Consider the following 114,160-nt stretch of genomic DNA (forward strand, 5'->3'; position numbering starts at 1 on the left):
CGGTTCAAGCAGGTCAATGATACGATGGGGCATCCTGCCGGAGATGAGCTGCTGCAACAAGTGGCCATCCGGATGCGTAAAATTATCGGTGATCGCGGCGAAATCGGACGACTTGGCGGTGATGAATTTCAGGTGATTTTACCCGATCTCGACGATCGCGGAAAACTAGGCGAAATAGCCGAAAAAATTGTCAAAATTGTATCGCAGCCTTATCCCATTGATGACAAAAGTGCGGTCATCGGCACGTCTATCGGCATAGCCGTTGCGCCTTATGACGGCGTCGACAAAGAAGAATTGGTCCGCAGTTCGGACCTTGCGCTATATGCCGCGAAAAATTCGGGGCGCGGTCAATATCGATTCTATTCTGCGGATTTGAAGGACGAAGAAGAAGAGCGCCGCCTGCTGGTCGAAGATCTGCGGGTCGCTTTGGATAATGATGAGCTCGAGCTCCATTACCAACCGGTTGTGCGCACTGACGATCATATGGTTGTCGGCTTTGAAGGGCTTATGCGCTGGGTGCACCCGGAACGCGGCGCGGTCAGCCCCGGGGTTTTCATTCCGATTGCCGAAGAGCTGAACCTGATCAATCAACTGGGCGAATGGGCGCTGCGCAAAGCGTGTCATGACGCGTTGCAATGGCCAAAATCTGTCAGAATAGCCGTCAATGTTTCCGCCGTTCAATTTGCCAATAGCGGTTTCCCCGAAATTGTGATGAATGCGCTTGCCGCCAGCGGGCTCGATCCCGAGCGCCTGGAATTGGAACTCACCGAAAGTGTTTTCATGGGCGACAGCGAAACCATCGACAACACGTTCAAAATCTTGAAGGAATTGGGCGTTCGCTTGGCTCTAGATGATTTCGGCACCGGCTATTCTTCGCTCAGCTATCTGCGGTCAGCGCCCTTTGACAAGATTAAGGTCGATAAAAGCTTCGTTGATTCCTGTACCCAGAAAGACAAGAATAGCGCCAAGATTATCGCTGCTATTGTCAGCCTGTCCGAAGCCTTGGGTATGGAAACAACCGTTGAAGGAGTGGAGGCTTTTGATCAATTCGATCTGGTTTGCTCAAAAGGCGCGCGCTATATTCAAGGATGGATCTATTCCAAAGCGTTGCGGCTGGAAGAAATTGACGAGAAACTTGGCAGTGGTGCATTTAAAATCGAACCCGATGGTCCCGATCTTTATCGTCAGGACCGACGCACTGTCTTCCGCCGTATTGGCGCGATTCATGAAGATCATCGCTATGAAGTGGTGATGCGTGACCTGTCCAAAACAGGAGCCCGGTTTGAAGGAATGTTAGGTGTTCCCATTGACACGAAATTGGTCCTGGACCTGGGCGGCGGACAATTGGTGATCTGCAAGGTTTTGCGCGCCAAGGAAGCCACTGTGGCCACAGAATTTGAAACACCGCTGATCAGCGATGGGGCTGGCGGTTTGTGTACACGCCACCGGGTATCCCCTTATGATCTTGCTGCAGCGGGCATGCCGCTAGCCGCCTTGCCACCGGGTAATTATCCTTTGGCACAAAATGCCTCCGAACCATCCAGCAAACCGAAATTTATGCAGGTTGTGGTCTGATAATCATCGGCCGACTAGCGCCCGATTAATGCGCTTGCAATATTGTCAGCCACTTCCGCAGAAGGCAGTTTTCTCGCCGCGCTCTGTTCCCAGATATCGGTCAATCGGGCCGGTATTTTTTCAATCCGTCGCTTGACCTCATCGACATCGCTGTCACCCAGATATTCCAAACCGACGCTGATGATACCGCCGGAATTGATGACATAATCGGGCGCGAAAAGAATATCGCGATCAAAAATGCGCTGCCCGTCTTCCGGTGTTGCCAGTTGATTATTGGCCCCGCCAGCGACGATTGGAACATTAAGATGAGCGATAGAAACTTTATCCAATATAGCGCCTAAAGCATTGGGACTAAACACATCTGCTTCCAAACGCATCACTTCATCCAGGCCGACAATTTCGGCCCCAATTTCAGCCGCCAAAGCCGCGGCATGGTCCTTGTTAATATCGGCAATACTTAACTTCGCGCCCTCTTTGGCAAGCAATCGCGCTAAGCCGCCGCCGACACTGCCGACGCCTTGAATAGCAACATGGACATCTTCCATTGAGTCTCGGCCAAGCTTGTGCTTCACCGCCGCTTTTACGCCGAGATAGACGCCCATAGCAGTAAATGGTCCGGGATCGCCTCCCGCTTCACTTTGATCGCTAACTGGCAAACCAGATACATAAGGCGTATGTTTCGAGACTGCGACCATATCTGCGGTGCTGATGCCGACATCTTCTGCTGTCACATACCGACCACCCAAAGAATCAATCATCCGGCCAAAAGCTGCCATCATATCACTGGATTTCGAGCGGTTACGGTCTGCCAAAATAACAGCTTTCCCGCCCCCTAGCGGCAAGTCAGCCATGGCATTTTTAAAGCTCATCCCGCGCGAAAGGCGCAAGGCATCGGTCACAGCGGTTTCCCGATTCTCATAATGCCAGAAACGTGTGCCGCCAGCGCCCGGCCCCAGATGCGTGGAATGCAGGGCAATAATCGCGCTGAGACCGGTTTCCACATCATGAAAAAAATGGACAGCTTCATGGCCGTCAAAATCTGGCAGGTCCCACATTACTGACATTTGGAAGAGCTCCTCACTCGATAAGTAATATTATTTGGCAATAGCGTAATAATATTACAAACTACATTTGTCACTCCAATTCGTGCCAGGAACCGCTAACCATTTGAATAGACTGACAATGTGATTTTAAATGGGGCGACCGAGGGGTCTCGAACCCCCGACCTCCGGTACCACAAACCGGCGCTCTAACCAACTGAGCTACGATCGCCACAATCACAAGGCCAATAAACCGGCCTGCTGCGCCGCGCTGCATAGGGATGCATGGGGGTTGCCGTCAAGTATTTAGCGCAGTCAATTCCAATGAATCGATATTCGCCTTCACAATGCATCTCCGCGCTGACGATGGACCAACCGCGCTGGGCGCCGAGCGGCATCGATCAAGGCCCGTTCTTCAACCAAGGCGCTTTGCATTTCCACCGCTACATCAAGCCGGAACCAGCGGGTTTTCAGTTTGACCTGTCCTTGAACCTCCGACGGCGCAAGAAAACCAGCCGGAATGGGTTCTGCCCAGAAATCATTGAGGCTGCCATAACCGCTATCATTGCGGCGGCCCAAAAACTGGCGAGATTGCAAGAGATCAGGACGGTTCGAAAGCATGGCCAGCAAAACGGCTTGTTCGGGTCGTAATGTGTTTATATTAATCGGTGACAAGTCGGTGGTCGGCAAAGCACAGAGCCAAGGCGCCAAACGCGCATATATATCGCTGGTCACGCCCTTAATAGGTCGCAATTCGCTAATATCAATCAGCACTGCATTGGCGGTACGATAGGGTTTTTCCAACTGGGCATAATGCTGATCCTCGGCTCCGCGCGGCGAGGCAATGTTATCGCTATCGATCCAATCGGTCACCGATTCTGCAATTTCAATGGCTGCTCCGGATGGTATTTCAAGCAATGCCATCAAGCGCATAAACTGGGCTTGCCCTTCCGGTCGAGCAGTGAGCTGCGCATCATTTTGGCTCACCAGACTATTGATATTAAAACAATTGCCGCCGTCGGTTAGGGCCGCGCTAATCACCCCTCCGGGAACCGGAAAACGCTGTTCTTGTCCGTTCCATCCCCCCAAATTGGTTGTGCGCCCGGGCGATTGGCTGACAATTTGTTCGGCCGATTGCATGCCGAGAGATTCCGCAGCAACAAGATAGGCCTTGGCTTGGCTCAATTCGCGCGTATTGGATGCCAATTTGGTGGCCCCGGCCAATCGGTCAATCCCATGGGCCGCGAGCACTGCAATCACCGCCACTAGCAATAATACCGTTAAGAGGGCCGCGCCGCGCTCATGCGTATCAAACGGGAAAGACGGTTTCATAAATATCCCGTCCCAACCAAAAAGACGTGCCGATAGCTACGACCGGCCAAGGCAAAGCGCAATTCGACGGCGCGAGGCAAGTCATTTAGGCGTTCTGTCTGCCAGCGATTGACCCATTGACCGCGCTTGGTACGAAATCGCAGTTCCAGCGCGCTAATGCCTTCGAGCAATATTGCCGGCTCACTTTGCGCGCCACCATCGGTTGATTCATGTTGTGAACGCTCCAGACGGCCATTGTTTAATCGATAGGAGACGCGCTGCATATTGGATCGAGGGGCGTTGTTAATATTGCTTTGTCCGCCCCGCGTGAAAGACAAAAAGCCGCGCCCACCTGTTTCGCGCTGGCTGATAAAAGCGGCTACACGGTCGCCATCTTCATCACGATAGGGCCGTTGCAGGGCCTGGCTCAAATCCGCTTCCATAAGCGAAATAAGGCGCTGCATTTGCGCCATTTCACCGAGTCTGGCATCGGTAGCTTCATTGCTATCGACCGCGCTGCGTAGCAAAACAACGCCTGCCACCGACAATAAAGAAAACAGAAACAAGGCGACCATCATCTCCACGAGGGTGAAGCCGGATTGCGTCTGGAACCTGTCCAGTTGAGGATCGCTTGGATTTGCCATTTCGCTTTTGCCTATATCCGCATTCAAGGCGGCCGCAAAGAGCTGTTGCGACCTGTCGATTTTCAACTAGTCTAGCGGACAAGGTTTATGAGCAATTTCGGACCGTTTGATGACACAGAATAATAATATGACCTCGGCTGACTATCTCGTCGCATTGGGCCAAGTGCAGCGCTTTCCCAGTAGAAAGATAGAATTGTGCCAGTTGAAAAATTTTCTCACTGCCGATCAATGCGTGCAATTGATCGAGCGGATTGATGAAAAACGGCGGCCATCAACCATCGCCGATGCCAATGGCGATGACTATTTCCGAACAAGCGAAACCTGCGATTTGGATCATGGAGATCCTTTCGTCACCGAGATTGACAATCAAATTTGTGACTTTGCCAATCTTCATCCCCGCTATGGTGAGCCGCTGCAGGGACAGCGCTATGGTGAAGGGCAGGAATTTAAAGCGCACACGGATTTTTTTGACCCCAAAGGCACCGATTTTGAAAAATTTTGCACCATTTCCGGCCAACGCACCTGGACGTTCATGATCTACCTCAACGAACCCATTGCAGGTGGAGCCACCCGCTTTGTGCGGCTCAACAAGAAATTCACTCCGGCTACCGGAAATCTTTTATGCTGGAATAATCTGACCGCGGATGGCAGCGTCAATAGCGAGACCATGCATCACGGGATGAAGGTTCGCCGCGGAACCAAATATGTTCTCACCAAATGGTTCCGTGAAAAAGCTTGGAGTTGGTCTTGATTCAGCCGCGATATATAGGGACATCCAGTTTGCGATCTATTTTATGAAAATCGGTAGTTATCGACCAGGGCCCGGGATGATGGTCTCTGCGGCCTTTATTGGTCCCGGTACGGTCACGGCTTGTACATTGGCGGGTGTCAATTTTGGCTTTGCGCTCATCTGGGCATTGGCTTTCGCGACCATTACCACAATGATCTTACAAGCCATTGCCGTGCGGGTTGCTCTGGTTGCGAATATGGGATTGGCCGAAGCCATGATGCAAACAATGGCTTCACCCCTTCTGCGTTGGCTGTCCGCCTTGCTCTTGATGACCGCCTTGGCGCTCGGCAATGCCGCGTATGAAGCCGGTAATATCTCCGGCGCGCTGCTCGGGCTGGAAGCGTTGCATAGCAATGTATCTGATTATCGCGCGCTGGTGACTATCGGTATTGCTTTGGTAGCCGCGAGCTTGATTATCCTATCCAAACCCCGCTGGGTTGAACGAATTTTGATCGCGATGGTTCTGGTCATGTGCGCCGCCTTTTTGCTTACCTTTCTAATCACACGGCCGGATATCAGCGCCATTTTGAACGGTTTTATTCCATCCCTTCCGCAAGGCGGCTTGCTCACCGCCATTGCGTTGATCGGAACAACGATAGTGCCCTATAATCTCTTTCTGCACGCTGCGAGCGTCAAACAGCGCTGGTCTGAACCGTCTGATCTGGCAGAAGCCCAAACCGACAGCGCCTTTTCCATCGGATTGGGCGGGCTGGTTTCCATCGCGATTTTGGCAACCGCTGCCGCTAGTCTTTTTGGCACTGGCAAAGAAATTTCCAATGCAGTGGATATGGCCGAGCAACTTAACCCCCTATTTGGCCGTTTTGCGAGCGCCACTTTGGGAGCTGGATTATTCGCGGCCGGGCTTACTTCGGCTATTACGGCGCCGCTCGCGACGGGCTATATCGTTCAAGAAATTTTTGCCAAACCGGACAGAAACCCCACTAAAATGCCATTTCGCATTGGCGCCTTGCTGGTCATATTGTCCGGCACGATTGGCGCGTTGCTCAACTATAAACCGGTTGAAATTATCTTCGTTGCTCAAATCGCCAATGGGCTCCTGCTTCCGATCATCGCCATTTTTCTCCTCAAGCTTGCCAATGATAGCAAATTGCTGGGCGCGCATGTCAATGGATGGAAAGCCAATCTGGCCGGGACTGTGATATTGGCGATCACCCTTTTATTGGGCATTCGTCTGATCTCCCGGGCTATGGGATGGTGGCCATGAATGAGACGATTGATCTCAATGCCGATCTTGGGGAAGATGAAAGCCCCGCAGCCATCGAACGCGACATTGCCATGATGGACATCATCTCAAGCTGCAATATTGCCTGCGGTGGCCATGCCGGTTCTCCTGTTACCATGCGCGCGATGCTGAAAGCCGCAAAAGACAAAACGGTATCTGCTGGTGCCCATCCTTCTTATCCGGATCGCGAGAATTTTGGTCGAACGCGCATCGTCATCGAACCAAGCGATCTTGCAATCAGCCTGCATGAACAGCTTCAAGATTTGGCGAATCTGGCGGCCGAAATCGGCACCAAAATTGTCCATCTCAAACCCCATGGTGCTTTGTATAATGATGCGCAGGACGATGAGACGTTGGCGGCAATATTGGTCGATATTGCTGCGACCGAGAATCTGACGCTGGTGAGCATGGCTCAGTCCACCGTTCATCATCTGGCGCTTGAACGAAATGTGCAGTTCATCGCTGAAGCTTTTATTGATCGGCTCTATACACCGGCCGGCCGGCTCACACCGCGAACCCAAGACGGCGCGGTCATCTCGGCACAAGATCAGCGTGTGGCGCAAGGACTGGCGCTGGCGCAAGGCTTACCAATCCGCACATCCGGGAACGGTTTAAAACTCATTCAGACTGATACATTATGCCTCCATTCCGATAGCGCCGGTGCTTTGACCACCGCTCAGATCATGCGTAACGCTTTGGAAGAACAAGATATTATCATTTCCGCACCCAGTCCATGAAACGCTCGGATATTTACATAAGCGATGACTGGTTGACCTGCCCGCTATCGTCCATCGCCCAGGTCCAAGCCGCCATAGAAGCAACCGACAAGCAGCCGATCTGGCAGGAAGTGGTTGGCGGCATCGATACGATAGCCGTGCAATTTAACTCAGCGCAAATAGATCCGAGCGATGCAGCTGATATATTTTGGCAAGATCTGCAGAATATCGGAGAAACCGCAGTGCGCGCCTCCACCGTCTTGTCCATTCCAATCTGCTATGACGTTCGCTTTGCGCCCGACATTAATGGGGTTGCAGACAGGCTCGGGCTATCCATTACAGATTTCCCTGCATGGCACAGCCAATTGGTGTTTACCGTTTCGATGCTGGGCTTCCTGCCCGGCTTTGCCTATCTCCAATGCGATACGGATATTGTTGATATTGGCCGCTTGCCTCAGCCTCGACAGCATGTTGCCGCCGGCTCTCTTGGTTTGATCGGTCAACAAAACTGCCTGTATTCCTTCGCTAGCCCGGGAGGTTGGCCCATTATTGGCCGCACCCCACGACGATTATTCCACCCGGCAAAAAATCCGCCCACATTGCTAAAGGCCCACCAGCGCGTTCGCTTTGACCCCGTCAGCATGTTAGAATTTGAAGCCATTCTCGAGGATCAAAGGGAATGACATTATCTGTCATCAAAGCGGGACTGCAGACCAGCTTGCAAGGCGCGCCTTATAAAGGCCATCGCCATCTTGGCATGCCCGCGGCGGGCGCTGCAGATTGCTTATCCTTGGCGCTTGCCAATAAATTGGTGGGCAAGTCTAATGATGCTCTGGCTCTGGAGATGACATTGGATGATGCGAAATTCCGGGCGGAACAGCCAATGGCAATTGCGCTCACCGGTGCCGCTGACTATTTTCATATCAATGGTCAAACGCAGCCATTGCATCAACGGATTTTGGTCGAACCTGATGATGAAATTCACATCGGCCCTGCCCGGCACGGTTGCCGGTCCTATTTGGCGCTCGGCGGCGCCATTGCTGCGGACACGCTGTTAGGCGGCCAATCCACCATCATGAGCGTTGGTCTCGGCGGATTTGAGGGTCGTGCCTTGCAAATGGGTGATCATGTTCAGGCTGATTTGCTGCCCGACGCGTTACCAAAAGACCAACAGACTCCGGCTGCAATGCAGCCGGTTATTTCCGACAAGTTTATCATCCGCCTCACGACCGGACCGGAATTTCATCGGCTCAGCAACGCCTCGCAAAACCGATTATTTGATCAGATCGCCACGGTTGGAGCCCGCGCCAATCGCATGGGTCTAAATTTGCAAGGCCTTGATCTCGATCCACAAAATGCAGCGGATATCAAAAGCGCAGCGGTTTTTCCCGGGACCATACAATGCCCGCCGGATGGCCAAGCCTATTTATTGGGTTCCGACGCTCAGACAACCGGGGGTTACGCCAGAATTGCACAAGTCATTCGGGCCGATCGTCACATGATCGGGCAGATGCGGAGCGGTGCAAACATTCAATTTGTCCACATAACCACCGAACAGGCAGCCGCTATCTATCGCCAGAAATTGGCGTTAGTGGAACCGTGGCTGGGCACGATGAATTTTTGGTGAGCAGAGGCTATTCGCCGCTGCCGCCACCAATTAATTTTTCTTGAGAGACAAACCGCCAAAACGTTTGTTAAAGCGCGCAACCTGTCCGCCGGAATCGAGAAGACGTTGGTTGCCGCCCGTCCATGCTGGGTGCGAAGTGGGATCGATATCCAATTGCAATGTGTCACCCTCTTTGCCCCATGTAGAGCGGGTTTCGAACACAGTACCGTCGGTCATCTGAACCTTGATCATGTGATAATCGGGATGCGTATCTTTTTTCATTTCATGCTCCAAAACGGGCTGGTTTCCGACCAGATCCCTAAGCGATTCATTGTCTGCGAAGCGGCGCATTAGCCGCCGTTGCCAAAAAGTGCAAGGTTCTTTTGCGGTTGTCTGAACCGATTAGGCGCTTGGTGGATCGGCAATCATGGCAGTAAAACTGGCCTCAGCAGCCAATTTGTCACCGATCATGGCTTTGCCATAGAATTTGCACACGCGCGGCCGTTTTTGAACAAATTCGACGTTAAGCGACAAGAGGCAACCCGGTTCCACAGGATTGCGGAATTTCGCGCCATCAATCGCCATGAAATACACCAATTTTCCGGATCCAACGAGACCAAAGCTTTCCATGGCCAAAACACCAGCGGCTTGCGCCAACGCTTCAACAATCATGACACCAGGCATAATCGGTCGGCCGGGAAAATGGCCTTGGAAAAACCCTTCGTTCATTGAAACAGCTTTGACTGCCCGAATGGATTCGTCCTTGACCAATTCCTCAACGCGATCAACCAGCAACATCGGATAGCGATGCGGAAGCACCGCCATCACTTTGGTGACGTCATAGTCCAGCGATTCAGACATCAGTTCTTACCGGCCAGATGGCTGGGCTGCGGCAGGCTGTTGCGCTTGTTGCTGCGCTTGGCCTGGTTTCCAACCGGCTGGCGGCGTAATCGAAGCAGAAGGCACTAGTTTATTCAGTTCCGCTACAATGGCTTCGGTAATATCGACATAAGGCTCCCGCGCTACAACAGCTTGAGGTTGAAGGACCAAATCAACATTTTTCGCTTTCATGGTCGCTTTAATGGCATCGTTCAGTTTCATACCCACTTGCTCTTCAACATAAGCGGTGGCGAGCGTGACGCGCTGTTGCAAACGAGCCAATTCTTGCTGACCAGATTGACGCTTGGCCTGCAAAGCTTGGGCTTGCGGTTGCACAGTGGTCTGCGTAGCGCCGGGCTGTTGAACGGCGGCATTATAGGCGTCAACCAAAGGCTTGATTTCCGTTTGCAGTGATGTGGCCCGAGCATTGGTCGCATCAATATCCGCCTTATAGGTGGTTTTCATCTGCTCCACAGCCGTCCGATAGGCTTGCGAACGGACAACTGCGGCCTCATAATTCGCAACAGCAATGCTAGTGCGCGACTGGGCTGCTGCTGGCGCGGACATCATGGCCGGAACCGACAGGGTTGCGAGAGCCAAAGCGGCCGATTTCAAAATCGTCTTAGTGGTAAAAGTCATTAGAATTGTGTTCCTACATTGAAAGTGAATAGCTTGGTGTCATCACCAGGCTCTTTGAGAAGAGCGCGCGCTACATCGATCCTGAACGGACCGAATGGAGAGTTCCAGTTGACACCAAAGCCAACGGAAAGTCGTGGACTGGCACTATCGCCAAAAAATGTTTCGGTAAAGGTCGTCGCAATCGGGAATGGATTGCCCGCAGCATCGGTGGCTTGCGGCGTTTGCACAACTTCTCCGGCGGAATTGGTCCGCAAAAAGGCTGGTGCAATAATAGTTACTGGAATTTGGTTGCCATTGGCATCGGTGGTGAACGTTGGGTCACCATTGGCATCCCGAACATTCAGCTGACCTACAAATTGTGGATTTTGCAAAATGGGTCGAGTCACATTGAACACCGCGCCGACATCAACAAATATTGATGGTCTCAGGCCCAATTCCCGCGCACCGGAACCCAATGGAATTTCCAGTTCAGCCCGTGCCAAATAATAAGCCCGGCCACCAATGGCATCGTCCGTCCGTTGACCATTTTCGTTGATAACAATTTGGTTGAACGGCACGCCATTATCATCAAGCGCCGGTGTGGTGAAGTTACGAACAACGCGCGGTCCGACGCCGCGAATATCAAAGCCGCGAATTTGCGGTTCACCGAGGAAGAAACGGTCGGTCAGACGGACATCATCAATGCCATCCGCTGCGCTGCCGCGATCTTCGAGCGGGTGAATATAACCAGCTTCACCGCTCAGCGAGAAAATAAACTGACCAAATGGACGCCAGTATTTCGCACCATTGATACGGCCTTTGAGAAATTTGACGCTCCCGCCAAGACCCGCAAAGTCCAAACTGCCGACTATGGTTTGACCGCGAGTTGGACGAACGCGGTTATCACGATCATCATAGATCAGCGAGGCGCCGATAGAGGATGTGGTGCGTTTGCCAATGGCGTCACATAAGAAACGACCAGCCACCAACGGATCACAAATATCTTCCGCGCTATTCCCGCGAATATTATCCGCATTAAAGTCGGTGAAGAACAGGTTCGGATCCAGGGTCACGTCGTCAAAGCTCAAGCCATAACGCAGGGATGCAGAAAAATATTCGGTGATCGGAACACCCGCCCGCACCTGGAACCCGGTGGTGAGCTGTTCAAATGTCGTCTCACGGTCACTGCCGACAAAGTTAAAGCTGTTCAAATCGCGGCGGAACAGATCAACGCCAACGGCAATGTTACGATCGAACAAATAGGGCTCGGTAAAGCCCAATTCTATCGATTGCGAGAAGCTGGAATAGCTCACGCTGGCGCGCAATTCCTGACCTTTACCGCGGAAGTTGCGTTGCCGCACCGAGGCTTGCAAAATGAAATTTTCGACGCTGGAGAAACCGGCTGAGAGCTGTAATTCGCCGGTTGCCCGTTCTTCGACATTGGCTTCCAAAACAATCCGGTCCGGAGCGCTGCCTGGCTTTTGTTCAATTTCCAATTCGTCCTGGAAAAAGCCTAGCGACTTAATGCGGTTGGCAGAGCGTTTGACCTGGAAACTGTTAAAGGCGTCGCCTTCGTTCAAGCGGAATTCACGGCGCACCACTTTATCGACGGTCAATGTATTGCCGTTAATATCAATGCGCTCGACATAGACGCGGTCACTTTCCGCAACCTTGAAGTTAATCCCCATGGTGAGGGTTTCTTTGTCGCGGTTAAATTGTGGCCGCACATCGGCAAAGGCATAACCAAAAAGACCGGCAGTTTCAGACAGGCGTTCCACCGTATCTTCCACTTGCTTGGCGTTATAAAAATCGCCTTCTTCCATCGGCAATAAAGGCGTTAAAGTGTCGGCTGTGAAATCGCGAATATCGCTTTCAACGGTGACGTCTCCGAATTTATACCGCTCACCCTCTTCCACCACATAGGTGATGATAAAGTCTTTCTTGTCAGGTGTGAGTTCTGCCACGGCCGAAATCACCCGAAAATCAGCATAGCCTTCGGTTAGATAAAATTGCCGCAGCTTTTGTTGGTCAAAGGCCAAACGGTCAGGATCATAGGTATCGCTGGAGCTGAAGAACCGATAGAAACGCGCTTGTTTCGTGGCCATTTCACCGCGCAGCTTCCCGTCAGAAAACACTTCGTTGCCGATGATGTTAATCTGCTGCACTTTTGATTTCGGGCCTTCATTGACTTCGAAAACAATATCCACCCGATTCTGTTCGAGCTGCACCATTTTGGGTTCAACGCTAGCAGCAAAGCGACCTTTGCGCTTATAGAGCTCAACAATCCGGGCGACATCGGCGCGCACTTTTGATCGCGTGAAAATCTGACGCGGCGCCAAACGGATTTCGGGACGAATCTTATCTTCCTTGATCCGCTTATTGCCTTCCAGCAAAATCCGGTTGATCACCGGGTTTTCTACCACGTCAATAACGACCGCACCGGCATTGTTACGGATGCTGACATCCTTAAACAATTCGGTCTCAAACAAATCTTTCAGCGCCTGGTCAGCCGCTTCCTGGGTGTAAGTCTGTCCCACACGCAATTTCATGTAAGAAAGCACGGTTCCCGATTCCAATCGCTGGGATCCGTTTACAACAATCGACCGGATCGTATTATCCACCGGCAATAAAGGCTCAGCAGCAGGGGCTTCCTGCGCATGACCAGGCACAGCAATGCCCGCCAAAATAGTACCACTCAACAACATGGGTAGCAGCCGTTTTTTATGCTTCACAGACAAACTCGCTTTCACGCCTTAAACTCTAAATTACCAACCAGTGCAAAGTTGCACTATGTTTTGCGAACCCCCTGCCCCAACCGGACCAATCAATCAACGGGCAATTAACCAGACAGCCCTTTGAACAATCCAAATGAAGCCAGATCATTGAACGTTACCATCAGCATGAACATCACAACCAACGCGAAGCCGGATCGAAACGCCCATTCCTGAACCATAGGATTGGCTGGCTTTCGCCGCACCGCTTCTATGGCATAGAACATCAAATGCCCACCATCGAGCATGGGGATTGGCAGGAGGTTGATGAACCCTAAGTTAATTGAGATTAACGCTACAAAGAATATGAATTGGCTAAGCCCCGCAACAAATTGTTCACCCGAAACTTGCGCGATTTTCAGCGGGCCGCCCAATTCTTTCACGGAACGCCGGCCGCTGATCACCTGACCCAAAGTGGTCACGATTAAGTCGACAATTTCGCCGGTTTGTCGCGTAGCCACGACGGGCGCTTCCCAAAGCGGCACATCTCGCCGTTCCACTCGTCCCGGCGATATACCCAGCAAGCCAATGCGATATTCATTGCCAAAGCGATCGCGTTCCAAACGCACGCCAATAGTAGCGTCTTTGGTGATGGTCTCTCCATCCCGTTCAAAGACGATAGTGACTTTCTCATCCGGTATGATTGAAATTTCCCGCGATAAATCGGTAAAGCGGGCAATAGAATCATTGCCAATCGAGATAATTTTATCACCCGACTGCAAGCCAATTTCTTCCGCTGTCGATTTTTCCGCAACCGTCCCGACTACCGGCGGCGTTACACTTTCACCAAAGGTCAAGGCAAAACCCGCTAATATCAGGATCGCAAAGAGAAAATTAATCGCCGGTCCAGCAAAAACAATCGCCGCCCGTTTCCAAAGGGATTTGGATTGAAAGGTCTGATTGCGCTCTTCTGCCGGCAGTTCCAGCCAATCTTCACTGGGCGTGCTTGCCGGATCCATATCGCCTGCAAATTGGACATAACCACCAAGTGGCAAAGCGCAGATTTTCCAACGAGTTCCGCGCTTATCATTCCAGCCCACCAATTCTTTGCCAAAACCAATAGCAAAAGTATCAGCTTTTACGCCGCACCAACGGCCGACGAGATAGTGGCCCATTTCATGGATGAAAACGAGCACACCAATTGTCAGCAGAAATGCAAATAATGTCAGCAATATACCTGGATTTTCAGTCAAACTTTAACATCCTCAATCATCGCTTTTGTTCGCGCTCGCGCTTCCCGGTCAATCTCAAATATATCGGACAGATCGGTTGGCTCAGCTGGGCTATAGCTGTCAATAATGCGCGATACAATCTCGGTGATTTCCAGAAACTGAACATCGCCTGTTAAAAATGCGGCAACCGCGATCTCATTGGCGGCATTTAGAATAGCAGGAACACCGCCACCCTCTTGAATAGCATTGCGCGCAAGGGCGATGGCTGGGAAGCGCTCTTCATCCGGAGCCTCAAATTCCAATTGCCCAATTTTTGCCAAATCCAGTGGCATACAGTCGGTTTTCATGCGTTCCGGCCATGCCAAAGCGCTCGCAATAGGAATGCGCATATCCGGGGAACCCAACTGCGCGAGCGTCGAACGGTCCGTATATTCTACCATCGAATGGATCACCGATTGCGGGTGCACCAAAATTTCAATATTTTCCAAGCCTATGGGAAAAAGATGATGGGCTTCGATCAGTTCCAAGCCCTTATTCATCATCGTCGCGCTGTCGACAGAAATTTTTGCCCCCATATCCCAATTGGGATGCGCCACCGCTTGTTCGGGCGTTACAGTAGCCATTTTTTCTTTCGACCAGGTGCGAAACGGCCCACCGCTCGCAGTAAGCGTGATTTTGCGCACTTGACCGATATGCCCACCCTGCAAGCTTTGGAATATCGCATTATGCTCAGAATCGACGGGCAGGAGAGTCGCACCAGCTTTTTGAGCCTGTGTCATCATCAGTGCACCGGCGGAGACCAAGGCTTCCTTGTTGGCCAAAGCCACTGTTTTTCCGCTCCGCAAAGCCGCCAAAGTGGGGAGCAAGCCAGCACAGCCGACAATCGCGGCCATGGTCCAATCAGCGGCGAGCAGCGCCGCATCGACGAGCGCCTCTGGTCCTGCAGCCGCTGAAATCTTTGTATCCGCCAGGAGCGCTTTCAACCGATCATATTGGGAATTATCTGCAATTACAGCTACTTGTGCATCAAATTCAATCGCCAACTGCGCCAGAGCATCGGCGTTGCTATGAGCCGTTAATGCGAGAATTTCATAATGATCCGGATTCAATCGGATTAAATCAAGTGTCGAACTGCCTACAGAACCGGTGGCTCCAAAAATCGAGACAGAACGGCGCTCGGAACCGTTCATGAGTAACCAAAGAGCATGATGATTGCGACGACCGGAGCGACGGGGATTAGTCCATCCAATCGGTCCATCACCCCGCCATGACCGGGAAAGATTGTCCCGCTATCCTTCGCCCCAGCCCGGCGTTTCATTTGACTTTCAAACAGGTCGCCCAATTGCGCCAATATCGCTAGCGGAATGCTCAATAATACGAGATGAAAGGGCAGTTGAAAATATATATGCAAGACGTAACTGAACAGCGCGGTCACGATGACACCGCCAATTAACCCTGCCCAGGTTTTGTTAGGACTATAACGCGGCGCCAATTTGGGTCCGCCAATTGCTCGGCCGGAAAAATAAGCCCCGATATCGGTCGCCCACACCAAGGCCAAAGTCCAGAATACAATCAACAGTCCATTGTCAATTCCCCTGAGGAACAGAATAGAAAGCGCTGGTAATCCAGCATAAATTATACCCAAGGACAATTGAATGGAGCGATCAAAAACTGCGATGAACATCGCCGCACCCAATATCAGACCCAGAGCAAGAAAAGACGGGCCCGCCGCCAAATAAGACATGATCGCGAGTGGAACCGACAAGGCATAGAGCGCTAATCGCTTATTTTCCCGACGGCCTGTTAACTCAGCCCATTCTGATAATATTCCCAGCGCCATCAAGATGACCAGCAACCAAAGCGCGTGTCGGCCGATTTCATGGTTTCCGAGGATCAAGGTTGTTACGGTAACAGCCACAAGTGCCACGCCGACAATGATCCGGGTCAAAAGCTCATTGGGCGGCTTTTCGGTTGGACGGATAGGATCGCTCATTGTTTAGCGACCACCAAAACGGCGGTCCCGATCTCCAAATGATTGCAAAGCGCGCTGCAATTCCCGTTTATCAAAATCCGGCCACAGCGTATCGGTGAAATAAAGTTCAGAATAAGCCGCTTGCCACAGTAGGAAATTGGACAAACGCAGTTCGCCCGATGTCCGGATCAACAGGTCCAGTGGCGGCAATTCCGCGGTATCCAAGGCATCGGACAAGTGATCGGCGGTAATATTGTCTGGGTCTACGGCGCCCTGTTTCACTTTCCCGGCAATAGCCTGAACCGCCCGCAGCATTTCATCACGCGCGCCATAATTAAGTGCGATGGCCAAAGTCATACGATCATTTTTTGCGGTTCGATCCAAGGCATTGTCGATCAACGCGACAATATCCTTGTCCAGCGCGTGATAATTTCCGATCACTTTCAATCGAATGCCATTATCATCAAACTCGTCAATATCCGCCTGAATATATTGGCGCAGCAACCCCATCAGGTCACTAACCTCATCCGCTGGTCGATTCCAATTTTCGGAAGAAAAAGCGTAAAGCGTCAAGACTTCAAGGCCTATTTCGCCTGCCGAGCGAACGATGTTGCGGACGGCCTCAACACCCTTTTTGTGGCCCAATGCCCGCGGGAGATGCTTTTTCTGTGCCCAACGGCCATTGCCGTCCATAATGATCGCAACATGGCGCGCACCATGCGTGAGATCCGCGGCTTGCGCGGCCTCGTCATCGGGATCCGCCGACCCTTTTTTGAAGGGCGCCAGCTTCACTGTGTCAAAATTTCCTGCTCTTTGGCAGCAGAAAGCTTGTCCGCTTCATCGATCATTTCGTCGGTCAGTTTTTGCACTTCGGTTTCGAGACGCTTTTTATCGTCTTCGCCAATTTCCTTCTTATTTTCATCGGCTTTAATGTCATCCATTCCGTCGCGCCGCACATTACGGATGGCGATACGCGCCTTTTCTGCAAATTGGCCTGTCAACTTAGCCAATTCCTTACGGCGCTCCTCCGTCAAATCCGGAATTGGCAAACGAATATTGGGCCCATCAATCATTGGATTAAGCCCTAATCCAGCCGATCGGACGGCTTTTTCCACCGGCTGAATATTGCCCTTGTCCCAGACCTGAATCGACAACATGCGCGGTTCGGGTACGGAAACGGTTGCGACCTGATTTAAAGGCATTTTCGAGCCATAAACTTCAACCGTGATACTATCGAGCAAAGCGGTGTTGGCGCGCCCTGTCCGCAAACCGCTCAGGTCATGCTTCAGGGCTTCCAGCGAGGCCTTCATGCGTTTTTCAAGTTCGCTTCTGTCATATTTTGCCATGGCTATACTCTCCTAGATTCTATTCTGATGCGCCGACAATGGTCGCAGTCCCGGCGCCACCCAATACGGTAGCCAAATTGCCTTGTTCCCGAATAGTGAACACAACGATGGGAATATTATTTTCACGGCACAAGGCAACAGCGCTGGCATCCATGACTTTCAAATTATCTGTAAGCACCTGATCGAAACTCAACGCCTCATACCGCACCGCATCGGGATTGGTTTTGGGATCCGCATCATAGACGCCATCAACGCTGGTACCTTTAAACAAGGCTTCGCAACCCATTTCCGCGGCGCGCAAAGCAGCGGCCGTATCGGTTGTGAAATAAGGATTACCAGTGCCCGCTGCAAAAATTACGATCCGCCCTTTTTCCAGGTGGCGCACGGCTTTGCGGCGAATATAGGGTTCGCATACGCTCGCCATGGGAATGGCGGATAAAACCCGTGTATCACAGCCCATTTGCTCGAGTGCATTTTGTACAGCCAAGGCGTTCATCACCGTTGCCAACATGCCCATATAGTCCGCGCTGGTGCGATCAAACCCTTTGGCCGCCGCTGCCAGGCCGCGAAAAATATTTCCGCCGCCGACAACCAAACAGAGTTCAAAGCCGGCCTCTTTCGCTGCCTTTACTTCCGCAGCAATCCGATTCACGGTTTCTGGATCGATTCCAAATTCCCCTGAACCCATTAAAGCTTCACCCGAGAGCTTTAATAAAATGCGCTTAAACGCTGGTCTTTTCATGCAAATCCCATCCCAGTTACTGTCCCGCGTGGACGCAATTGCAGCGCCACATATAACAATGGCGCAGACCATAGATAGTCCGCGCCATTGCGCCAAGTGTTAATGCGTCAAACTGAGATTTGACTAAAATTTGCTGGCTTAGTTTCCGAGAGTTGCAGCCACTTCAGCAGCAAAGTCTTCTTCTTTTTTCTCGATGCCTTCGCCCAATTGGAAGCGGACATATTCGGTCAGCTTGATTTCCGCGCCGGCCTCTTTACCCGCTTGCTCGACAACCTGAGCAATCGGCGTTTTATTGTCCATTACGAAAATCTGGCTGAGCAAAGCGTTTTCCTTGGCAAATTTTGCCATCGCACCGTCGACCATTTTCTCGACAATATTATCAGGTTTCCCGGACTCAGCCGCTTTTTCAGCGGCAATAGCGCGTTCACGCTCCATCGTATCCTTGTCCAAGCCATCAGCATTTAGAGCCAATGGAAAAGCAGCCGCAATATGCATTGCAATCTGTTTACCCAATGGTTCGAGCACATCGGTACCAGCCGTACTCTCAAGCGCGACCAGCACACCGATTTTGCCCATTGTTGCGGTCACGGCATTGTGAATATACGGCACGACAACGCCGCTGCTCACCGCCACGGTCTTCATCCGGCGGATGGCCTGATTTTCTCCGATGGTCGCAATATTGTTGGTCAGTGCCTCTTGAACCGACCCACCAGTGGGATAATCCGCACTCGCAAGCGCTTCGATATCATCGCTATCAAGTCCCAAAGCCACTTCGGTGGTATTGGTGACAAAGGCCTGAAACTGTTCGTTTTTCGCGACAAAGTCGGTTTCGCTATTCACTTCAACAGCGACGCCTTTGGTGCCGGAAACAGCAACGCCAACCAGGCCTTCTGCTGCGGTTCGACTAGATTTTTTCTGTGCCGCGGCGAGCCCTTTGGTGCGCAGCAAATCTACTGCCGCTTCCACGTCGCCATTGGTTTCATTCAATGCTTTTTTGCAATCCATCATGCCAGCGCCGGTGCGCTCGCGCAGTTCTTTTACTGCTGCTGCGGTAATAGCCATTTTCATATTCCTCAATTTTCATCTGCAAGAATGTCGTGATTGTAATAAAATGAAGGGGCAGCACCGATGCCGCCCCGCCATTTTGCTATGCGGTCAATATATGACCGAATGAAGACGCTTCAAGCTTAGGCTTTTTCGTCAGCCTTCTTGTCGTCAGCCTTCTTGTCGTCGGCTTTCTTGTCATCATTCTTTTTGGCAGCAGCTTTTTTGGCTGGCGCTTTTTTCGCGGCGGCTTTTTTAGCCGGTGCTTTTTTAGCGGCAGCTTTTTTGGCCGGTGCTTTTTTCTCTTCCGCCTTTTCTTCGGCCGGCGCTTCTTCTACAGCTGGTGCTTCCTCTGCAACGGGCTCTTCAACCGGTGCGGCTTCCGCAATATCCGCTACAGCAGCGGCTTCTCCGGCTGCCATTGCACTGGCATTGGCTTCGCTGGATACAATCGCTTCCACTGGGGGAGCCACTTCCGCGCCGAGATCTTTACCCGAAGCTACTGCTGCCTCTTGACCGCCTTTGGTCGCTGCCGCGGCAACTGATTCACAATAAAGACGAATAGCGCGCGCAGCATCATCATTGCCGGGAACCGGGAAAGCGATATTGCTGGGATCAACGTTGGAATCGAGGATCGCAACCACGGGAATGCCCAAAACATTGGCTTCCTTAATTGCGAGTTCTTCCTTGTTGGCATCGATTACGAACATTACGTCCGGAATGCCGCCCATGTCGCGAATTCCGCCCAACGACAATTCCAGCTTGTCCCGCTCGCGGGTCATCTGCAAGGCTTCTTTCTTGGTGAAACCAGCCATGTCACCGGACAATTGCTCTTCGAGCGTTTTCATCCGACGGATAGAATTGGAAATTGTTTTCCAGTTGGTCAACATACCGCCAAGCCAGCGATGGTTGACAAAATGTTGTCCGCTCATCCGCGCCGCTTCTGCGATTGGCTCTTGGGCTTGACGCTTGGTACCAACGAACAGGACCTTGCCGCCAGATGATACCGCATTGGCGATAAAATCAAGCGCGCGTGCAAATAATGGGACGCTCTGTGACAGATCCAGAATGTGGACGCCATTGCGTGCACCGAAGATGTATGGTTTCATCTTCGGGTTCCAACGGTGGGTTTGGTGGCCGAAATGCGCTCCGGCTTCAATCAATTGCTGTAGGGTGACGACAGGGGCCGCCATAATATTTCTCCTTATCCGGTTATGCCTCTGGAAAGCTGAGAACCTCTACGCGACCTAAAAGGCCGGTTTTGGCACCGGTATGAGTGCTTTCCATGTGGAATGGAGGGTCCGTTAAAGCCGTGCGCGCCGAAATGCAAGCGCAAAATACAGCTTGCTGATAGATAGTGCTCCATCTGCAGACCATTGCCGCCCGCTGACCAGCGTCCAGCCATTTTTTGCTCCGCTGGTCTTGTTCATTTCATCGCGACCTGAATCGCGCTATAAACCCGCAATGCGAAACAAAACCCTGCTCTGGACAATCGCCGTCTTCTTTGGCCTGCCAATTTTATGCGTCCTCATATTTGCCGGTAGCTTATTGATCGGCGACCATATTGCCAGCCGCCCGATCTCCGTTATTCATGCGCAGATAAAGCCCGGCATGACTCGCGACATGGTTATAGGCATCATGAAACAAGATCCGGAAATCGTCGATCTGGGCGGCGAAACGATCATGCAGCTGACCCATTATAGCGAAAATTTCACTTCACCCCTAGTGGGTTCCTGGTCGTGTATGGCAAAAATCCACTTCACCGAAAATCGCGTTCGGAAAGTCGGCGAAATATTCTGCGTCGATTGAACCTTCCCTTGGGCGCGGACGGTTTCGATCGCCAAAACCGGTCAATAAATCTCCCCCATTTATCTTTCTCGCCGATACGAATATAAATGACAAATGTCCGAACCGAACACACAGATTTTAGCCTATCACCCCGATCATCTGGACGAGATTCGGGCCCTCACCTTACGCGCCTGGGACCCGGTATTTCCAAAGATGGAAAAGGAGATGCCGGCCTATATTTACAATCTATTCTATCCCGATGGTTGGCAAAATCGGCAAATACATGATGTCGAAGCGGTATGCCGCGAAAACGATACTGAAATCTGGATCGCGCAAACGCGCGGCGTGCTTTCCGGCTATATTGGCCTGCGCTCCCATATTGAGGATTCCATGGGTGAAATTTATATCATCGCCGTCGACCCCGAATATCAGCAGCAAGGCGTGGGCTCTGCGCTCATGGCATTCGCCTTTCACTGGATGCAAGAAAAAGGTCTGGCAATGGCCATGGTCGAAACCGGCGGCGACCAAGGCCATGCCCCCTCCCGCGCGGCCTACGAAAAAGCCGGCTTCGAACGCTATCCCGTCGCCCGGTATTTCAAGAAACTATAACGCGGGCAGCCCTATCACTCATGTCCGCCATGGGTACGAAAGCGGAAGTTAGAAATAGCGGATTTACTCGCCGTCACACCATTTCTGGCAACCACATACCTAACGTCGCCATAGCTACGCCAAGCGCTGTTGCCAGCCCAGCAATTGCCAAACATCCCGCCAGTATCAACTGACCGCTTTCGCCAAGTTTGCGGTTTGGCTGTTCAGTTGTCCGGAAATAGAGTTCCAGTAGCAATAGAGGTAGATATTGTCCGAATGACATCATATCAAGAAACCAACCTTTTCCGGTCTCAAAGTCTAACCCCACGCCGCCGGTTAACGCCACCCAGATCATCATAAGAATACGAAAATACCAAACCGCGCTAGCCACCATGAACAGACGTAGAGCCCAGCGACGATGGTCCACAAAACGGCGCGCTCGGGCGCGACGATAGGCCTGTACTGCAAACCACAGAATCAAAACGCCTTGCAAAATGAAACCAAGCTTCATTGGCAATCCGCCCACATCTCGATTGGCCAAAAGATATAGCCCAGCGACGGCGGTTACCACCAGTGCCACCAAATAACTTCTCCCTAACCAGCGATGAAAAGTAGGATAGCGAGAACGAATTTGCGGTATTAATTGAAGCGGACCACCGCCCAGAATAACGACAGCAAGCGCCATATGTGCGATTGCTGAGATGTTGTTGAGCCAATTTCCCGGAATAAAGGCACTCGAAAAATGATCGTTCCATGCCGGTAAGTTGTTAGCAAGAAGCGGGCCACCGTAGACCGCCAGCACATAGGCAAGGAAGATCCATTGACCGAGCGCCGTGACAGCGAACCAAAATATGGTCGCACATTTTAAAGCCTTTACGCCCCTACCGGCGTCTACTTTCTCAACATCTGCGATTGTCGCCATATATATTCTACACTGGTTATCTGAGATAAGCTTAGTGTATTGCCGTATTATATCACTATGTCAACTCGGTGTGATCCATGTTATCGAGGTCATGTCCGCTTTGGGCGCAAAAGCGGACACTAGGGAATCAGCACTTTTTAGTTTACTAGAGATGAGCGACTGAATTGCTGTGGGTGAGACTAAGAGTGAGAAGTTAGTTGAGATATTGGATACCTTTTAGTTTTTTAGTGCTGGGCGCTTGCTCGGCGAACGGAGAAGCGGTCAAGGAAGTAACGCCAGAAGTTTATCTCAGTGACATCAATGGATGCTGGTCAGATCAATCCGGGCAAATTGCGAGTTTTCTTGTAATCGCTGATTCCGAGAACGGAGGTATTCCGTATCCTATTTCATCAAAATGTGACGTCCAAACTGACATTTACCCGCCTGGAAAAGGCTTCCTCAACTACCTCAACGCTCTTTATGTGTTGGGCGACAATGGCTTACTTGAAAGCAAAAGTTTGTACCCCAAAAAACTTGTTTCAAATGCAATAACCCATAGTCCTTTGCCGGATACTGGCGACAGAATTTATTACTTTGAAGGTAAATTTACGACAACGCAAAAGAACCAGCAAACGTTTCACACCATAAGCACGGTTTCATCATTTATTGATACTGGCCTGACTTTCGGTGAGTTTGTTGAAATTGAGCCTGCCGAAAGAAGTAACATCGCCAAACAATATTCAACTTCATTGGTTCCTCGGAAGCAGAATTGAAAACGTCCGCTTTCGGGATGTTACGGTCATTTGGAACGCCAAACATCTGCAGATTAGCTGAGGTTAGATTCAGATATTGTGTAAAGAGAAGCTAGAGGCAAACTTGTCGCGCGAAGTGGCAACGCCTATCAAGATACTATCTGGTGAGAGGAGTTTTGCATGAAACAGTTGATACCTTCATTCGTTGTAGCAATTTCACTAATATCTTCAGTGCCTGCATCGGCAGAACCGGCAAACAAAAAAGCTCCGGAAATCACAGAGTTGGAAATCGCCGGTTCGAATAACCAGACGATTTTGCAAAATGTAGCCGTAATTTCGTCACCGGTTGCCGATGTTTGGGCCGCATTCGCTACTGAAGACGGGTATAAATCATGGGCTGTTCCCGTTGCATTTGTCGATTTTCGCGTGGGCGGAGTTTTTGAAACAAGTTATAATCCTGAAGCAAAAAAGGGTGATCCAGCCAATATCAAAAATGAAATTCTTGCGTATATTCCTGAACAACTATTGGTGCTTAAAAACATCCAAGCACCGCCAGGATTTGCTTCGCGCGAAATCTTGGATCGATTGGTGTCAGTGTTTCAGTTTGAAGCTTTAGAAAATGGGCAAACCAAAATCACCATTTCAGGCATTGGCTACGGACCTGATGAAGAATCTCAGCGTTTAGTTAAATTTTTCAAAGCCGGTAACAGCTGGTCGCTTGGTGAGCTTACCAAAATGTTAGCCAAAAAGCGCAACGCTCAATCGGGCAAATAAGCGACGCTGCTACACTCTGGCTGTTCACCTGCAATTTACGGTTCGAAACGTCCGCATTCAGAATATAACCCCCCTTTACCCTCGGTTCACTTTGCCCTTCTTTCCTACAATGTACCAAATAGGTTATATCGATGTGTTTCTCTGATTGAAAGGACCATCGCTATGACCGAACTTCCTTCTCATAATAGCTTTACCGATATTCCGGAATCTGATGCGCTAGCCCAGCCCAAACACCGCCATGATGGATGGTCTCCAGACCGGCAGGTGGTGTTTTTGGAAGCCTTGGCACGAACCGGCAATGTGCGGGCTGCGGCGCGCTATGCGGGATTGTCACGAGAGAGTGCCTATAAACTGCGCAGGCGTGCCGATGCGCGGGCCTTTGCCCGGGCCTGGGATGCGGCGATCCTTCATGCGCGGGAAATTTTTCAGGACGAATTAATGGACCGGGGGTTGAACGGTTGGAACGAAGCTGTCTGGCATCAAGGCGAGCAAGTGGGCACGAGAGAACGCTGGAGCGCGCCATTGTTTCTTGCAGCGCTGGGCCGGCTCGACAAGATGGCGGACGGAATCGATCTGGCAGGCAAGCCAGCGCGGGTGGCCGCCGAGAGATTTGATGATCTGCTGGACGGAATCGGCGCAGGCGAAGATTGTGCCGCGCTGGTCGATGAGATTGATGAGGCTGGTGAGGTGGGCCATGCCGGCAGCGCCGCCCTACCCCACGCGCAGATTATGAACGCATTGCAATTGTCAGTCGGACGCGAGAGAATAGAAACCATGGCGACGGAGGCCATGAACATGCCAGATCTGGATATGGAATATTGCGACCAGCGGGATGGTCTCAACCAAGAGCAGCAGGAGAGCGAAGCGGCAGACATAGAAGGCGCGTCAGATGTGAGAATTGTGTGAACTTTGGATGGGAGTTTTTTATAAACTCAGGCGCCGGGCGGGGAGAGTTTTTTTAAAACCTCAGGCGCCGGGCGGGCACATCCGTGCCCTTGGCTATCCTCGCATAAGCTCGGGCGCGCTGTCGCGCTTGCCTCCGCTTCGCGTCGGTTCAGTGCGGCTTATCATGCGTATCCTCAAGAGCATCGTCCGAGCGCAGCGAGGCAAGGCCGACCGGCCGCCGCGCCTTATTGGCGCGTAGCCAAGGGCACGGATGTGCCCGCCCGGCGCTTGAGGAAGAATAAAAATGTAACCTTTTGCGGCCTTGGCCCGTATTTTTAAACATGTTCCAATTAGTGATTGACATGAGAACATATTTAGAACATTAATGGTTCATAGAAAGAACATACAGGATTATTGCCATGCTGACCATCGCCGCCGCGACATTTTTTGCTCTCGCCTTTGCTGGCGCGCTTTTGACAATTGGAATGATGTTCCATGCCTATCAAGGCAAGATTAAGGCTGTGATTCTGGCGGAGCTGGGCAGCGACCCTGTTCAAAATCCGAAAACGGCTCCGCGCTATCGTAGCCAAACGATCAAAGCGTATCGTCCTGCTATGCGTCGCCACTCTGTTGCGTCGGTGCCGCTGCGCGCTGCCGCTTGACCTTGGCATAAGCGCGAATGCTGAACGGGATTAGAATGATATAAGCGATGCTGATCGCGCTCAGCGTGAACCATGGATTGTTGATCAGCATGACTCCCAACAATGCAAAGCCGGCCAAGGCTTCCAGTCGAATATTTTTACGCAGACGTAAAGATGACCAGCTATAGGTCGCGGTGTTTGAAATCATCAAAAAGGCAATCAGCACAATCCAAGGGCCCACTACCGTATAATGTCGGAACATGTCCTGTTCGGTAATAACCCAAAGATAAAGGGGCAGCATCACCAAGCCCGCCGCAACCGGCGCGGGAATACCAGTGAGAAAACCCGCCGATTTATGCGGCTGTTCCTCATCATCAATTTGGGCGTTAAACCGCGCCAAGCGCAAGGCGCAGCCCACCGCCATGGTCAAAGACAAGACCCACCCAAATTGCGGCATATGTTGCAACGACCAGAAAAACATCACCAAAGCCGGTGTCACCCCAAAGGCAATCACATCAGACAGGGAATCGAGCTCTGCACCAAAGCGGCTTTGCGCGTTAAGCAACCGCGCTATGCGTCCATCCAGTCCATCCAATATGCCTGCCAACACCACCGCGCCTGCGGCCAGCACCCAATTTTCCATAAACGCAAAACGCACGCCGCTCAGGCCCACACAAAGCGCCAGCGCCGTGACCGCATTGGGCGTGAAGGCCCGTAAGGATATACCGCGTTCCGGTCGCTCGATAGGCTTTTTGTCAGCCATTAGGCGCGGTCAGCCCGGATCATTGGCCGATACCCTCAATTTCGTTCATCTGGCCGATTTCCGCAATTATTGTTTCGCCGGCGATCGTGCGTTGTCCCAAGACCACATTCGGGGTGGTGCCCTTGGGCAGATACACATCGACGCGGCTGCCAAAGCGGATCAGGCCAATACGTTGACCCACAGCGACGAAATCACCTTCCTTGACAAAGGACATGATACGGCGGGCGACGAGTCCGGCAATCTGGGTAAAGCCGACTTTGAGACCATCATTGCGTTCAACCATGAAATGCTGACGCTCATTTTCATCGCTCGCCTTATCCAGATCAGCATTTAAAAACTTGCCGGAAATATAGGCCTGCCGCTTTACCGTGCCTTCAATAGGTGTGCGATTAATATGAACGTCAAAAACACTCATAAAAATCGATACACGGATCAACTCTTCATCGCCAAGGCCGCCCTCGCCTTGCAATTCAACAGGCGGTACCACCGGCATAATCAAATTGATCAACCCATCGGCGGGCGCGACAATATATTTGTCATCGAGCGGTGTTACTCGCTTGGGGTCGCGGAAGAAGGTCAGCACCCAAATGGTAACACCCGCCATCGGCCAAGCCAAGGTCTCCCAAGCGAAAAACGCGAATATTGCTGTTATTGCCGCTGATATGATCGCAAATTTACGACCTTCAGGGTGAACCGGGGGAAAGGACCACTTGGCTTCGCCAAGGCCTTTGTTTGAATATTTTTCTATCGCCATGGTTGTTCCTTACGACCAGTGTCCTGCTCTGACAATACTCCTACTGCAGTTTTGCCGCATTGGGCATAAGAGTTTGGAACTAGTTGGAACAGATGGTTGAACATATTGCGATCTTTGCTAAGAGATGGCCATCTTAGATTCCTCCCACTGAGTGCATCGATCCATATTGCTTCCAGGAAAGAACAATTTCTATGTCTAAAATTAAGGTCAAAAACCCGGTTGTCGAACTAGATGGCGACGAAATGACGCGGATCATTTGGCAGTGGATTCGGGAAAAGTTGATTGAACCTTATCTCGATATTGATCTGCATTATTATGATCTGGCGATTCAAGTGCGTGATGATACTAATGACAAAATCACGGTTGATGCGGCCAATGCGATCAACAAACATGGCGTCGGCGTCAAATGTGCGACAATCACTCCGGATGAAGCCCGGGTGGAAGAATTTGACCTGAAACGGATGTGGAAATCGCCTAATGGAACGATCCGCAATATTTTGGGCGGGGTCGTCTTTCGTGAGCCGATTGTGATTGATAATGTCCCTCGTCTGGTCCCGGGCTGGACGGATCCGATTGTGGTTGGCCGCCATGCGTTTGGTGACCAATATCGTGCGACGGATTTCAAAGTTCCTGGTCCTGGCAAACTGCGCCTGGTATTTGATGGCGATGATGGCACCAAAATTGACGAAGAAGTCTTTCAATTCCCATCCCCCGGCGTGGCCATGGCGATGTACAATCTCGATGATTCAATCCGCGATTTTGCGCGGGCCTCGATGAACTATGGCCTCAACCGCAATTGGCCTGTTTATCTATCGACCAAAAACACCATTATGAAAGCCTATGATGGGCGTTTCAAAGATCTTTTCGAAGAAGTATTTGAAGCCGAGTTCAAAGAGAAATTTGAAAAAGCAGATATTACGTACGAACATCGCTTGATTGATGACATGGTCGCTGCCGCCATGAAATGGAGCGGAAAATTCGTTTGGGCTTGTAAAAATTATGATGGCGATGTGCAATCCGATACCGTCGCTCAAGGCTTTGGCTCGCTCGGATTGATGACTTCAGTATTGATGACGCCAACCGGCAACACCGTGGAGGCAGAAGCCGCTCACGGCACCGTGACTCGCCACTATCGCCAGCATCAGCAGGGTAAAGCGACCTCGACCAATCCAATTGCTTCTATCTTTGCCTGGACGCGCGGCCTGATTTATCGCGGTAAATTTGATGAAACGCCGGAAGTAACCCAGTTCGCAGAAACGCTGGAAAAAGTCTGTATCCAAACGGTGGAAAATGGCGACATGACCAAGGATCTCGCGATCTTGATCGGTCCGGATCAAAGCTGGATGACCACGGAACAATTTTTTGAAGCCGTTCGTTCCAATCTCGAAACCGAGATGGAGAACTGGAAATAATCACCAGTCTATTTGACTGGCTGACAACTGGGATGTTCGCGTATAGATGTAATCTATGAACACACCGCTCGACAATCCCGCGTTTATTGACGCCATAGTTATATTGGGCGCGGCCGGAATTGTTATTCCCGCCTTTGCACGGTTTCGGATCACGCCGATTATCGGCTTTATCATGGTCGGTGTTCTGCTCGGCCCAGCGGGCTTGGGTTCCCTTTCCGGTCAATATGATTGGCTGCGATATGTCACGATAAATGATCGCGAAGCTATCGAACCGTTTGCCGAATTTGGCATAATATTACTGCTATTCTCCATTGGTTTGGAACTCTCGTTCAAGCGGCTTTGGTCGATGCGGCAATTGGTTTTTGGAGTGGGTGCCGCCGAACTTCTTATCTCTGGCGCATTGATCGGCGGCGCACTTTTCCTTTACGGTTTTCCGCAGCAAAGCTGGGAAGGTGCGGTGGGACTAGGTCTCGCCCTGGCGCTTTCATCAACCGCTTTAGTCTTACCTATGTCCGGAACAAAAAGTCCCGTAGGCCGCGCCTCCTTGGCCATGCTTTTGTTCCAAGATGTCGCCATTGTTCCGATTATTTTTCTGCTCGGAGCGATCTCTCCGGCGATGAACAGCGATGCCAGCTGGGATGCTTTGGCGCAAATATTGTTGATGGGTATATTGGTCATCGGCGGCATGTTGGTCTTGGGCCGCTTGTTACTGCCGCGCATATTCGCGCAGGCCGCCCGCACCAAAAGCCCCGAGCTTTTTCTGTCAGTCAGTCTGCTGGTGATCATTTTGGCAAGCCTTGCCACCGCCGCTACTGGGCTCTCCCCCATTGTCGGGGCATTGCTCGCCGGTTTGCTGATCGCTGAGACCGAGTATCACGGGGAAGTTGAAGTCATCACCCAGCCTTTTAAAGGCTTGGCCCTAGGTGTTTTCCTCATCACTGTAGGCATGCAAATTGATATTCGCGTCATATTGGACAACTGGGCCAGTCTTATCACCGCAGTTGTGGGCGTTGTTTTGGTCAAAGCTGTTGTGATCGGTGGATTGCTTCGCTTTGCTGGTGCCAGACCTGGCACAGCAACCGAAGCCGGCGTGCTGATGTCGAGTCCTTCTGAAACAACGCTGATCGTCTTAGCCGCCGCGGCTCAAGCGCAACTCATTCAACCGCAGACAGCAGCCTTTTGGCAAATTGTTACCGCCATTGGCCTCACTATTACGCCTCTATTGGCGCGGTTCGGACATGACATGGCCCGCCGTGTTGAATTGCGCGGTGAGAATATCGAAGCAACCGATGATCAGGTGATTGATGCAGAAAAAACCATCATTATTGGTTTCGGCAGAGTCGGTAGGCTGGTCGCAGATATGCTAGAAACTCACAATCAAAATTATCTTGCAATCGAATCGAATATTGACGTTGTTGCGAGCGCCAAACGCGATGGCTATCCGATAATTTTCGGCAATGTCGCGCGCAATGAAATGCTCGATCGATTGCGCCTGGGCCATGCCAAAGCCCTAATTCTGACAATGGACGAACCGGTCCTTTCAGTGCAAATTGTCAAACGCGTTCGCGCCTGGGTTCCAGATCTGCCAATCATTGTCCGAGCCCGTGATATTGACCATGCCGCAGAGCTTTACCAAGCTGGCGCCACCAATGCCGTGCCGGAAGCACTTGAAGGGTCTTTGCAATTGTCCGAAGCGATATTGGTTGAAAATGGTGTTGCGATGGGTCCCGTCATCGCTTCAATACATGAAAAGCGCGACACGCTCCGCCAACAAATTCAAAAAGATGGCAATCTCGAAGTGGAACCAAAGCTTAAACTATCTGGCCTGGACAATCATTCCGCGGACTCAGATAAGCTTAGCCCTCAAGAATAGTTTTAATCGCCATGATGGCTTCTTCTGCTTGACCGCCATCAGGACCACCACCCTGCGCCATATCGGGTCGTCCGCCGCCGCCTTTACCACCGACTGCGGCAACTGCAATTTGCACCAATTCTACGGCATTAAAGCGGTGCGTCAAATCGTCCGTGACTCCAACAGCAACCGTTGCGCGGCCATCATTCACCGCAATCAAAGCACTGATACCGCTGGTCAATTTCTTTTTGGCTTCATCAATCAGTCCGCGCAGTTCTTTGGGATTGAGGCCTTGAATAACCTGGCCTTGAAAGGCTGTGCCGGCAATATTTTCAATTTCGTTCGCAGCCTCGCCGCCGCCATCGCCAGCCAACGCCAGTGCTTTTTTAGCTTCAGTCAGTTCCCGATCGAGTTTTTTCCGTTCTTCCACCAATGCCAAGACCCGTTCGGCGGCTTCATCAGGCGAGGCCTTGAGAGCCGCGGCAATGGATTTTAATTTACCGTCCCGTTCGCCAAGCCAAAGTCGAGCGGCTTCTCCGGTCAATGCTTCAATACGCCGAACTCCACTGGAAACGGCGGATTCGGAAATCATCACCATCAAGCCTATATCACCCAATGCATGGACATGAGTCCCACCGCATAGCTCGACGGAGTAATCGACATTATCTTCGAGGCCCATAGACAATACCCGGACCTCATCTCCATATTTTTCGCCAAAGAGTGCCAATGCACCGGCAGCAACCGCATCATCCGGGCTCATCAATCGCGTAGTGACGGCGCTATTGCCACGGATCTGCGCATTCACATCCGCTTCAATCGCCTTCACTTCCCCTTCATTCAAAGCGGCAGGATGTGAAAAATCAAAACGCAAGCGGTCGGGAGCCACAAGGCTGCCTTTTTGCGTAACATGGTCTCCGAGATGATCGCGCAACGCTTTGTGGAGCAAATGAGTGGCGCTATGATTGGCCCGCAGCTGTGTCCGCCGCGCGGCATTAACCACCAAATGCACCGTGTCTCCCACATTGATTTCACCCTTGGAAATCGACATGGCATGGGCGTGAAGACGGCCCAATGGTTTGCTGGTATCGGCAATTTCAGCCGCAAATTCATCTGCTCGGGCTACCGAGCCACTATCGCCCATCTGCCCGCCGCTTTCGCCATAGAAAGGGGTTTGATTGGTCAGTAAAATGACATCATCACCGGCTGCAGCCGATGTGACTTCTTGTCCATCCTTCACTAAAGCGACCACCATGCCATCGCCTGATTCTGCAGTATAGCCGGTAAATTCAGTGCTGCCTTCGCGCTCCGCAATGTCAAACCAAATAGCTTCAGAAGCTTGATCACCAGAGCCTTTCCAGGCGGCGCGAGCCGCGGCTTTCTGCTCCGCCATCGCCGCATCAAATCCAGAACGATCAACACCCAATGATTTTGCTCTGAGTGCATCTTCCGTCAGATCATAGGGAAAGCCATATGTATCATAAAGTTTGAAGGCCGTGGCACCTGCTAAAACATCCCCCTCTTTCATATCGGAAATTTCTGCATCCAGCAGCTTCAAACCTTTATCCAAAGTCCGTCGGAAATTCGTTTCTTCACGCAACAAGGTTTCTTCAATCAACGGCTTCGCGCGGATCAGTTCAGGAAAGGCATTGCCCATTTCACCGGTCAATGCGCCCACCATTTGATGCATTAAGGGGTCCTTGGCGCCTAACAAATGCGCATGGCGCATCGCCCGCCGCATGATACGGCGCAGCACATAACCTCGCCCTTCATTTGCTGGCAACACCCCGTCAGCAACCAGAAAAGACGATGCTCGAAGATGGTCGGCAATAACACGATGACTGGCTTGATTGTCGCCCGTGGTCGCCGTACCGGTCAATGATCCGGATTGCGCGATCAAGGCTTTGAACAGATCGATTTCATAATTGTCATGGGTACCTTGCATTACCGCTGCAACCCGCTCTAACCCCATGCCGGTGTCAATTGATGGTTTGGGAAGGTCAACCCGTTGGCCACCACCATGCTGCTCATATTGCATGAAGACCAAATTCCAAATTTCTACATAGCGGTCACCATCTTCATCGGGACTGCCCGGCGGTCCACCGAAAATATGATCACCATGATCATAGAATATCTCGCTACATGGTCCGCACGGACCTGTATCGCCCATTGACCAGAAATTATCATTGGTAGCGATCCGAATGATGCGCTCTTCCGGTAATCCGGATATCTTCCGCCATAAATTAAAGGCTTCGTCATCGGTATGATAGACCGTCACGGTCAACCGGTCAGCCGCTATCCCCCAGACATTGGTGATCAGGTCCCAAGCATTGTGAATGGCTTGTTCTTTGAAATAGTCGCCAAAAGAAAAATTACCCAGCATTTCAAAAAAAGTATGATGCCGCGCCGTATAGCCGACATTGTCGAGATCATTATGCTTCCCACCGGCACGCACACATTTTTGACTGGATGTCGCTGTCGGCGAAGGGCTCTTCTCAGCTCCCGTAAAAATATTCTTGAAGGGAACCATACCGGCATTGATAAACATCAAAGTCGGGTCATTATGAGGAATGAGCGGCGAGGAAGGGACAATAGCATGTCCCTTGTCACCAAAATAATCCAAAAAAGAGCGTCTAATATCGTTCGTTGTCTGCATGGATTCGACTTAGGCGAGGCCCGTCCGGTTTACAATCCCGTCAATGGCTTGATTTTCGAAAAGCGAATGGCGTTTAAGCATATGCATACGGGCCGCCTTTCTGCAATGCAGTCTGATATTGTGGTCGATTATGGATCAACTGGAGCCACTTTTGCAGGTTTGGAAAACGGTCATCGAGGCCCGCACGCGCCTGACTGGCTTCCAAGGGAAAGCTCATCATCACATCGGCAGCGGTTAACTCGTCACCGGCAAAATAAGGCCGAGATGACAGTTCGCTCTCCAACCAGACCAAAAGTTCTTCAACCATTCCCATGACCGGTTTTTTGGCTGGCCATCCCAGAAAACCCAGACGATTGACCAACAAAGTGCCGAATAGCGGCGGCATCATCGAACCTTCTGCAAAATGAAGATATTGGGTGTAAAGTCGCGCACTAGCTTTATCTTTAGGCGCGCCCAATTTTCCGCCGGCTTTGTCGACAAGATATTCGACAATGGCGGCGGTTTCGATAATCACTTGCCCAGCATCTTCAATCATTGGGGATTTGCCTAGCGGGTGCACCGCTTTCAAGCTTTCCGGTGCGCGCTGTGTTTTGGGATGCCGTTCATAGCGGACAATCTCATAATCCAAGGACAGTTCTTCCAACAACCAGATAACGCGCTGGGATCGACTATTTTCCAGATGATGTACTGTGATCGTCATATTATCCCCCTAAAATGTTTGCGCTTGAAGTTTTAGTTTCATTTCCAGCAATTTGCCCGCAATTGCGAAAGGCCATAGTCTGAGCTGCTCTTGTTGCTCACGGCCCGTGAACTTTTGCCACGATATGACTGGATAGCAAATAAAAAGGGGCCGTCCTGACTATCGGGGGACAGAAGGACGGCCCGGATGCCACGTCTCGCCTCGGGGAAGACGAGCAGGCAAATTCTACAATTTTCAAATTAAAAGCAGGTTGGAGGCGCTATTTATCATCCTCGATATCTGTATCACCATCTGCGCCGACCGGTCCCGTCATCATTTCCTCAGCAATTTCTTCTTCATTGCCACGAATTTGATTTTCCAATTTTGCCATCATCTCGGGATTTTCCAATAGGAAACGCTTCGAATTTTCGCGCCCCTGCCCAATGCGGACCGAATCATAGGAGAACCAAGCGCCAGATTTTTCAACGACCCCGGCTTTCACGCCCAGATCAATTATTTCTCCGACCTTGGATATGCCTTGGCCATACATAATATCAAACTCAACCTGCTTGAACGGCGGCGCCACCTTATTCTTGACCACTTTTACGCGGGTCGAGTTTCCGACAATATCATCCCGCTCTTTAATCTGACCGGTTCGACGGATATCCAAGCGAACTGAAGCATAGAATTTCAATGCATTGCCGCCTGATGTTGTTTCAGGATTACCATACATAACCCCGATTTTCATCCGCACTTGGTTGATGAAGATCACCATACATTTAGATCGGCTGATAGAGCCCGTCAGTTTTCGCAACGCCTGACTCATCAAACGGGCTTGCAAGCCAACATGAGTGTCACCCATTTCCCCTTCAATCTCAGCCCGGGGCACCAATGCTGCAACCGAATCCACGACCAGCACATCAATCGCATTTGAACGCACCAATGTGTCGGTAATTTCGAGCGCTTGTTCCCCCGTGTCCGGTTGGGAAATAATCAGTTCATCAATATCGACGCCCAAGGCATTGGCGTAAACCGGATCAAGCGCATGTTCCGCGTCGACAAATGCAGCCGTACCGCCCGCTTTTTGTGCCTCAGCAATAACATGCAGAGCCAATGTGGTTTTACCAGAGCTTTCTGGACCATAAATTTCGATCACACGCCCTTTTGGCAATCCCCCGATACCAAGCGCAATATCCAATCCCAATGATCCAGTCGAAACTGATTCTACTTCCATCGCCTTGCGCGACCCCAGTTTCATCGCCGAGCCTTTACCAAAGGCACGATCAATCTGTGCTAATGCGGCGTCCAGCGCCTTTTGTCTGTCTGATGAGTTCAATTGATTATCCGATTCTACGACTTTTAAATTACCGGCCATTTGCCTGTCCCCTTCGCTAAATGCTTGTACCATATCAATCAATGATGGATATTATGTACCGCATTTGTTCTACTAGAACAAGAGAGGAACAAAATTATTTTTAATTTCCGGTATAACACATAAAAACAAGCGCTTATAAGAATTATGTGTGGCTATTTTGCATGTTCGGTCAAAATTTCTCCAACCGCTTCGGCTATTTGCGCCACAGAAAATGGCTTGGGAAGAAAAGCGACATTGTCGAGATCGATCGATTTGCGCAATTGTTCCTCCGCATAGCCGGACATGAACAATATCGGCATATCTGGATATTGCTCGCGCACCTGCTTCGCCATGGCCGGACCATCCATATTGGGCATAACAACATCGGATAATATCATGTCGAATATATCCTCGCCTTCTTCCAGCGCTTCAATCTGCTGCAAGCCTTCTTCGCCATCGCTCGCAGTGACGACAGTATAGCCTTGGCGCGTTAGAGCCCGTTCGGCCACCGCTCGGACCATATCTTCATCTTCCACGAGCAAGATATGTCCACTGCCCCATAGTTCCTTTTTGGCAATGGCTCTAAGCGGTTCGGATATCTGAGCAGCTTCTTGTTGTGACATGGTGTGAACAGGGAAGTAGATCGAAAAAGTTGCGCCTTCTCCCGGTTTCGAATCGGCAAAAATATAGCCGCCAGATTGTTTGACGATTCCGTAGACGGTCGAAAGCCCCAGCCCAGTTCCTTTTCCAACTTCTTTGGTTGTAAAAAACGGTTCAAATATTTTACCAATCAGTTCAGGCGGGATCCCTTTGCCGGTATCTGTGACAAACAAGGCGGTATAGTCACCAACGGGCAATATATCGCTTTTCAAAGCCCGCACATCGGAGGCTGCGACCATCTGTGTCGTGATTGATATCTTGCCGCTATTCGCGCCGCTCGAGTTTATCGCATCGCGCGCATTTACGCCGAGATTGATGATCACCTGCTCAAGCTGTCCCGGATCCGCGCGCACCAGCCCAAGATTGCGACCGTGTTTCACGTCCAGCTCGATCCGATCATCTAGAAGCCGCTTGAGCAAATTGGACACATCAGCAACCACGTCAGGCAATTGCAATATTTGCGGGCGCAAGGTTTGTTGCCGCGAAAAGGCCAGCAATTGCCGTGTGAGCCCCGCAGCCCGATTGCTGTTATTCTTAATCTGCTGAATATCATCATAATCACTGTCTCCCGGTGCGTGCCGCAAGAGCATAAGATCACAGTGACCGATAATAGCGGTTAGAATATTGTTGAAATCATGAGCAACACCACCAGCTAGTTGCCCCACGGCTTGCATCTTGGTCGCTTGGGCAACCTGGCTCTTCAACTTGGTCTCTTCACTATTATCTTTAATCGATAGCAGGACTGCAGCATCCCCCAATCCGCGGATACCGGCAATGCCCAATGCCACAGGATCATCTCCACCCGACCGCAATCGCACAGCCAGATCGCCGGACATCGGCGGACCACTGGCGTAACGCCGAACCGCATCAGCCACGGCGGATTTGTCATCGCGGATCATCAAGTCACCGGGATAAAGCGGCTTCTCTCCTTCTTGCACTCCGGCAACTTTGCCAAATGCGTTGTTGAAGAAAAGAAAACGTCCATCGCGATCGGTTAGGGCCAGACCCAAGGGAAGCAGAGATAACATGGATTCCACTTGCTCCAGCGCCTTGCCGCGTTCGACCATCCCGCCATCATCATCAATCAATAAGATTAACGCCGGGCCTTTTTCCTGTGTCCGGTCCAAAGGAACATGAAAAAGCCGAACCGGTGTCCCATGCCGACCATCACGTTCGAAAAAAATTGTCCCTTTATCATCCGAACGCAGAAAATTTATAAAATTGCGTCCCGAAATATTCGATTCTTCACGACCGGTGGCGCGCAAAGCAAATCCCTGGTTGGAAGCCCGAATTCGTCCTTCGCCGCCGATAACCGTAGCCAACACGCCGGCTTCGGATAGCGCGCGACCAGTTGCGCCGCCAACCATCCGGATCGTATCATCCAGTACATCATTGCGCCGCTGGGGTTTGAACTGCCAGAGCAAATATTCATCGCCTTGGCCGGCACGGATCACTTTGGCGTTATATTCAGCGACACCGCGCTTCAAGCCCTCGGCATAACCGCGGCCGTCCCGCCATGCATTGCGGCCAGCCGTCGACAGCAGTTCATTGCCGCCATCTTGCAACGGCAATTGCGGCGGAATGGCCGGGCCATTAAACCATTTTGTGAACAATTCATTGGCGCATACCAGCCGCCCTGCTCGATCGGTAATAGCTAAACCGACGTCCGATTGATCCGCGACCAGTCGGGTAACGGCCCAATCCGCAAAAGACGCTGTCTCGTCATCGGATCCCGATCGTTGTGGACGCAGGAAATAGACAATCGCGCCGGTTGTGGCGGTCAACGCCAGAAAGGCCAGCAACAAAGCTGTATTTTGCACTTGCCAATATAACAGGCCCAGGGAAATGGCGACTGCGAGGACCAAAAGGAACGCCCGCAAGCGCGCGTCATTCGCGGTTTTCCGAGTACTCGGGCTTAGCAACCCGGTTGAATCTTTTGCTTCACTCGCCATCTTGACCGCCGTCTATGCCCAATTTTTTGATCCGGCGCTGCCATTTTCTTGCGGTCCACCAGCGCCATCCAAATGCGCTGACGACATAACCGATGGCGCCGAAAATAACACCGAGCAACACAAAGCCGAAAAAGGTCACGCCGACTTCCCGGACGATCCAGGCAACCCATTCTCCGAGCCCGTTCAGTTGATCATTGCCCGCTGAACCGTTGGCAATCCCGTCCATCCGCAAAACAAAGCGGCCCAACTGGTTCGCGATCGCCAACCAAAACGGATAAGTAAAGGGATTGGTGATAAATGTTGTCACCGCTGCAATTGGAACATTGGCGCGAATAGGCAAGGCCAGAAATAATGCCACAAAGGTTTGCCCGCCCAATGGCACCACAAAACCAGTAAGTAGCCCCAATGCCACGCCGCGGGGAACCGAGCGGCGGGTAAAACGCCACAAATCGGATCGCAAAAAACGGTGGGCAATGGGTTTGAGATAACGGTTATTGGCCATTCCAGCGCGGGTTGGCATTTTTTCCTGAAACCAGCGATAGAATTTGGTGATGGTGCGCGCACCCCAATCTTTGCCTGGTCCGCTATCCGGGATATTTGGGTCAGCCATGGTCACGCATCAAACGTCCTTGCTGACGTTTCCAATCTCGTTCTTTCTCCGTCGCACGTTTGTCCGGAGCTTTTTTGCCTTTGGCCAAAGCCAGTTCGATTTTTGCGCGGCCCTTGCTGTTAAAATAGACCGAGAGCGGGACAATCGTCATGCCTTTGCGCATAACCGCACCATAGAATTTGTTAATTTGCCGCCGGTTAAGCAGAAGCTTGCGCGGTCTTTTGGGTTCATGATTATGCCGGTTGCCGTGACTCCACTCGGGTATGTTTGCGTTGATCAACCAAACCTCATTATCTTTCACTTCGGCATAGCTTTCAGCAATAGCGCCCGATCCAAAGCGCAATGATTTCACTTCGGTACCCGCCAGCATGATCCCGGCTTCAAATTTTTCATCGAGATGATAATCATAGCGCGCGCGCCGATTTTCGGCGACGATTTTCTGTTTATCAAATTCCTGGGGACGGGGCTTCGCCATCAGATTAAACCGGCTCCTTCAAGCGCAGCATCAACCGCTTTGCGAGCGGCGTCAGAAGGCGGTGTCATCGGCAAACGCAATTCGACGGGAAAACCATCGACCACGCGCGACAGGGCATATTTCACCGGTCCAGGAGACGCATCGGAAAACATGGCTTTGTGCAATGGGTATAGCATGTCATTTAACTGACGGGCTTTTTCATAATCTCCGGCCGCACATGCAGCTTGAAAATCAGAACATAATTTTGGGGCAACATTTGCGGTTACGGAAATGCATCCGGCACCACCCGATGCGTTAAAGGCGAGAGACAATTCATCCACGCCGGACAACAGACAGAATTCATCCTCGCAAGCAAGACGGTGATCGGTGACCCGGTCAATTTCGCCGCTGGCATCCTTGATCGCAATCACGCTTGGCAGTTTCGACAAGGCGGCTACGGTTTCTGGCAGAATATCGGTGACCGTACGCGCAGGAACATTGTACAAAACCAGCGGCAGATCATTTTCTTTCGTCAATGTCTCGAAATGCGCGCAAATGCCTTGTTGATTGGGACGATTATAATAAGGCGCGACCACCAAACCAGCAGTTGCCCCGCATTTCTTTGAAAAATTCAAATGAAGCAAGGCGTTGGTTGTGTCATTCGAACCGCAACCCGCAATGATCGGAACCCGTCCCGCTGCTTGTTCAATACAAACTTCGATCACGCGATGATGTTCCGCATTGGATAATGTCGAAGATTCGCCGGTTGTACCGCAGGGAACCAGTCCACTGCTGCCTTGTTCGATTTGCCAGTCTACCAAGGCCCGAAATTCCGCTTCCGCAAACGATCCGTCGCGAAAGGGAGTCACCAGAGCCGGAATTGAGCCGGAAAACATGCAAATACTCCTTTAAATTTAGCTTAGAAATTGCCAAGGCTTGTCCAAGCTTAACAATCATATAGTTCTTCGTTCAGCGCCTGATAAGGAGCCTAACCCCAAAATGTCCAGTATGGTATCAAGAATAATTCTCGCAAGCCTGCTTTTAACGCCGGTAACATGCATCGCAGCCGAACAATCCGGCAGCGCCACTCTCTCTGATCCGACGCGCGGCAACGCGGTATTGGGTCTGCAACGCTGGCGTGTTTTGACCCAATCGGACAATTATTCTTTCGATGATTATGCCGGGTTCCTGGTCACCTACCCGGGCTGGCCTGATGACACCCGCATGCGTCGTAACGCCGAGCAGGCCGTTAATATCAATAGCTTTTCGGTAAACCGGGTAATGGCCTATTTTGATCGCTTCCCGCCGCTGACCAATGCGGGAGCGGCAAAATATGCCGTTGCTTTACAAGCCAAAGGACAAAGCTTGAAAGCCAACGCGATGGCGCAACAAGCATGGCGTGGCGGCACCTTGACGACCGAAGATGAAACCGCCTTACTCAATAAGTTTAGCAGCGCCCTCTCGGTCGACGATCACGACGCCCGAATGGATGCTTTGCTTTGGGCGCGTGCCACGAGAGCAGCAGCACGGCAAATTGGCTTTGCTTCGGCGCAGCGGCGAGCAGTTTTTGAAGCCCGTCTGGCACAGTTGACCGAATCACCAAATGCCAATGCCAAAGCCAGCGCGGTAAACAGCCTTGGACAATATGATGCAGGCTATATTGCCGATCGCGCCCGTTATTTGCGAGGCAAGGGACAAAGTTTCAACGCGCGGCGGCTGATGGCCAATCGTCCGACATTGCGCAATCGTCCGACCAGTCCCTCCCAAATTGCAACCTGGTACGAAGCCAATTTGATCAACGCCAAAGCCGCCGCCAATGATCGGCAATGGTCGCTCGCTTATGACATCGCCTCCAAAGTCGACGATGCTTATGCCGAACCCACCAATATTGCGGAAGAAAGCAGCCGGATACGCGACAAATATTCAGACCTTACCTGGCTAGCCGGCAATGCCGCTTTGTGGGGACAGCGCAATCCTGCCAAAGCGGTGCCGATGTTTGACCGCTATGCACGGTCTTACAACAGTCCCAATATCCGCTCTAAAGGTTATTATTGGGCGGGACGCGCTGCGGCAGATGCTGGACAAACGGCGGAAGCCACTGCCTATTTCGAAAAAGCGGCAGCTTTTCCTGACCATTTCTACGGACAATTGTCGCTCGAACGTTTGGGGCGCCCACTGCCCAACTTTGACCGCAAACCGGCCGTCGCCATCAGCCAAGAGGATCGCCGCGCTTTTGATCAGGAACCGTTGGTTATCGCAACCAAAGCATCGACACGGACGGGACCTTGGAAGGAACAGATCCGCTTTCACCGCGCCTTGGCCTATAATGCCAACAGCGAAAAAGATTATATGTTGCTCAGCGATCTTTCAACGCGGATCGGCGCGCGTGATTTGGGCGTAATCAAAGGCATTAGTGCGCTGGGCGCAGGCGTAGGTCCGATTGACCCTACCTCCTTCCCAACTATGCCGGTTCCGGCCGAGCGTCAGAAGGATTGGACCATTATCCATGCCATCACTCGGCAGGAAAGCCAATTTGCCCAAGCCGCGGTCAGCCACGCTGGCGCCCGGGGCTTGATGCAACTCATGCCGGGGACAGCACGCGAACAATCTGGCAAAATCGGTCTATCCTATAATTTTTCCGCTCTTACCCGCGATCCGCAATATAATATCCGGCTGGGAAGCGGTTATATCGAGCGGATGCTACGCTATTATGGCGGTAGCTATCCTCTGGCGGCAGCGGCCTATAATGCGGGACCGGGCAATGTGAACAAATGGCTTCGCCGTAATGGCGATCCGCGCATGGGCGGCATTGACTGGATTAAATGGATAGAAGAAATTCCGATTTCGGAAACCCGTAATTATGTCAAACGCGTCCTCGAAAATGCCGTGGTTTATGACACGAAAAACCCGCGTGGACCGACGATAAGAAGCGACACGCCACTGACGCGCTATATCGGCAAAAATTATAAGGGCTGAAAAGATGGCAAGACTGGGCGGGAGCATTGAAACGACCGTTATCGCTCCCTAGGCTAATTGGTTTATCGTCAATTCTCATACCCTAATGTCCGAAGAGCGACCAATTGCAACTCCTGCTACAGGATTGTGAGCTCCTCTTTTAAGGGTGAGCCATGACGGTATCCACCAAACAAGTCATCATCAGCGGCGGAGGGCCGAGCGGTCTCGCTGCCGCCCTTCTTTTTGCCGAGCAAGGCTGGCAAGAAATTCTGGTCATAGAACGCCGCGCTTCTCCTACCGATTTTGAAAAAAGCAAAGCGTTTAATTATCAAATAGATCCTCGCGGTCAAAAATTGCTGAAGCGGCTCGGTATTGCAGAGATGCTGGAAGATTTTGGGGTTGCCAATCGCGGATTCACCCTGACAACCATCAAGCCGGATGGCTCAGTGAACGAGGCTAGCCCACCGATAATCGATCCGGATCGACAAACTTCTTATTGGACCACAAGGCGCAATTTGCTGACGATGCTTCATCAGGTCATTCAAACCCGCAAAGATAGCCGCATCAAGCTGCTATATGGCCATGATTTCCAATCCATCACCTCAGACGCAGATGGAAATCCTAAAATCACTATCCTTGATAGCAACACTGAAAAGACGCTTACTTTTCAACCGGAATTGCTACTCGCTTGTGATGGCCTCTCCTCCCAAGTTCGCAAGAGCTTAGACAATTGGCCAGACCTGGCGAAGGATCAGTTTGAAATGATCCGTTATCCTTCCGCCAGCACTGGGTTGACTTACAAAGTGCTTAATCTGCCTGCTTGTTTCCCGATTGCTGGCTCGGACGCGGCTGTTGATAATCATCGCATGACCTATTCCATCCCATCGCAATTTAAAGACCGGCGAGATGCGATGGCGATGTTTGCTTTTCCCGTTACCGATCCCAATCACCCACGTAGCGTCAACATCATCCGTGAAGCCGACCATAATTTATGGACGATTGAAAGTGCCGATAATCTCATCAGCTATTTGCAAGAGGGATTTCCGCAACTGGACATTGCATCGATTATCTCACGCGAAGAAGCCGAGGATTTTGCATCACTTACGGCCGGACAATTTCCCGCACCGCAATATGCGAAATCAATCCATGCAACATTAGGAGAAGGGAAACACGCGATCAATTGTCTGCTTATCGGCGATGCAGCGCATGCTTTTCCTCCTGACCTGGGTCTCGGAGTTAACTCAGCCTTGGAAGACCTGTTTGTTCTCGATGGCATTATGTCTGAAGATAAGAGCAATCTTTCAGAAGCATGTGTTAAATTTCAAAAGGTTAGACTTCCCGCCAATGCCTCTCTCGCACGCCTCGTTCAAACTGTGGCGCCTTATCAATATAACCATAAGCCATGGCATTTCCGAAAATGGATTTTGACCTTCGTGATTCAAAATGGTCTTCATAAGACAATGCCCTGGCTCATCGACAAACCGACTTTTATTTTGACTCAGAATCCCGATTTGGATTTTGTTGAAATTGAACGCCGCCAAAAACAGTCAAAAACCATATTGAACATGCTCGGCTGTATCGTTCTTGGGGCAATAGCAGCTGCCATTTTAATGCTCTGGCTTTAAAGGTCCTAGAAAAGCGCAATCATGAGGCATCTATTATTTCCATCTGCAGCCCCTCAGACCAATTAGCGACGCGCTTCGTGCGCGAGTTTCGCGAACTCATGATCCGCGATGACGGGCAAAGAAAATTGCCGCGTGATGAGCTGAGCCAAGGCGGCATCAAGCAATGTTTCATCGACTGTACCGGATTGATGACTCCGGCCCGCTGACGGCCGCTGGCTGTCAATTCTAGCCAATTTCTTCTATTCTGCTTTATATCCAAACGCATCTTCTGCCATTTTAATCAGTTCAGGATCAGCCTCTGGCAACTCATTGGGGAGCACGTTCTCGAGCGTTTCCGCCACATAAGTCAAAGCCGCAATGCGAGCAGCCTTTTTATTGTTTCCATCAATGACCTTCCAAGGTGCCCAGCGTGTGTCCGTATGTTTGAACATGTCCTTCATCGCGTCGAGATAATCCCCCCGTTTGGCGCGATTACGAAAATCGTCATCCGTAATTTTCCAGCGCTTTTCGGGTGTGTTCAAGCGGTCAGCAAACCGGCGATCTTGTTCTTCTTGTGTAGTGTGGAAAAAGATTTTGATGACATTGGTCCCACCATCAATTTGTTGGGCTTCAAATTCATTAATTTCATCATAGCCGCGTTTCCACTCGGCTTTGCTGCAGAAACCTTCCACCCTTTCCACTAACACACGGCCATACCAACTGCGGTCAAATATCGCGATCTCGCGGCTGCCAGGTAACCGTTTCCAGAAACGCCACAGAAAATGGCGATCCAATTCTTCTTTGGTAGGCGCGCCAATGGGATGAACCTCAAAATAGCGCGGATCCCATTCCGCCGTCAGACGCCGGATCGAACCGCCTTTGCCGGCCGCATCCCAACCTTCGAAAACCAATATAGTCCGATTGCCGTGGATAATGTGCTTGAAATGCACATGGGCGAGACGTTCTTGTACCGCCTTAAGCGCATCAGAATAATCACCATCAAATTTCTTTCCGTCTTCATAGTCGGATAATTGGATGTTTTTGCCCATGGTCTGCCCCTATAGTCTGCTCGTGCGATCAAAAGCCCATCCTGGCTTAGCCACGCTATCTAACAATAGTCTATGCCCGCAAAAAGGACCAATAGGTTAACCCTGTTCTTAAGGATTGGAATTTTCAGCCACTATCGTTTCTTCGCCCGCGCCAGCGCTGGCATAACGAATTTCCAAATCTTCCAAGGCCCGTTGGCGTCCTTCCACTCGGCGAATAGCTTGACCAATTTCTGCCTTACTGCCCGCCAATTGCTGCGCCTCAGAATAGTGATCCAAAGCCTTTACAAGCGCGCCTTCTTGTTCAGCACATAGACCGCGATTAAAGGCGATTGAAACATGCGGTGCGCCGTTGGCGGCCACTTGGCCCCACATTCGGCAAGCTTCCTGTTCATCTTTTTTGGTCATTTTGACCGCAGCTTTGAAAAATTTGGATGTTGCCTTTTCCATGCCTTTACGGCTTTCCAACACGCGAATATTCTCTCTGCGTTCAATTGGCGCCAAGTCCCGCCTTACTGAATAGGCCGCCTTGTTGATCATCGCTCGAACCGCATCCTCGCTATTCGAAAGGCTCTCATTTCGGCCGCAATCCGTCTCCTCTTTGCTATCGGTCTTACGTTCCGCATAGACGGTCTGACCATCGCTGAACCGCGAAAGCCGAATTTGCGCTTCAAAATCAATGACCCTTTTCCAGCAATTGACCTTGATGCTTTTGCGGGTTTCGCATTTGCCATTCTCATCCCGTTCCACGCAACGTTGACGATATTCACGCGTTTCATATTCTTCGATATTGGTGCGAGCGGTTCCGGTCATGGTCGCTTCCGGCTCTACCGCGGACCGGCCTGCAATGACCTGAAAATAGGCAGCATTGTCTATTTCAACGCCGCTTAGCTGGTCCTCGATAGCAAAAGCCAATGCCGTACCATCGCTGCCGCCAAAACGGTCGATGGCGATCGATTGAATATCAGCAATCCCCGAAGAGCGAGCCGGATACAGCCCTTCAACTTGCAAGGTTTCAGCATGCGCATGGGCGGTCAGACAAAGAGTAAAAACCCCTGTATTTAGCGCCTTAGCAATAACTATTTTTCGAAGCATAAATCCCCCTAAATCACTGATGCCAATCACTAAATGAACCGGTCTGAACAGATAATTACACGCTTGTTCATCTATCGCAATCGTCAATCAAATGGTTGCGCGATATAGGCAGCAATGCGCTTGGGGTCTTGCATCGGCATAAAGTGCGATAATTCCGGAATATGAACTTCACGCGCATTGGAACAGATATTCACAAGCCCCGGCCATGTGGGACTATTCGCAAAATCGCGCGCGGCGGTGACGTCATCCTTCGAACTTTGTGCACGCAGGATCAAGACCGGCAAAGTCAGGCGCTCCACCAGTGGAAATGGGTTGACCGAACGAAAGCCTTCATAAACCGAAGCCTCGAGAAATGGCGGACAAGCCAGCACAAAGCCTTCGCCATGATCGTCCGGCAACAAACCATGATGACAATAATCGGCCAGTACATTGGGTTGCCAAAGACTAAAAGGATGGCGATCCTGAAAGGCCGCAAACATGGCTTCAGGCGATACCCAATTGTTCCGCCGCCGCGAAACCGGGTTTTGATTCGGATCAATATCTTCCAAATCTGGCGGATTATTATATGCCTCCGGCGCCGTGATCGTTGGATCAACCAAAACCAGACGATCAAAAACATGCGCCATGACATCTGCCATCTGCACCAGCACATGCGCGCCCATACTATGACCTACGCCAATCATATTTTCGAGGCCAAGTCCCGAAACCAGCGCCCCCACATCTTTGGCCATCAGGCTCCAGTCCGCCAGAGTGTTCGGTTTTGCGCTACGTCCATGGCCCCGTTGATCCACCGCAATGACATGAAAATTTTCGGGCAAAGCAGCAATGGTCTTGTCCCAACAACGCGCATGAAAGCCCGTCGCGTGGATCATTAAGATGGTTTGATGCTGCGGATCACCCCATTCAAAATAGCAAAGATCAACGCCCTCAGCCGCAAACCGCTTTTCTTTTGGATCACCCATTCTCCGCCTCGCTCTGCAATGTCTAACCCCTATTGCCGGCAACAAGCGATAAATCTGTCTTTATCCGCGCGCCACTAGCGCAATTGGGGTCATCCTTCTTTGGGCGGTTCGACCACTCTTATATGGAGTTCGCGCAATTGTTTCGGCGATACACCACTGGGCGCGCTCATCATCAAATCTTCCGCCTTTTGATTCATCGGGAAGAGGACCACTTCGCGAATATTGGGTTCATCGGCCAACAACATCACAATCCGGTCGACGCCAGGTGCGGAGCCACCATGCGGAGGAGCGCCATATTTCAACGCGTTGATCATGCCAGAAAATTCGGTATCAACGGCTGCCTTGTCATATCCAGCAATTTCAAAAGCCTTGTACATGATATCGGGACGGTGGTTCCGAATAGCGCCCGAAGACAATTCAATACCATTGCAAACAATATCATATTGCCACGCGAGAATATCCAGAGGATCTTTGTTTTCGAGCGCTTCCATCTCCCCTTGTGGCATGGAAAATGGGTTGTGAGAAAAGTCGAGCTTTTTCAATTCCTCGTCATATTCATACATGGGATAGTCCACCACCCAGCAGAATTTAAACTCGTCATCGCTGATCAGATCCAGTTTTTCTGCTGCCCGTGTCCGAGCCACACCGGCCAGCTTTGCCGCTTCGGCTTCTTTACCAGCGGCAAAGAATACACCATCATCCGGACCACAACCCAGATCAGCGAGCAATTTGGCGGTTCCCTCTTCTCCATGATTTTTGGCAATTGGTCCGCCCGCAACCCCTTCTTTCATATTTATATAGCCGAGCCCAGCAAAGCCTTCGCCTCGTGCCCAATTGTTCATATCATCAAAAAATTTGCGGCTGTTCTTGCCGGCACCGGGCGCAACAAATGCGCGCACCGTCCCGCCGGATGCGGTGATTTTATCAAACAGTCCAAAGCCAGAGCCTTTAAAATGTTCCGACACATCTTGAATGATGATGGGATTGCGCAAATCAGGCTTGTCAGAGCCATATTTGAGCATCGATTCTTTATAAGGAATGCGTGGGAATTCCCCGGCTGGCGTCACTTTTTTGCCATTGGCGAATTCTTCAAATAGTCCGGCCAGAACGGGTTCAAGCGCTTGGAACACATCTTCTTGGGTGACGAAGCTCATTTCCAAATCGAGTTGGTAAAACTCACCGGGAGACCTGTCTGCTCGCGCATCTTCATCACGGAAACAGGGTGCGATTTGAAAATAGCGATCAAAACCAGCAACCATGAGCATCTGTTTGAACATCTGCGGCGCTTGCGGCAAAGCGTAAAATTTGCCCGGATGGACACGGCTAGGCACGAGATAGTCGCGCGCGCCTTCCGGAGAAGAAGCCGTCAGGATCGGTGTTTGAAACTCCGTAAAACCTTGCTCGACCATGCGATTGCGAATGCTCGCTATCACTTTGGCCCGCAGCATCATATTGGCGTGCACTTTTTCACGGCGCAGATCGAGAAACCGGTACCGCAAGCGAATATCTTCGGGATATTCTTGTTCTCCAAATACCGGCATTGGCAACTCATCTGCCGGCCCTTGCATCTCGACGGTTTCAGCAACCAATTCCACTTCGCCCGTGGGTAGATTGGGATTGATCGTGTCCGATGAACGCGCAGCCACTTTACCGGTGACAGTAATCACGGATTCTTTTCGCGCGCTGTCGAGCAATTGGAAGGCGGGACTGCCTTCTTCGCTGACAATTTGGGTTAGACCAAAATGGTCACGCAAATCGACAAACATGAGATTACCATGATCCCGCACATTGTGAATCCAACCCGATAGACGGACTTCCTCACCCACGTCGGTGGTGCGGAGTTGCGAACAATTGTGAGTACGATATGCGTGCATGATGAACCTTTAATCAGTGAAATGTTTCGGATCAGGAAACTTATGACGGCGTAACACAGCCCACAGCCACTTTTGTCAAGGAAGAAGGTGCAGCGGTTACTCTTATTTCGGCCTTAGCAAAAGACAATCCTGTGTCATTGATAATAGACAAACTCTATCGGAAATGTTTGCGACACTCGTCTCAGCTTGTATAGAAGAGCGATGAAAATTCATCCTTTACTGACTGATAGTCAGGAAATTGCCGATATATGCGAACGTTTCTCGACCGCTGAATTCGTCGCTGTTGATACCGAGTTCATGCGCGAGAACACTTATTGGCCGGTGCTTTGTCTCATTCAGATTTCCGATGGTAAGGAAGCAGCCGCAATTGACCCGCTTGCCAAAGACATTGATTTGCAGCCTCTGCTGGACCTGCTCGTTGAAAATGAAAATGTGCTGAAAGTTTTTCATGCGGGCGGGCAAGATGTCGAAATCATCCACAATATGACTGGCAAAACACCGCATCCCATTTTTGATACCCAAGTGGCCGCCATGGCTTTGGGTCCTAGCGAACAAATTGGATATGCCAATCTCGTTGACAGCTGGTTGGGCGTGACACTCGACAAAGGTGCACGCTTTACAGATTGGTCACGGCGCCCTCTTAATGATCGCCAGATCGAATATGCGATTGGCGACGTCACGCATCTCTCGACAATTTTTCCCCTCATGCTGGAAAAATTGATCAAAACTGGACGCGGGATTTGGATTAATGCCGAAATGGAGAAATTGGCTGATCCAAATAATTATGTGAATGACCCCGAAAATTCGTGGCGACGTGTCAAATTTCAAGGACGCAATCTCGAAGCATTGGGTCGATTAAAAGCACTGGCAGCTTGGCGGGAAAAAGAAGCACAATCCAAAGATATGCCGCGCGGACGGATCATGCGAGATGAGACATTAGCAGACATCGCCGCCCATCCACCAAAAGATCAAACCAAATTGTCTCAAGTTCGCGGCTTGTCATCGGGATGGAAAAATAACGACATTGGCGAACGCTTGATGGACGCCCTCGCGGACGCTGCACCATTGACCAAGGCCGAATTGCCAGACCGCAGCGGTCGCCGACCCAAATTCAGCAAAGAAAACGCGCTCGTCGCGGACTTGCTGAAACTGCTCTTGAAAATCCGATCCTCCGAGATGAATGTCGCATCCAAATTGCTTGCAAGAGCGGATGATCTCGAGCGCATAGTGGGCGGAGAGCGAGACGGCGTCGCTTTGCTGCAAGGTTGGCGTTATGAGGAATTTGGCCGGGATGCGATTGATCTCATCGAAGGACGGATGAGTTTCACCGTGAAAGACGGCAAGCTCAAAATGACTCATCAGCCTGAAAATGAATCGGCGGGCATCGAATGAAATTTCAAATTTTATCCACGGCATCAGCAAGCGCGTTTTTGCTTGCATGCACAACCGCTGCTTCAGAACCAAATATTCCCGAGCGCGGCGTCACCGATGGCTATCTGTGCAACAGCGACGGCCTGAAAATTATGGTCGGGCAAGAAGCTGATGACCGCCTCGGCGAAAAGGCGCTGCGACAATCGGGCGCCAAACGCCTGCGATGGATCCCGCCGAACACGATGGTTACCCAAGACTTTCGCCAGGATCGTTTGAACATTGCCTATGATGACAAAATGATAGTCACCCGGATTAACTGCGGATAAATCGCGCCTATTGCATGACCAATAAGGGCTCCAGATCTAACATGGCCGCCAATTGAATATGCCGTTTAGAAACCGCATCGCCATATAAGTCCCGCAAATCCGCTGCCATGACAATTTCCAAGCGACCGTCAATTTTTCGCAATTGCGTCTGTTCCAAAGGATTACGTGTGCCGCCACTCAGCCGCTGGCCAAGACGCATCGCGAGCCCCCAGCAAATCGCGCGTTGAGTGGCTTTGTCGCTCGCCAATTTCCCGCCGCCGGGAAAGATATTATTGCCACCGCCGAAACTGGTGAACAAAGCTTGTCCCAATAGCTCCCGTTCCGCTCCATTGATCCCGATCCAATTGCCATGCAGGCCCATAACCAAGCCCCGTTCAGCCCGGAAATTAGGATTGGCCCGCCATGCAACATCACCAAGATTGCAGGCGGCTTGCCGGATCCGTTGCCATTCGGCCGGGTCTTCGGCAAATATCGGCGCAATCCATTTGCCCAGCAATTTGCTGTTGGCCGGAAAGCGCGCTTGAGCGGCGCCGGATTCTTCCGTAGCCAGCAATAGCGGATCGCGCTTACTTTCCGATTTGCTGACATTTTGGAACAACAAACCTTCGCGCACACCATAAGCGGACACAATCATCGTGCTGCTGCCGAGATAGCGAACAACGAACGATAGCAGCCAAGCGGCATCATCAAGCGTTGGAATTCGTGAAGTGGACAAACCCGGTACCGCTTTGAGCTTGGCTTTGTTCATGCTTGCCAATTGCCTGACCAATCGGCGGGCGCGCTGAGGCTGCATTTCATAATGATGAATCACGGGCAGCGGATAACCGCTATCAAACATGTCGAGCCGCGCCAGAGATCGCCACGAACCACCCACCAAGTAAAATGGCAAATCTTGCGCCTTTTGATCCCAACCGGTTTTTTTGAGCATTTTGCGAACCTGGCGTTTCAACTTATCCTTGCCCTTGGTGCGCAGATCCGCAACCCGCAAAACGCCTAGCGGGAAACTATGTCTTTCCGAAACTCTGCCATTGCCAACCAGAGCCAGTTCGAGGCTCCCCCCGCCCAGATCACCGACAATTCCATTGGCTTGCGGGATCGCGGAGAGAACACCCAGTCCAGCGAGCTCCGCCTCTTCCTCGCCATTGAGAACTTTGGTTTCAAAACCAATTTTGCCCGCCAATTCCAGCAACTCCGCTCCATTGCTAGCATCGCGCACCGCCGAAGTGGCAAAACATTCAATCGAGTCCACCTCCATTTGACTGCACAGGCGATAAAAACGTTGCAGCGCCATTTCTGCCATCGCCATGGAATCTTCGGCAATAGCACCAGTAGCGGCAAGTTCTTTGCCCAATCCTGCCATGACTTTTTCGTTGAACAATATCGCGGGAACACGAGCGGCGCCCTGATAAACCACGAGGCGAATGGAGTTGGAACCAATATCGATAATTGCAGTCCTGCTATTGGTCCGCAATGCCTTTCGCTTTCTGGTTATCTCTATCCCCCCTACTTGCATCAAGTAACCACGATCAGGCTTTTTTCTTGCGCCGACGCAAAGATAAGCGCGGGACGGCGTTGCTTTTATCCAATGCTTTGCCGCGGCCCGACAAGGATGGATTGGTCATAAAATAGCGATGCAAGTTGAATGATTTTTCCGAAGGTTCAATTCGGCTATAGCTGCCATCGCTGTTCAATTTCCAACTTTGCTCATTGTCGATCAGATTGGCTACCATCACTTGATCGAGAATCTGATCATGCACTGTTTCATTGGTTATCGGCATCATATATTCGACGCGCCGGTCCAAATTACGCGGCATCCAGTCTGCGGAACTAATGTAGAGATGTGCCTGATCATTGGGCAATTCTGCGCCATTTCCAAAGGCCCATATCCGGCTATGTTCAAGGAAACGACCAACAACCGATTTGACTCGAATATGATCAGACATACCGGCAACACCGGGACGCAAACAGCAAATGCCGCGGATGACGAGATCAATTTCGACACCGGCATTGCTCGCCGCATATAATTTCTCAATCAGCGCCGGATCGACGAGAGAATTCATTTTTGCCCAAACCACGCCCGGCTTGCCAGCCCGCACGTTGGCGATTTCATGTTCGATCAGACCCATGATATCCCGCCGCATCCACCGCGGTGACATGGATATCATTTCCAATTTTTCGGGTTCGACATATCCCGTAATATAGTTGAACAGTTGAGCAGCATCTCGCGCTGCCTTGGGATCAGCGGTAAAGAAGCTGAGATCGGTATATATTTTTGCCGTCACCGGATGATAATTACCGGTGCCAAAGTGACAATAGGTCCGATAGCCTTCCTGCTCTTTTCGGATCACCATGGAAATTTTGGCATGGGTTTTCCACTCAATAAAACCGTATACCACTTGGACGCCTGCCCGTTCCAGAGCACTCGCCCAAAGAAGATTCTGCTCCTCATCAAACCGAGCTTTCAACTCAACAATCGCGGTCACCGATTTACCTGCCTCTGCGGCATCGATCAACGCGCGAATAACCGCCGATTGTTTGCCAGCCCGGTATAGCGTTTGCTTGATCGCAACGACGTCAGGATCGGCGGCCGCTTGCCGCAAAAACTCGATCACAACTTCAAAGGATTCATAGGGGTGATGGACCAGAATATCCTTGTCCCGGATTGCCGCAAAGCAATCACCACCATGTTCTCGAATGCGCTCGGGAAAACGAGGACTATATGGTGTAAATTTCAAATCAGGCCGGTCCTCGTCGACCATCAGATCGAGATCTCCAATTCCGACCAGCCCATCCATCCGATATTCCGTCGCCCCTTCGGTCAACAGATTTTCACGCAACATCGCAACAACCGTGTCGGACAAACCGGGACCCATTTCTAAACGAATAACATCCCCGCGCCGCCGCCGTTTTATGGCACTGCGGAAATAGCGCACAAGATCCTCTGCTTCTTCTTCCACTTCGATATCGCTGTCGCGAATAATCCGGAACAGGCCGCTACTCACGACATTATAACCCGGGAAGATTTGATCAGAAAAATATTGAATGACGGATTCGACCGAAACATAGGTTGCAGCTTCGCTGGGCATACGAATGAAGCGCGGGAGACCGGAAGGGATCATCACCAGTTCGCGTATTCGCTGATGGTCAGAATTTCGAACCAAATCAAAAACGAGGCTTAGCCCCTTGTTTGGAATAAACGGAAAGGGATGGGCCGGATCCAGCGCCTGAGGCGTCAGAACCGGAAAGATCTGATCCAGAAAATGCTGTTCCAGCCATTTTTGGCCTGCCGAATCCAATTGCTCCGCATTCAGGACATAAATATCTTCCTTCGCCAATTTGGTCGACAGTTGATCCCATACAATCTGCTGATTGGACATCAGCTTGTCACTATGGGCGGCAATGGCTTGCAATTGCTGTTTTGCCGTCAAGCCATCGGCTGAACGCTCTTCGATATTCTGTCGATATTGGCCCACTAGCCCGGCAAAACGCACCATGAAAAATTCGTCGAGATTATTGCCCGAAATCGATAAAAATCGCAGACGCTCCAACAAGGGGTGAGAGTTGTTCTGGGCTTCTTCAATCACGCGGTCATTGAAGCCCAACCAACTAATTTCACGATTAAAATAGCGCTCTGATCCGGAGTCATCAACCGGAACGGGAGCGTCATCATCAGGGGAATCTGCGGTTTGGGGGACAAGGCTGTCCATTTATTTTTCCTCACCATTGGGGGTGGCGTTTGGGGCTAGAACATCAGAGCTTGTATCACTCTGGTGCTGGGCTAATATTTCCATAGCTATGGCGCGTGTAACCGGCTTTTTTTTCTCTATAGCAAGAATATTCATTTTTTGCGCCAAAAGCTGAACATTTTGATAACTGCGTTCGATACGCTTGCTAAGATAGGTCAGCGCATCTTCCGAGATAGAAATACCGCGCAGCGCAAAATATTTTTGGAACAGCCCAGCGATCATGGCTTCATCCGGTTCACCAATTTCAATCAACAAAGACGCCGCAACACGCGATTTCAGGTCAGGCAAGCTTATGTCCCAATCGGAAACGTTCCGAGAGGATAGAAACAACAAGGGAAAGGCCTCTGCTTGTGCTTGATTCCAAAGGTGGAAAAGTTCGTCTGCAGGAACATTGTCAGCATTGCGCACAAATTGCCCACCGCTGTGTTTTGCGAAGGCCTCAGCCATGGTGTGTTTGCCCGAGCCTGCACCGCCAATTAAAATCGCGCTGTGATTAGGCCAATGGCGCCAATCTTCCAATTTCGCATGGACCTCGGCATTGCACGCTGTCACCAGATATCCGCCAGCTTGGGCTGTTGACTCTATATCCAAAGGCAGAGCAAATTGGCTCACTGGCTTTGCTCTTCACTCCCGCCGTCATCTGCGGGTGGTGGAGCCGCCGCGGCACCGCCACGCGTGATACGCAGCGCGCCTGCGCCTTGTTGCACCTGCCAACCTTTGGCGCGCAATGCAGCAGCCAAGTTTGACAATTCGCCAGCATAAGAGACGCGCATGACGGATATGCCGCCCAACGCAAGGCTGGATGTCGCCGCGGAAGAAACACCCGGAACCGACCGAACCGAGGCTTCACCGCTGCTTACCGCCGCCACATCAGGCGTGTTAAATTGGACCATCACGGTTGCCACGGCGGCGCTTACCGCGGCTGTGTTCGTTTCCGCGCCAACGGATTCTGAGCGCTCGGAATTGGTGGATTCGCTGCCGCTTCCATTGCCCTCAGCGGCGAGTTCGGCTTCAATTTCTTTTTCCAATGCTTCCAGATCAAACGCATCTTCAATGATCAGCGATTTATCGGTTTTCAAAAGTCCTCGCGACAAGGCGCTGGTGTAAATCGTATCCATCCGCTTAATCGCTTGATCCATCATCGCGGGTATACCGCTTGTCGATTTGGTCTTCAGAGAAAATCGGTCAATAAACTTGCTATCTGGGCCATAGCGCGCGGTAAAATGCGCCGTTACTGGACCACCGGGGAATTCCCGTTCCATGCGCACGATGGGAATGATCACGTCCGCGGCGCTGAACTGATCCAAAATTGTTCGCCACCACCGTCTATCGCGGCGATCAGCCTGCCCAGCGGTCAAAACCAATGATTCACTGTCAGATCCATAAGGCCGGACATAATCAATTGCGCTGTCGCCCGACCTGAATCGGGCCCAAGCCTTTTGCCATTCGGTTCTATTTTCAAAAACTTGAGGCGATCCACCGCTCCACATGATTGGCAGAACCAACAAGGGCGGAGAGCGCAATCGGCGCCCGCTAACACCCAATATTTGCCCTGCCCGAGCGCGATCAAACATCACGCCGAGTGTCGCAATATAGCGTTTCGGGCCAACCTGCTCTTCTTCGACGATAATAGCCGAAACAATATTGTTCAGCGCGCCATCGGATAATCCGGTTGTTTTTCCACCCTGCGTCCTGGCGTAGAGCGTTTTCCATGCTTTGCGTTGGGCTTCTTCCCAGCCTTTTTTCCGGGCTTCAAAGGCATTGTCACCTTTGGTGTCGACCTCTACACCCAGAACTTCAAAATCTCCGGTGCTCGCAAGCGGCGCCACACCCCGGTCGCTGCCTTCCAGCTGTGCATAAACCACGCCAGCAACGGCCAAACCGATCACTAGAAAAATCGCAACTATCGACGTTTTAAAACTGGTCAAAAATTTCATTTCCGCTCTTTTGACGATTATGACGTAGAAATCCACCCGCGACTTGTCTAATCGCCTATTTTATGAGTGATAAACAAAATGACATGCGAAATGAACCAGAATCATACACCTATGCGAAAGCTGGTGTATCGATTGCGGCAGGCAACGCTCTGGTTAAGGCCATTGCCCCTTTAGCCAAAGCAACGGCGCGGCCGGGAGCCAACGCAGATTTAGGCGGTTTTGGTGGCTTTTTTGACCTCAAAGCAGCCGGCTATGAGGATCCACTTCTCGTTGCTGCCAATGATGGCGTAGGTACAAAACTAAAATTGGCAATCGACTATGACCGCCACGATAGTGTCGGAATTGACTTGGTCGCGATGTGCGTCAACGATCTTATCGTTCAAGGTGCAGAGCCTTTGTTTTTCTTGGATTATTTTGCCACCGGCCAACTCGAAAACGGTGTCGCCGAACGAGTCGTTGCTGGTATTGCCGAGGGATGCAAAATTTCGGGCTGTGCCCTGATCGGCGGTGAAACGGCCGAAATGCCCGGCATGTATGCCGATGGCGACTATGATCTTGCGGGCTTTTGCGTCGGCGCCGTGGAACGGGAACAAGCCTTGGTCGGTGCGACATTGGCTGAAGGCGACATATTGTTGGGCTTGGCATCCTCCGGCGTTCATTCCAATGGCTATTCGCTAGTTCGGCGCCTGGCTGACGACAAAGGCTGGAAACTCGATCGCCCTGCCCTTTTTGATCCCGAAATATTGCTGATCGAAGCCTTAATCGCGCCCACCAAAATTTACGTAAAATCGTTGCTTCCGTTGATGCGATCCGGCCAGATCAAAGCGCTGGCACATATTACCGGGGGTGGATTGCTGGAAAATATCCCGCGGGTTCTGCCAGATAATCTTCACGCCGATGTCGATGCCCGGAGCTGGGAACAGCCACGATTAATGGCCTTTCTGCAGGCCCAAGGCAATATTGAGCCTGAAGAAATGGCACGCACCTTCAATTGCGGTATCGGCATGATATTGGCGGTTGCGCCTGATAATGTTGCCGACGTCAAACGCGATCTCGAAGCGGCAGGTGAAACGGTTTACCAGGTTGGGCAATTGCGCAATGGCTCTAAAGGATGCACTATTTCGGGCGATGCAAAGACATGGTCTGCGCTCAACAATTGGTCGGCAACCCATAATGGCTAATCGCAAATGACCAATCGCGTGAAAATCGCTATATTAATCTCTGGTCGCGGTTCCAACATGGCCGCACTCTTATATGCCGCCAAGGCTGAAACCTGTCCTTTTGAAATTGCGCTCGTCGCGTCAAATAATCCGCAAGCGCCCGGACTGGAATTGGCTGCAGCCGAGGGCATTGCGACCTATGCTCATTCACACAAGCAGCTTAGCCGCGAAGATCATGATCAGATCATGCAAGGTGCCATCGTGGCGGCTGAAGCCGACTATGTCGTCCTTGCTGGCTATATGCGGATATTGAGCGATGATTTTGTCCGACGCTGGAACGATCGCATGCTCAATATTCATCCGAGTTTATTACCTAAGTACAAAGGTTTAGGTACATATCAGCGCGCACTGGATGCTGGCGATAGCCATGCCGGATGCAGTGTTCATTTGGTCACTCCAGAATTGGATGACGGCCCGGTCCTAGCGCAAACCAAAGTCGCGATTATGCCCGGTGACACCGCGGAAACTTTAGCCGACCGTGTGTTAATTGCAGAGCATCAGCTCTACCCGGATGCATTGGCCCAATATGTCACCCGACAATCCGATCCTGATTGGATTTTGGAACAAGTCAGAAACCGGGCACTGATGCTGGAAGAAACTTATGAAAGACCCAGTTTCGGGACACCGGGATGGCGGGTTGGCACCGAGAAGACTGGCAAATATTTTGCCTATTTTTCCCGGCGTCATTTTGGTGAAACTGGTACTTCGGTCTTTGTCAAAACTAGCGGTCTTGATGAACAAAATGCGCTCTTAGAAGCGGAGCCAGACTTATATTTTTCACCCAAATTTTATGGCAAATCCGGATGGATTGCGATCCGCCTCGATACCGGAGAAACGGATTGGGATCATGTCGAAAGCTGGTTGCGCAAAAGCTGGTCGATGGTCGCGCCAAAACGCTTGACCAAACTCATGGATATCGCTGCAGAATTTTAGAAATTTCGCATCGCGGGTTGGAATAAACTCAAGCAGCAAGGAGGAGGGAGGATTTGCTGCTAAAGAATTCGATCTGGGATGACTATTCCATCCGCGATGCTTGCACAAGGTTTAGGCCTATTGGTATGAAATTCAGATACGGCCATTGGACCGTAGTCAAAATGACTTACATGCCCGCCTCAACCGCCAGCCGAACCATATCCGCCGCGCTCGGCGCTTCCAATCGCTTCATCAAGATGGCTCGATGCATTTTAATAGTGCGTTCACTGAGATTGAGCTCATGAGCAATCTGCTTATTTAACAATCCCTTGGCGATATATCTTAAGACTTCTCTCTGTCTTTTCGATAGTTCTTTGACAATTTCGGTGGCGCGAATACGGCGCGCTTTTGCGAGGCTCGGGCCATCGCTGTCAATTTCCACTTGCGACCCTAGAAAAAATTCCAGCGTGCCCTCATCGTCAAATAGCGGTGCGACCAAAACTGCATTTTGAAACGGCGTTCCATCTTTTTTATAGTTTAATATTTCCACCAGCACCGGCTTGCGTTCCCGGACACCGCGGCGAATTTCTTCAGTCAGCCAAGGCTCGGTCGCTGGTCCGGAAAGGAAGCGGCAATTGCGGCCAATGATAAAACCCGGATCATAGCCGGTGAGCGCAGAAAAAGCCTTATTGGTTGCGACAATAGGATTGTCGGGCAATCTGGGATTGCTGATCACCGACGCGATTGGACTGTGTTTTATGAGCGCTTCCACAGAAGCTTTGGGCAAATCCACCTTGGGAATGGATTGCTGTGCCGCTGTGTTATTCTCTTCAGAAGTCATAAGATAATCGTAGTCCATCCCGATCTAGTAAGGCAAGCACTATGCCATGCGGTTTCACGTAAGATCATGTCTCCCTCAGCAGATTAAAATTGCGAGCGGCCGCGCAGTATCGTTCTAATCCGCGGTTCCAAAATCGAAACGGCTTGCCCCGAAAGTAACGCTATGACGACATGATCGCGCTGCTGAATTCGATGAATCTATTGAAAAGATCAGGGAACCACACCCTCCACTACCGATTTTGCGTTATCCACTCGTATCGCCGCGCCATTGATAAATTTGGATTCATCGGAAGCAAGAAACAAGACGGTATTGGCAATATCATCCGGTTCTCCCAATGCACTTGCGGCTGGTCCTTCACTGGCGGGCCGCAAATCATCTCGACCCATCATTTTCGGTCCAATTTCTTCAACCATCGGCGTCAATATGCCAGCGGGGTGAACGCTGTTGCAGCGAATATTATAGCCATTATTTGCACAATGCACCGCGATACTTCTTGTCAGGCTTTCCACGGCTCCCTTGGCGGCTGCATAGGCGGCGACCACGGGTTCTCCCTGAACAGAAGCAATTGAAGCCATATTGATTATAGATCCCCCACCAGCCGCCTTCATCGCCGGCACGGCATATTTGCAGCCGAAAAACGTCCCGTCTGCGCTCACGGCCATGACAAAACGCCATTCTTCAGCTGTTTGTGTTTCAATCGTTCCCGGTTCAACAACGCCGGCATTATTCACTAATATGTCCAGTTTCCCGTGACGCGACACGACATCGGCGATCAGATCTTCCCAACCCGACTCATCGCGGACATCCTGGAGATGAAATTCGGCGCTGTCGCCAATTTCAGCCGCTACGCGCGCGCCATTGTCGGCATCCATATCCGTCAAAACTACAGTGGCACCTTCTTTGGCAAACATGCGTGCATCGGCCTCGCCTAAGCCTTTTGCCGCGCCAGTGATAATTGCCACTTTGCCATCAAGTCTGCCCATTTTTGTCCCTCTCTCTTTTGCCAACTATCTATAGGTTAGCAGCGCATGCTATCGACTGACCCTAACAATATGAGGGAGAGGAAGATGGACAAGATCGATCAGCTTTTGGCACGCGAAGAAATGCGCGATATATTGCACCGTTATTGCAAGGGAATAGATCGCCGGGATTGGCCGCTCGTGCGCTCATGTTTTGCCGATGACCATATCCATAAGCATGCTGAATATTCAGGTCCGCCGGATGAATTTATCGGCTTTGCCAGCGAAATTCTGGAAAAGGTTCCCCATACCCATCATTCGATCTCCAACGTCCATTTCATTTTTGCTGACGATGGCAATAGCGCGACAACCGAAGCCAATTTTGTGGCTTTTCACTATATTCAAGAAGGAACGCCGGAATTTGGACCAGTGCCAACCAACGGCAAGGCTACCGATTGGGTTGTGGCGGGCCGTTACTGTGATCGATTTGAGAAACGTGACGGCGCTTGGATCATCGTTAGGCGCGAAGCCTTTCATGACTGGGAACGCTATGACGAAGCCAATCCCAAAGCCTAACCTGCCAAAGGCTTTGCCCTCTGATCAAAGAGCAGCAGATACGCCTTTTTTAAAATGCGGTAAAAGCCTTTAATTGCAGGCTTTCACCGCATATTTTATCCTACAATTTCATCTTCATTGAAGAAATAAGCAATCTCAATAGCAGCATTTTCATCGCTATCCGATCCGTGAACCGTATTGGCTTCAATGCTTTCGGCCAGCTCTTTGCGGATTGTGCCCGGCGCTGCCTCTGCAGGATTGGTCGCTCCCATAATGTCCCGATTGCGCTGCATGGCATTTTCACCTTCAAGCACTTGAACCACCACAGGGCCGCTGATCATGAAGTCCACCAATTCGCCGAAAAATGGGCGCTCTTTATGAACCGCGTAAAAGCCCTCTGCCTGCGCCCGAGTCATTTGAATGCGCTTCGAAGCGACGACGCGCAAGCCCGCTTCTTCAAGCATTTTAACAACCGCACCGGTCAAATTCCGTTTGGTTGCATCAGGTTTAATAATTGAAAATGTCCGTGTGCCGGCCATGATTTTGCTCCGTATATATGTCGTAAAAAGAGGGTTTGAATAAAAGTTGCGCCGCCCTTAGCCGCTGCACTGCAACATGGCAAGTATAGAGACGATCCTAAGGCCCTTCGACCCAGCGCCCCGCGTCCTGTTTCCAATAGCGCGGAACGACATCTTCCTTGCTAGACAAACTTCGCCAAGCAGCTCTCGCACCGTCTATCTGATCGGTGGTGAACAAATAAAAGACCCGGTCGAAATGCAAGGCTTCCTCTCGCCATTCCCCATCGGTCAAAGCAACAAATCGCGCAGCATTGTTGGGTTCACACTGACCGGAAATCAAAATAGGTTGTAGATCATCCTGGCTGCTTCCAGCCAAATCATGGGCCAGAAAACTGGTAGGACCGGCCTTCCACAGCGCATTGCTTAATTTTTCAAGCTGCCCGACGAAACTCGAAACCAATAATAATTTCTCGCCCGTATCCAGCGTCTTTTGTGCCAAAATCGGCACGAGTTTTTCCGCTGGATCGCGGGTCAAATGATAAAAGTCGACCTGCACCGGTCACACCATCCTGTGAGCCGTTCTATTGTTCAAAATTATCGGCTACAAACTGGTCGAGCAGGCGCACACCAAAACCGGTTGCACCTTTATCCCAAACAGGTCCAGGTTTGTCAGCCCACACCATGCCGGCAATATCCAAATGCGCCCATTTCACACCGTCTTGAATGAAACGTTGTAGAAATTGCGCCGCCGTTATCGAACCGGCACCCTTGCCACCAACATTTTTCATATCCGCAATAGGTGAGTTAATTTGCTTGTCATAAGCCGCGGTAAGCGGGAAGCGCCAGAGGGGATCCCCTGATGTTGTACCAGCTGCAAGGAGGGTGTCGGACAAGCCATCATCATTGCAAAAGCAGCCAGCATGTTCATTGCCGAGCGAGACAATAATTGCACCGGTTAAAGTGGCTAGATTAACCACCATTTCGGGTTCAAATGTTTCTTGCGTCCAATGCAAGGCATCGCAAAGTACCAGACGCCCTTCCGCGTCGGTGTTGATAACTTCAATCGTTTGACCACTCATGCTGGTCACGACATCTCCGGGACGCTGTGCATTACCATCAGGCATATTTTCAACCAGGCCGCACACGCCGACAACATGGGCATTGGCCTTGCGTCCAGCCAAGGCCTTCATCGTTCCAGCAACAGCTCCGGCGCCGCCCATATCCCATTTCATATCTTCCATGCCACCAGGCGGTTTTAAGGAAATCCCGCCTGTATCAAATGTTACACCCTTGCCGACCAAAGCCAGCGGCTTTTTTTGCGCGCCATTTGTCCCATCCCAGCGCATCGCTAACATCCGCGGAGGTCGAACCGAACCCTGAGAAACGCCCAACAGCGCTCCCATTCCCAGTTGTTCCATTTCTTCTTGACCCAATATGGTGATTTCGACACCCATGGACTGCAATTCTTGGCAACGCTCGACGAAGCTCTCAGGATAGATTATATTTGCGGGTTCGGAGACCAACTCGCGCGTTAGCGCGACGCCATCTGCAACAGCCGACAAATCCTGCCAGATTTTGGCGGATTCCATATCGGTATCAAGCACGGTGATTTCGGTCAGCGTTTGCTTCGCATTTTCCGGCATGGTTGTGCGATATTTATCGATTCTCCAGCTCCGCAATTTTGCGCCAAAAAGGAGTCGCGCTAATCGTTCCTGATCCAGTCCGCTTGGATGAATAGCCAAATGTTTGACGCCAGATGCAATAAGCTTCGCGACAACGGCGCCGCCTGCGGCTTCATTGTCTTTGCGATTGCCCTTCCCGGTGCCGGTTAAAATAACCTGGACCACAGCGTCGCCTTCGGTGATAAATGTCTGGAAAGTCTGACCCGTTTTGCCTTCGAACCGAGCCGCTTTCGCGGCCTTGCGAACAAGCCCTTCTTGTTCAAGCCCCAAGGCACTATTCTCTAATCCATCTTTAGGGATCGCAAAGGCAATGGCATCAGGCGTGGAAGCGGGGCTGGCAGCAAATGTGAATTTCATCGGTAAAACGTCCTTATCAATCGATCATCAGCGTCTTTATGCGCGACTTTATGATCTTCTGTTCAGCATCAATCAATGAAAGATTGGCTCTTGCATTGCAATGATCATTTCGCACTCAGTTCAAACCAAATTGGGGTAGATTAAAAATTCTGCCATAGAAAATTTGCAGCGAACGCAATCTGGTGCAATAGGGCGGTGGCGGCGTGATGGTAAAAGTCAATATGCCGATAATTTTTGGGGCCAAAGGTAGGTTAATTTCGTCAATGAAATCTTCCATCGCATTGATTGCATTGGCGCTTCCCCTTGCGCATCCTGAGGCTGCTATTGCCCAAACTGAGCCAGAAGCGGCTGCACCTGCCGCTGCGGATAAAGCCGAAGAAATTGAGTTTAGCGCGGATACGATCGACTATGATTTTGAAAATGATGTCGTTACCGCAAAGGGCAATGTCGAGTTAAACCGGGATGGTTACCGGCTGCGGTCCGATCGCGTGATCTGGAATCGGAAAACCGGAATCGTCCGGGCCGAAGGTGATATTCGCTCCATCAGCCCAGATGGCGATGTGGCTTATGGCGACGCTATCGTTCTGACCGACAGTTTACGCGATGGTATTGTCGATAATTTGCTTTTGGTTTTGGATGACGGCAGTCGTCTCGCCGCGAGCAAGGGGGAGCGTTTTTCCGATGGCTCTCTCGCTCTGGACAACGCAGCCTACACGGCCTGTGCGGTAACCACCGAAAATGATTGTCCCAAAAACCCCAGCTGGCAAATCAAGGCCGTCAAAGTGCGCTACGACCCCATAAAGAAGCGTGTGAGCTACGACGGAGCCCGAATCGAGATATTTGGCCTGCCCGTCATTCCATTGCCCGGCTTATCGCACCCGGTGAGCAATGAGAATCGTAGCGGTATATTGGTACCCAATCTGCGGTTTGATTCCACCAATGGGGTGTCGGTTTCCCTGCCCTATTACTTCAATTTGGCGCCCAATGAAGATGCCACCATCACCACCCAGGTCTTTACCGAAGTCGCACCATTGGTGAGCGGTACATATCGCAATCTCAGCGAAAAAGGGGCGTTCCAGCTCACTGGATATGCAACATACGGGTCGCGCATTCCCACTGGTGCAACTGGTCCTCTGCCAGACGCGCAAAAGGATTTTCGCGGATATTTTGCTACAAGCGGTCGGTTCATACTCGATGAAAACTGGACAATCTCGCAATCGGCGCGACTGGTATCTGACCGCACGTTTTTGCGGCGCTATGACATTAGTGACGATGACAGCTTACGATCGACCATCAACGTCGAACGCATAGATGACAGCAGTTATTTCTCTCTTGCGGGATGGGCTTTTCAAACCTTGCGCGCCGGCGATCCCCAAAATCGGGTCCCCATTGCCTTACCGGTCATTGACTATCGCAAACGGATTGCTGATCCGATCTTGGGCGGACAGACACAATTGCAGTTTAACAGTCTCGCTATTGGCCGCACTGAAGGACAGGATACCCAAAGAGCATTCGCTTCCGCGCGATGGGACTTGCGCAAATTAACGACTTTAGGTCAGGAAATCACTCTGACTGGCTTTGCCCGCGGCGATGTTTATCACAGTCAAGATAATGCGCTCAACGAAACCTTGATTTATCGGGGTCAAACAGGTTGGCAGGCCCGCGGTATCGCTACCGCTGCTATTGATGTAAAATGGCCCTTTATCGGCCAAGCCTTTGGCGGCACGCAAACGGTTACGCCGCGTTTTCAGGTGGTGGCGACACCGGCTATCTCCAATTTGTCGGTACCGAATGAAGATTCGCGATCGGTGGATCTAGAAGATACGAATCTTTTTGCACTAAACCGCTTCCCCGGATTTGATCGCTACGAAGATAATCTGCGCGCCACCTACGGGCTAGAATGGAATCTCAACCGACCTAATTTGCGCATCGATGCCATTGTCGGCCAAAGTTACCGGTTGGCCAATAAAAGCAATATAGTTCCGGAAGGCACGGGTCTTTCTGAACGCTTTTCGGATATTGTTGGCCGCACAGAAGTGCGATTCAAGGATATTGTGAAATTTACCCACCGTTATCGGCTGGACAAAGATAATCTTGCTGTTCGCCGAAACGAAATAGATGCAACTGTGGGCACGCGCGATACCTATGCGCAAATTGGATATTTACGGCTAAACCGCGATATTGGCGCCGGTATTGAAGATTTAAGCGATCGCGAGGAAGTGCGCATTGGTGGTCGCTACCAGATTGACAAATATTGGTCCGTCTTTGGATCAGCGATTATCGACCTCACCGATGCCCGCGAAGATCCGCTTTCGTCCGCCGATGGGTTTGAACCTGTGCGCCACCGCATTGGGGTCGCTTATGATGACGGTTGCTTGTCGCTTGGTGTGACTTGGCGTTATGACTATGAAGATACCGGTGATGATCAGCGGGGCAGCACTTTTCTGTTCCGGCTGGCCTTACGCAATTTGGGTGTGTAAGGCGACTGGTAGGGATGATGGATTGCTCATATTAGGTTCAGCCGAAATCTGATATAAAGCGCGTTCAACTTGATGTTAGAGTTTGAAAAGAAACGAAAAATGAATTTTATGCGTACAAAAATTATTAGCAAACAAACAAAATTTGCGATTGCTGCCAGCGCTGCATTATTTGCCGGGGTACAGTCGCCCGCGCAAACCGTAGCGGACAATAGCGTACCGCAAGCCGGGCTCAATATTCCCGAGCAGTTGACGATTTTTGGCAAAAATGATCCCAATGTCCGCCGGGCCACAGCTTTGGTTAATGGCGATATCATCACCGGCACCGATGTAGGGCATCGCTTAGCGTTAATTGTCGCGGCCAATGGCGGTAACGTTTCAGATGAAGAGCGCGATCGTTTGCGCCTGCAGGTATTGCGCAATCTGATCGACGAAACGCTGCAAATCCAAGAAGCGGAAGCGAATGAAATCACAATTTCACCCAGTGAAATTGACCAAACATTCAATCAAGTCGCGCAACAGAATTTCAAACAGGATATTAACGCCTTTGACCAATATCTGCGGTCACGGGGATCCTCAACCGATACGCTGAAACAACAAATTAAAGGCGAGCTGGCCTGGAGCCGACTGCTTCGCCGGAATATCCAACCCTTTATCAATGTCGGCGATGAAGAGGTGAATGCGATCATCGAACGCCTCAATGCATCCAAAGGCACAACAGAATATCGCATTGGCGAGATTTACATGTCTGCTGCACCCGAAGCAGCTGAGCAGGTCGCCGCCAATATGGCCCAAATTCTCGACCAGATTCGCAAAGGCGGCTCCTTTGTCGCCTATGCCCGTCAATTTTCCGAAGCGTCTACTGCGGTAACCGGCGGTGATTTGGGTTGGGTTCGGCCTGGCCAATTGCCGCAAAGCCTGGCTGAGACCGCAGCGCAAATGCAAATCGGCCAAGTGGTCGGCCCCGTGCAAGTTCCCGGCGGCTTTTCAATCCTTTACCTGATCGATCAGCGCCAAATTCTAACCGCAGATCCGCGTAATGCGATCCTCAGTCTCAAGCAATTGTCGATTAGTTTCCCAGCCGGAACAACGGAAGCACAAGCCACGTCGCGCGCGGCTGAATTTGCGTCTGCCACCCAATCAATCAAGGGCTGTGGAGCCGCAAATGAAGTCGCTTCAAATATTGGCGCATCTATTGTCGACAATGACCGCGTTCGCTTGAAAGACTTGCCGGGTCCATTGCAAAATACCATCGCCAACCTGAATATCGGCCAAGCCAGTCAGCCCTTTGGCTCGGTGGTCGATGGTGTGCGTGTGCTCATCCTCTGTGGCCGCGACGATCCGCAAACAGCCGCTGCGCCATCCTTCGACCAGATAATGTCGCAATTGGAAAATGAGCGCGTCAATAAGCGTGCTCAAATCTACCTTCGTGACCTGCGCCGCGATGCTATCATCGAATATAACTGATCGGTATTGGGGTGACAAAACCCTTTGCCATTTCGTGCGGAGACCCGGCAGGGATCGGCCCTGAAATCATCTGCAAAAGCTGGTACGAGAGGATAAACTCGGGTCTTGATTGCTTTTTCGTTGTTGGAAATTTTGAAGATTTCAAAGGCGCCGATGGCCAAGGTCTAGGCGGCATCCCCATTGCCAAAATTTCCGAACCGGCAGAAGCCAAATCGAAATTTGCAAATGCACTTCCAATTCTTGATATCCACCATGGCGAACCGACCATTGCTGGCGAGCCCACGCTAGATGGTGCGCAATGCGCATTGCACGCGCTCGAAATAGCCTGTGGTTTGGCGCGTTCCGGTGATGCCGGAGCGGTTATCACCGCGCCGGTTTCCAAGTCGCAACTGTACAAAGTCGGCTTTCGCTATCCTGGCCAAACTGAATTTGTTTCAGAACGATGCGGCATCGCCCGCGAAAATGCCGTGATGATGCTCGCTGGCCCGTCGCTGAGGGTCATTCCTATGACGATACACATTCCTTTAAAAGACGTTCCGGAACAACTCACTGAACCTTTGATAATCGCTCGGGCCCAAGCCGCCCATAAAGCAATGATCCGGAATTTCGGTGTAGAGAATCCGCGGATTGCGATTGCCGGCCTTAATCCCCATGCGGGAGAAAACGGAGCCCTGGGCGAAGAAGAAAATCTGGTTATGCGCCCCGCTATTGAAAGCCTGGTTGGTGAAGGTCTGAATGTTTCCGGCCCCTTGCCAGCCGATACCATGTTTCATGAAGAGGCGCGGTCTCGATATGATGTCGCCCTATGTCCTTATCATGATCAAGCCTTGGTTCCTCTCAAAACACTGCATTTTTTCGATGGGGTCAATCTGACGCTCGGGCTCCCCATCGTGCGCACTTCTCCCGACCATGGCACAGCATTTGAAATTGCCGGCAAAGGTGTCGCCGATCCCCGATCGATGATCGCCGCCATTCAGATGGCGTCGACTGCTGTATCAAATCGCGAAAAATACGACCTTTGAGCCGTTCGTCATCCGCCCAACCGTCTCTCCCTCCGCTAAGAGAGGTCATCAAGAAGCACGGGCTGTCCGCAAATAAGGCATTGGGTCAGAATTTCCTGCTCGATACGCAGCTTTTAAATCGCATAGCCGCGGTGCCGGGCGATTTACGGGAAAGCCATGTGTTCGAAGTCGGGCCGGGACCAGGCGGATTAACCCAAGCGTTGCTGTTGGCCGGAGCGAAAGTGACTGTTGTGGAGCGCGATGATCGCTGCCTGCCAGCGCTCCATGAGCTCTCAGACCATTTTCCTGATCAACTCAGGGTGATAAGCGATGATGCCTTGAAAGTAGATCCCTCAAGCCTGTTCGATCAACCCTTTCATATCCTTTCTAACCTGCCTTATAATATCGGTTCTGCCCTTCTCATCAAATGGCTATCGAGCGAAACATGGCCGCCGGAATGGCAATCGCTAACGCTCATGTTTCAGCGCGAAGTTGCCGATCGCATTGTCGCCAAAGAAGGCGACAGCGCTTATGGACGCCTGTCGATATTGGCTCAGTGGCGATGTGAGGCCAAATTGGCCATGACCGTCCATCGTTCAGCTTTTACACCGCCCCCAAAAGTCATGTCGGCAATCATTCATCTCACACCAAAATCCCAGCCTGACAATGTTCAGCCGGCGCAATTGGCCAAACTGACCCAAACCGCCTTTAGCCAGCGGCGCAAAATGTTGCGGCAAAGCTTGAAGGCGCTTCCCGGAGGACTGGCGGCGTTAGCCGAAGTTGGCATTGACGGCACGCGCCGGCCAGAAACCGTCAGTGTTGACGAATTCATCGCCATGGCCCGGTGTCTATCCCGATAAGCGGACTGTTGGCTTAACCAGCCGCCTTTAACTTCAACCGATAGGCATGAAGCAAAGGTTCGGTATAACCGCTAGGTTGTTCGACACCTTTGAACACCAGATCCCGTGCAGCTTGAAAAGCCAGGCTCGCTTTGGGATCACTCGCCATCGGACGATAAAGAGGATCACCGGCATTTTGGGCATCCACTTTGGCCGCCATCCGCAAAAGCGCGGCATCCACTTGTTCGGCGGTGCACACGTCATGCAGCATCCAATTGGCCATATGCTGGGAAGAGATCCGCAAAGTTGCACGATCTTCCATCAAACCCACATCATGGATATCCGGTACTTTCGAGCAACCAATTCCCTGATCGATCCAGCGCACTACATAGCCCAATATACCTTGTGCATTATTGTCCAATTCGCGCTCAATTTCTTCTCCTGACCAATTATGGCCATCGGCCAATGGCACAGTCAGCAGTTTATCGAGCGAGGGAATATCTTGGTCCGCAACTTGTTTCTGGCGGTCAAAAACATCGAGACGATGATAATGAATAGCATGCAAAGTTGCTGCCGTCGGACTGGGCACCCAAGCGGTATTGGCACCGGTTTTGGGATGACCGATTTTTTGCTCCATCATATCAGCCATCATATCAGGCGCGGCCCACATTCCTTTGCCGATCTGCGCTTTTCCAGACATGCCGCAAGCCAAGCCAATAGCGACATTTCGGGCTTCATAAGACTGGATCCAGTCACTGGCCTTCATATCCGCTTTGGCAACCATCGCCCCGCCTTGCATGCTGGTATGAATCTCATCTCCAGTGCGGTCCAGAAAACCGGTATTGATAAAGACAATCCGGTATTTCACTGCGTGAATGCAAGCCGCCAAATTGGCCGACGTGCGGCGTTCTTCATCCATCACTCCAACTTTGATGGTATTGCGAGCAAGGCCCAGCAGATCTTCAACCGCATCAAATAAATCATTAGTGAATGTACATTCCTCCGGACCATGCATTTTGGGTTTGACGATATAAATTGACCCGGCATTGCTGTTGCTCAGATCGCCCAATTTCTTCAAATCATGTATCGCGATAAGGCTTGTAAACACGCCATCGAGCAAGCCTTCGGGTGCTTCGGAGCCATCGGCCAGTAATACTGCCGGATTAGTCATTAAATGGCCCACATTACGGACAAACATCAAGCTCCGCCCGGGAAGCGAAAATGAACCACCGTCCAGATCCTGATATTCCCGATCAGGATTGGCTCTGCGTTCCGATTCCTTTCCAGATTTCATGAATTTTGCGGCAAGATCTCCCCGCATTAGGCCTAGCCAATTGGTATAGGCCAACAGCTTGTCTTCCGCATCAACCGCTGCGACAGAATCTTCCATATCGATGATTGTGGTCAGCGCGGCTTCCATCAACAGATCAGCGATATGTCCAGGATCATCTTTGCCGATGGGATGATCGGCATTAATGACCACTTCCACATGCAATCCGTTATGTTTCAGCAGCAACGAGTCACCATTGCGACCAATCAATTGATCCGCGTCCACCAGGTTGGGAAGCCCCCCACAAAAATTGGTCCAGCTGCTGTCCCTTAAAGGAAATGTTTCATCCAAAAACGCTTTGGCTGCAGCGATAACCGCTTGCCCCCGAACCGGATCATATCCGCCCGGAATGGCCGGCGGCGCGTCGAGCGCATCAGTGCCATAAAATGCATCATATAGGCTTCCCCAACGGGCGTTTGCGGCATTAAGAACAAAGCGATCATTCAATGATGGGACCACCAATTGCGGTCCGGCCATTTTGGCAATCTCCGGATCAACATTTTCTGTGCTGATCGAAAAAGGCGCCGGCTCTGGAACCAAATATCCGATATCTTTCAAAAATGCCTGATATTCTTCCTGCACAATTGCTTTGCCTTGATGGGCTGCATGCCATTCATCAATTTGCGATTGCAATTTTTCTCTTTTCGTTAACAGGTCTGCATTGAGAGGCGCAAACTTCGCTAGCAAATCTGCGAAACCCGACCAGAAATTTTCTGGATCGACACCGGTCCCCGGTAATGCGCGATCATTGATAAAATCAAAAAGCAATGCCGAAATCTGGACATTATTTTTCAGGACATATTCGGACATGATAGTTCCTCTGATATACAAAAACAAAGCATAGCCCCGACAGCATTGCCTGAGCGTGCAGTGGTAATCTTCCGGGGAGGAATCGGTTGCACGCTATGACTGTTGAAGCCGTTTTTGTAAATGCCGGAAATCATTTCCTTGCCGAACATCAGGCGATCCTCCAGAAACGAATGCAGATGGATCTGAACAGAAAATTGAAATTGCTAGAAACCAGCCTTGAGCGTGCAGCGGGCCGTTTGGGTGACATCACCATTCCGGTTATGGAACGCTATTATGCCGAACACCCCGGGGCGAAAAAATCCTTTCAAGACCATGGCTTAGGCAACAGGTTTAAACTGGAAGCAGAAATGGTTGAAAGCACCGTTTATTGCCTGATGACTTGGTTAGAGCGCCCGGAGGAAATCCGGATCATGTTTGGCAGTACTGTTCCGCATCATGAAGAGACGTTAAAGGTTGAAAGCCATTGGTTTAACGGACTTGTCGACGCGGCCATCTATGTAATCCTGGCTACTATTCCTGAGGACAAGCCGGCTGAACGCGCCCTCTGGCAGGAAATTCAACAGGAATTAAATACTCTAATCGCTGATGCTCGATTGCACTAGTGGTCCTATTTCCGTGTCTGTCGGAAAAAGGTGACAGCAATTGATTACAAATGCTATCAGTTTGGAATGACCGTCCAAACATTGCAAGAAGCACCCATTCTCGAGAAAGCCCACGATATTCCGCTGCTCAAGCGCACGGAACAGTGGTCAGAAGTAAACAGCGGCAGCACCAATTTACAGGGTTTAAAAACCGTTGCGGATTATCTGGCCGACGCTTTTTCTGTACTTCCCGGCGAAGTGAGTTTGATCCAGCCTGAACCTGTAGAAGCAGTGCGGACAGATGGATCGATTGACAAAATTTTTCGCGGCCAACATTTGCTAACGGCAGTGCGGCCCAATGCTCCGATACGCTTATTGCTGACCGGTCATATGGACACTGTGTTTCCCGCAGATCACAGCTTTCAAAATCTGGAATGGATCGAAGACGGTGTGCTTAATGGCCCAGGCGTTGCGGATATGAAAGGAGGCATTTCGGTCATGCTTGGCGCTTTACAATTGCTCGAACAGAGCGACTGGGCCAGCTTTATCGGCTATGATGTCATGATCAATAGCGATGAAGAAGTTGGTTCGGCCTCTTCTGCGGCACTGATTGAACGAACAGCACAAAATAAGGTGGCCGCCCTGACCTATGAGCCTGCTTTACCCGATGGCACATTGGCCGGAGAACGCGGCGGTAGTGGAAATTTTTCGATCATCTTTACCGGGAAAAGCGCTCATGCTGGCCGCAACCCCGACGAAGGCCGCAATGCGCTGGTCGCTGCCGCTGATATGGCCTTGAAGCTAAAGGCAACCCATCGTGAGGGCTTGAGTGTCAATCCCGCAAAAATAGAAGGCGGCGGGCCGAATAATGCCGTGCCTGATCATGCCATATTGCGGGTGAATTTTCGGCCGAAAACTTTAACCGATCAAGAAGATGCACAAAATATTTTGGATCAACTGGTCGACAAAGTCGCTGCGGATCATGATCTCACCGTGGTTTGCCATGGCGGCTTTGGTCGACCACCCAAACCGATTGATCCGCAAGCGAAAAAGCTGTTCCATTTGGTAAAAAATTGTGGTGCGGACTTGGGCCTGGATATAAATTGGCGCGGAACTGGCGGTGTTTGCGATGGCAATAATATTGCCGCCTGCGGCGTGCCGGTTGTCGATACGATGGGCGTTCGAGGCGGCGCCATTCATAGCGCGGATGAATTTTTGATCGCAGAAAGTTTGGTCGAGCGCACACAATTGTCCGCGCTGACCATAATGCGCATCGCGGCAAAAGGGGGATTATGACAAATTTCAGGATAAGAGCTGCTCGGATTGAAGATCTGCAGCATCTTTATGAAATGGCAAAACTGACAGGCGGCGGATTTACCAATTTGCCCGCCGACAAAGACAGTCTGACTGCCAAACTCGAGCGGTCCGCACGGGCTTTTGATCGCAGTTCAGAAGACCATGGCAACGACCTATTCGTGATGGTCTTGGAAAATGTAGACACTGGCGTTGTAAGGGGCACATCACAGCTGTTCACCATGGTCGGACAAAGTTGGCCTTTTTATTCCTACCGGCTAAGCACCTTGTCGCAGACCAGCAAGGAATTAGACCGCACCTTTCGAGCAGAAATGCTTACGCTGGTCACCGATCTGGAAGGCGCCAGCGAAGTCGGCGGCTTGTTTTTGCACCCAGGCGAACGGGCGGGTGGACTGGGAATGCTGCTAGCAAGGAGCCGCTATCTTTTCATCAAAGAGCATCGCTCGCGTTTTGGTGATCGCTTATTTGCCGAGTTGCGGGGTGTGATCGATGAAGCTGGCGGCTCGCCATTTTGGGATGGTTTGGCCGGCCGTTTTTTCGGAATGGGGTTTCAGGAAGCCGATTATTTTAACGCCATTCATGGCAATCAATTTATCGCTGACCTAATGCCGAAACATCCGATTTATACGGCAATGTTAAGCGAAACCGCGCGATCTGCCATTGGCATACCCCATCCCAATGGCCGGGCGGCGATGCGGATGCTTGAAAATGAGAATTTTTCCTATGATGGCTATGTCGACATATTTGATGGTGGCCCAACCATGATCGCCAAGACCGATAGCGTTACCAGCGTGGCCAATAGCAATGCCGGAGTTATCTCAGATATTTCGAAGGATGAGAAAGGATCCAAATCGATTATTTCCTGTGGCCGATTGCATGAATTCCAAGCCACTTACGCCTTTATCAGCGACACCGAAAACGGCCTTATTATCGATCAAAATGCTGCCTCCAATCTCGGCCTGAAGGTCGGCGACAGCATTTGGCATATACCAAGATAGAAAGACACCATGTTGCAGGAAATCAACTTTGATGGGATTATTGGTCCCAGTCATAATTATGCGGGCTTGAGCCACGGGAATATCGCTTCTTCAGCCCATGCCGGTGATGCATCCTATCCCAGAGAAGCCGCGCTTCAAGGGCTGGAAAAAATGCGTCACAATTTGGCATTGGGTCTGGCGCAAGGCTTTTTCATGCCATTGGGTCGCCCTAATATCCCGTGGCTTTCCTCCCTAGGGACAAACTTGGATCAGGCACCCAGCCATATCCGCAGCGCCGCCTATTCTGCATCATCCATGTGGTCAGCCAATGCCGCGACCATTTCGCCCGCGCCCGATTGCGATGATGGAAAATGCCACATGACTGTGGCCAATCTGCAGACTATGCCGCACCGCAGCCATGAATGGCCGGGGACTCTTTTGCAGCTGCGCACCGCCTTTGCCAATCGCGATCATTTTACCGTGCACACACCCATACCCTCTCCATTTGGTGATGAAGGTGCAGCCAATCATATGCGGCTTTGCGCTTCCCATGACACGGCTGGCCTTGAAATTTTTGTCTATGGCAAAAGTGGCGGCCGATTTCCGGCTCGTCAACATATCGAAGCCAGTCAGGCTGTGGCACGCAAACATGGTCTTGGAGACAGTCAGGTCATATTTGCGCAGCAATCGGAAAAAGCGATAGCCGCTGGTGCTTTCCACAATGATGTGGTGGCCGTTGCTAATGAACATACTCTGTTCACTCACGAAGATGCTTTTGAACATCGCGAACAATTTTATAACGAAATATTGGACAAATTTCCTCAGGCCAACATCATCACTGTGCCTGCGAACAAGGTCAGTTTGGAAGATGCGATTCAATCCTACCTGTTTAATGCTCAACTGGTGTCCCTGCCAGAAGGCGCTGGCATGGCATTAATTTTACCCACCGAGGCAAAGGAAAACAAGGCGGTGTGGTCTTATCTAGAAGAATTGCTCGCAGGCAACGGAGCGATCCGCAAATTATGCCCAGTTGATGTTCGGCAATCCATGGCCAATGGCGGCGGGCCAGCCTGCTTACGTCTGCGCGTTGTCGCCGATAGCCGATGGGTGGATCAGCGGTTTATCGCCACAACAGAAAAATTGGATCTTATGGCAGATATTATCGCTCAACATTGGCCTGAAACTATCCGACCAGAGCAATTGAAAGATCCACATTTACGCGAAACCATCGCAGACGCGCGGATGGCACTTTTAAAATGCTGTTCGCTGACAGAACTCAACGTTTAACAGCGCCGCAACTGTCGAATTAACTTACAGTTAACTATAATTGCTTTTGCCAATCTCCCATATTTCTGGGCTTGGCACAGCCCTTGCTACTCTATTTTACATGTGGAAAAAATTTAAACGCCTATTCATAATCAAGACCAAATTTGAAGCTTATCTGATCACTTATGCGCTTGCCACAGGCGCCATCGCTCGTGGTCAGGATTATCTGATACAATATCCAGGATATGGCGGAATTTTACTCTTCTTGGCTTGCACGGGATCCGTGTTCATGGCGGGCGCGAAAATGATCGAAGCCATTGATTATCACAAAACCTACGGACAGGATTACTGAACCATAAGCGGCAGAGAAGTCGAGCGTTGAGTGAAGGTGGGGGTTTCTGTTGCTCGGCACCCCCAGGCCGCCGGAATCCCTTCTGTTGCCCGGTGGGTCCAACCGCGCTTTAACTTCTTAAGTTACAACCGTGAGGTCGTTGGCTTAAGCCGCTACTGCGAGTGCTTCGTTATCGTTTGCACTTATAGTTTAGAGCAATCACGGCATACTCAGGCCGGGTAAAAACAATGCTTTTCAACACACGTCGATCCTAGTTCGGCCCCTTCAGCACAGATATTTCGGAATATCTGAAGTGGTGGAGCCGCCGGGTACCGCCCCCGGGTCCGTTGTGCCTATTGCACATCGCAATTTATCACCATAGTCCGCCGAAGCCGACAGGCTCTATATAGAGGCTTAATTCTGAATGAAAAGACAATGACCAAAAAATAGGGGCGCAGACTGGATAGTCCACACCCCTGATTTCAAGTCAAATCTTTTTGAAACGAGATTATTTTTTCAAATTGTCCCGAATTTCGGTCAAAAGATCAATTTCGCTTGGACCGGATTCTTCTTCTTCGGCCTTTTTGACAACTTTATTAGCATAACGAACAATCATGAAAATGATGAATGCCAAGATGACAAAGTTAATGATAACCGTCAGAAATTGTCCCCAACCCAGCATCGGCACGCCCGCTTCTTTCAGCGCAGCATAGTCAGTTGAACCGGCCAGTTCTGCAGGCGGTGTACCCAATAATATAAACATAGTTGAAAAGTCAGGCGTGCCGAAAATGGCGCTGACAATTGGCATAATCACATCTTCCGTCAATGATGTGGTGATGGTGGCAAATGCTGCCCCAATAATGACCGCAACAGCCAAATCGAGCACATTGCCTTTTAGGATAAAGTCTTTAAATTCTGCGAACATATAGGATACTCCTCTTCCCCGTAAGAATGGGAGTAAATGCCCGATTAACTTCGATTTGTCGAGAGAAGTCATTGCAATCGGCGGCTTTCGTACCTATTTTTACATTTGATGAGGCGTTCAATCTGAATGTGGGAGAAATTTAATATGCGTGGCACAATAACCAAATTTTTGATCGTACCGATATTGGCCCTGGCGCTCAGCGCTTGCGGTATCAACAGTGTGCCAACGGCCGAGGAAAACGTTAAAGCGAAATGGGGAGATGTTGAAAGAACCTATCAACGCCGCGCTGATTTAATCCCCAATCTTGTCGAAACGGTCAAAGGATTTGCCGCGCAAGAGCAAGATACGTTGACCGCTGTGGTCGAAGCGCGTGCAAAGGCAACATCCATTCAAGTCAGTGCCAATGACTTGGGCGATGCATCAAAAATTCAGGAATTTGCCGCAGCTCATGGAGCTTTGTCGCAGGGTATAGGTCGCTTGCTCGCTTCAGTCGAAGCTTATCCCGATCTGAAATCCAATCAGAATTTCCTTGCTCTGCAAAGCCAACTCGAGAGCACTGAAAACCGCATCAGTGTAGCGCGCCGCGACTATAATGAAGCGGTTCGGCAATATAATACGACGATCCGTACCTTCCCGGATATTATCGGCGCCAAAATCATCCATGGCGCAGAACCTATGGAACCGTTTTCTGCGACCACTGAAGGGGCTGATGAAGCACCAGATGTTTCCTTTTAACCGGTGAATGCGCATCGCATTATAATGGGTTTGACGATCCTTTGGATCAGCACGATTAGCGGCGCCAGTAGTCCAGATTTATTGATCAACGCGGAATGCGCTGGGGTATCGCATAGGACAGCGGATTGGCGCTTTAGCAGCCAAGCTGCAAATCCAAAACAATGGTCCAATCGCAACAATGGTCACCCAACTGATCTGCAGGAGAGAATTACAACATGAAACTGATCCGTTCTTTGCTCCTCTTGATTTTATGCGCTGCTACCACGCCTGCAATCGCCCAGAATTTTCCGGAACTAACCGGCCGCGTCGTCGATCAGGCTGATTTATTGAGCCCGGCTCAAGAAGCCGCAATAACGTCCAAGCTTGAAGGGTTGGAAAACACAACGACCAGGCAGTTTGTCGTAGCCACCATCAACGACCTCGAAGGCTATGATATTGCCGACTATGGCTACCAGCTCGGTCGAGCTTGGGGTATCGGCCAGGATGGCGACGGTGAAACCGAAAAAGACAATGGCATTATTTTGCTGGTTGCTCCTAATGAGCGTAAAGTCCGCATAGAAGTGGCTTACGGACTGGAAGGCATTATGACTGATGCGCTATCAAGCATCATCATACAAAACAGCATTTTGCCGCGTTTTCGCGAAGGCAATATGGCAGCCGGCATCGAAGCGGGCGTCGATCAGGTCTTGCTCCAGCTTGTCCTACCGGAAGAAGAAGCCCGCGCAAATGCGGCACAAGCGGCAACCCTGCAGCGCGAACGATCCAATAGCGGCGAGTCTGGTTTGGCCATATTTTGGATTATCGTGATAATCGTCATCATTTTTATATCCATATCGAACTCAAGGGGTGGCCGACGCTATCGCGGTGGTTCCGGACCAGTGGTAATCTGGGGCGGTGGCGGTTCCAGTGGATGGGGCGGATCTGGTGGAGGATTTGGCGGCGGCGGTTTCGGCGGTGGCGGCTTTAGCGGCGGCGGCGGCAGCTTTGGCGGTGGCGGTGCCTCAGGAGGATGGTAATGAAAAAGGTCAATCAACTGTCCGAAGCGGATCACAAGCTTGTCACATCAGCGGTGAGCGAAGCGGAAAAATCCACAGATGGCGAGATTGTCACCATCGTTACGGATTTGTCGGACAAATATCATGATGCTGGCTTGCAGTGGGCGATCGGGCTGACTTTCCTATTCTTGTCATCACTTGCTGTCTTTCCCGCCTTTTATCAGTCTATGGTCAATAATCTATTGGGCGGATGGGAGCAGGATGTCACCACCGCAGGCGAGCAAATGGCGATTATGTTCATCGCTGCTGTCGCCCTATTCTTGGCCATGCGTTATCTCTTTGCCTGGATGCCACTTCGTCTTTTTGTCACACCCAAAAGTACAAAACAACGCCGGGTGCGCAAACGAGCAATCGACTTTTTCAAAGTGGGCGCTGAACGCCGAACAATGGGTCTGACTGGCATATTAATTTATGTTTCCTTGAAAGAGCATCGGGCAGAAATTGTTGCTGATGCCGCTATAGCCGAGAAAGTATCTCCAGAAGTCTGGGGGGAGGCCATGGTTGCCTTGATTGATGAAATCCGAGCAGGACGGCCGGGTGAAGGCATGGCTGCGGCTGTCCGACATGTCGGCGTGGTTCTGCAAGAACATTTCCCCAAGACGGATATGAACCCGAATGAGCTCCCAGATCGGCTGATCGAAATTTGAGCATCATCGATTCCGATGCGCCGGTGGAAACTATGTGGGAAGGTCGTTTCATAACCGCGAAACGCCAAGGAAGATGGGAATATGTTTCGCGCAGCCGCGGGATACGCGCTGCGGTTATCTTGGCAATTGATGAGGGTCATGTTTTGTTGGTGGAACAATATCGAGTTCCGCTTGGCAAAAATTGTGTCGAACTGCCCGCAGGATTAGTCGGCGATCAGGATGACAATAGCGATGAAGACGCATCTGTTGCGGCCATTCGGGAATTGGAAGAAGAAACCGGTTATCGTGCTGCTGAGATGGAAAATTGTGGTGAGTTTTATTCTTCACCAGGGATGGTATCCGAAAGCTTCTCGCTGTTTAAAGCCCATCAGCTCACTAAGGTAGGAGACGGAGGCGGTGTTGCCGGCGAGAACATCACCGTGCACCGCATTCCCTTACAAAAGCTCGACAAATTTATCGCCGATAAGCGTGCAGAGGGCGTCGCCATTGATGTGAAATTGCTATTGTTTTTACAGTTCAGCGGATCGTCGGACTAACGAAAATTATCCGCATAAGCTTGAATTTTTAGCGTTTTCTGCGGTGTAGGAACAACAGAATAGGCAATGCCATATTTGTCAGCATAAGCCTTGGCTGCATCGGCGTCAGGAAATTTCATTTGCACTTGCCGCTGCGTGTCACCGGAACCAGACCAGCCAGTTAAGGCATCTGCTTTTCGCGCTTCAGATGGTTCAAATTCCAACACCCATTTGTCGGTCAGTGCCCTGCCAGACTGCATTGCATTCATTGGTATCTGATAAATCCGCGCGGCCATTATCTGTTCCTTTGCTCGGCGCTTCAATAAGCCCGTGAGATGGCAAATTCAACCGCTTCGGTCATTGCTGCCTTTGCTTTTCCAGAAGGAAAGGCACCCAGCGCATCTATTGCCCGTTGACCATAATGACGCGCTCGCGAAATCGTGTCGTCAATCGCTCCGGTAGAATGGAGCAATTGCGTGGCAAAGGCCAGATCATCATCGGAGCATTTGTGGCCGATTATAGCTTCTTTCCAAAATTTGCGATCATCCTCATTGCCTCGTGCATAAGCCAATATGACCGGCAAGGTGACTTTCCCTTCCCGGAAATCATCGCCGACATCCTTGCCCATGGTTTCGCTATCCGAAGAATAGTCGATCGCATCGTCAACCAATTGAAAGGCAATGCCCAAATTCCGGCCATAGGAATCCAGCGCCATTTCTGCTTCTTCTCCGCGCTCCGCGACAACGCCTGATATACGGCTAGCAGCAGCAAAAAGCGCGGCGGTCTTGGACCCGATAATATCCAGATACCGATCTTCGCTTGTATCTATTTTACGCTGTGCGGTTAGCTGATTCACTTCGCCTTCGGCGATGATTGCTGAGGCGCTGGACAAGATTTTCAACACTTTCAGCGAACCATCTTCAACCATCAATTCAAACGAGCGGCTAAACAGAAAATCGCCAACAAGTACGGTTGCGGGATTGCCAAAGACCAAATTTGCTGTTGTTTTTCCGCGGCGCAAATCAGAACCATCAACAACATCATCGTGAAGCAAGGTGGCGGTATGGATAAACTCAACCGCTGCGGCCAATTTGAAGTGACGATCCCCTTCATAGCCAATTAATTTTGCGGCGGCCAAGGTCAGCATAGGACGCATCCGCTTACCGCCACCGGCAATTAAATGTCCCGCCAGTTCTGGTATCAAAGGGATTTCAGACTGCATGCGATCTAGGATCACACTATTCACTTGATTCATGTCACTGGCGACAAGAGCCATAAGCGGCTCCAACGAAGGGGTCGATTCACGCCCCAGATGATGGACTGTTGCAGACATAATCCATGCGATGTGGCAAGGGATTGATGATAAGGCAAGTGAAATCAAAGCATCTACAGGTGAAGTTTGCAAAACTTGCGAGCAAGTCTATCAAGCAAGAAATCAAAGCAGAAAATCAGGTGGCTATCTATGGACGACACGCTCAAGCAATATCGCGAAAGCATCAACAATATCGACGCCGCATTGGTATTCATGCTGGCCGAACGCTTCAAAGTCACGCAAGCCGTGGGTGAATATAAAGCGGCAAATAAGCTGCCACCAGCCGATCCGTCCCGCGAGCAAGAGCAAATTTCCCGTTTGCGCCAATTGGCCAATGACGCCAATCTTGATCCGGAATTTTCAGAAAAGTTTCTGCGCTTCATCATAGATGAGGTTATCCGCCATCATGAACAGATTCGGGAAGAATCCGCCTGAACCTTTTACATTGGAAATTTAAGGCCCAAAACACCTGAGACCGTATGGGTGATAAAATTGCGCACCCCAGGCCAGCGCGCAAAATTGTCAATCACAAAGTCCCGCGCCCAAGGCAATGTTTTGCTATTGGATTGGTAAAGCGGAGTGAATATGATGCTGAGCGCTTGATAAAGTTGAATGTGAAAAACGCGAGATTGATGATATTTTTTTGATAAATCGTCCAAATTGTTGGCGCCTTGTATTGCCTGGGCTAGCGCACCAGCATCGATCAGGGCCATATTGGCGCCCTGCCCCAATTGCGGGCTGGTACAATGCCAACTGTCTCCCACATGGTATAATCTTTTGGATGTTCGCGCTGAGCCAGTGCGATGGCCATAAATGGCCATAGTTAGCGCATCCATCGATTGAATCTGCTGCACAAATGGTTCGGCCTCTGGCCACAAATTACAAAATTCCGATCGAAAACGCCCAATACCTGCTGCGATCACCTGATCTACATTATCAGGCTGCTCCGACCAGAAAATGGCCGCCCCCTGGTTACCGGTTTCCGGATTGATGCCCACGGGCATTATCCCCGCCATTTTCTCAGCATGCCAATAGCGCTGATCCAGCGCATGGGACAATATCGCGTGAGAATGCGGCATATCCACAGTGGCCCAAAATGCGCCATAGCTCAGTTTTCTCAAGTTACCGGTTGCCAGCGGGCTGCGTGCACCGCTGGCGTCAATCATCAGGTCAAATTTTTCGGTCGCTGAACCATCTGCAAATATCGGCTGTATCGCGGATGGATTCTCTTCATAATGGACCAGCTTTTTGTCCACTTTTATCGCAATGCCTTCCTTTTGCACAGCGTCCATCAACACTTGGAACAAGCTGGCGCGGTGAACGCCCAGTGCAGATATCGGATTGCGGGCATGCTGATAGTGCATATCCAGCGCGCGACGCCCGTTCGCAACCGAAATGCCATGCAACTGATGCACAGGGCTGGCGCGCTGTTCTATGGCGTCTAATAATCCCAAAGCGCTGAGAATATGTTGACCCGATGGCTGAATGAGCAGACCTGATCCCAAAGGCTTCGGCTGAGAAAACCGCTCAAACAAGGAGACGGCATGGCCCTTTTGGTGGAGAAACAAAGCACAAGCCAATCCGCCTGGCCCACATCCTATTATCGCTATTTTTTGAGGGTCCATAGGCAAGTTATATGACCTGATTAGGGATGACCTGCGGCCAAAATCAACTCGCTGCTACTGATTTGGGTAAGCAAAGCCTGACCATCAACCCGCCCAAATCTTCGCTTTCTTCCAGCGAAACCATACCTTGATAAATTTCCGCAACGTCGCGGACAATCGCTAGTCCCAATCCCGTTCCCGGCTTTCCGGTATCCAAGCGGACACCGCGATCAAATATGCGTTGCCGCTCCTCCGCTGGAATGCCCATTCCATCATCTTCAATCAACAATTCAACAAATTCATCGCCGGTCTCGACCGTGACAAATACACTACCGCCGCCATATTTGGCCGCATTCTCAACTAGATTTCCGATCATTTCATCCAGATCCTGGCGCTCCACCGAAACCACCGCATCCTGATCCCCATCAATATCGATACGAACATGTTTATAAAGTCGACCCACAGCGCGCTCTACAGCTTGTAGACTAGGCCAAACGCGCGCGCGGCTATGCGCATGACCCCGGCGACCCACAGCTCGTGCACGCGCCAGATGATGATCGACTTGCCGGCGCATAACCCCGGACTCACGGATCACTGTATCGGCGAGATCACTGGCTTTGGCTGTCGCGCTATTCATAATGACCGTCAGCGGGGTTTTTAGAGCATGCGCAAGATTTCCGGCATGGCGCCGGGCTTCCTCAGCTTGTTTTTCATTATGGTCGAGCAGCTCGTTCAATTCGTCAACCATTGGCGTGACTTCATTGGGCATGGGCTCGCTCACACGCTTTTGCTGACCATTGCGCATTTCACCAATCGCTTTACGAATTTTCCGCAACGGCCACAGGCCATAAAGTGTTTGCAAAGCCGCCATTCCGATGAGGCCCAGCGCCAGCAACAAAAAGCTGTTGACCAAAATCGACCGGATCTCATTGACTTGCGCGTTCAAACCTTCTCGGCTTTGGGCAACTTGAAAGGCCCATTTTACCTCGGAATCCGGAAGGATCACACTCCGCTCTACCATGCGCAGTGGCTCTTCTGGAAACTGATCGCTGTCGTAAAGATGCGTTTCGAGATCATCATGCGGCACTTCTTGGTCGAGTGTGCGATCCCATAAAGACCGGGAAGTGAAATCCTCATGGCCTTCACCGCTAATCTGCCAATATAAGCCGCTATTAGGCTCGAGAAACCGCTGATCCCCAAGCGGTCGATTGAAAAACACTTCGCCGGTCGGATCAATTTCCGCCGATGCAATCATCGCGGTGAGTGTATATTCCAATTGATTATCGAAGTTGCGAGTCACGGCATTGACCAAAACCCGGTCCAGCGCAACGCCGCCGCCGAGCAATAATATGATGATCCAGGCCGCCGCGATGCCAATCATTCGACGGCTCAATGACCCGGTGGTCTGTGTGCCGATCCGGGCTCTTGGCTGGCTTATTGCTTCGTCTGTTGGAAGGTCTATTTTGCTTGTTTCATTCAGCTGTCCGGATCCTCTAGACTATAGCCCAGCCCCCTGATTGTCGAAATTACATCCGCCCCTAATTTCTTACGGATGCGCGTAACAAACACTTCGATCGTATTGGAATCCCGATCAAAATCCTGATCATAAATATGTTCGATCAATTCCGTGCGCGACACGACCTTGCCCTTATGATGCATTAAATAGGAAAGCAGCTTATATTCTTGTGCGGTGAGTTTTACCGGGCTGCCATCGAGCGTAACCTTCCCGGATCGCGTATCCAACCGCACGTCTCCAGCAGTTAATTCCGATGATGCATTGCCTGAAGCGCGGCGAATAAGCGCGCGCAATCTGGCGATTAATTCTTCTGTCTGAAAGGGTTTTGCAAGATAGTCATCGGCACCAGCATCCAACCCAGCCACCTTGTCAGACCAGCTATCGCGGGCAGTCAAAACCAGAACGGGAAAATTGCGCTCTTCTTTGCGCCAGCGATCGAGCACGGTGAGTCCATCTATTTCCGGCAATCCCAAATCCAGAATGACCGCGTCATATTCTTCGGTGGACCCCATGAAATGGCCATCTTCACCATCTGTGGACAAATCAATTGCATAGCCATTGCTTTCCAACGTCGCTTTTAACTGTTCCCCCAATGTGGGTTCATCTTCGACAATTAGCACGCGCATATGTTCACTCCAGAATACCGAATTTTATGATGATGTAGCTATATCACCATCAATAAATGTCACAATGATAAAGAGAAGATAGCTTAACGGCGCTCGCGCAAAATTGCACCCGTTCGTCCGTCAACGTCGACAAAGATAACGCGGCCTTGCTGAATGAACTTCAATCGATAGACTTGTGCAGCGGGGTCATATTCCGGACCCAAATATTGGCTGCCAGCCATGCGAGGCAAAACTTTATTTTCAATTGCTCGCAAGGATTTTCCTTTGCCTGCGATCATTTGCGCGCGGGCGGCTTTTTGTTCATTGTCTCGTTGAACCGCTTGTACAGGCACTGCCATACATGCCAACGCCGTCGACACAAAGAGTCCAGATAAGATCGATTTTTTCAACATAGGAATGTCATAGCCTTTTCGCTTTTAACACTATGTGAACAACAGGTTCAGTTTCAAACCGTTTATTGTGACAGGGGACTTGAGCCCAACGGCACGACACCCTAACGCACTTAATATGTCTCAACCACCCATTTTTGCTTATGAAGATCTATCCCTCCACCAAGGCGAGGGCTGGTTGTTCAAAAATCTCGATCTTCATGTCGGTCCGCGCGATCGATTGGCCTTAATCGGTCGCAATGGTGCAGGCAAAACAACATTGTTGCGTCTCATTGCAGATCAGATTGAAGCCGATAAAGGCAAAAGGATGATCCAGCCTGGCACTAATATTGTGATGCTGGAACAAGAGCCTGATTTCACGCCCTTTGAAACTTTATTGGATTTTGCCGTTTCGGGCAGCGCGGGACCAGCGGACCATGAAGTGCAAGCCATTGCTGATCAATTGTCGACCAATCTTGCCATTCGCGCCGACAAAGCAAGCGGCGGCGAAAAACGCCGTGCGGCGATCTGCCGGGCGCTCGCTTTGGAACCGGATTTGTTATTATTGGATGAACCAACCAACCATCTTGATCTTGGCGCAATTGATTGGCTGGAAGATTGGCTCGCGCGCTATAAAGGTGCGTTTATCACTATCTCGCACGACCGAACCTTTCTCACCCGCCTGACCAAGCAGACAATCTGGCTGGATCGGGGTGCGCTCCGCCGGCAAGAAGTGGGGTTCGGAGGCTATGATGCGTGGATGGAAAAAGTGCATGCAGACGACGCGCAGGCCGCACAAAAAATTGATGCTAAACTAAAACTGGAAGCCCGCTGGCTGGAACGCGGTGTCACTGCGCGCCGCAAACGCAATCAAGGCAGATTGGAAAAATTATATCAAATGCGGGCCCAACGGGCTGCGATGATCGGACCGGCGGGAACCGCGCAGTTAAAAGCACAAAGTGATGATGTCCGAACAAAGTCAGTCATTACCGCGGAACATATTTCCAAAAGCTTTGGCGAGAATGATGAGAAGCGAGTCATTATCCGAGACTTTTCACTGCGCATACAACGCGGTGACAGAATTGGCATCGTCGGAGCCAATGGTGCGGGCAAAACGACATTATTGAAAATGCTCACCGGTGAACTGGCTCCCGATACCGGTTCGGTTGTACTTGCCAAAACACTCAACGGCGTATTCATAGATCAGCAACGAAGCCTTTTGGAATCCGACAAATCGATCCGTGATGTGCTCGCAGATGGTAGCGACTGGATCGATGTTCGCGGCAATAAGAAACATGTGCAAGGCTATCTTAAGGACTTTCTATTCTCTCCCGGTTTAATCGATGCCAAAGTTGGGACCTTGTCTGGTGGTGAACAATCCCGATTGCTGCTCGCCCGGGAATTTGCGCACATGTCCAATTTATTGGTGCTGGACGAGCCCACTAATGATCTGGATCTGGAAACACTGGATTTGTTGCAGGAAGTTATAGCGGACTATGACGGAACTGTTTTGCTGGTCAGCCATGACCGGGATTTCCTCGATCGCACCGTCACAGTAACCTTGGGCCTCGATGGAAGCGGAAAAGTCGATATAATCGCAGGCGGCTATGCGGAATGGGAAGCCAAACGCAAAGCGGATAAAGATCAGGAAAAACCAAAGAACAGCGACAAACCAAAACCCACAAAAAATGCCGATAGATCAACTAGCCCCATCAAGAAGCTCAGTTATAAAGATCAACGAGACTATGATCTATTGCCCGCACGCCTTGAATCCATCGATCAGCGCATGATTGAGATTGAGGCCGCGCTTTCTGATGCGGATTTATACACAAAAGATTTTGCTCAATTTGAAGATCTCAGCCAAGAAAATGCGGCGCTTATCGATGAGAAAGAAGCGGCGGAGATGCGCTGGCTGGAACTGGCAGAAATGGTTGAAAACTTCCAAAGCGAACGAAATTCAAACAATCCATAGCCGCAAGATATAAGCGACTACCGCCAATATTGAGATACTCATGGCCCAAATGCCGGCCATCCAGGCCAGCTTTTTCCACAATGGGCTATCTTCAACCGATATCTCTTGCTTTTCGATCATTAGTGATAGCCCTCGGTGCCGACCTTCCCGCGAAAGACCCAATAAGCCCAACCGGTGTACACCAGGATCAGAGGGACAGTGATCGCCACCCCAAACAGCATGAAAAGTTGGCTACTTTCTGGCACTGCGGCGTCCCAAATCGTAATCTGATTTGGCACAATATAAGGGAACATGGATATTCCAAGTCCGGCCATGCCGAGCAGGAACAAGACGAGTGACAGGAGAAAAGGCGACGCTTCCCTCTTTTTAATCAGCCCGCGAAACAAGAAATAGCTCAATATGAGAACCATGAGGGGCACTTGTGCTGCAAATAAAATATTGGGCATCTCGAACCAGCGGGTCCAATATTGTCCATCAAGAAAGGGTGTATAAAGGCTGACCGCTGCCATTAGTCCTAACGTCGCCAGCGCAGCTGGTTTTGCCAACCGATAGGCCATGGTTTGGGCGCTATTTTCCGTTTTCCAAATCAACCAGGTTGCCCCCAATAGCGCATAGCCAGCAACCGTACCGAGGCCAGTCAACACCGTGTAGGGCGTGAACCAATCAAACCAACTTCCGGCATAAGCACGATCGACCACCTCTACCCCTTGCAGTAATGCGCCCAAGATCATGCCTTGTGAGAAAGCAGCGGCGAAAGAGCCGCCGGTAAAGGCCAAATCCCAAAAGGCCCGGTGATCTGGATCCCGCCACCGAAATTCAAAAGCCACCCCGCGAAATACCAAGCCGAGCAACATGATTATGATCAGCGGATAAGTCGCTGGTAAAATAATCGCATATGCCAACGGAAACGCTGCGAGCAATCCGCCGCCACCCAGTACCAGCCAGGTTTCATTGCCATCCCAAACGGGCGCAATACTGTTCATCGCCTGATCCCGCGCCTCACCCACAGCAAAGGCGGGAAACAAAATACCTATGCCCAAATCAAATCCATCCATGACAACATAGGCAAAGACGGCAAAAGCAATGATGAAGGCCCATATGATGGTTAGATCCATTACATTTACTCCGCCGGTTTCGGTTTAAAAGTCACGACATTTTTCTGCGCCGGTCCCGGTGCTATACCGGCCGTGCGAACCGGACCAGTTTCCGTCGACTTCACGCCTTTTTCGCCTGGTTCCGGTGCTTTGTGCATCAATCGTAAAATATACCAGCTTCCGGCCCCGAAAACGAAAAAATAGACAATGATAAAGGCCAGCAGCGAAGCTGCGACCGCGGGAGCGGCCAGTGGAGAAGCGCTGTCTGCCGTCCGCAACAATCCGTAAATTGTATAAGGTTGGCGTCCCACTTCCGTGGTGATCCACCCTGCTATAACCGCAACAAAACCGGAAGGCGCCATAAGCAGAGCGGACTTGTGCAAAAGCGACCAATCATAAAGCTTTCCACGCCATCGTGCGAGGAGGCTCCACAAGCCAATAGCCAGCATTCCAAAACCAATGCCGACCATGATCCGAAAGGACCAAAAGACCATTCCAACCGGTGGCTCATCGGCATCGGGCACCGTATCAAGGCCATCTAGGGGCGCATCCAAATCATGTTTGAGGATGAGCGAAGACAATTTGGGAATCTGGATTTTATAGTCAATCCGCTTCTCTTCACTATTGGGGATACCGAATAGGATCAAAGGCGCTCCATCGGGATGGCTGTCATAATGGCCTTCCATCGCCATTATCTTCACTGGTTGATGTTCCAATGTGTTGAGACCGTGCAAATCTCCCGCGAAAATCTGAACAGGGGCAACCAACGCTGCCATCCACATGGCCATAGAGAACATTTTCCGGGCATGGGCATTGGTTTTGTCTTTCAGCAAATGCCAAGCACCGACACCGCCCACCACAAAGGCGGTTGTCAGGTAGGTCGCCATTAATGTGTGGAATAAACGATAGGGAAAGCTGGGATTAAAGATGATCGTCCACCAGCTATCTCCCGGGACAAATTGCCCGTTGGCCGCAATTTCATGACCGGTGGGAGTCTGCATCCAACTGTTGACGCTCAATATCCAAAAAGCAGAAATAAAAGTCCCGACGGCGACCATCATTGTGGCGGTAAAATGCAGCTTTTTTCCAACTTTGTTCATCCCGAACAGCATCACGCCCAAAAAGCCTGCTTCGAGGAAAAAAGCGGTCAACACCTCATAGGCCATTAACGGCCCGATTACTGGCCCTGCCTTGTCGGAAAAAACCGCCCAATTCGTGCCGAATTGATAAGACATGACGATGCCGGAAACAACACCCATAGCAAAAGTGACCGCGAATATTTTGAGCCAATATTTGAACAAATCCATATAGATCGGCTTGCCGGTTTTCAGCCACAAACCTTCCAGCACAGCCAAATAGCTTGCCAATCCGATAGAAAATGCAGGAAATATAAAATGAAAGCTCACCGTAAACGCAAATTGAATGCGCGCCAGCAATATGGCATCAAATTGCTCAAACATCGTCGACAGCCCCCTTTTTAGGTGGATCGGAGTTCAAATCTATGGCTGCTATGTAGCGATTATTGGTCTCTTCCACAATGTCACAGCACTTGATAAGGGTCGTGTATTAGTTGCAAAATTTGCAAGCCAGAATTGGAACAGGATGAAGATATGAAAATTTTTCAAACATCACTTTTATGCATTACGCTGATGATTTCGATGCCGGCCTCAGCCCAATTGGAAGGCTTTACGACAGGTCCGATCTTTGATGATTTCGGACCAAATGCTCCGGTGGACAGCGACACATTGCTGGCCCAAGATACACAGTTTAAAATTGCCTTTGATCTCGCCAAAAAAGCAGAGACTGGAAAGCTTAATCGCTCTATCGAAAGCGCTGCTCGTTTCATCAACATGCATGTGGCAGCGGGCATACCGGTAGAAAACATCAAACTGGCAATTGTGGTCCACGGCAGCGCTTCAGTGGATCTGACACAAGCTGCCTTATACGGCCAGCGCAATGCTGGTGCTGCCAATGGGAGCGCAGATGCTATTGCCGCTCTACAGAAATATGGTGTCACCTTTCATTTATGCGGCCAGAGCGCGGCAGCCCATAAAATTTCAAAATCCGATTTATTGCCGGGCGTAAAATTGGATCTGTCTGCGATGACGACTCATGCACAGCTTCAGCAGCAGGGCTACACACTAAACCCCTTTTAACTGCTGTTGCTTAGAGATTTGTAGCCTCTTCATTGGCCATAGCCTTGCGTTTGCGCAATATTTTCATTGTCATCAAACCAGCCGGCAGAGCCAGAGTGACAATGCCGAAAACAATCCAGAACACATCGCCCAAACCGCCATAACCTCTCATCAATTCTCTGAGCGGTTCCCAGATAAACCAGATGGCAACGATCCACAAAAGCAACATGATATACACCGCCACTTTGTCTTGAAGCACGATTCCCAAGCCAGCCAATCCACCATCATCGGCTCCCGATTTGCCACCAGAAGCTTCGCGAAACCGTTCCAGTTCCGCTTCGGCCTCTTTTTGTCCCGATTGTGCTTCATCCAATTCTCGGCGCAAGCGGACCAATTCTCTGGCGTTGCTGGCGACCTCACCCGCTTGCGCCTTTGAGGCAGCGGTCAATTCACCCAGCTCTGCTTCCATGGCCGCGCGCTTTGCCCGTTCGCCGGCCAATTGCTGACTGGTGTCCGGCGTAGCGCTTTCGATGATCCGGTCAATCACACTGGGCGCTAATGGGTCAGCGGCATAGCGTCGCAACCAGTCTTTCCAGTCGTCACTGCTGCCTTTTTCTTTCAGCCGCGCATATTCCGCAAGACCTGGGCGCTCCAATAGCTCGCCAATGCGTGTGAGGATGTTCAACCAAACCAGATTGTCAGTTCCTTCGGCACCCTCTTCAAGTATTTCTGCTTGTACGGACCGAAACTCGAGTGGCAATTGGCATTCACGCAACTGAACCGCGATGAGCCCGCTACGCTCCTTGCCGGTCCGCGCTTCGTTACGAACCCAGTCAGATTCTACGGATTCTTCAGTCCACAACACCAGCAAGGCTTTCGCCGCTTCAATTTCACGTTCAATTTCTCGATCAAAGGAAGATCCTGCGCCGATGCCAGCATCAAACCAAACACTAACCTTCAACGCTTCGAGATGATCGCGGATGGCGGTACAGCGATCTCGATCATTTCTTGAATAGCTGATGAAAATGTCCGCCATATCCGTCCCTTATCCCTTTGTCCTGAGAGGCTTCATACTCTATTGTAGGGCGCGACAGCAATGTAAAATCACACGCCCCAGACAGCTGCTCCCTTGACCCGGTAGGAATGTTCTCTAAATTAGAACAAACCATGAACATAATCGATTCGAATATCCTCCAGCAATTGGGCGCGGGTAAATCTCAAATGCTGGACAATGCCTCGGCGGGCCATTTTACCTTTGGCGCCCACGCCATTGATACAGCGCTTGCCGGTGAACATTCCCGTCATGGCCTGCCATTGGCACAATTGCATGAAATCCATACAGCTGAACCCGAAGATAGCAGCAGCGCAGCCGCTACAGCGCTGCTCTTAGCGGCACGTGCGCGGATAGCCGCACAAACCGTTGAACAACCCATCGCATGGATACGTGACCATGGAGAAGCCCGGCGACAAGGCCGGCTCTACCCCCCTGGATTGATAGAATTGGGTCTCAATCCTGAGCATATATTATATATTGATGCGGCCGACAGCATCGCTGTATTACGTGCCGCTGCGGATGCCGTACGCTGCGCTCCAATTGGCGCGGTCATTGTTGAATTGACCGGCAAAAACCCCAAGGGCCTTGATCTAACAGCGACACGCCGCCTGGCTCTGTCTGCCAAAAAGTCCAGTGTGACGACTTTCATGCTGCGCAACAAGGCCGCGCCCATGCCAAGCGCCGCCTATAGTCGCTGGCAAGTCGCCGCAGCGCCTTCAAAGCCACTGGCAGCCAATGCAGTTGGCGCCCCTGTTTTTGACCTTATTTTGCTACGCCATCGTGGTGGACTGGATGGCCTTGACGCGCGTTTGGAGTGGAACCGTGAAACACAAAGCTTTCAGGAAGCGTCGGATATTGGCGCTATACCTACCTTATCTGGAATCAGAACGGATCATAAAAACACATCGGAAGCTCTGTCCGAAGACCAACACGCCCACGCCTGATGCCAGACTTGCGGCTCCTTTTGCTCTAATCGAGAAAGTAAAAGGAGCCATGATGCTCATGGCCGTGGATCAAGAAGCCGCCCATCTCGGCTTAGGCCCTGGCATGAAACTCGCAGATGCGCGGGCGCGTGTTCCCGATCTGCAGGTTTTTGACCATGATCTGCTCACTGATGCCGCCTTGCTCGATCAATTGGCCGATGCATGCTTGCGCTATACTCCGATGGTGTCCGTTAGTCCCCCGCATAGTCTGTTGCTCGATATTAGCGGCTGCACTCATTTCTTTGCTTCGGAAACCCAATTGGCACAAGATACCGAAGACCGGTTTGATCAGGCTGGGTACAGCATATTCTGGGCCTTGGCGGGCACGCCCGATGCAGCGCTTGCATTGGCGCATCATCGCTTACGGGAAGGCGCTGAAGCGCAATTGCCTGTCTCTGCCCTAGCCATGGATGATAAGATCCATCGCGCGCTCGAGCGCGCTGGACTCTACTATATTGGTGATCTGGTGGAACGGCCGCGCGCGGCTCTGGTTGCGCGTTTCGGTTCCGTATTAGGGTTGCGTCTGGACCGGATCATGGGGATTGAAGATCGTCCAATTGATCCAATCCGCAGACTGGCTAACATCACAGTTGAACAGCGCTTTGCCGAACCACTCACCCATATTGATTTTGCGATCCATTGCCTCGAAGAACTTTTTGCACAGGCTGTTCAGCAACTGGCCGAACGCGGTCAAGGCGCACGTATGATCCATATGATGCTGTTCCGTTGCGACGGAGATATTGCGCGCTTGGCGATAGAAACGGCTCCGGCAACCCGCAACATAGCTTTATTCAAACGCCTGTTGAAAGAACGGATTGGAACGCTGAACGACCCCCTTAATCCAGGCTTTGGTTATGATCTTATACGCCTGTCCATTGTCGCTACCGACAGATTGGAGCATGAACAATATCGCTTGGAAGGTGGCGAGGATAAGCAAGGAAATAAGGCCGCCCTCATCAGTCAGCTCAGTGTGCGGCTCGGGCGAACACAAGTGCAGCATTTCATGCCCGCAGACAGTCACATCCCTGAACAAGGGCTTCTCGCCTTACCCGCACTGGACAGCGGTCCGCCAAAACTATGGGATCGCCCGAAATCAGGAGAACCACCATTACGACCACTTCATATGTTTGATCCGCCACAGCATATCCAAGTCCTTGCAGAAGTGCCTGATGGTCCGCCTTATCGATTCACCTGGCGACGCAAGATCCACCGGGTCAGTCGTTATGAAGGCCCGGAACGTATCGCGTCAGAATGGTGGCAAAGGCGCAATGGTCAACAGCCTGGCAAAGGCGGCCTGACCCGTGACTATTATCGTGTCGAAGATATTCGTGGGCGGCGTTACTGGCTCTTTCGGCACGGGCTTTACGGGTCGGAAAAAGACAATCCGGACTGGTATATTCATGGCCTGTTCGCATGACCATTCGGCCTACCTCTTTATTTGCCGAGCTATGCGCATCAACGCATTATAGTTTCCTACATGGCGCTTCTTCGCCTGCTGATATGGTCACGCAAGCCTTGCTGATGGGCATGACTGGCATTGGTATTGCGGATCGAAACAGCGTTGCCGGCGTTGTCCGTGCCCATGTTGCCTTGAGAACCACTTATGATGATGCTGCAGAAGCAGATCTGGCATTACCCGATTTCAAACTGATCGTCGGTGCCCGGTTGGTCTTTTCTGATGAGACTCCTGATATCATTGCCTATCCTACCTCTCGCCATGGCTGGGGACGGCTTACACGGTTGCTATCGACCGGAAATTTACGGGCAGAAAAAGGCGATTGCTTTTTATACGAGGCCGACCTGTTTCAATGGGTCGAAGATATGGCGTTGATTGTTTTTCCGCCACAAGAGCAGCCCGATAAGCCTGTCCACGAAAATTTCTGGCCGCGCCTTCGCGCCCTGACCCCGCATTTGTGGATTGGTGCCACAATGCCCCGCGCGGGGTGTGACAAAAGGCGGCTAAATGCACTAGCAACATTATCCCAGACGACGTCTATCCCATTGCTCGCGACCAATGACCCGCTTTACGCCACAGCACAACAACGGCCGCTCCATGACATACTCACCTGCATCGCAGAAAAAACAACTATCGCCAAAGCCGGACGGTTGCTCGCCGCCAATGCCGAGCGTCATCTCAAAAGTCCGCAAGAAATAGCCCGTCTCTTTGTCGACTATCCTGAAGCCCAAGAGGAAACGCAAAAATTATTGGCCTGCATCGATTTCACCCTTGATGAGCTGAGCTATCATTATCCTGACGAACCTGTTCCGGACGGCTGGACACCGCAAAACTGGCTCGAGCATCTCAGCTGGTCAGCCGCCCGCAAACAGCATCCCCATGGCATACCCCAAGCCCTGGAAAAGAAAATTCAAGGCGAGCTGCGGTTAATCGAGAAACTAGAATATGCCCCCTATTTTCTGACAGTTTACGACATTGTAAAATATGCGCGCAGTGAAGGTATATTATGTCAGGGTCGCGGTTCTGCTGCCAATAGTGCAGTCTGCTTCTTACTGGGCATCACTTCGGTCGACCCTTCCAAACATGATTTGCTGTTTTCCCGCTTTATATCTGAAGAACGCAAAGAGCCGCCTGATATTGATGTCGATTTTGAGCATGAGCGCCGCGAAGAAGTCATCCAATATATTTATCAGCGTTATGGCCGTCACCGTGCGGGCATTGCTGCAACCGTTGTCCATTATCGGTCACGAAGCGCAATCCGCGAAGTCGGCAAAGCCTTAGACCTGTCCGAAGATATCACCGCCCGCTTATCGAGCACAGTATGGGGCAGCTATTCGAGCAAGGCGCCAGATAGCCGGTTCAAGGAGACTGGCCTCGACCCAGACAGTCCGGATATTGTCAGGCTTGGTGACCTCGTTCGTGAGATATTGCAATTTCCTCGTCATTTGTCCCAGCATGTCGGCGGCTTTGTCCTCACGCAGGACCGGCTGGATGAGACCGTTCCAATTCACAACGCGGCGATGGAAGATCGGACATTTATCGAGTGGGACAAGGATGATATTGATGCCTTGGGACTGATGAAGGTCGATATATTGGCTCTGGGTATGCTGTCATGCATCCACAAGGCTTTCGATATGATGCGCCATCATGATCTTGGTGATTATGCGTTGGCAACCGTACCCCAAGAAGACAAAGCCACCTATGACATGCTTTGCAAAGGCGACAGTATTGGGGTGTTTCAAGTCGAAAGTCGCGCGCAGATCAACATGCTTCCGCGCTTACGGCCTCGCGAATTTTATGACCTGGTCATTCAAGTTGCCATTGTCCGCCCCGGTCCCATTGAAGGTGACATGGTGCACCCCTATTTACGCCGCCGATCTGGCATAGAAAAGGTCACACTGCCCTCTCCTCACCCTCCACATGATCCAGATGAACTGCAATCAGTGCTGGGCAAGACTTGCGGCGTCCCTCTCTTTCAGGAACAAGCCATGAAATTGGCGATTGTCGCGGCTGATTTTTCGCCTTCGGACGCCAATAAATTGCGGCGCGCCATGGCAACATTTCGTAATGTCGGGACGATCCATCATTTTCAGGAGAAGATGATCGATGGAATGGCCTCACGCGGCTATCAGCGGGATTTTGCAGAGCGTTGCTACAAACAGATACAAGGCTTTGGCAGCTACGGTTTTCCAGAAAGCCATGCCCAGTCATTCGCGATATTGGTTTATATAAGTTCATGGATTAAATGCCATCACCCAGCGGTATTTGCTGCCGCATTGCTCAATTCCCAACCAATGGGCTTTTATGCACCAGCGCAGATTGTTCGCGATGCCCGCGAACATGGTGTTGAGATACGCAATGTCGATATTAATCACAGCGATTGGGACAATAGTTTGGAAGAGAATTCCGGTCACGCACATCCCCACGCGATGCGCATTGGTCTGCGACAAATTGACAGCTTTCGCGAAGAGTGGGCCAAGCTCATGGTTGCCGCACGCCCCTTTCGATCAATCGAACAATTGGCCCGGCGAACAAAGCTACCCGCTAGGGCCTTGCGGCTGTTAGCCGATGCCGATGCCTGTCGATCCATTGGTCTCGACCGGCGCAAAGCGCTTTGGGAAGTCAGAAGAACCGCTTCCCATACATTACCGTTATTTGAAGCTGCTCAGGCCCGCGAATTGGCGGAAGAAGAAGATGCCCGTTTGCCGACCATGACCAAAAACGAACATGTTGTTACCGACTATCAAACGATCCGATTATCTCTCAAAGGCCATCCCATGGAATTTCTGCGCGAAGATTTTCGGGCTATGAACGTGATGAGCTGTGCTGAGATTGCCAAAGCTAAAAACGGAAGCTTTGCGCAAGTGGCTGGTGTTGTCCTGATCCGCCAACGGCCAGGTAAAGGCAATGCTATATTCATCACCTTGGAAGATGAAACCGGTATATCGAATCTGTTACTTTGGGCCAGCCGTTTTGAAGCCATGCGCCGGCCGGTCATGGCGGCGCGGCTAATGCTAGCCTCTGGCGAAATTCAACATAGCAAGGAAGGTGTGACCCATTTGATGGTCAGTCGAGTGGAGGATTGTACCGCTATGCTGGATAACATTGTCGAACATGAAGAAACCCCCACAGCCATGGCCAGAGCTGATGAAGTTAATCGTCCGGTCTATCGCAACGAAGACAGACAAGCAGAGCAACAAAAGGCGGCGCGAAAATCGCCCAAGCCGAAATATCCCCGCAGCGGCCATCCGCGCAATGTCAGGATCATTCCGAAGTCCCGAGACTTCCATTAAACCAAACCCTAGAAGCGAGAATAATCGAGTCTGCAAACAATTATGATCGACTGCTCCAAATGCCCGACTCGGGTAGAATGCCTCTTGTTTCCGACGAATTTCAGCCATTTTTCACTTGGACCCACCGGCTGGTCTGCCTACCGCTAACTTCTGGCATGTCGCTTCATAAACACCATTTTTTAAATGAGCAGGGGACAACAATGGAGTTGAGTACAATGAAAAAACTACCCATGATTGCAGCTGCTTTTGGTGCTGCTACACTGGTCGCCGCCCCTAGTTTTGCACAGGATGCAACCGAAGCTCCGGACGAAGGCGCCGCAGCAGAAGCCGCACCTGCCCCCGAGCCCGCACCTGCTACTATCGACACTGATGGCGATGGTACGATGGATGCCTGGGATCAGCGCGGTGACGGTAAACCCGACAGTTGGGATACGGATGGCGATGGTGCCCCCGATGCATTTGACCAAGACGGTGACGGCGCGCCCGACCCGAAATAGTCTGAGCATTCAGGCCTTATCAGCCTAGCTGTGCCTAAATCGTGCGGCCAATAGAGCACCTCCCTCCCTGCTCAATTGGCCGCACTCATCTCTGATAAAGGAAAGAGATCATGAACAGAATATTATGGAAACCTGCCTTATTTTTAACCCCGACAATATTGGCTGTAACAGCCTGCGATGCTCCTCCTGCTGAGGATCCGGCCGGTGAAGGGCTGGAAGATGGCAGCACAATGGATGTCACCCCGATGGAAGAGCCCATCGATACCGGGCCGCTTGATCAAACAGTTCCGGTCGATGGCGGATTGGAAGGTGGCGGCGCTCCGGCCGATGATCTCTCTCAAGATGTGCCCGACACCGTTGCGCCAGCAGGCGAAGGCAATGTGACCGAAGAAAATGTTGAAGAGCCAAGCACGACATCGGCGGAAGACAGCACGGCTAAAGAATGATCCGTCGCTGTGCAATGTGCCAACGATAAAATGGAACCGAGAAATCTGAGGCGCAAGCCGGGGGCCGCTTCTTTTCGGAGAAACAGACCCAATGCCAAAGCCGATGAATATATGCCAATTACCGCTTAATGAATTGCTCTACACGCGCGATATTGCGGGTGAAGAGATTGAGACAGTCCAAACCTATTTGCGGTATTATGGTTATCTGCAGGATCGATTTGGAACATTGCACAACGGAGAATATGACGAAGCAACCGCTAAAGCGGTGCAGCTCTATCAAAACTGCTTTGGCTTGCCTGTTACCGCAGCTTTGGATCAAGCAACCCTATGCGAAATGGCAAAGCCGCGGTGCGGCTTTGTCGATATTCCTGCTATTGATGGAAATTTTACCGCCGTCAGTCGATGGGAAACCTCTGATCTGACCTATTATTTTAGAAGCTTCTCTACGAAATTGGCACGAGCAGATATTGAACGGGACGTAGCAGCTGCCTTTCTTTTATGGTCGGAGCAATGCGACTTGCGTTTTTCTGCAAGCACCAATGGCACTGCCGAAATTGAGATAGAATTTGCTCAAGGCGCCCATGGCGATGACAATCCCTTTGACGGTCCGTCTGGTGTATTGGCGCATGCCTATTTTCCTCCTCCCAATGGCGGTCAACGGGCCGGTGACACCCATTTTGATGATGATGAAAATTGGACAAGCAACCTAAATGACAGCCAAGCCATTGATTTTCTGACAGTGGCCGCGCATGAATTTGGTCATGCGATCGGGCTGGGGCATAGCCGAGAGAGAAATGCCTTGATGTTCCCCAGTTATTCCGGCGCTCACCGCTTCCTGGCCGCCGATGATATTAGCGGGTGTCAGTCGCTTTACGGACCACCCTCCAAGCCAACCGATCAAGAATGCGTTGATCCGAATCGCTGAATCGAAGCATTTGACCGATGACTGTAACCTTCTGTTCTGAATTGACGAACTTAATACTATCGTCACATTTTCTATTTTGGGCATAGCTGTGCTATTATGTCCTCAAATTGAAGGAGCCAGCATGCAGTATTTCAAAACAGCGATAATCTTAAGCGCCGCCTCAACGATCGCTCTGGGCGCGAATACGGCAATGGCCGCGGGCGGAGGCGGAGGCGGAGGATCAGCGCCAAGCAGCAGTGCCCCCCGTTATGATGCTGCAGCCGAATATCAAAAAGGTGTCGCTGCGCTGCAGGCAAAGAATAACAAAGCCGCCGTCCGCGCCTTTAAGCGCACACTGAGCGTGGCGCCGCGCAACGCTAATGCACAATATCTACTCGGCGTGAGCTATATCGGCATGGACAATTATAAAAAGGCGCGCAAACCGCTCGAAAAAGCGATTAAATATAATAGCGGATTGATCGGTGCACACCGCGATCTGGCCATTACATATCATAAGCTGGATATGGCGGACAAAGCACAGGCTTCACTCAATGCATTGACCGCCAAGGACAAAGCTTGCGGCAATGGGTGCGCCGACAAAGCGGAACTCACCAAAGCCATTGCCAAGGTCAAAGCCACTATGAACGGCAGTGACTCTGCGCACTATCAGCCAGCCGACAATATGCAATTTGCTAGCACCAACTCCGGTGACCTGGCCTATATGGGAGCCGTGGCCCTTATCAACGAAGAGAAGTTTGAGGAGGCGATAGCTGATTTGCAATTGGCGTCCATGACCTTTGGCCCTCATCCAGATATTCTGACCTATCTGGGATTTGCCAATCGTAAGCTGAAGAATTTTGACCGCGCTGAACAATATTACCAAGCCGCACTAGCCGTCGCACCGGAACATCTTGGCGCAACGGAATATTACGGCGAACTAATGGTTGAGCGCGGTGATATTCCAGGAGCAAAACGTAAGCTCGCTCGCTTGGAAAGCCTATGTGAATTTGGCTGCTATGAAGCTGAGGAGCTGCGCCGTTGGATTGGCGACGCATCGGTTTCCTAAAATATAGCGCAGCCGCCACTTTAATGTGCGCGGTGGCTGTCCAAGCTGCTGACCGGCCATTGATCAAGGCTATGGAATGGCTGTCGCCGCCGCAATATCTTGCGGCTTTGACAACCCAACCGCCGCGCGCCAGCATCGACCACGATCACCAAACGATCGCGGGAGAGGTGCTGTTTCACGCACCAACCATATTGGGTGGCCAAGCGGCAAAAGCGGGGCTTTCCTGTGCCAGTTGTCATGAAAATGGTCGTGACAATCCTGCCTTTCTTTTTCCCAATCTGTCAGACGCGCCTGGTACTGCTGATGTAACGAGCAGTTTTTTCAGTGCGCATCGCGGCAATGCCACATTTGATCCCGTCCCAATACCAGACCTGACATTGCCCGGGAAAATCTCGCGCAGTGCCGACAATAAAGACCTGGAACAATTTATCCGCGATCTCATTGTCGAAGAATTTGATGGTCAGGAACCCAGCGCGTCCACATTAGATGCACTGGCACGCTATATCCGTTCCCTTCGCAAACCCGAAGTTGAAGAACGAGTATCGTTGACCGCCGATGATCATTTTTCAGACATTGCGCAAGCCGTCCAGGCCGCACGTGTCGCACAGGAGCAAGATGATCCCGATCTGTCACAACTTCTGCTCGCGGCAGCCCGCCATCGCCTCGGATTGGTGCATGAACGTTTTGCGGGAAAGCGACTCAAACGCGAACGGAAAGCAATTGTCGCAGCCAGTCGGGTTCTGGGAAAAATCCAATATAATCCCGACAAGAATGCATTTCTTGAAGAGTTGGAAAAATGGCAGATGACATTTCCTGGGTTCCAAAAGCTGGGACAAGAAAAACAGCATTTGTCCCTTTATAATCCTGAGATATTGTCCGCGGCTCTGGCGCAATCCAAGCGCTGACTTGGTTCAGCCAACTTTGCCCAAAAGAAAAGCGGCCCAGAAACGCAATGTCCGAGCCGCCTAACTTTTTCAAAACCTGTCCGACTAATATTAGCCGAATTGATTCATTGTATTGTCCTCGCCACCAGCTTTCAAAGCCGCATCGCCAGCAAAATATTCTTTGTGATCATCACCAATATCGGACCCGGCCATATTTTGGTGTTTCACACAGGCAATACCCTGACGAATTTCCTCGCGCTGAACATTGAGAACATAACCCAACATGCCTTGGTCACCAAAATATTCCTTGGCCAGATTGTCGGTGGACAAAGCCGCCGTGTGATAAGTTGGTAAGGTAATTAAGTGATGGAAAATGCCAGCGCGCTTGGACCCATCAGCTTGGAAGGTCCGGATACGTTCATCCGCATCAGCCGCAAGTTCTGTGCTATCATATTCAACACTCATCAAATTGGCGCGATCATAAGCTGTGACATCTTTGCCTTCTGCTGACCATGCGTCATAAACCTGCTGACGGAAGTTCAACGTCCAGTTGAAAGATGGCGAGTTATTATAGACCAGCTTGGCATTTGGCATCACTTCACGAATACGATCAACCATACCGGCAATCTGCTCAACATGTGGTTTTTCAGTTTCAATCCACAACAGATCAGCACCATTTTGCAAGGATGTGATGCAATCAAGAACACAGCGGTCTTCTCCGGTATCCGGTCGGAATTGGAAGAGATTGCTCGGCAAACGTTTCGGGCGCATCATCTTGCCATTGCGGTTCAAAATAACATCGCCATTTTGCGCCGTCGCTGGATCAATTTCTTCGCAGTCGAGGAAACTATTATATTGATCACCCAAATCACCTGGTTCGTTGCTGACAGCAATTTGCTTGGTCAAACCAGCGCCCAAAGAGTCGGTCCGCGTAACGATGATACCGTCGTCAACACCCAGTTCGAGAAAGGCGTAGCGACAAGCCCGGACTTTCGCGAGAAAATCCTCATGAGGCACGGTTACTTTACCATCCTGGTGACCACATTGTTTTTCGTCCGACACTTGGTTTTCAATTTGCAATGCGCAAGCCCCGGCCTCGATCATTTTTTTAGCCAGCAAATAAGTGGCTTCGGCATTTCCGAAACCGGCATCAATATCAGCAATAATCGGCACAACGTGGGTTTGATGATTTTCTACTTCGTTCAGCAAACGCTTTTCGGTGACCATATCGCCTTTATCACGCGCCGCATCAATTTCGCGAAACAAACCGCCCAATTCACGCGCATCCGCTTGACGCAGAAACGTGTACAACTCTTCGATCAGCGCTGGAACAGAGGTTTTCTCATGCATGGATTGATCAGGCAGCGGGCCAAATTCTGACCGCAACGCAGCAACCATCCAACCAGACAGATAAAGGTAACGGCTCTTGGTGCTGCCAAAATGCTTCTTGATGGAGATCATTTTTTGCTGACCGATAAAGCCATGCCAGCAACCCAGTGATTGGGTGTAGTTGGCAGGATCCGCATCATAGGCAGCCATGTCTTCCCGCATGATTGCTGCGGTATATTTCGCAATATCCAGTCCGGTGTGGAAACGATTTTGCAGACGCATACGCGCAACCGCTTCAGAATCGATTCCGTCCCAAGTTCCATTTTGATTTTTGATCAGCGCATTGGTCTGACTGATATATTCCTGATATGACATAGGTCATGCTCCTCTAAAAATTCGGCGAATAGGCTGTGATGCGAATCGTCGTTTACGATCGCTATGCCTTTTTTTACGGCGGGAATGGCTTGCACTGAAGCGTTGCGCAGTTTAACTGTAACGCTTTACAAATATTTGTTGTATAGTTGTAAGAATCTTACAAACACCTTATGTGCTACCGGTCGGAGAATTTCTATGTCTAGCGAACGCCCAGTTTATATGGGGCCCCGCCTCAAACGGCTCCGCCGCGACCTGGGGCTGACTCAGGCCGATATGGCTGCGGATCTCGAAATCTCCGCCTCCTATGTTGCACTTCTGGAACGCAATCAACGTCCCTTTACAGCCGATATGTTGCTCCGGCTCGCGCGCACTTATAAAATTGATATGGCCGAACTTGCCGGTGATGGCGGCGAAGAATATACCGCGCGGCTCGAAGCTGTTCTGAAAGATCCGATGTTCGCCGACATTGACTTTCCGCAATTTGACACCGCTGATGTCGCCACAAGCTATCCCGGCTTTACCGAAGCCATGCTGCGTCTCTATACCGCTTATCGCGAAGAACAGCTCGCGCTCGCGGACAAGGACACAGTGTCCCGACCCGATGGAAGTAGCGTTGCACCGGATGCCGCAGACCCCGTTGCGCAAGCTCGTCGGTTTTTGGCTGCACGGCGCAATAGTTTTTCTAATATTGATGATGCCGCCGAACGGCTCGCGGAAACAGTCAACGGTCAGGCCAATATGATTGCCCATTTCAAGGATAAGCACGGGCTGCAAGTGCGCCGTTTACCCTCCGATGTGATGATGGGCGCCACTCGCAGACTGGATCGCCACCGGCGGCAGATATTGATTGATGACCAATTGGACAATGCCAGTCAGATGTTTCAATTGGCGCTGCAACTTTCCTATTTGGAACTCAATTCCGAAATTGAGGCCGTCTTGAAAGAGGGCAGTTTTACAACCGATAGCGGCGAACGGCTAACCAAGCGCGCGCTGACCAACTATGCGGCGGCTGCGATCTTAATGCCCTATTCGACTTTTGCTAAAGCGGTCGAAACGCGGCATTATGATATCGAAGCCTTGGCCCGGCAATTTGGTACCAGCTTTGAACAAACTGCCCATCGCCTCACAACACTGCAAAAGCCCGGCCAAGAACGTGTGCCATTTTTCTTCATTCGCGTGGACCCAGCCGGCAATGTATCCAAACGGCTCGATGGTGCTGGCTTTCCCTTCGCTCGCCATGGTGGCGCTTGTCCGCTTTGGTCTGTGCATCAAGCTTTTAAGACGCCGCGTCAGGTCGTCACGCAATGGCTGGAGCTGCCGGATGGCGAACGGTTTTTCTCGATTGTCCGCACCGTGACGGCTGGCGGCGGCGCCTTTGGCTCAGAGCGCGTAGAGCGTGCGATTGCGCTGGGCTGCGCGGCCGAGCATGCTGATCGGTTAGTTTATACCCACGATCGCCCCGATATTAGCCCCGACAATGCCACACCAATTGGAGTAACATGCCGCTTATGTCACCGGACCAAATGCCGCGCCCGATCGGCACCACCAATTGGTCGGCAAATTCTCTCTGATGATTATCGACAATCCAATACGCCATTCGGTTTTTCTCACAGTTGATCAGGAAGGAACGGAGATATGAACGCTCCAGAGCTAAACACAGAGCGCTTACTGCTCAGAGCATTAGACAATGGTGACTATCCGGTTTACCGGGATTTCTATGCCGATCCCGACGCATCCGCAGCTTATGGCGGACCTCTGGAACCAGGACTAGCTTGGCGGCGCCTGGCTTTGGATATCGGACATTGGGCGTTGCGGGGCTATGGCATGTGGGCCGTGATTGACCGCAAAACAAATCTCATGGTCGGGGGTTGCGGCTTGTTTTGGCCTGAAGAATATCCGCGTTCAGAGCTGACTTGGTGGATCGTGCCCGCTGCCCGCAGAAAAGGCATTGCTCTGGAAGCCTCCAAAGCAGTGATCAATTTTGGATATGATGTGCTCAAATGGGAACTGGTAGAAACCCATATGAACGATGACAATAGCGCAGCGCGCAAATTAGCAGAGAAGCTGGGTGGAACGATAATCGCCAGAGAAGAATTTCCGGACGGATTGTCTCGAAATATCTATGCCTTGCCGCACCAATCCGGAGATGAGTGACGCTCCGGTTGCCACAGCTGCTCGAGGCCCAATTATTTGATCACAATGCCCCCGGTGGCAGATTTACCCCGCGCCCTGTGCAATCTGGCCCGATCTTATCGCTCAAGCAATTTTCAGTTTTGATATTTCGTTGGCCATGGCTTTGCTGAGCCGCGGAGCAGTTTTGTGCACCCATTCAGGTTCACTGTATCTTATCATCAACCACAGCAGGGATTTTACGTCCCAGAATGTCGCGTCAATCAAGCCTGTTTCTTTGCGATCTCTTTTAAAATGCCAATGGATTGAATTCGGGAATTTTTTTCTCGAATATCTGCCAATATGCGAAATATAAAGGCCAGCGGCCGCGGATGCTTTTTCGACCAATTTCGCTACTTGATCAGGCGTCACACCAGCTGGCAATTCAATATGGAGATCATATGATTTCTTTTCCTTGGGCATTAATCCATCCTTTGCGGTTCATCAGAAAAACCAATCAAAATTAGCTTTGGTGAAAGCACAAGAGATTTTTCGGATCGATTGAAAGGCCAAGATATAGTGCCATTCCAAGCGCGCATCGCGAGGCCTCGTCAACCGCAGCGGTTCGGCAAAAAATAATGGACATCTCTAACTCAAATTGTCGATCAACATATCGATCATTGCCGCAGGGTCAGACCAAGGATAGCCGCTGATCGTTATGTGATTATGGGCAATGCCATGGAGCGAACCCATGACCAGGTCGATGGCGGTCTTTTCCAACATGCCATCGCCAACCTTGTTCAGGCCTTCCGTGATTATCTGTAAGAGCAGGTCAAAACCTGTTCCAACTTCCATCCCGTTGACGAACAAACTAACCTCGGACTGGGATACACCTTCAGCCATGAATACCATGCGATAATGTTCCGGGTGACGCACCCAATAGCCGACATAATGATTGCACGCGATGCGCATCCTTTGCTTTGCATCGGGCTCGTTGTTTAATTGTGCTCGAAGCTGATCAAACAAATCCTTAAACACCACTGCCCATAGCGTCTGCAGAATCGCTATCTTGCCGTCATAATATTTATACAAAGTCATCGGCGAACAGCCGGCCTCTTTGGCCAAACGGCGCATCGAAACTAACGCATAGCCTTCTTCTTGAAACAACCGTTGCGCTGTTTCGGCAATATGCATTTTCATCGCTTCGCGCTCATCCTGGCTTTTAAACGGGCGTCCGCGACCACGTGATTGTTGATGTGCGGAAATAGGCATGACTCCATAGAGCCTATTGACAACGGAAAATCAACTATATAAATATAACGCGTATATTTTAATAAAGAAAACCGATTATGTTGACTCACATTTCCCGTTTTACACGCGTTAATACCGTCCGTGATGATATAATCCGATGACCGTCATGCTAAAAATAATTTTGGCTTTAGCCGGCTTGGCGATAATGGCCCTTGGCCTGAATATTGGTCTGGGTGGAATCGCAACTTTAGGGTGGCAAGGTCCGTCGGACTTTTTCCTAGTTACGAATGCAAAGGCATTTGCCGTGCAGGATAATCATATCAGATTCCTTGCGGGAATCTGGTTTGGCGCGGGCGCAATATTTCTGGCGGGAACCTTCGCACTCAACCGGTTTCGTTCCATTTTGTTCGCTCTTATTGCGATGATATTTATCGGTGGACTTGCCCGGCTCAGCTCGTCAGACCCTCTTTTGTTGCTCAGTTCCGATATTTTCCCATCCTTGTTTACAGAACTAATTATCTTCCCGCTGATTGCGTTTTGGATTTATCGCAGTTCCGGAAAAGTCTATGATTGACCTGCTCAATCTTCTAGCAACATTGGCCATCGGTTTATTTGCAGGGGCATTACTGACCGAGGGTTGTATTTTAGTTCCTTATTGGCGGGCCATGGAGCCATCAGAATTTTTGCAAAGGCATAGCGAAATGGGCCCCAGTCTGTTTCGCTATTTCGCCCCATTGACTACAGCGGCAGTTTTACTATCAGTCTTCGCCGCCATCGCTTCGCAATTCTCGGGCCCGGCTATCAATGGGCAAGTCCTCGCGGCACTAATGAGCGTCGCCGCCTTATCGGTCTTTTTCGTTTATTTCAAAACAGCCAATGAAAAATTTGCGTCACAAAGGATTAGCGAAAAGGAACTGCCGACAGAGCTTGCAAAATGGTCCAATTGGCATTGGCTACGAACGGCCTTAGTCATCGGCGCTTTTGCAATCAGTATCTGGGGACTCAAAGGCGGCATCTGAATGTGGATGATCACCACTTTTGCATTGCACCGCGTATTTTCAAAGATGCCGACAGACAACGTGTACAGCGCTCATTGGTTTTAAAGACAAGTTTAATCGCACCTTGTTATAGAGCTTTATGTCTCCATCCAAACATATGGCTGAACAGCAATTTGTCGATCAAGGTGATTGGTTGGATGCAATCATAGCGCTGGTTTTTGTCGTTATATTCTCCGCATGTATTAGCGCATTATGGCTGGAATCCCGGGATCTCGTGCCGCTCTCTATCATTCTGCCATTCACCGTGTTTTTTTTACTCGCAATGCCCTTCCTGATGAAGCAATTTTTGGTTGCCCGTACACGAGAATTTCGGGTCAATTGCGAATCTGAAGAAATTATTCTGGTAATCAAGCGCCCATTTCAGAATTCGATCGAACGCATTCCCCTAAAATCGGTGAGTAAATTGATTTTCCAGACCACCAATAATGATGGCGACTGGCATCAAGCCAAGATTGAATTCTGTTCACAAAGAAGGCTTAGCTTTGCCCAAGGCGGACATCAACAGACCGTGCGAGCGGAATATGACAGGATGATCGCTGCCATCAGAACGGTAACGCCGGACGTTCCAACCCAGCAGGTTCGCGATTAGATTATCACACCGGGAACATGAGCATAAAATTTGAGACTTGGCTGCGGGTGACCTTGTCACCCAAAGAGTGGTTTTTTCTCAGGTATCGCGATCAACTGCCACACACCGGACAGAATTTATTCGGGGTCTAAGGCTGCCTTTTTCTCTTTTTCTGATTGATCGGGTCCGAACACCTTTTGATCCAGTAGAAACGGCGCGATATATAATCCCGCCATCGTCATTGGATAATTGGGCGCTGTGCCAATACCTATGCGGTCGTGCGGGCGTTCACCCTTTACCTTATGGAAGGTTCCAAACAGAATATCGAAAAGGATAAACTCCCCACCATAGTTGGAATCTCCAACTTCCTTGTTGGGATAGTGATGGTAGCGGTGATTATCCCCAATTGAGAAAATATATTCCCAGTAACCCAGCTTCAAATCAATATTGGCGTGCTGGAAAATGCCAATGGTCAACTGCATCAAAATAGCAACCATAATGACTTCAGCCGGTGGCTGTAGCAGAGCATATGGAATTGCAAACAAAATCCCCTGCCCCACGACTTCGACTGGATGGCTGCGGATGCCATTGAGCCAGTAGAGGCGTTTCACGGAATGATGTGCGGCATGGAAGCGCCACAAAAAAGGAACCTCATGCAAGGCGCGGTGAAGCCAATAGCGGAAAAAATCCTTAACCAGGATGAATAGAAACACCTGCACCACAGCGGGCAATTGCACCGGCCAAAGGCCATGTCCATAGGCTTCCATAGCTTCGACAAGACCAACCAGTAAAAGCACTTGGATGAGATATTTGGAAAATCCGTTCCAAATAGCCCCGGAGATAAACATCATCAGGTCGACTGAGGTGTCGTTTCCGCCTTCTAGCCAGTTGCGACTGTAAGGCAGCAGCCGTTCCAACGGAGCAACGATCAGGCCGATTACGACCGGGATCAGCGCCAGCGTAGTGATGGACTGCAGGGACGCACCGGCTTGTGTGGCGGCAAATCCGATGAATATTCCCGCAAGCATGATCGCCGGGAACAAGATATGCTGCAAAACGATTTTTAGCTGGGTCTCTTCGAGTCTGTAAGACAGCCCATCCAAATGCCGCAACGCCCAATTCATTGGACGGACGATGATATAGGAACCAAGAGCTTCGATCAGGTTGAGCGGAACTCCTAACCATTTTTCGAGCAGCCGCGCTGTTCGCATATGCGCGGGCAGATGCAGATTCTGATAAGAATTATCAGCGATCCGAGCCGGTTTCTGTGGTTTAGGCAAGGTTTTTGCAGTCGTCATTGGATTTCTCACGGGCCCGAATATCAATATGGTGAACGCAATAAGTTATATAATGAACACGTTCAATATATTCAGCGAAGGCGCCTGTCAAGTACGGCGCCGATCACTTTCTCGTGATCATAGTCATGATGGATTCTATCATCGCAGCGGCAATGTCTTGCGGTGGATCAAAGGCAATCCGTTCGATATTAGTGGGGAGCGCCAATGCTCCATGCAACGCAGCCCACAGCAGCTGCGCCAACATCTTGGCGTCGCCATCAACAAAAATACCGCTTTGCTGGCCTTCCAATATTGTCGCCTTAAGGAGCCGAAAAAAAGGTTCCTCTTCCAAGGCGGTCTGCTCCGGTTTCTCTCGCGTTTCAGGACGGACATAAAGAAAGGCGCCGCGAAAAACCCGATGTTTTTCATCCGCAAATTCGGTGTAAGCGCTTAGCAAGGCTCGTATTCTTGCAGCCGGTTCAGCGGTATTTTCCGCGATATCAGCCATCTGCTGACGCAGAATATCAACGGGCTCTTGCCAAAGCGAACGACCGAGGTCGGAAATATCCTCAAAATATTTGTAGATCGTGCCAACCGATACTCCGGCCTTTTTCGCCACGGAGCGGATCGTGATTTTCTCCACATTGCCTTGCCGCACGAGAAATCCCGCCGCCGCTTTAATGCGTTCGCGCGTCTCCCGTCTTTGTTCTGGTGTAATGGCAGGTCTTGGCATGAAACTCCCTTTAAACGCCCAATATCACAAGCACCACATGTGTGGCTTCAGCATGATGCTTAATGCACTGCAACAAGATTCCAAATTTCTGTTGACAAGCATAGCAACAAATTCATAATTTGAACATGTTCATTAAATTGACTTGGCATGCATGATAGCTTGATCTTGTTCGGGAGATTTATTTGTATCGCGCCCTCCTCTACCCTTTGTTGACATTACTCGGCGGTTGTTCATTTTTGGTTTTCGGAGAAGCCTCCGAACGTGCTGATGACCCGGTGATCAAAGGTATTAATTATATCAGTATCACCGTCAATAACCTGGATGAGGCGACAAATATATTTGCTGATGTCGCTGACCTCCAAGTCGTTGATGAGCGCAAAATGACTCAAATTCCTGGATCAGAATCCTTGCTAGGTAGAAAGAAATTCACCGCCCAAACACGCATGATGCGAAGCCATAATGCGCAGCTGCGTTTTGTTCAGTTTGAGGATGCGCATCAATCCCGAAAAACTTATCCGAAAGTGGATGTCTATGGTCCAGGGGTGGCGCATGTCGCTTTTCAGGTAAACGAGGAAACTAGCGCTTATTCCAAATTTCTAACTGCAGGCGCAAAACCGGTCAATGGGACGCCGAATATGATTACGCTCAACCCTGACAATCCGGTCGAATATGCTTATGCCCGCGATGCCAATCAAACCATGTATGAATTTGAGCATGTCGACTTCAGCAAGCTGGATCGCGATACGCCCCCAAAATATGATTACCGGATCAGGCATGTAGCCCTCGCCACACCAGATTTTGATCGGATCGTAAAATTCTACTCGATCTTGCTGGAACAAAAACAACCAAGGCGATTGGGCCGGCTTATCAATCTTCAAGGAGAAAATTTTGATAACGTGTCCGGACTAGCGGATACCAAACTCAAAATGGCATTTTTCAATGTGCGGAATATGGAATTGGAGATTGCGCAATATGTCAGTCATCCAACGAAGTTACCAAAAAAACCGCGTCCATTAGATGCTCCCGGATTTGCCATGATAGTTTTTGATGTGGAAGATCTCGATGCCGCAAGGGCCATTCTCATCACTGCAGGCGGGTCCATTGTTAGTGAAGCCGAACGGATGGACAATGGACAAATGATGGTGGCGCGCGATCCGGATGGAAATCTGTTGGGTTTTCAAAAACTCGATCCGAAATCGATTTTTTCCTCCCAAAATTTCGACGGTGATGGAACGTCTTAAAAAATGCCTGTTCTTCCGGTTGGCTGGCATTATTTTCAATCAATCCAGCCGTTGAAATTTTTCAACACCAAAAATCAACATCCGCAAGCGTCCGCCGCAATTCAACTTATTGTGACCACAATAGCCGTTCAAATTCAAAAAAAAGGGGGAAAAGGTAATGACAATGATCAAAACAAAAATTATCATTGCTGCGGCAATGACAGCCACAATGGCGGCGCCACTTTTGGCGCAAGATGGGATTCGTGCATTGAACGGATATGGCCAAAATGAGACACGAACCATGCTTAGCCTCTCCGTTCCTTTTGGCGGTCAGCGCGAAGAAGCAATGCCGCGGATTGAGTTAAACATCCAAAATATCAATGGTCAGTCCAGCCTCGCTCCGTCGACTTATGTTACCTCATTTGACCGCATCCGCAGCGAGAACACAATTGGTTTCAGGTTAAACAACGAGCCAACATTGATGCTGAATGGCCGTCCGTTTAAGCCTGTTGATAATCAGCAGAATCTCAGCACTGGTGCTGGCATCGCCCTTGGATTGGGACTACTCGCGGGAGCCATATTGGTCGCAACCGCCGAAACGGCTGACGAAATTAGCGATTTGGTTGATCCGGATTGATCAAAAATATTGATCATTTCAATCCCGGAATTTATCCAAAATAGACCTTGGTTTTAAGCCCACAAACGGCGTTTTTTCGAATGTCCAACGCTTTCGCTCTTTGAATGGCAGCCAAGACGAACGGCGACGCAGCCATGTATCCATAGCGTAAAACCTTGCGAGCGTTGCTTATCCCCGTTTCGGGATCCTCTCATGAATGTGATCAGGCGCCGTAGCGTTCGTTCAAATAGACCAGCACAGCTTTCCGCCGACTCTCTCTAATCTTGAAACCACCAGCGCGAACAACTTCGGCAACTTTGGGTGCCGTGTCACGATTGAGTTTGTCATGATATTTACAGCTTTTGCAGGTGATATATTTGCGCACTTGAGCGCGCCCCTGACTGATCAGGCGATCCTTTGTCGAGATGCGGCTGTTGGTACCTTTTTTGACACTTGTGCCCCAATCGTTCCCGCCGGTTCCGAGGCCAGTCGAGCCCGAAGCCACAGCTGCGGTAGAGCTGGCAGCGAATGCTAATAATATCGCAGAAATTAGTGCTCTTTTCATCAGCCTTTATCCTTCCATCCAAACAAAAGGCCACTTACTCCATCACACGGCCTTTGTTGATTGGACAACTATTATCGGAAATTGGGCAATGAGGGAAGAATTATTGACTGAAGGCGGGTTTCTTATGTGTAAAATGGTGTGCTGCGCCGGTTTTTTGCGGCCATGGCAGATAGAGGATTTGGGCCAAAACATCCCGCAAGGACAAATGTAACCAACGGAAATCACGCCTTAGCCAGACGATGGATTCCCCTGTTCTATATCGAGTTTTTGTACTTTGGTACCAATTGCAAAAACCTGAGTTTCCGCTCCATTACGGACCACCCTGAACTTATTGGCGCCAGGCGCGATAGGCACAGGTTGGAAGGTTTCTCCGCCATCATCGGTATAAAAACCTCCAGCAAATGTCCCAACCCAACCGCGCTTTGCATCCAAAAATCCAATCCCAAACTGCCTTGCCCCGGCATTTTCTGTTAGCGGCAGCTCGCGCCAGCTTTTTCCGCCGTCGGTTGTTTTGATGATGAGCTGCTGTGCGCGTTCCTTGTCGTAGCTCTGCACGGTTGCATATCCTGTTTTATTATCAGGAAAGGAAGCCTTCCAGATTAACTCGCTGTTCCGCCCAGATTTGTAAACTTCGGTCCATGTTTGCCCACCATCTTCTGTTCTGAGCACGAGACCTTCATTGTCTGCGCCGCGGGAACTGCTGGCAAATACCAAGCCGGTCATCTCGTCAAAAAATTTAACGTCCAGGATCATCCCGGCTTGCGCTTGCATGTCGATAACGCTCCATGTTTTTCCGTTATCAACGGAGCGAATAATACCGGTGGGTCCGCCGACACGGCCCGCCGCATGGATTACCGTTCGGGGCTGCAATTTGCCCTGATAGATGCGCGTGCTTTCCAAAATATCGATCGCGCAAACGCCCTTGATGGTTTTCCCGCCCAATTCTACCGGAGTCCAGTTTACGCCGCCATCGTCGGTTCGATAAAGCGGTGTTTCATCAGTAACGCCCGGATAATAGTCCGTTCCGACATTGCCAATAAACCCGGTATTCTCGTCGATAAATCCAAGCGCCCGGATAAATGTTCCCGGTTTGCTTGCCACCCGTTGCCAACTATTCCCGCCATCGGTGGTCGCGTATAAATCACCCTTGCCAGTGCCGTACCAGCCGTGGGTTGGCGTTGAAAAACTAATATCGTCTCGCTTGCCTCTATAGGCGACCGTATCAAGAGTTTGCCAATCATTGGACAGCACAATTTGTGGGCTCGTCGCGGCCGGCGGGATTGTTTCACTTGCGCAGCTTGTAAGGACCGCAATTGCGGCGCCCGACAGAAAAAACGTTCTCATATTGATTGGCAACTTCATCGGTTCAACTCCCTTGCGATAATTGGAAAAGCGCCTCGGCAGCTTCAGGTTTACAATCAGCGAACCATTTCATCGGATGCCTCTGCGGAACGCGGGAGATGAACTCCCCATCATGCGGATAATACCAAACCGCGTTAAACGTGCCATCTGGCTTCAAACTGGCACGCCATTTGACGACTTTGTCAACGCCGCCAAACCGCTCTCGCCTCGGGTGATCGGATGGAGGATCTCCCAGCGCATTGAGGTTGATCATAAAGTCCCCGATCTGCGCTTCGATATCGCTGCTATCGCGAATGGCGATCCACATCGGTTCCGCAATATGCTCAATGGTGCGTGTGGCGCCTTTGCTGCCCCACGCAATTCTGATCCGGCATCCTTGGCGCACCGCATTGACAATGTGCTGGCGATCCCCTTGCCCGACTTTCCCATCGGCGTCATGCGCCAGAAGCAAGTGCCATCCGGTTCTGCTTGGTTGTTCAGGCTGCGGGCTCGGTATCTGCGAATATGACATATTTGCGGAAACTGCGAACAGTATCACTGCTGTTGGTAAGGCGATAAATCTTTGATTTTTCATGGGTCCCCTCTTCCTTCGGCGTCAGCACCAGTTTTATATCATCTCCATAGTAACGCAGCCGGACATCCTGATTGGTCAACAATCCGCGCCTTTGGAAGACGGATCGGACCTGCTCCTGTGTTGATTTGGGAAGCGGCGTACCGTTCATATAAACTTGCTGATTTCTAACAAGGATCATTGCCGGGCCACCCTGATCATATCGGGGATTCCAGTAAATATTATCGACCTCAAGTTGATCGCATACATCGTTTTTCAAACTTATCAGCAATATACGATTCACAGCGACGGGTTCGGTTTTCGCAACAATCGGTTGGGTGATCCCCCACATTCCAAACGTCAGAACAATAAACGCCACGCACGACAAAAGGCGGCTACGAACCTCCCGGTATCGGGGGACGGTACGCCCGCTCTGATCCAACGCGACAATACGACCAACCCGCATTTCCAAAGCCTCGACTTTCTCGGAAGGCGCAGCAAGAACCAACGGGTTTTCAGCGCGCAGCAGACCAGTTTTTAGCAATCCAGTCGCCAAGGATTTTGGGCTTTTGATAATCGCAGTAGCAAGATCATCACAAGCATGTTCGCGCTCCACAGATACTTGCTTGGAAATATAAGCGAATAGGGGATGATAAAAATAGACCGCTTCCAAAAAACACTGCGCATAACGGTGGAGGAAATCGAGCCGTTTGATATGCGCCAACTCATGGGCGATAATGGCTTCCAATTCGTCAGGGTTTAATCG

Annotated in this window: 111 protein-coding genes, 1 tRNA gene, 1 other RNA gene and 1 pseudogene (2 of these 114 cut by a window edge); 52 read left to right on the top strand and 62 right to left on the bottom strand. The window is 50.9% G+C overall.

The window, feature by feature from the left end; translation table 11 throughout:
- Nucleotides 1–1,575, top strand: the 3' portion of a protein-coding gene (locus ABJU74_RS13120) for an EAL domain-containing protein (RefSeq protein WP_348384714.1). 615 nt of this gene lie to the left of the window's left edge; the window shows 1,575 of its 2,190 coding nt (coding positions 616–2,190); its start codon lies beyond the left edge, outside the window; it ends in the stop codon at nt 1,573–1,575.
- Nucleotides 1,576–1,589: 14 nt separating this feature from the next.
- On the opposite strand, the gene ABJU74_RS13125 is transcribed toward ABJU74_RS13120, so the two are convergent.
- The 4 genes from ABJU74_RS13125 to gspJ all read right to left on the bottom strand — a co-directional run bounded on the left by ABJU74_RS13125 (nt 1,590) and on the right by gspJ (nt 4,570).
- On the bottom strand, nt 1,590–2,639 hold the full coding sequence (locus ABJU74_RS13125) for a Glu/Leu/Phe/Val dehydrogenase dimerization domain-containing protein (protein ID WP_348384715.1): 1,050 nt from the start codon (nt 2,637–2,639) through the stop codon (nt 1,590–1,592).
- Nucleotides 2,640–2,770: 131 nt separating this feature from the next.
- A tRNA-His gene (locus tag ABJU74_RS13130) sits at nt 2,771–2,847 on the bottom strand.
- 110 nt (nt 2,848–2,957) lie between these two features.
- Nucleotides 2,958–3,947 (bottom strand): type II secretion system minor pseudopilin GspK, encoded by a 990-nt coding sequence (gspK, locus tag ABJU74_RS13135; RefSeq protein WP_348384716.1) that lies wholly within the window; start codon nt 3,945–3,947, stop codon nt 2,958–2,960.
- Nucleotides 3,944–4,570, bottom strand: coding sequence for a type II secretion system minor pseudopilin GspJ (gspJ, locus tag ABJU74_RS13140; RefSeq protein WP_348384717.1), 627 nt, complete (start codon nt 4,568–4,570; stop codon nt 3,944–3,946). Before gspJ ends, gspK begins: the two co-directional genes overlap by 4 nt.
- A 109-nt stretch (nt 4,571–4,679) precedes the next feature.
- Here gspJ and ABJU74_RS13145 point away from each other — a divergent pair, with 109 nt between their 5' ends.
- The 5 genes from ABJU74_RS13145 (at nt 4,680) to ABJU74_RS13165 (ending at nt 8,946) form a co-directional block, all read left to right on the top strand.
- The gene (locus ABJU74_RS13145) at nt 4,680–5,321 is read left to right on the top strand and encodes a 2OG-Fe(II) oxygenase (protein WP_348384718.1); all 642 of its coding nucleotides are present in this window, start codon (nt 4,680–4,682) and stop codon (nt 5,319–5,321) included.
- 76 nt (nt 5,322–5,397) lie between these two features.
- Complete coding sequence (locus tag ABJU74_RS13150; protein ID WP_348384719.1) at nt 5,398–6,585, top strand: Nramp family divalent metal transporter; 1,188 nt, start codon at nt 5,398–5,400, stop codon at nt 6,583–6,585.
- Nucleotides 6,582–7,340: a 5-oxoprolinase subunit PxpA gene (locus tag ABJU74_RS13155; RefSeq protein WP_348384720.1), complete on the top strand. Its 759-nt coding sequence runs from the start codon at nt 6,582–6,584 to the stop codon at nt 7,338–7,340. Before ABJU74_RS13150 ends, ABJU74_RS13155 begins: the two co-directional genes overlap by 4 nt.
- On the top strand, nt 7,337–8,002 hold the full coding sequence (locus ABJU74_RS13160; protein WP_348384721.1) for a carboxyltransferase domain-containing protein: 666 nt from the start codon (nt 7,337–7,339) through the stop codon (nt 8,000–8,002). The genes ABJU74_RS13155 and ABJU74_RS13160 overlap by 4 nt, the downstream gene beginning before the upstream one ends.
- Nucleotides 7,999–8,946, top strand: coding sequence for a biotin-dependent carboxyltransferase family protein (locus tag ABJU74_RS13165; protein WP_348384722.1), 948 nt, complete (start codon nt 7,999–8,001; stop codon nt 8,944–8,946). Before ABJU74_RS13160 ends, ABJU74_RS13165 begins: the two co-directional genes overlap by 4 nt.
- 30 nt (nt 8,947–8,976) lie before the next feature.
- Here ABJU74_RS13165 and rpmE read toward each other — a convergent pair whose 3' ends face one another.
- The 12 genes and pseudogenes from rpmE to rpsB form a co-directional block, all read right to left on the bottom strand.
- Nucleotides 8,977–9,207, bottom strand: coding sequence for a 50S ribosomal protein L31 (gene rpmE, locus ABJU74_RS13170; RefSeq protein ID WP_348384723.1), 231 nt, complete (start codon nt 9,205–9,207; stop codon nt 8,977–8,979).
- Between the two features lie 120 nt (nt 9,208–9,327).
- The gene (gene fabZ / locus ABJU74_RS13175) at nt 9,328–9,786 is read right to left on the bottom strand and encodes a 3-hydroxyacyl-ACP dehydratase FabZ (RefSeq protein ID WP_348384724.1); all 459 of its coding nucleotides are present in this window, start codon (nt 9,784–9,786) and stop codon (nt 9,328–9,330) included.
- Between the two features lie 6 nt (nt 9,787–9,792).
- Nucleotides 9,793–10,443, bottom strand: coding sequence for an OmpH family outer membrane protein (locus tag ABJU74_RS13180; protein ID WP_348384725.1), 651 nt, complete (start codon nt 10,441–10,443; stop codon nt 9,793–9,795).
- Complete coding sequence (gene bamA, locus ABJU74_RS13185) at nt 10,443–13,127, bottom strand: outer membrane protein assembly factor BamA (protein WP_348384932.1); 2,685 nt, start codon at nt 13,125–13,127, stop codon at nt 10,443–10,445. Before bamA ends, ABJU74_RS13180 begins: the two co-directional genes overlap by 1 nt.
- 134 nt (nt 13,128–13,261) lie before the next feature.
- On the bottom strand, nt 13,262–14,386 hold the full coding sequence (gene rseP, locus ABJU74_RS13190; protein ID WP_348384726.1) for an RIP metalloprotease RseP: 1,125 nt from the start codon (nt 14,384–14,386) through the stop codon (nt 13,262–13,264).
- Nucleotides 14,383–15,555, bottom strand: a complete 1,173-nt coding sequence (locus ABJU74_RS13195) for a 1-deoxy-D-xylulose-5-phosphate reductoisomerase (RefSeq protein ID WP_348384727.1) — start codon at nt 15,553–15,555, stop codon at nt 14,383–14,385. Before ABJU74_RS13195 ends, rseP begins: the two co-directional genes overlap by 4 nt.
- Nucleotides 15,552–16,358 (bottom strand): phosphatidate cytidylyltransferase, encoded by an 807-nt coding sequence (locus ABJU74_RS13200; RefSeq protein ID WP_348384728.1) that lies wholly within the window; start codon nt 16,356–16,358, stop codon nt 15,552–15,554. The genes ABJU74_RS13195 and ABJU74_RS13200 overlap by 4 nt, the downstream gene beginning before the upstream one ends.
- A gap of 3 nt (nt 16,359–16,361) precedes the next feature.
- Nucleotides 16,362–17,129, bottom strand: a complete 768-nt coding sequence (locus ABJU74_RS13205) for an isoprenyl transferase (RefSeq protein ID WP_348384729.1) — start codon at nt 17,127–17,129, stop codon at nt 16,362–16,364.
- Nucleotides 17,126–17,683: a ribosome recycling factor gene (frr, locus tag ABJU74_RS13210; RefSeq protein ID WP_348384730.1), complete on the bottom strand. Its 558-nt coding sequence runs from the start codon at nt 17,681–17,683 to the stop codon at nt 17,126–17,128. The genes ABJU74_RS13205 and frr overlap by 4 nt, the downstream gene beginning before the upstream one ends.
- 19 nt (nt 17,684–17,702) lie before the next feature.
- Complete coding sequence (pyrH, locus tag ABJU74_RS13215; protein ID WP_348384731.1) at nt 17,703–18,425, bottom strand: UMP kinase; 723 nt, start codon at nt 18,423–18,425, stop codon at nt 17,703–17,705.
- Nucleotides 18,426–18,563: 138 nt separating this feature from the next.
- The gene (gene tsf / locus ABJU74_RS13220; protein ID WP_348384732.1) at nt 18,564–19,487 is read right to left on the bottom strand and encodes a translation elongation factor Ts; all 924 of its coding nucleotides are present in this window, start codon (nt 19,485–19,487) and stop codon (nt 18,564–18,566) included.
- A gap of 437 nt (nt 19,488–19,924) precedes the next feature.
- Nucleotides 19,925–20,662: pseudogene (rpsB, locus tag ABJU74_RS13225) on the bottom strand (30S ribosomal protein S2); the annotation flags it as partial.
- Between the two features lie 271 nt (nt 20,663–20,933).
- On the opposite strand from rpsB, the gene ABJU74_RS13230 reads away from it, so the two are divergent.
- A complete protein-coding gene (locus tag ABJU74_RS13230) occupies nt 20,934–21,278 on the top strand; it encodes a hypothetical protein (protein ID WP_348384733.1) in 345 nt (114 codons plus the stop codon).
- Nucleotides 21,279–21,371: 93 nt separating this feature from the next.
- Nucleotides 21,372–21,866, top strand: coding sequence for a GNAT family N-acetyltransferase (locus ABJU74_RS13235; protein WP_348384734.1), 495 nt, complete (start codon nt 21,372–21,374; stop codon nt 21,864–21,866).
- Nucleotides 21,867–21,939: 73 nt separating this feature from the next.
- Here the strand turns inward: ABJU74_RS13235 and ABJU74_RS13240 are convergent, their stop codons facing one another.
- Nucleotides 21,940–22,767 (bottom strand): DUF2306 domain-containing protein, encoded by an 828-nt coding sequence (locus ABJU74_RS13240; RefSeq protein WP_348384735.1) that lies wholly within the window; start codon nt 22,765–22,767, stop codon nt 21,940–21,942.
- Between the two features lie 197 nt (nt 22,768–22,964).
- On the opposite strand from ABJU74_RS13240, the gene ABJU74_RS13245 reads away from it, so the two are divergent.
- The 4 genes from ABJU74_RS13245 (at nt 22,965) to ABJU74_RS13260 (ending at nt 25,819) form a co-directional block, all read left to right on the top strand.
- Entirely contained in the window at nt 22,965–23,519 is a 555-nt protein-coding gene (locus ABJU74_RS13245) for a hypothetical protein (RefSeq protein WP_348384736.1), read from the top strand.
- Nucleotides 23,520–23,678: 159 nt separating this feature from the next.
- Nucleotides 23,679–24,272 (top strand): SRPBCC domain-containing protein, encoded by a 594-nt coding sequence (locus tag ABJU74_RS13250; protein ID WP_348384737.1) that lies wholly within the window; start codon nt 23,679–23,681, stop codon nt 24,270–24,272.
- 162 nt (nt 24,273–24,434) lie between these two features.
- A complete protein-coding gene (locus ABJU74_RS13255) occupies nt 24,435–25,178 on the top strand; it encodes a hypothetical protein (protein WP_348384738.1) in 744 nt (247 codons plus the stop codon).
- Between the two features lie 398 nt (nt 25,179–25,576).
- Entirely contained in the window at nt 25,577–25,819 is a 243-nt protein-coding gene (locus ABJU74_RS13260) for a hypothetical protein (RefSeq protein ID WP_348384739.1), read from the top strand.
- Here ABJU74_RS13260 and ABJU74_RS13265 read toward each other — a convergent pair.
- Together ABJU74_RS13265 and ABJU74_RS13270 are read right to left on the bottom strand one after the other, a co-directional pair.
- On the bottom strand, nt 25,770–26,561 hold the full coding sequence (locus ABJU74_RS13265; protein ID WP_348384740.1) for a phosphatidylcholine/phosphatidylserine synthase: 792 nt from the start codon (nt 26,559–26,561) through the stop codon (nt 25,770–25,772). The genes ABJU74_RS13260 and ABJU74_RS13265 overlap by 50 nt on opposite strands.
- A gap of 19 nt (nt 26,562–26,580) precedes the next feature.
- Nucleotides 26,581–27,315 (bottom strand): phosphatidylserine decarboxylase, encoded by a 735-nt coding sequence (locus tag ABJU74_RS13270; protein WP_348384741.1) that lies wholly within the window; start codon nt 27,313–27,315, stop codon nt 26,581–26,583.
- A 191-nt stretch (nt 27,316–27,506) separates the two neighbouring features.
- Here ABJU74_RS13270 and ABJU74_RS13275 point away from each other — a divergent pair, with 191 nt between their 5' ends.
- Both ABJU74_RS13275 and ABJU74_RS13280 read left to right on the top strand, forming a co-directional pair.
- Nucleotides 27,507–28,727 (top strand): NADP-dependent isocitrate dehydrogenase, encoded by a 1,221-nt coding sequence (locus ABJU74_RS13275; RefSeq protein WP_348384742.1) that lies wholly within the window; start codon nt 27,507–27,509, stop codon nt 28,725–28,727.
- Nucleotides 28,728–28,782: 55 nt separating this feature from the next.
- Nucleotides 28,783–30,600 carry a cation:proton antiporter gene (locus ABJU74_RS13280; RefSeq protein ID WP_348384743.1) on the top strand — a complete coding sequence of 606 codons (1,818 nt, stop codon included), beginning with the start codon at nt 28,783–28,785 and terminating at the stop codon, nt 30,598–30,600.
- Here ABJU74_RS13280 and alaS read toward each other — a convergent pair.
- The 7 genes from alaS to dapA all read right to left on the bottom strand — a co-directional run bounded on the left by alaS (nt 30,584) and on the right by dapA (nt 39,837).
- Nucleotides 30,584–33,232: an alanine--tRNA ligase gene (gene alaS / locus ABJU74_RS13285; RefSeq protein ID WP_348384744.1), complete on the bottom strand. Its 2,649-nt coding sequence runs from the start codon at nt 33,230–33,232 to the stop codon at nt 30,584–30,586. The two genes, ABJU74_RS13280 and alaS, sit on opposite strands and share 17 nt — an antisense overlap.
- Before the next feature lie 73 nt (nt 33,233–33,305).
- Nucleotides 33,306–33,932 carry a glutathione S-transferase gene (locus tag ABJU74_RS13290; RefSeq protein ID WP_348384745.1) on the bottom strand — a complete coding sequence of 209 codons (627 nt, stop codon included), beginning with the start codon at nt 33,930–33,932 and terminating at the stop codon, nt 33,306–33,308.
- A 259-nt stretch (nt 33,933–34,191) separates the two neighbouring features.
- On the bottom strand, nt 34,192–35,286 hold the full coding sequence (gene recA / locus ABJU74_RS13295) for a recombinase RecA (RefSeq protein WP_348384746.1): 1,095 nt from the start codon (nt 35,284–35,286) through the stop codon (nt 34,192–34,194).
- Between the two features lie 152 nt (nt 35,287–35,438).
- Nucleotides 35,439–37,877: a response regulator gene (locus tag ABJU74_RS13300; protein WP_348384747.1), complete on the bottom strand. Its 2,439-nt coding sequence runs from the start codon at nt 37,875–37,877 to the stop codon at nt 35,439–35,441.
- A complete protein-coding gene (locus ABJU74_RS13305; RefSeq protein WP_348384748.1) occupies nt 37,867–38,487 on the bottom strand; it encodes a DUF2062 domain-containing protein in 621 nt (206 codons plus the stop codon). The genes ABJU74_RS13300 and ABJU74_RS13305 overlap by 11 nt, the downstream gene beginning before the upstream one ends.
- Nucleotides 38,480–38,962, bottom strand: coding sequence for an SsrA-binding protein SmpB (gene smpB / locus ABJU74_RS13310; RefSeq protein ID WP_348384749.1), 483 nt, complete (start codon nt 38,960–38,962; stop codon nt 38,480–38,482). The genes ABJU74_RS13305 and smpB overlap by 8 nt, the downstream gene beginning before the upstream one ends.
- The gene (gene dapA, locus ABJU74_RS13315; protein ID WP_348384750.1) at nt 38,962–39,837 is read right to left on the bottom strand and encodes a 4-hydroxy-tetrahydrodipicolinate synthase; all 876 of its coding nucleotides are present in this window, start codon (nt 39,835–39,837) and stop codon (nt 38,962–38,964) included. The genes smpB and dapA overlap by 1 nt, the downstream gene beginning before the upstream one ends.
- Before the next feature lie 103 nt (nt 39,838–39,940).
- On the opposite strand from dapA, the gene ABJU74_RS13320 reads away from it, so the two are divergent.
- Both ABJU74_RS13320 and ABJU74_RS13325 read left to right on the top strand, forming a co-directional pair.
- Nucleotides 39,941–41,917 (top strand): lytic transglycosylase domain-containing protein, encoded by a 1,977-nt coding sequence (locus tag ABJU74_RS13320; protein ID WP_348384751.1) that lies wholly within the window; start codon nt 39,941–39,943, stop codon nt 41,915–41,917.
- Nucleotides 41,918–42,069: 152 nt separating this feature from the next.
- The gene (locus ABJU74_RS13325; RefSeq protein WP_348384752.1) at nt 42,070–43,521 is read left to right on the top strand and encodes an NAD(P)/FAD-dependent oxidoreductase; all 1,452 of its coding nucleotides are present in this window, start codon (nt 42,070–42,072) and stop codon (nt 43,519–43,521) included.
- Between the two features lie 62 nt (nt 43,522–43,583).
- On the opposite strand, the gene ABJU74_RS13330 is transcribed toward ABJU74_RS13325, so the two are convergent.
- The 5 genes from ABJU74_RS13330 to aspS form a co-directional block, all read right to left on the bottom strand.
- A complete protein-coding gene (locus ABJU74_RS13330) occupies nt 43,584–43,754 on the bottom strand; it encodes a hypothetical protein (RefSeq protein ID WP_348384753.1) in 171 nt (56 codons plus the stop codon).
- A 6-nt stretch (nt 43,755–43,760) separates the two neighbouring features.
- Nucleotides 43,761–44,549: a polyphosphate kinase gene (locus tag ABJU74_RS13335; protein WP_348384754.1), complete on the bottom strand. Its 789-nt coding sequence runs from the start codon at nt 44,547–44,549 to the stop codon at nt 43,761–43,763.
- A gap of 108 nt (nt 44,550–44,657) precedes the next feature.
- Entirely contained in the window at nt 44,658–45,641 is a 984-nt protein-coding gene (locus ABJU74_RS13340; RefSeq protein ID WP_348384755.1) for a hypothetical protein, read from the bottom strand.
- Between the two features lie 83 nt (nt 45,642–45,724).
- Nucleotides 45,725–46,603 (bottom strand): alpha/beta hydrolase, encoded by an 879-nt coding sequence (locus tag ABJU74_RS13345; RefSeq protein WP_348384756.1) that lies wholly within the window; start codon nt 46,601–46,603, stop codon nt 45,725–45,727.
- A gap of 89 nt (nt 46,604–46,692) precedes the next feature.
- Nucleotides 46,693–48,477, bottom strand: coding sequence for an aspartate--tRNA ligase (gene aspS, locus ABJU74_RS13350; protein ID WP_348384757.1), 1,785 nt, complete (start codon nt 48,475–48,477; stop codon nt 46,693–46,695).
- Nucleotides 48,478–48,678: 201 nt separating this feature from the next.
- On the opposite strand from aspS, the gene rnd reads away from it, so the two are divergent.
- Nucleotides 48,679–49,869 (top strand): ribonuclease D, encoded by a 1,191-nt coding sequence (gene rnd / locus ABJU74_RS13355; protein ID WP_348384758.1) that lies wholly within the window; start codon nt 48,679–48,681, stop codon nt 49,867–49,869.
- On the top strand, nt 49,866–50,174 hold the full coding sequence (locus ABJU74_RS13360) for an I78 family peptidase inhibitor (RefSeq protein WP_348384759.1): 309 nt from the start codon (nt 49,866–49,868) through the stop codon (nt 50,172–50,174). Before rnd ends, ABJU74_RS13360 begins: the two co-directional genes overlap by 4 nt.
- Nucleotides 50,175–50,181: 7 nt before the next feature.
- Here the strand turns inward: ABJU74_RS13360 and ABJU74_RS13365 are convergent, their stop codons facing one another.
- From ABJU74_RS13365 to ABJU74_RS13380, 4 genes are read right to left on the bottom strand one after another with little or no spacing between them, the layout of a single operon-like run.
- Nucleotides 50,182–51,645: a Ppx/GppA family phosphatase gene (locus tag ABJU74_RS13365; RefSeq protein WP_348384760.1), complete on the bottom strand. Its 1,464-nt coding sequence runs from the start codon at nt 51,643–51,645 to the stop codon at nt 50,182–50,184.
- A gap of 55 nt (nt 51,646–51,700) precedes the next feature.
- The gene (locus ABJU74_RS13370) at nt 51,701–53,881 is read right to left on the bottom strand and encodes an RNA degradosome polyphosphate kinase (protein WP_348384761.1); all 2,181 of its coding nucleotides are present in this window, start codon (nt 53,879–53,881) and stop codon (nt 51,701–51,703) included.
- Nucleotides 53,882–54,532, bottom strand: a complete 651-nt coding sequence (locus ABJU74_RS13375; protein WP_348384762.1) for a DnaA/Hda family protein — start codon at nt 54,530–54,532, stop codon at nt 53,882–53,884.
- Nucleotides 54,529–55,857 carry a heavy-metal-associated domain-containing protein gene (locus tag ABJU74_RS13380; protein WP_348384763.1) on the bottom strand — a complete coding sequence of 443 codons (1,329 nt, stop codon included), beginning with the start codon at nt 55,855–55,857 and terminating at the stop codon, nt 54,529–54,531. The genes ABJU74_RS13375 and ABJU74_RS13380 overlap by 4 nt, the downstream gene beginning before the upstream one ends.
- Before the next feature lie 62 nt (nt 55,858–55,919).
- Between ABJU74_RS13380 and purM the strand changes: the two genes are divergently transcribed.
- Both purM and purN read left to right on the top strand, forming a co-directional pair.
- A complete protein-coding gene (gene purM, locus ABJU74_RS13385; RefSeq protein WP_348384765.1) occupies nt 55,920–57,038 on the top strand; it encodes a phosphoribosylformylglycinamidine cyclo-ligase in 1,119 nt (372 codons plus the stop codon).
- 6 nt (nt 57,039–57,044) lie between these two features.
- Nucleotides 57,045–58,010, top strand: a complete 966-nt coding sequence (gene purN, locus ABJU74_RS13390; RefSeq protein ID WP_348384766.1) for a phosphoribosylglycinamide formyltransferase — start codon at nt 57,045–57,047, stop codon at nt 58,008–58,010.
- 166 nt (nt 58,011–58,176) lie between these two features.
- Here purN and ABJU74_RS13395 read toward each other — a convergent pair whose 3' ends face one another.
- Together ABJU74_RS13395 and ABJU74_RS13400 are read right to left on the bottom strand one after the other, a co-directional pair.
- Nucleotides 58,177–58,830 (bottom strand): LuxR C-terminal-related transcriptional regulator, encoded by a 654-nt coding sequence (locus tag ABJU74_RS13395; RefSeq protein WP_348384768.1) that lies wholly within the window; start codon nt 58,828–58,830, stop codon nt 58,177–58,179.
- 209 nt (nt 58,831–59,039) lie between these two features.
- Nucleotides 59,040–59,813 carry an SDR family oxidoreductase gene (locus ABJU74_RS13400; protein WP_348384769.1) on the bottom strand — a complete coding sequence of 258 codons (774 nt, stop codon included), beginning with the start codon at nt 59,811–59,813 and terminating at the stop codon, nt 59,040–59,042.
- A gap of 84 nt (nt 59,814–59,897) precedes the next feature.
- Between ABJU74_RS13400 and ABJU74_RS13405 the strand changes: the two genes are divergently transcribed.
- Nucleotides 59,898–60,365 (top strand): nuclear transport factor 2 family protein, encoded by a 468-nt coding sequence (locus tag ABJU74_RS13405; RefSeq protein ID WP_348384770.1) that lies wholly within the window; start codon nt 59,898–59,900, stop codon nt 60,363–60,365.
- Between the two features lie 95 nt (nt 60,366–60,460).
- Here ABJU74_RS13405 and ndk read toward each other — a convergent pair whose 3' ends face one another.
- From ndk to ABJU74_RS13420, 3 genes are all read right to left on the bottom strand, one after another.
- Nucleotides 60,461–60,883, bottom strand: coding sequence for a nucleoside-diphosphate kinase (ndk, locus tag ABJU74_RS13410; protein WP_348384772.1), 423 nt, complete (start codon nt 60,881–60,883; stop codon nt 60,461–60,463).
- A 97-nt stretch (nt 60,884–60,980) separates the two neighbouring features.
- Nucleotides 60,981–61,418, bottom strand: coding sequence for a DNA polymerase III subunit chi (locus tag ABJU74_RS13415; protein ID WP_348384774.1), 438 nt, complete (start codon nt 61,416–61,418; stop codon nt 60,981–60,983).
- A gap of 25 nt (nt 61,419–61,443) precedes the next feature.
- Entirely contained in the window at nt 61,444–62,901 is a 1,458-nt protein-coding gene (locus ABJU74_RS13420) for a leucyl aminopeptidase (protein ID WP_348384776.1), read from the bottom strand.
- A gap of 263 nt (nt 62,902–63,164) precedes the next feature.
- Here ABJU74_RS13420 and lptD point away from each other — a divergent pair, with 263 nt between their 5' ends.
- The 4 genes from lptD to rsmA all read left to right on the top strand — a co-directional run bounded on the left by lptD (nt 63,165) and on the right by rsmA (nt 68,706).
- Nucleotides 63,165–65,381, top strand: coding sequence for an LPS assembly protein LptD (gene lptD / locus ABJU74_RS13425; RefSeq protein WP_348384777.1), 2,217 nt, complete (start codon nt 63,165–63,167; stop codon nt 65,379–65,381).
- 108 nt (nt 65,382–65,489) lie between these two features.
- Nucleotides 65,490–66,845, top strand: a complete 1,356-nt coding sequence (locus tag ABJU74_RS13430; protein WP_348384933.1) for a peptidylprolyl isomerase — start codon at nt 65,490–65,492, stop codon at nt 66,843–66,845.
- 11 nt (nt 66,846–66,856) lie between these two features.
- On the top strand, nt 66,857–67,867 hold the full coding sequence (pdxA, locus tag ABJU74_RS13435) for a 4-hydroxythreonine-4-phosphate dehydrogenase PdxA (RefSeq protein WP_348384778.1): 1,011 nt from the start codon (nt 66,857–66,859) through the stop codon (nt 67,865–67,867).
- Complete coding sequence (rsmA, locus tag ABJU74_RS13440) at nt 67,864–68,706, top strand: 16S rRNA (adenine(1518)-N(6)/adenine(1519)-N(6))-dimethyltransferase RsmA (protein ID WP_348384780.1); 843 nt, start codon at nt 67,864–67,866, stop codon at nt 68,704–68,706. The genes pdxA and rsmA overlap by 4 nt, the downstream gene beginning before the upstream one ends.
- Before the next feature lie 13 nt (nt 68,707–68,719).
- Here rsmA and ABJU74_RS13445 read toward each other — a convergent pair whose 3' ends face one another.
- Nucleotides 68,720–70,825 (bottom strand): malate synthase G, encoded by a 2,106-nt coding sequence (locus ABJU74_RS13445; RefSeq protein WP_348384781.1) that lies wholly within the window; start codon nt 70,823–70,825, stop codon nt 68,720–68,722.
- A 95-nt stretch (nt 70,826–70,920) separates the two neighbouring features.
- Here ABJU74_RS13445 and ABJU74_RS13450 point away from each other — a divergent pair, with 95 nt between their 5' ends.
- The 5 genes from ABJU74_RS13450 (at nt 70,921) to ABJU74_RS13470 (ending at nt 75,315) form a co-directional block, all read left to right on the top strand.
- Nucleotides 70,921–71,427, top strand: coding sequence for a hypothetical protein (locus tag ABJU74_RS13450; RefSeq protein WP_348384783.1), 507 nt, complete (start codon nt 70,921–70,923; stop codon nt 71,425–71,427).
- A gap of 66 nt (nt 71,428–71,493) precedes the next feature.
- Nucleotides 71,494–72,702 (top strand): hydrolase, encoded by a 1,209-nt coding sequence (locus ABJU74_RS13455; protein ID WP_348384784.1) that lies wholly within the window; start codon nt 71,494–71,496, stop codon nt 72,700–72,702.
- Nucleotides 72,699–73,718, top strand: coding sequence for an arginine N-succinyltransferase (locus tag ABJU74_RS13460; RefSeq protein ID WP_348384785.1), 1,020 nt, complete (start codon nt 72,699–72,701; stop codon nt 73,716–73,718). Before ABJU74_RS13455 ends, ABJU74_RS13460 begins: the two co-directional genes overlap by 4 nt.
- A 9-nt stretch (nt 73,719–73,727) precedes the next feature.
- Entirely contained in the window at nt 73,728–74,984 is a 1,257-nt protein-coding gene (locus ABJU74_RS13465) for an N-succinylarginine dihydrolase (RefSeq protein ID WP_348384786.1), read from the top strand.
- A 100-nt stretch (nt 74,985–75,084) separates the two neighbouring features.
- On the top strand, nt 75,085–75,315 hold the full coding sequence (locus tag ABJU74_RS13470; protein WP_348384787.1) for a hypothetical protein: 231 nt from the start codon (nt 75,085–75,087) through the stop codon (nt 75,313–75,315).
- A gap of 35 nt (nt 75,316–75,350) precedes the next feature.
- Here ABJU74_RS13470 and ssrA read toward each other — a convergent pair.
- Together ssrA and mscL are read right to left on the bottom strand one after the other, a co-directional pair.
- Nucleotides 75,351–75,729, bottom strand: a transfer-messenger RNA (tmRNA) gene (ssrA, locus tag ABJU74_RS13475).
- A 73-nt stretch (nt 75,730–75,802) separates the two neighbouring features.
- On the bottom strand, nt 75,803–76,219 hold the full coding sequence (mscL, locus tag ABJU74_RS13480; RefSeq protein WP_348384788.1) for a large conductance mechanosensitive channel protein MscL: 417 nt from the start codon (nt 76,217–76,219) through the stop codon (nt 75,803–75,805).
- A gap of 144 nt (nt 76,220–76,363) precedes the next feature.
- Between mscL and ABJU74_RS13485 the strand changes: the two genes are divergently transcribed.
- The 4 genes from ABJU74_RS13485 to ABJU74_RS13500 all read left to right on the top strand — a co-directional run bounded on the left by ABJU74_RS13485 (nt 76,364) and on the right by ABJU74_RS13500 (nt 79,192).
- Nucleotides 76,364–76,954, top strand: coding sequence for a LemA family protein (locus tag ABJU74_RS13485; RefSeq protein ID WP_348384789.1), 591 nt, complete (start codon nt 76,364–76,366; stop codon nt 76,952–76,954).
- 215 nt (nt 76,955–77,169) lie between these two features.
- Nucleotides 77,170–77,970, top strand: coding sequence for a TPM domain-containing protein (locus ABJU74_RS13490; protein WP_348384790.1), 801 nt, complete (start codon nt 77,170–77,172; stop codon nt 77,968–77,970).
- Nucleotides 77,970–78,656 (top strand): hypothetical protein, encoded by a 687-nt coding sequence (locus ABJU74_RS13495; RefSeq protein WP_348384792.1) that lies wholly within the window; start codon nt 77,970–77,972, stop codon nt 78,654–78,656. Before ABJU74_RS13490 ends, ABJU74_RS13495 begins: the two co-directional genes overlap by 1 nt.
- A 32-nt stretch (nt 78,657–78,688) precedes the next feature.
- A complete protein-coding gene (locus ABJU74_RS13500; protein ID WP_348384934.1) occupies nt 78,689–79,192 on the top strand; it encodes an NUDIX hydrolase in 504 nt (167 codons plus the stop codon).
- Here the strand turns inward: ABJU74_RS13500 and ABJU74_RS13505 are convergent.
- On the bottom strand, nt 79,189–79,467 hold the full coding sequence (locus tag ABJU74_RS13505; RefSeq protein WP_348384794.1) for an NADH dehydrogenase ubiquinone Fe-S protein 4: 279 nt from the start codon (nt 79,465–79,467) through the stop codon (nt 79,189–79,191). The genes ABJU74_RS13500 and ABJU74_RS13505 overlap by 4 nt on opposite strands.
- Before the next feature lie 23 nt (nt 79,468–79,490).
- Nucleotides 79,491–80,504 carry a polyprenyl synthetase family protein gene (locus ABJU74_RS13510; protein ID WP_348384795.1) on the bottom strand — a complete coding sequence of 338 codons (1,014 nt, stop codon included), beginning with the start codon at nt 80,502–80,504 and terminating at the stop codon, nt 79,491–79,493.
- Nucleotides 80,505–80,633: 129 nt separating this feature from the next.
- Between ABJU74_RS13510 and ABJU74_RS13515 the strand changes: the two genes are divergently transcribed.
- Entirely contained in the window at nt 80,634–80,918 is a 285-nt protein-coding gene (locus ABJU74_RS13515) for a chorismate mutase (RefSeq protein ID WP_348384796.1), read from the top strand.
- A gap of 5 nt (nt 80,919–80,923) precedes the next feature.
- Here the strand turns inward: ABJU74_RS13515 and ABJU74_RS13520 are convergent, their stop codons facing one another.
- The 4 genes from ABJU74_RS13520 to ABJU74_RS13535 all read right to left on the bottom strand — a co-directional run bounded on the left by ABJU74_RS13520 (nt 80,924) and on the right by ABJU74_RS13535 (nt 84,567).
- Nucleotides 80,924–82,108 carry an NAD(P)/FAD-dependent oxidoreductase gene (locus ABJU74_RS13520; protein ID WP_348384935.1) on the bottom strand — a complete coding sequence of 395 codons (1,185 nt, stop codon included), beginning with the start codon at nt 82,106–82,108 and terminating at the stop codon, nt 80,924–80,926.
- Nucleotides 82,109–82,151: 43 nt separating this feature from the next.
- Nucleotides 82,152–83,468 (bottom strand): ATP-binding protein, encoded by a 1,317-nt coding sequence (locus ABJU74_RS13525; protein ID WP_348384798.1) that lies wholly within the window; start codon nt 83,466–83,468, stop codon nt 82,152–82,154.
- A gap of 95 nt (nt 83,469–83,563) precedes the next feature.
- A complete protein-coding gene (locus ABJU74_RS13530; RefSeq protein ID WP_348384799.1) occupies nt 83,564–84,229 on the bottom strand; it encodes a response regulator transcription factor in 666 nt (221 codons plus the stop codon).
- An 83-nt stretch (nt 84,230–84,312) separates the two neighbouring features.
- Complete coding sequence (locus tag ABJU74_RS13535; protein ID WP_348422597.1) at nt 84,313–84,567, bottom strand: hypothetical protein; 255 nt, start codon at nt 84,565–84,567, stop codon at nt 84,313–84,315.
- Between the two features lie 169 nt (nt 84,568–84,736).
- Between ABJU74_RS13535 and ABJU74_RS13540 the strand changes: the two genes are divergently transcribed.
- On the top strand, nt 84,737–86,569 hold the full coding sequence (locus ABJU74_RS13540) for an ABC-F family ATP-binding cassette domain-containing protein (RefSeq protein WP_348384802.1): 1,833 nt from the start codon (nt 84,737–84,739) through the stop codon (nt 86,567–86,569).
- On the opposite strand, the gene ABJU74_RS13545 is transcribed toward ABJU74_RS13540, so the two are convergent.
- Genes ABJU74_RS13545 through ABJU74_RS13555 form a run of 3 tightly spaced genes read right to left on the bottom strand, consistent with a single transcriptional unit; the run spans nt 86,555 to nt 89,123 of the window.
- Nucleotides 86,555–86,689: a DUF2474 domain-containing protein gene (locus ABJU74_RS13545; RefSeq protein ID WP_348384804.1), complete on the bottom strand. Its 135-nt coding sequence runs from the start codon at nt 86,687–86,689 to the stop codon at nt 86,555–86,557. The two genes, ABJU74_RS13540 and ABJU74_RS13545, sit on opposite strands and share 15 nt — an antisense overlap.
- Nucleotides 86,689–87,684 (bottom strand): cytochrome d ubiquinol oxidase subunit II, encoded by a 996-nt coding sequence (gene cydB, locus ABJU74_RS13550; protein WP_348384805.1) that lies wholly within the window; start codon nt 87,682–87,684, stop codon nt 86,689–86,691. Before cydB ends, ABJU74_RS13545 begins: the two co-directional genes overlap by 1 nt.
- Before the next feature lie 5 nt (nt 87,685–87,689).
- Complete coding sequence (locus tag ABJU74_RS13555) at nt 87,690–89,123, bottom strand: cytochrome ubiquinol oxidase subunit I (protein WP_348384806.1); 1,434 nt, start codon at nt 89,121–89,123, stop codon at nt 87,690–87,692.
- Between the two features lie 150 nt (nt 89,124–89,273).
- Between ABJU74_RS13555 and ABJU74_RS13560 the strand changes: the two genes are divergently transcribed.
- The gene (locus tag ABJU74_RS13560; RefSeq protein ID WP_348384807.1) at nt 89,274–89,819 is read left to right on the top strand and encodes a DsrE family protein; all 546 of its coding nucleotides are present in this window, start codon (nt 89,274–89,276) and stop codon (nt 89,817–89,819) included.
- 10 nt (nt 89,820–89,829) lie between these two features.
- Here the strand turns inward: ABJU74_RS13560 and ABJU74_RS13565 are convergent, their stop codons facing one another.
- Nucleotides 89,830–90,834 carry a TIR domain-containing protein gene (locus ABJU74_RS13565; RefSeq protein ID WP_348384808.1) on the bottom strand — a complete coding sequence of 335 codons (1,005 nt, stop codon included), beginning with the start codon at nt 90,832–90,834 and terminating at the stop codon, nt 89,830–89,832.
- A 131-nt stretch (nt 90,835–90,965) separates the two neighbouring features.
- Between ABJU74_RS13565 and ABJU74_RS13570 the strand changes: the two genes are divergently transcribed.
- The 8 genes from ABJU74_RS13570 to ABJU74_RS13605 all read left to right on the top strand — a co-directional run bounded on the left by ABJU74_RS13570 (nt 90,966) and on the right by ABJU74_RS13605 (nt 100,402).
- On the top strand, nt 90,966–91,796 hold the full coding sequence (locus ABJU74_RS13570) for a hypothetical protein (protein WP_348384810.1): 831 nt from the start codon (nt 90,966–90,968) through the stop codon (nt 91,794–91,796).
- Nucleotides 91,708–93,252, top strand: coding sequence for a DNA polymerase Y family protein (locus ABJU74_RS13575; RefSeq protein WP_348384937.1), 1,545 nt, complete (start codon nt 91,708–91,710; stop codon nt 93,250–93,252). The genes ABJU74_RS13570 and ABJU74_RS13575 overlap by 89 nt, the downstream gene beginning before the upstream one ends.
- Nucleotides 93,249–96,584 carry an error-prone DNA polymerase gene (locus ABJU74_RS13580; RefSeq protein ID WP_348384811.1) on the top strand — a complete coding sequence of 1,112 codons (3,336 nt, stop codon included), beginning with the start codon at nt 93,249–93,251 and terminating at the stop codon, nt 96,582–96,584. The genes ABJU74_RS13575 and ABJU74_RS13580 overlap by 4 nt, the downstream gene beginning before the upstream one ends.
- 215 nt (nt 96,585–96,799) lie before the next feature.
- Nucleotides 96,800–97,081, top strand: coding sequence for a hypothetical protein (locus tag ABJU74_RS13585; RefSeq protein ID WP_348422598.1), 282 nt, complete (start codon nt 96,800–96,802; stop codon nt 97,079–97,081).
- Between the two features lie 110 nt (nt 97,082–97,191).
- Nucleotides 97,192–97,527 carry a hypothetical protein gene (locus tag ABJU74_RS13590; RefSeq protein WP_348384813.1) on the top strand — a complete coding sequence of 112 codons (336 nt, stop codon included), beginning with the start codon at nt 97,192–97,194 and terminating at the stop codon, nt 97,525–97,527.
- Between the two features lie 91 nt (nt 97,528–97,618).
- Nucleotides 97,619–98,452 (top strand): matrixin family metalloprotease, encoded by an 834-nt coding sequence (locus tag ABJU74_RS13595; protein WP_348384815.1) that lies wholly within the window; start codon nt 97,619–97,621, stop codon nt 98,450–98,452.
- 121 nt (nt 98,453–98,573) lie between these two features.
- Complete coding sequence (locus ABJU74_RS13600; protein ID WP_348384816.1) at nt 98,574–99,497, top strand: tetratricopeptide repeat protein; 924 nt, start codon at nt 98,574–98,576, stop codon at nt 99,495–99,497.
- Nucleotides 99,470–100,402 carry a hypothetical protein gene (locus tag ABJU74_RS13605; protein ID WP_348384818.1) on the top strand — a complete coding sequence of 311 codons (933 nt, stop codon included), beginning with the start codon at nt 99,470–99,472 and terminating at the stop codon, nt 100,400–100,402. The genes ABJU74_RS13600 and ABJU74_RS13605 overlap by 28 nt, the downstream gene beginning before the upstream one ends.
- 90 nt (nt 100,403–100,492) lie before the next feature.
- Here the strand turns inward: ABJU74_RS13605 and ABJU74_RS13610 are convergent, their stop codons facing one another.
- A complete protein-coding gene (locus tag ABJU74_RS13610) occupies nt 100,493–102,085 on the bottom strand; it encodes an isocitrate lyase (RefSeq protein WP_348384819.1) in 1,593 nt (530 codons plus the stop codon).
- Between the two features lie 195 nt (nt 102,086–102,280).
- Here ABJU74_RS13610 and ABJU74_RS13615 point away from each other — a divergent pair, with 195 nt between their 5' ends.
- On the top strand, nt 102,281–103,702 hold the full coding sequence (locus tag ABJU74_RS13615; protein WP_348384820.1) for a short-chain fatty acyl-CoA regulator family protein: 1,422 nt from the start codon (nt 102,281–102,283) through the stop codon (nt 103,700–103,702).
- An 18-nt stretch (nt 103,703–103,720) separates the two neighbouring features.
- Nucleotides 103,721–104,239 carry a GNAT family N-acetyltransferase gene (locus ABJU74_RS13620; protein WP_348384821.1) on the top strand — a complete coding sequence of 173 codons (519 nt, stop codon included), beginning with the start codon at nt 103,721–103,723 and terminating at the stop codon, nt 104,237–104,239.
- A 102-nt stretch (nt 104,240–104,341) separates the two neighbouring features.
- On the opposite strand, the gene ABJU74_RS13625 is transcribed toward ABJU74_RS13620, so the two are convergent.
- Both ABJU74_RS13625 and ABJU74_RS13630 read right to left on the bottom strand, forming a co-directional pair.
- Nucleotides 104,342–104,677, bottom strand: coding sequence for a hypothetical protein (locus ABJU74_RS13625; RefSeq protein ID WP_348384822.1), 336 nt, complete (start codon nt 104,675–104,677; stop codon nt 104,342–104,344).
- 165 nt (nt 104,678–104,842) lie between these two features.
- Entirely contained in the window at nt 104,843–105,466 is a 624-nt protein-coding gene (locus ABJU74_RS13630; RefSeq protein ID WP_348384823.1) for a TetR/AcrR family transcriptional regulator, read from the bottom strand.
- A 136-nt stretch (nt 105,467–105,602) separates the two neighbouring features.
- Here ABJU74_RS13630 and ABJU74_RS13635 point away from each other — a divergent pair, with 136 nt between their 5' ends.
- The 3 genes from ABJU74_RS13635 (at nt 105,603) to ABJU74_RS13645 (ending at nt 107,092) form a co-directional block, all read left to right on the top strand.
- Nucleotides 105,603–106,019, top strand: a complete 417-nt coding sequence (locus ABJU74_RS13635; protein WP_348384825.1) for a DUF4345 domain-containing protein — start codon at nt 105,603–105,605, stop codon at nt 106,017–106,019.
- A complete protein-coding gene (locus ABJU74_RS13640) occupies nt 106,012–106,464 on the top strand; it encodes a DUF1772 domain-containing protein (RefSeq protein WP_348384826.1) in 453 nt (150 codons plus the stop codon). Before ABJU74_RS13635 ends, ABJU74_RS13640 begins: the two co-directional genes overlap by 8 nt.
- Before the next feature lie 118 nt (nt 106,465–106,582).
- Entirely contained in the window at nt 106,583–107,092 is a 510-nt protein-coding gene (locus tag ABJU74_RS13645; RefSeq protein WP_348384828.1) for a hypothetical protein, read from the top strand.
- A gap of 116 nt (nt 107,093–107,208) precedes the next feature.
- On the opposite strand, the gene ABJU74_RS13650 is transcribed toward ABJU74_RS13645, so the two are convergent.
- Nucleotides 107,209–108,369 carry a sterol desaturase family protein gene (locus ABJU74_RS13650; RefSeq protein ID WP_348384829.1) on the bottom strand — a complete coding sequence of 387 codons (1,161 nt, stop codon included), beginning with the start codon at nt 108,367–108,369 and terminating at the stop codon, nt 107,209–107,211.
- 103 nt (nt 108,370–108,472) lie between these two features.
- Entirely contained in the window at nt 108,473–109,081 is a 609-nt protein-coding gene (locus tag ABJU74_RS13655) for a TetR/AcrR family transcriptional regulator (RefSeq protein ID WP_348384830.1), read from the bottom strand.
- A 182-nt stretch (nt 109,082–109,263) separates the two neighbouring features.
- On the opposite strand from ABJU74_RS13655, the gene ABJU74_RS13660 reads away from it, so the two are divergent.
- Both ABJU74_RS13660 and ABJU74_RS13665 read left to right on the top strand, forming a co-directional pair.
- A complete protein-coding gene (locus tag ABJU74_RS13660; protein WP_348384832.1) occupies nt 109,264–110,322 on the top strand; it encodes a VOC family protein in 1,059 nt (352 codons plus the stop codon).
- Nucleotides 110,323–110,479: 157 nt separating this feature from the next.
- On the top strand, nt 110,480–110,938 hold the full coding sequence (locus ABJU74_RS13665; protein WP_348384833.1) for a hypothetical protein: 459 nt from the start codon (nt 110,480–110,482) through the stop codon (nt 110,936–110,938).
- A 202-nt stretch (nt 110,939–111,140) separates the two neighbouring features.
- Here the strand turns inward: ABJU74_RS13665 and ABJU74_RS13670 are convergent, their stop codons facing one another.
- The 4 genes from ABJU74_RS13670 to ABJU74_RS13685 form a co-directional block, all read right to left on the bottom strand.
- Entirely contained in the window at nt 111,141–111,482 is a 342-nt protein-coding gene (locus ABJU74_RS13670) for a hypothetical protein (protein WP_348384834.1), read from the bottom strand.
- Between the two features lie 228 nt (nt 111,483–111,710).
- Complete coding sequence (locus tag ABJU74_RS13675; protein ID WP_348422599.1) at nt 111,711–112,844, bottom strand: YCF48-related protein; 1,134 nt, start codon at nt 112,842–112,844, stop codon at nt 111,711–111,713.
- Between the two features lie 4 nt (nt 112,845–112,848).
- Entirely contained in the window at nt 112,849–113,295 is a 447-nt protein-coding gene (locus ABJU74_RS13680; RefSeq protein WP_348384837.1) for a hypothetical protein, read from the bottom strand.
- A gap of 25 nt (nt 113,296–113,320) precedes the next feature.
- On the bottom strand, nt 113,321–114,160 hold the 3' portion of the coding sequence (locus ABJU74_RS13685) for a M56 family metallopeptidase (protein ID WP_348384838.1). It continues 495 nt past the right edge of the window; 840 of the gene's 1,335 nt are visible here — the last part of the coding sequence; its start codon lies off the right edge, out of view — the gene reads right to left on this strand; its stop codon occupies nt 113,321–113,323.

This window comes from Parasphingorhabdus sp., from assembly GCF_039982415.1.
In the GTDB taxonomy this organism is placed as follows: domain Bacteria; phylum Pseudomonadota; class Alphaproteobacteria; order Sphingomonadales; family Sphingomonadaceae; genus Parasphingorhabdus.

What these genes read in the sequence shown, in the direction of transcription:
- ABJU74_RS13280 (WP_348384743.1), top strand. Translation starts at nt 28,783, where the DNA reads ATGAACACACCGCTCGACAATCCCGCGTTTATTGACGCCATAGTTATA.
- ABJU74_RS13250 (WP_348384737.1), top strand. Translation starts at nt 23,679, where the DNA reads ATGAAACAGTTGATACCTTCATTCGTTGTAGCAATTTCACTAATATCT.
- ABJU74_RS13545 (WP_348384804.1), bottom strand. Translation starts at nt 86,689, where the DNA reads ATGATCGAAAAGCAAGAGATATCGGTTGAAGATAGCCCATTGTGGAAA.
- ABJU74_RS13655 (WP_348384830.1), bottom strand. Translation starts at nt 109,081, where the DNA reads ATGCCAAGACCTGCCATTACACCAGAACAAAGACGGGAGACGCGCGAA.
- ABJU74_RS13430 (WP_348384933.1), top strand. Translation starts at nt 65,490, where the DNA reads ATGCGTACAAAAATTATTAGCAAACAAACAAAATTTGCGATTGCTGCC.
- ABJU74_RS13565 (WP_348384808.1), bottom strand. Translation starts at nt 90,834, where the DNA reads ATGGCGGACATTTTCATCAGCTATTCAAGAAATGATCGAGATCGCTGT.
- gspJ (WP_348384717.1), bottom strand. Translation starts at nt 4,570, where the DNA reads ATGGCAAATCCAAGCGATCCTCAACTGGACAGGTTCCAGACGCAATCC.
- ABJU74_RS13325 (WP_348384752.1), top strand. Translation starts at nt 42,070, where the DNA reads ATGACGGTATCCACCAAACAAGTCATCATCAGCGGCGGAGGGCCGAGC.
- ABJU74_RS13615 (WP_348384820.1), top strand. Translation starts at nt 102,281, where the DNA reads ATGTCTAGCGAACGCCCAGTTTATATGGGGCCCCGCCTCAAACGGCTC.
- ABJU74_RS13255 (WP_348384738.1), top strand. Translation starts at nt 24,435, where the DNA reads ATGACCGAACTTCCTTCTCATAATAGCTTTACCGATATTCCGGAATCT.
- ABJU74_RS13445 (WP_348384781.1), bottom strand. Translation starts at nt 70,825, where the DNA reads ATGTCCGAATATGTCCTGAAAAATAATGTCCAGATTTCGGCATTGCTT.
- ABJU74_RS13515 (WP_348384796.1), top strand. Translation starts at nt 80,634, where the DNA reads ATGGACGACACGCTCAAGCAATATCGCGAAAGCATCAACAATATCGAC.
- alaS (WP_348384744.1), bottom strand. Translation starts at nt 33,232, where the DNA reads ATGCAGACAACGAACGATATTAGACGCTCTTTTTTGGATTATTTTGGT.
- ABJU74_RS13530 (WP_348384799.1), bottom strand. Translation starts at nt 84,229, where the DNA reads ATGCGCGTGCTAATTGTCGAAGATGAACCCACATTGGGGGAACAGTTA.
- ABJU74_RS13270 (WP_348384741.1), bottom strand. Translation starts at nt 27,315, where the DNA reads ATGGCGATAGAAAAATATTCAAACAAAGGCCTTGGCGAAGCCAAGTGG.
- ABJU74_RS13470 (WP_348384787.1), top strand. Translation starts at nt 75,085, where the DNA reads ATGTGGAAAAAATTTAAACGCCTATTCATAATCAAGACCAAATTTGAA.
- tsf (WP_348384732.1), bottom strand. Translation starts at nt 19,487, where the DNA reads ATGGCTATTACCGCAGCAGCAGTAAAAGAACTGCGCGAGCGCACCGGC.
- ABJU74_RS13590 (WP_348384813.1), top strand. Translation starts at nt 97,192, where the DNA reads ATGAACAGAATATTATGGAAACCTGCCTTATTTTTAACCCCGACAATA.
- recA (WP_348384746.1), bottom strand. Translation starts at nt 35,286, where the DNA reads ATGGCCGGTAATTTAAAAGTCGTAGAATCGGATAATCAATTGAACTCA.
- ABJU74_RS13400 (WP_348384769.1), bottom strand. Translation starts at nt 59,813, where the DNA reads ATGGGCAGACTTGATGGCAAAGTGGCAATTATCACTGGCGCGGCAAAA.
- ABJU74_RS13505 (WP_348384794.1), bottom strand. Translation starts at nt 79,467, where the DNA reads ATGGCCGCGCGGATTTATCAGATACCAATGAATGCAATGCAGTCTGGC.
- gspK (WP_348384716.1), bottom strand. Translation starts at nt 3,947, where the DNA reads ATGAAACCGTCTTTCCCGTTTGATACGCATGAGCGCGGCGCGGCCCTC.
- ABJU74_RS13160 (WP_348384721.1), top strand. Translation starts at nt 7,337, where the DNA reads ATGAAACGCTCGGATATTTACATAAGCGATGACTGGTTGACCTGCCCG.
- ndk (WP_348384772.1), bottom strand. Translation starts at nt 60,883, where the DNA reads ATGGCCGGCACACGGACATTTTCAATTATTAAACCTGATGCAACCAAA.
- aspS (WP_348384757.1), bottom strand. Translation starts at nt 48,477, where the DNA reads ATGCACGCATATCGTACTCACAATTGTTCGCAACTCCGCACCACCGAC.
- ABJU74_RS13235 (WP_348384734.1), top strand. Translation starts at nt 21,372, where the DNA reads ATGTCCGAACCGAACACACAGATTTTAGCCTATCACCCCGATCATCTG.
- ABJU74_RS13495 (WP_348384792.1), top strand. Translation starts at nt 77,970, where the DNA reads ATGAAAAAGGTCAATCAACTGTCCGAAGCGGATCACAAGCTTGTCACA.
- dapA (WP_348384750.1), bottom strand. Translation starts at nt 39,837, where the DNA reads ATGTTTTCCGGCTCAATTCCGGCTCTGGTGACTCCCTTTCGCGACGGA.
- ABJU74_RS13580 (WP_348384811.1), top strand. Translation starts at nt 93,249, where the DNA reads ATGACCATTCGGCCTACCTCTTTATTTGCCGAGCTATGCGCATCAACG.
- ABJU74_RS13370 (WP_348384761.1), bottom strand. Translation starts at nt 53,881, where the DNA reads ATGGACAGCCTTGTCCCCCAAACCGCAGATTCCCCTGATGATGACGCT.
- ABJU74_RS13485 (WP_348384789.1), top strand. Translation starts at nt 76,364, where the DNA reads ATGCGTGGCACAATAACCAAATTTTTGATCGTACCGATATTGGCCCTG.
- mscL (WP_348384788.1), bottom strand. Translation starts at nt 76,219, where the DNA reads ATGTTCGCAGAATTTAAAGACTTTATCCTAAAAGGCAATGTGCTCGAT.
- ABJU74_RS13595 (WP_348384815.1), top strand. Translation starts at nt 97,619, where the DNA reads ATGCCAAAGCCGATGAATATATGCCAATTACCGCTTAATGAATTGCTC.
- ABJU74_RS13585 (WP_348422598.1), top strand. Translation starts at nt 96,800, where the DNA reads ATGAAAAAACTACCCATGATTGCAGCTGCTTTTGGTGCTGCTACACTG.
- ABJU74_RS13645 (WP_348384828.1), top strand. Translation starts at nt 106,583, where the DNA reads ATGTCTCCATCCAAACATATGGCTGAACAGCAATTTGTCGATCAAGGT.
- ABJU74_RS13525 (WP_348384798.1), bottom strand. Translation starts at nt 83,468, where the DNA reads ATGATTGGCATCGCGGCGGCCTGGATCATCATATTATTGCTCGGCGGC.
- rpmE (WP_348384723.1), bottom strand. Translation starts at nt 9,207, where the DNA reads ATGAAAAAAGATACGCATCCCGATTATCACATGATCAAGGTTCAGATG.
- ABJU74_RS13360 (WP_348384759.1), top strand. Translation starts at nt 49,866, where the DNA reads ATGAAATTTCAAATTTTATCCACGGCATCAGCAAGCGCGTTTTTGCTT.
- rnd (WP_348384758.1), top strand. Translation starts at nt 48,679, where the DNA reads ATGAAAATTCATCCTTTACTGACTGATAGTCAGGAAATTGCCGATATA.
- ABJU74_RS13665 (WP_348384833.1), top strand. Translation starts at nt 110,480, where the DNA reads ATGACAATGATCAAAACAAAAATTATCATTGCTGCGGCAATGACAGCC.
- ABJU74_RS13535 (WP_348422597.1), bottom strand. Translation starts at nt 84,567, where the DNA reads ATGGCAGTGCCTGTACAAGCGGTTCAACGAGACAATGAACAAAAAGCC.
- ABJU74_RS13455 (WP_348384784.1), top strand. Translation starts at nt 71,494, where the DNA reads ATGACCGTCCAAACATTGCAAGAAGCACCCATTCTCGAGAAAGCCCAC.
- fabZ (WP_348384724.1), bottom strand. Translation starts at nt 9,786, where the DNA reads ATGTCTGAATCGCTGGACTATGACGTCACCAAAGTGATGGCGGTGCTT.
- ABJU74_RS13460 (WP_348384785.1), top strand. Translation starts at nt 72,699, where the DNA reads ATGACAAATTTCAGGATAAGAGCTGCTCGGATTGAAGATCTGCAGCAT.
- ABJU74_RS13290 (WP_348384745.1), bottom strand. Translation starts at nt 33,932, where the DNA reads ATGACGATCACAGTACATCATCTGGAAAATAGTCGATCCCAGCGCGTT.
- ABJU74_RS13630 (WP_348384823.1), bottom strand. Translation starts at nt 105,466, where the DNA reads ATGCCTATTTCCGCACATCAACAATCACGTGGTCGCGGACGCCCGTTT.
- ABJU74_RS13150 (WP_348384719.1), top strand. Translation starts at nt 5,398, where the DNA reads ATGATGGTCTCTGCGGCCTTTATTGGTCCCGGTACGGTCACGGCTTGT.
- ABJU74_RS13335 (WP_348384754.1), bottom strand. Translation starts at nt 44,549, where the DNA reads ATGGGCAAAAACATCCAATTATCCGACTATGAAGACGGAAAGAAATTT.
- ABJU74_RS13165 (WP_348384722.1), top strand. Translation starts at nt 7,999, where the DNA reads ATGACATTATCTGTCATCAAAGCGGGACTGCAGACCAGCTTGCAAGGC.
- ABJU74_RS13195 (WP_348384727.1), bottom strand. Translation starts at nt 15,555, where the DNA reads ATGAACGGTTCCGAGCGCCGTTCTGTCTCGATTTTTGGAGCCACCGGT.
- ABJU74_RS13540 (WP_348384802.1), top strand. Translation starts at nt 84,737, where the DNA reads ATGTCTCAACCACCCATTTTTGCTTATGAAGATCTATCCCTCCACCAA.
- ABJU74_RS13675 (WP_348422599.1), bottom strand. Translation starts at nt 112,844, where the DNA reads ATGAAGTTGCCAATCAATATGAGAACGTTTTTTCTGTCGGGCGCCGCA.
- ABJU74_RS13625 (WP_348384822.1), bottom strand. Translation starts at nt 104,677, where the DNA reads ATGCCCAAGGAAAAGAAATCATATGATCTCCATATTGAATTGCCAGCT.
- ABJU74_RS13200 (WP_348384728.1), bottom strand. Translation starts at nt 16,358, where the DNA reads ATGAGCGATCCTATCCGTCCAACCGAAAAGCCGCCCAATGAGCTTTTG.
- ABJU74_RS13340 (WP_348384755.1), bottom strand. Translation starts at nt 45,641, where the DNA reads ATGCTTCGAAAAATAGTTATTGCTAAGGCGCTAAATACAGGGGTTTTT.
- ABJU74_RS13570 (WP_348384810.1), top strand. Translation starts at nt 90,966, where the DNA reads ATGAACATAATCGATTCGAATATCCTCCAGCAATTGGGCGCGGGTAAA.
- ABJU74_RS13320 (WP_348384751.1), top strand. Translation starts at nt 39,941, where the DNA reads ATGTCCAGTATGGTATCAAGAATAATTCTCGCAAGCCTGCTTTTAACG.
- ABJU74_RS13265 (WP_348384740.1), bottom strand. Translation starts at nt 26,561, where the DNA reads ATGGCTGACAAAAAGCCTATCGAGCGACCGGAACGCGGTATATCCTTA.
- ABJU74_RS13155 (WP_348384720.1), top strand. Translation starts at nt 6,582, where the DNA reads ATGAATGAGACGATTGATCTCAATGCCGATCTTGGGGAAGATGAAAGC.
- ABJU74_RS13345 (WP_348384756.1), bottom strand. Translation starts at nt 46,603, where the DNA reads ATGGGTGATCCAAAAGAAAAGCGGTTTGCGGCTGAGGGCGTTGATCTT.
- ABJU74_RS13125 (WP_348384715.1), bottom strand. Translation starts at nt 2,639, where the DNA reads ATGTCAGTAATGTGGGACCTGCCAGATTTTGACGGCCATGAAGCTGTC.
- ABJU74_RS13450 (WP_348384783.1), top strand. Translation starts at nt 70,921, where the DNA reads ATGACTGTTGAAGCCGTTTTTGTAAATGCCGGAAATCATTTCCTTGCC.
- ABJU74_RS13510 (WP_348384795.1), bottom strand. Translation starts at nt 80,504, where the DNA reads ATGTCTGCAACAGTCCATCATCTGGGGCGTGAATCGACCCCTTCGTTG.
- ABJU74_RS13380 (WP_348384763.1), bottom strand. Translation starts at nt 55,857, where the DNA reads ATGAAATTTTTGACCAGTTTTAAAACGTCGATAGTTGCGATTTTTCTA.
- purN (WP_348384766.1), top strand. Translation starts at nt 57,045, where the DNA reads ATGACCAATCGCGTGAAAATCGCTATATTAATCTCTGGTCGCGGTTCC.
- ABJU74_RS13305 (WP_348384748.1), bottom strand. Translation starts at nt 38,487, where the DNA reads ATGGCTGACCCAAATATCCCGGATAGCGGACCAGGCAAAGATTGGGGT.
- ABJU74_RS13300 (WP_348384747.1), bottom strand. Translation starts at nt 37,877, where the DNA reads ATGGCGAGTGAAGCAAAAGATTCAACCGGGTTGCTAAGCCCGAGTACT.
- ABJU74_RS13405 (WP_348384770.1), top strand. Translation starts at nt 59,898, where the DNA reads ATGGACAAGATCGATCAGCTTTTGGCACGCGAAGAAATGCGCGATATA.
- ABJU74_RS13670 (WP_348384834.1), bottom strand. Translation starts at nt 111,482, where the DNA reads ATGAAAAGAGCACTAATTTCTGCGATATTATTAGCATTCGCTGCCAGC.
- ABJU74_RS13260 (WP_348384739.1), top strand. Translation starts at nt 25,577, where the DNA reads ATGCTGACCATCGCCGCCGCGACATTTTTTGCTCTCGCCTTTGCTGGC.
- ABJU74_RS13520 (WP_348384935.1), bottom strand. Translation starts at nt 82,108, where the DNA reads ATGGACCCTCAAAAAATAGCGATAATAGGATGTGGGCCAGGCGGATTG.
- smpB (WP_348384749.1), bottom strand. Translation starts at nt 38,962, where the DNA reads ATGGCGAAGCCCCGTCCCCAGGAATTTGATAAACAGAAAATCGTCGCC.
- ABJU74_RS13600 (WP_348384816.1), top strand. Translation starts at nt 98,574, where the DNA reads ATGCAGTATTTCAAAACAGCGATAATCTTAAGCGCCGCCTCAACGATC.
- bamA (WP_348384932.1), bottom strand. Translation starts at nt 13,127, where the DNA reads ATGTTGTTGAGTGGTACTATTTTGGCGGGCATTGCTGTGCCTGGTCAT.
- ABJU74_RS13640 (WP_348384826.1), top strand. Translation starts at nt 106,012, where the DNA reads ATGATTGACCTGCTCAATCTTCTAGCAACATTGGCCATCGGTTTATTT.
- ABJU74_RS13395 (WP_348384768.1), bottom strand. Translation starts at nt 58,830, where the DNA reads ATGACTTCTGAAGAGAATAACACAGCGGCACAGCAATCCATTCCCAAG.
- ABJU74_RS13635 (WP_348384825.1), top strand. Translation starts at nt 105,603, where the DNA reads ATGACCGTCATGCTAAAAATAATTTTGGCTTTAGCCGGCTTGGCGATA.
- ABJU74_RS13240 (WP_348384735.1), bottom strand. Translation starts at nt 22,767, where the DNA reads ATGGCGACAATCGCAGATGTTGAGAAAGTAGACGCCGGTAGGGGCGTA.
- ABJU74_RS13180 (WP_348384725.1), bottom strand. Translation starts at nt 10,443, where the DNA reads ATGACTTTTACCACTAAGACGATTTTGAAATCGGCCGCTTTGGCTCTC.
- ABJU74_RS13490 (WP_348384790.1), top strand. Translation starts at nt 77,170, where the DNA reads ATGAAACTGATCCGTTCTTTGCTCCTCTTGATTTTATGCGCTGCTACC.
- ABJU74_RS13145 (WP_348384718.1), top strand. Translation starts at nt 4,680, where the DNA reads ATGACACAGAATAATAATATGACCTCGGCTGACTATCTCGTCGCATTG.
- ABJU74_RS13465 (WP_348384786.1), top strand. Translation starts at nt 73,728, where the DNA reads ATGTTGCAGGAAATCAACTTTGATGGGATTATTGGTCCCAGTCATAAT.
- frr (WP_348384730.1), bottom strand. Translation starts at nt 17,683, where the DNA reads ATGGCAAAATATGACAGAAGCGAACTTGAAAAACGCATGAAGGCCTCG.
- ABJU74_RS13650 (WP_348384829.1), bottom strand. Translation starts at nt 108,369, where the DNA reads ATGACGACTGCAAAAACCTTGCCTAAACCACAGAAACCGGCTCGGATC.
- purM (WP_348384765.1), top strand. Translation starts at nt 55,920, where the DNA reads ATGAGTGATAAACAAAATGACATGCGAAATGAACCAGAATCATACACC.
- cydB (WP_348384805.1), bottom strand. Translation starts at nt 87,684, where the DNA reads ATGGATCTAACCATCATATGGGCCTTCATCATTGCTTTTGCCGTCTTT.
- ABJU74_RS13420 (WP_348384776.1), bottom strand. Translation starts at nt 62,901, where the DNA reads ATGAAATTCACATTTGCTGCCAGCCCCGCTTCCACGCCTGATGCCATT.
- pyrH (WP_348384731.1), bottom strand. Translation starts at nt 18,425, where the DNA reads ATGAAAAGACCAGCGTTTAAGCGCATTTTATTAAAGCTCTCGGGTGAA.
- ABJU74_RS13500 (WP_348384934.1), top strand. Translation starts at nt 78,689, where the DNA reads ATGTGGGAAGGTCGTTTCATAACCGCGAAACGCCAAGGAAGATGGGAA.
- ABJU74_RS13555 (WP_348384806.1), bottom strand. Translation starts at nt 89,123, where the DNA reads ATGTTTGAGCAATTTGATGCCATATTGCTGGCGCGCATTCAATTTGCG.
- ABJU74_RS13560 (WP_348384807.1), top strand. Translation starts at nt 89,274, where the DNA reads ATGAAAATTTTTCAAACATCACTTTTATGCATTACGCTGATGATTTCG.
- ABJU74_RS13610 (WP_348384819.1), bottom strand. Translation starts at nt 102,085, where the DNA reads ATGTCATATCAGGAATATATCAGTCAGACCAATGCGCTGATCAAAAAT.
- ABJU74_RS13275 (WP_348384742.1), top strand. Translation starts at nt 27,507, where the DNA reads ATGTCTAAAATTAAGGTCAAAAACCCGGTTGTCGAACTAGATGGCGAC.
- ABJU74_RS13620 (WP_348384821.1), top strand. Translation starts at nt 103,721, where the DNA reads ATGAACGCTCCAGAGCTAAACACAGAGCGCTTACTGCTCAGAGCATTA.
- lptD (WP_348384777.1), top strand. Translation starts at nt 63,165, where the DNA reads ATGAAATCTTCCATCGCATTGATTGCATTGGCGCTTCCCCTTGCGCAT.
- ABJU74_RS13230 (WP_348384733.1), top strand. Translation starts at nt 20,934, where the DNA reads ATGCGAAACAAAACCCTGCTCTGGACAATCGCCGTCTTCTTTGGCCTG.